General features: G+C 31.3%; 99 protein-coding genes and 2 tRNA genes. 28 read left to right on the top strand and 73 right to left on the bottom strand.

From position 1 onward, the window contains the following. Positions 1–145: 145 nt before the first annotated feature. From L8W68_RS03650 to infA, 11 genes are all read right to left on the bottom strand, one after another. Positions 146–499 (bottom strand): type II restriction endonuclease, encoded by a 354-nt coding sequence (locus L8W68_RS03650; RefSeq protein ID WP_263675039.1) that lies wholly within the window; start codon positions 497–499, stop codon positions 146–148. Then, complete coding sequence (hisB, locus tag L8W68_RS03655; RefSeq protein WP_214135749.1) at positions 496–1,563, bottom strand: bifunctional histidinol-phosphatase/imidazoleglycerol-phosphate dehydratase HisB; 1,068 nt, start codon at positions 1,561–1,563, stop codon at positions 496–498. The genes L8W68_RS03650 and hisB overlap by 4 nt, the downstream gene beginning before the upstream one ends. Further along, positions 1,560–2,840: a histidinol dehydrogenase gene (hisD, locus tag L8W68_RS03660; protein ID WP_263675040.1), complete on the bottom strand. Its 1,281-nt coding sequence runs from the start codon at positions 2,838–2,840 to the stop codon at positions 1,560–1,562. Before hisD ends, hisB begins: the two co-directional genes overlap by 4 nt. A gap of 9 nt (positions 2,841–2,849) precedes the next feature. Beyond that, positions 2,850–3,749 (bottom strand): ATP phosphoribosyltransferase, encoded by a 900-nt coding sequence (gene hisG / locus L8W68_RS03665; protein WP_039667846.1) that lies wholly within the window; start codon positions 3,747–3,749, stop codon positions 2,850–2,852. Positions 3,750–3,866: 117 nt separating this feature from the next. Continuing rightward, the gene (rplQ, locus tag L8W68_RS03670) at positions 3,867–4,220 is read right to left on the bottom strand and encodes a 50S ribosomal protein L17 (RefSeq protein ID WP_012660847.1); all 354 of its coding nucleotides are present in this window, start codon (positions 4,218–4,220) and stop codon (positions 3,867–3,869) included. 3 nt (positions 4,221–4,223) lie between these two features. Beyond that, on the bottom strand, positions 4,224–5,237 hold the full coding sequence (locus tag L8W68_RS03675) for a DNA-directed RNA polymerase subunit alpha (RefSeq protein ID WP_039627711.1): 1,014 nt from the start codon (positions 5,235–5,237) through the stop codon (positions 4,224–4,226). A 14-nt stretch (positions 5,238–5,251) separates the two neighbouring features. Further along, positions 5,252–5,878, bottom strand: coding sequence for a 30S ribosomal protein S4 (gene rpsD, locus L8W68_RS03680; RefSeq protein WP_263659172.1), 627 nt, complete (start codon positions 5,876–5,878; stop codon positions 5,252–5,254). A 30-nt stretch (positions 5,879–5,908) separates the two neighbouring features. After that, on the bottom strand, positions 5,909–6,301 hold the full coding sequence (rpsK, locus tag L8W68_RS03685) for a 30S ribosomal protein S11 (RefSeq protein WP_012660844.1): 393 nt from the start codon (positions 6,299–6,301) through the stop codon (positions 5,909–5,911). A gap of 9 nt (positions 6,302–6,310) precedes the next feature. Beyond that, entirely contained in the window at positions 6,311–6,676 is a 366-nt protein-coding gene (rpsM, locus tag L8W68_RS03690; RefSeq protein WP_012660843.1) for a 30S ribosomal protein S13, read from the bottom strand. A 3-nt stretch (positions 6,677–6,679) separates the two neighbouring features. Continuing rightward, positions 6,680–6,793: a 50S ribosomal protein L36 gene (gene rpmJ, locus L8W68_RS03695; protein ID WP_002781429.1), complete on the bottom strand. Its 114-nt coding sequence runs from the start codon at positions 6,791–6,793 to the stop codon at positions 6,680–6,682. A gap of 174 nt (positions 6,794–6,967) precedes the next feature. Next, positions 6,968–7,186: a translation initiation factor IF-1 gene (infA, locus tag L8W68_RS03700; RefSeq protein WP_012660842.1), complete on the bottom strand. Its 219-nt coding sequence runs from the start codon at positions 7,184–7,186 to the stop codon at positions 6,968–6,970. 135 nt (positions 7,187–7,321) lie between these two features. On the opposite strand from infA, the gene L8W68_RS03705 reads away from it, so the two are divergent. From L8W68_RS03705 to L8W68_RS03715, 3 genes are read left to right on the top strand one after another with little or no spacing between them, the layout of a single operon-like run. Further along, positions 7,322–8,611 carry an MFS transporter gene (locus tag L8W68_RS03705; protein ID WP_263675041.1) on the top strand — a complete coding sequence of 430 codons (1,290 nt, stop codon included), beginning with the start codon at positions 7,322–7,324 and terminating at the stop codon, positions 8,609–8,611. Positions 8,612–8,665: 54 nt separating this feature from the next. Beyond that, a complete protein-coding gene (locus tag L8W68_RS03710) occupies positions 8,666–9,589 on the top strand; it encodes a cytochrome-c peroxidase (RefSeq protein WP_263675093.1) in 924 nt (307 codons plus the stop codon). Continuing rightward, positions 9,573–11,375 (top strand): methyl-accepting chemotaxis protein, encoded by a 1,803-nt coding sequence (locus L8W68_RS03715; protein ID WP_263675042.1) that lies wholly within the window; start codon positions 9,573–9,575, stop codon positions 11,373–11,375. Before L8W68_RS03710 ends, L8W68_RS03715 begins: the two co-directional genes overlap by 17 nt. A 16-nt stretch (positions 11,376–11,391) precedes the next feature. Here L8W68_RS03715 and map read toward each other — a convergent pair whose 3' ends face one another. The 30 genes from map to rpsJ all read right to left on the bottom strand — a co-directional run bounded on the left by map (position 11,392) and on the right by rpsJ (position 29,681). Then, entirely contained in the window at positions 11,392–12,147 is a 756-nt protein-coding gene (gene map / locus L8W68_RS03720) for a type I methionyl aminopeptidase (protein ID WP_263675043.1), read from the bottom strand. Positions 12,148–12,237: 90 nt separating this feature from the next. Next, a complete protein-coding gene (locus L8W68_RS03725) occupies positions 12,238–13,605 on the bottom strand; it encodes an L-serine ammonia-lyase (RefSeq protein WP_263675044.1) in 1,368 nt (455 codons plus the stop codon). 11 nt (positions 13,606–13,616) lie between these two features. Beyond that, positions 13,617–14,900: an aromatic amino acid transport family protein gene (locus L8W68_RS03730; protein ID WP_412175555.1), complete on the bottom strand. Its 1,284-nt coding sequence runs from the start codon at positions 14,898–14,900 to the stop codon at positions 13,617–13,619. A 98-nt stretch (positions 14,901–14,998) separates the two neighbouring features. Further along, a complete protein-coding gene (locus tag L8W68_RS03735) occupies positions 14,999–16,027 on the bottom strand; it encodes a tRNA-dihydrouridine synthase (RefSeq protein ID WP_263675046.1) in 1,029 nt (342 codons plus the stop codon). 225 nt (positions 16,028–16,252) lie between these two features. After that, positions 16,253–16,804: a ribonuclease HII gene (locus tag L8W68_RS03740; protein ID WP_263675047.1), complete on the bottom strand. Its 552-nt coding sequence runs from the start codon at positions 16,802–16,804 to the stop codon at positions 16,253–16,255. After that, positions 16,804–17,277 (bottom strand): DNA-deoxyinosine glycosylase, encoded by a 474-nt coding sequence (locus tag L8W68_RS03745; RefSeq protein ID WP_263675048.1) that lies wholly within the window; start codon positions 17,275–17,277, stop codon positions 16,804–16,806. Before L8W68_RS03745 ends, L8W68_RS03740 begins: the two co-directional genes overlap by 1 nt. A gap of 54 nt (positions 17,278–17,331) precedes the next feature. Continuing rightward, a complete protein-coding gene (locus tag L8W68_RS03750; RefSeq protein ID WP_012660833.1) occupies positions 17,332–17,979 on the bottom strand; it encodes a ferritin family protein in 648 nt (215 codons plus the stop codon). A gap of 83 nt (positions 17,980–18,062) precedes the next feature. Further along, the gene (locus tag L8W68_RS03755; RefSeq protein WP_256374651.1) at positions 18,063–19,094 is read right to left on the bottom strand and encodes a type II asparaginase; all 1,032 of its coding nucleotides are present in this window, start codon (positions 19,092–19,094) and stop codon (positions 18,063–18,065) included. 115 nt (positions 19,095–19,209) lie between these two features. Then, positions 19,210–19,950 carry a glutamate racemase gene (gene murI / locus L8W68_RS03760; RefSeq protein ID WP_263663720.1) on the bottom strand — a complete coding sequence of 247 codons (741 nt, stop codon included), beginning with the start codon at positions 19,948–19,950 and terminating at the stop codon, positions 19,210–19,212. Between the two features lie 41 nt (positions 19,951–19,991). Next, a complete protein-coding gene (gene secY / locus L8W68_RS03765; protein WP_039667833.1) occupies positions 19,992–21,254 on the bottom strand; it encodes a preprotein translocase subunit SecY in 1,263 nt (420 codons plus the stop codon). Next, positions 21,254–21,646, bottom strand: a complete 393-nt coding sequence (gene rplO / locus L8W68_RS03770) for a 50S ribosomal protein L15 (protein ID WP_039617163.1) — start codon at positions 21,644–21,646, stop codon at positions 21,254–21,256. Before rplO ends, secY begins: the two co-directional genes overlap by 1 nt. Positions 21,647–21,649: 3 nt before the next feature. Then, on the bottom strand, positions 21,650–22,093 hold the full coding sequence (gene rpsE / locus L8W68_RS03775) for a 30S ribosomal protein S5 (protein WP_039617161.1): 444 nt from the start codon (positions 22,091–22,093) through the stop codon (positions 21,650–21,652). A gap of 16 nt (positions 22,094–22,109) precedes the next feature. Next, positions 22,110–22,466, bottom strand: coding sequence for a 50S ribosomal protein L18 (rplR, locus tag L8W68_RS03780; protein ID WP_039617157.1), 357 nt, complete (start codon positions 22,464–22,466; stop codon positions 22,110–22,112). Positions 22,467–22,475: 9 nt separating this feature from the next. After that, positions 22,476–23,012: a 50S ribosomal protein L6 gene (rplF, locus tag L8W68_RS03785; protein WP_039617154.1), complete on the bottom strand. Its 537-nt coding sequence runs from the start codon at positions 23,010–23,012 to the stop codon at positions 22,476–22,478. A gap of 78 nt (positions 23,013–23,090) precedes the next feature. Beyond that, on the bottom strand, positions 23,091–23,486 hold the full coding sequence (gene rpsH, locus L8W68_RS03790; protein WP_039617152.1) for a 30S ribosomal protein S8: 396 nt from the start codon (positions 23,484–23,486) through the stop codon (positions 23,091–23,093). A 12-nt stretch (positions 23,487–23,498) separates the two neighbouring features. Continuing rightward, a complete protein-coding gene (locus tag L8W68_RS03795) occupies positions 23,499–23,684 on the bottom strand; it encodes a type Z 30S ribosomal protein S14 (RefSeq protein ID WP_012660824.1) in 186 nt (61 codons plus the stop codon). Between the two features lies 1 nt (position 23,685). Further along, entirely contained in the window at positions 23,686–24,231 is a 546-nt protein-coding gene (gene rplE, locus L8W68_RS03800; protein ID WP_012660823.1) for a 50S ribosomal protein L5, read from the bottom strand. A 1-nt stretch (position 24,232) separates the two neighbouring features. Continuing rightward, positions 24,233–24,460 carry a 50S ribosomal protein L24 gene (gene rplX, locus L8W68_RS03805; protein WP_012660822.1) on the bottom strand — a complete coding sequence of 76 codons (228 nt, stop codon included), beginning with the start codon at positions 24,458–24,460 and terminating at the stop codon, positions 24,233–24,235. Then, on the bottom strand, positions 24,460–24,828 hold the full coding sequence (gene rplN, locus L8W68_RS03810) for a 50S ribosomal protein L14 (RefSeq protein WP_012660821.1): 369 nt from the start codon (positions 24,826–24,828) through the stop codon (positions 24,460–24,462). Before rplN ends, rplX begins: the two co-directional genes overlap by 1 nt. Further along, complete coding sequence (gene rpsQ / locus L8W68_RS03815; RefSeq protein WP_039617148.1) at positions 24,828–25,079, bottom strand: 30S ribosomal protein S17; 252 nt, start codon at positions 25,077–25,079, stop codon at positions 24,828–24,830. The genes rplN and rpsQ overlap by 1 nt, the downstream gene beginning before the upstream one ends. Positions 25,080–25,088: 9 nt before the next feature. Beyond that, positions 25,089–25,274, bottom strand: a complete 186-nt coding sequence (gene rpmC, locus L8W68_RS03820; RefSeq protein WP_012660819.1) for a 50S ribosomal protein L29 — start codon at positions 25,272–25,274, stop codon at positions 25,089–25,091. Next, complete coding sequence (rplP, locus tag L8W68_RS03825; protein ID WP_012660818.1) at positions 25,261–25,686, bottom strand: 50S ribosomal protein L16; 426 nt, start codon at positions 25,684–25,686, stop codon at positions 25,261–25,263. The genes rpmC and rplP overlap by 14 nt, the downstream gene beginning before the upstream one ends. A 2-nt stretch (positions 25,687–25,688) precedes the next feature. After that, a complete protein-coding gene (rpsC, locus tag L8W68_RS03830) occupies positions 25,689–26,390 on the bottom strand; it encodes a 30S ribosomal protein S3 (RefSeq protein WP_039617145.1) in 702 nt (233 codons plus the stop codon). A gap of 1 nt (position 26,391) precedes the next feature. Next, the gene (gene rplV / locus L8W68_RS03835; RefSeq protein WP_039617143.1) at positions 26,392–26,766 is read right to left on the bottom strand and encodes a 50S ribosomal protein L22; all 375 of its coding nucleotides are present in this window, start codon (positions 26,764–26,766) and stop codon (positions 26,392–26,394) included. Positions 26,767–26,775: 9 nt separating this feature from the next. Then, positions 26,776–27,057, bottom strand: coding sequence for a 30S ribosomal protein S19 (gene rpsS / locus L8W68_RS03840; protein ID WP_039617142.1), 282 nt, complete (start codon positions 27,055–27,057; stop codon positions 26,776–26,778). Between the two features lies 1 nt (position 27,058). Next, complete coding sequence (gene rplB, locus L8W68_RS03845; protein WP_039617141.1) at positions 27,059–27,889, bottom strand: 50S ribosomal protein L2; 831 nt, start codon at positions 27,887–27,889, stop codon at positions 27,059–27,061. Between the two features lies 1 nt (position 27,890). After that, positions 27,891–28,172: a 50S ribosomal protein L23 gene (locus L8W68_RS03850; protein ID WP_039617139.1), complete on the bottom strand. Its 282-nt coding sequence runs from the start codon at positions 28,170–28,172 to the stop codon at positions 27,891–27,893. Between the two features lies 1 nt (position 28,173). Further along, on the bottom strand, positions 28,174–28,788 hold the full coding sequence (gene rplD, locus L8W68_RS03855; RefSeq protein ID WP_263675049.1) for a 50S ribosomal protein L4: 615 nt from the start codon (positions 28,786–28,788) through the stop codon (positions 28,174–28,176). After that, positions 28,785–29,360, bottom strand: coding sequence for a 50S ribosomal protein L3 (gene rplC, locus L8W68_RS03860; RefSeq protein ID WP_012660811.1), 576 nt, complete (start codon positions 29,358–29,360; stop codon positions 28,785–28,787). The genes rplD and rplC overlap by 4 nt, the downstream gene beginning before the upstream one ends. 9 nt (positions 29,361–29,369) lie before the next feature. Then, on the bottom strand, positions 29,370–29,681 hold the full coding sequence (gene rpsJ / locus L8W68_RS03865; protein WP_012660810.1) for a 30S ribosomal protein S10: 312 nt from the start codon (positions 29,679–29,681) through the stop codon (positions 29,370–29,372). Between the two features lie 226 nt (positions 29,682–29,907). On the opposite strand from rpsJ, the gene L8W68_RS03870 reads away from it, so the two are divergent. Next, positions 29,908–29,983, top strand: a tRNA-Ala gene (locus L8W68_RS03870). Between the two features lie 18 nt (positions 29,984–30,001). Beyond that, positions 30,002–31,063: an ATP-binding protein gene (locus L8W68_RS03875; RefSeq protein ID WP_263675051.1), complete on the top strand. Its 1,062-nt coding sequence runs from the start codon at positions 30,002–30,004 to the stop codon at positions 31,061–31,063. Here L8W68_RS03875 and L8W68_RS03880 read toward each other — a convergent pair. Genes L8W68_RS03880 through coaE form a run of 3 tightly spaced genes read right to left on the bottom strand, consistent with a single transcriptional unit; the run spans position 31,060 to position 33,081 of the window. Continuing rightward, complete coding sequence (locus tag L8W68_RS03880) at positions 31,060–31,767, bottom strand: glucosaminidase domain-containing protein (RefSeq protein ID WP_263675052.1); 708 nt, start codon at positions 31,765–31,767, stop codon at positions 31,060–31,062. The two genes, L8W68_RS03875 and L8W68_RS03880, sit on opposite strands and share 4 nt — an antisense overlap. Next, positions 31,742–32,491, bottom strand: a complete 750-nt coding sequence (gene dapF / locus L8W68_RS03885) for a diaminopimelate epimerase (protein WP_263675054.1) — start codon at positions 32,489–32,491, stop codon at positions 31,742–31,744. Before dapF ends, L8W68_RS03880 begins: the two co-directional genes overlap by 26 nt. Beyond that, positions 32,488–33,081 carry a dephospho-CoA kinase gene (gene coaE, locus L8W68_RS03890; RefSeq protein WP_263675056.1) on the bottom strand — a complete coding sequence of 198 codons (594 nt, stop codon included), beginning with the start codon at positions 33,079–33,081 and terminating at the stop codon, positions 32,488–32,490. The genes dapF and coaE overlap by 4 nt, the downstream gene beginning before the upstream one ends. Positions 33,082–33,139: 58 nt before the next feature. Between coaE and purM the strand changes: the two genes are divergently transcribed. After that, positions 33,140–34,129: a phosphoribosylformylglycinamidine cyclo-ligase gene (gene purM / locus L8W68_RS03895; protein WP_263675057.1), complete on the top strand. Its 990-nt coding sequence runs from the start codon at positions 33,140–33,142 to the stop codon at positions 34,127–34,129. Between the two features lie 269 nt (positions 34,130–34,398). On the opposite strand, the gene L8W68_RS03900 is transcribed toward purM, so the two are convergent. From L8W68_RS03900 to L8W68_RS03930, 7 genes are all read right to left on the bottom strand, one after another. Next, entirely contained in the window at positions 34,399–37,953 is a 3,555-nt protein-coding gene (locus tag L8W68_RS03900) for a hypothetical protein (RefSeq protein ID WP_263675058.1), read from the bottom strand. Between the two features lie 190 nt (positions 37,954–38,143). After that, positions 38,144–38,797 carry a superoxide dismutase [Fe] gene (sodB, locus tag L8W68_RS03905; RefSeq protein WP_263675059.1) on the bottom strand — a complete coding sequence of 218 codons (654 nt, stop codon included), beginning with the start codon at positions 38,795–38,797 and terminating at the stop codon, positions 38,144–38,146. A 67-nt stretch (positions 38,798–38,864) separates the two neighbouring features. Beyond that, positions 38,865–39,374 carry an anaerobic ribonucleoside-triphosphate reductase activating protein gene (nrdG, locus tag L8W68_RS03910; RefSeq protein WP_263675060.1) on the bottom strand — a complete coding sequence of 170 codons (510 nt, stop codon included), beginning with the start codon at positions 39,372–39,374 and terminating at the stop codon, positions 38,865–38,867. Then, positions 39,346–41,625: an anaerobic ribonucleoside triphosphate reductase gene (locus tag L8W68_RS03915; protein WP_263675061.1), complete on the bottom strand. Its 2,280-nt coding sequence runs from the start codon at positions 41,623–41,625 to the stop codon at positions 39,346–39,348. Before L8W68_RS03915 ends, nrdG begins: the two co-directional genes overlap by 29 nt. Before the next feature lie 132 nt (positions 41,626–41,757). Beyond that, the gene (locus tag L8W68_RS03920) at positions 41,758–42,372 is read right to left on the bottom strand and encodes a BspA family leucine-rich repeat surface protein (RefSeq protein WP_263675062.1); all 615 of its coding nucleotides are present in this window, start codon (positions 42,370–42,372) and stop codon (positions 41,758–41,760) included. A 216-nt stretch (positions 42,373–42,588) separates the two neighbouring features. After that, positions 42,589–42,663: transfer RNA gene (locus L8W68_RS03925), tRNA-Glu, on the bottom strand. A gap of 69 nt (positions 42,664–42,732) precedes the next feature. Next, on the bottom strand, positions 42,733–43,491 hold the full coding sequence (locus L8W68_RS03930) for an exodeoxyribonuclease III (protein ID WP_039617114.1): 759 nt from the start codon (positions 43,489–43,491) through the stop codon (positions 42,733–42,735). A 98-nt stretch (positions 43,492–43,589) separates the two neighbouring features. On the opposite strand from L8W68_RS03930, the gene L8W68_RS03935 reads away from it, so the two are divergent. From L8W68_RS03935 to pyrC, 4 genes are read left to right on the top strand one after another with little or no spacing between them, the layout of a single operon-like run. Further along, positions 43,590–45,122: a phosphoethanolamine transferase gene (locus L8W68_RS03935; RefSeq protein ID WP_263675063.1), complete on the top strand. Its 1,533-nt coding sequence runs from the start codon at positions 43,590–43,592 to the stop codon at positions 45,120–45,122. Continuing rightward, positions 45,122–45,493 carry a diacylglycerol kinase gene (locus L8W68_RS03940; protein WP_263675064.1) on the top strand — a complete coding sequence of 124 codons (372 nt, stop codon included), beginning with the start codon at positions 45,122–45,124 and terminating at the stop codon, positions 45,491–45,493. Before L8W68_RS03935 ends, L8W68_RS03940 begins: the two co-directional genes overlap by 1 nt. Further along, the gene (locus tag L8W68_RS03945) at positions 45,478–45,708 is read left to right on the top strand and encodes a helix-turn-helix domain-containing protein (RefSeq protein WP_263675065.1); all 231 of its coding nucleotides are present in this window, start codon (positions 45,478–45,480) and stop codon (positions 45,706–45,708) included. The genes L8W68_RS03940 and L8W68_RS03945 overlap by 16 nt, the downstream gene beginning before the upstream one ends. Before the next feature lie 8 nt (positions 45,709–45,716). Beyond that, entirely contained in the window at positions 45,717–46,709 is a 993-nt protein-coding gene (gene pyrC / locus L8W68_RS03950; RefSeq protein WP_263675066.1) for a dihydroorotase, read from the top strand. A gap of 9 nt (positions 46,710–46,718) precedes the next feature. Here the strand turns inward: pyrC and L8W68_RS03955 are convergent, their stop codons facing one another. Beyond that, positions 46,719–47,417 carry a class I SAM-dependent methyltransferase gene (locus L8W68_RS03955; RefSeq protein ID WP_263675067.1) on the bottom strand — a complete coding sequence of 233 codons (699 nt, stop codon included), beginning with the start codon at positions 47,415–47,417 and terminating at the stop codon, positions 46,719–46,721. A 60-nt stretch (positions 47,418–47,477) separates the two neighbouring features. Here L8W68_RS03955 and L8W68_RS03960 point away from each other — a divergent pair, with 60 nt between their 5' ends. Genes L8W68_RS03960 through L8W68_RS03970 form a run of 3 tightly spaced genes read left to right on the top strand, consistent with a single transcriptional unit; the run spans position 47,478 to position 49,862 of the window. Continuing rightward, the gene (locus tag L8W68_RS03960) at positions 47,478–48,314 is read left to right on the top strand and encodes a metal ABC transporter solute-binding protein, Zn/Mn family (protein WP_263675068.1); all 837 of its coding nucleotides are present in this window, start codon (positions 47,478–47,480) and stop codon (positions 48,312–48,314) included. Continuing rightward, positions 48,311–49,060, top strand: a complete 750-nt coding sequence (locus tag L8W68_RS03965; RefSeq protein WP_263667442.1) for a metal ABC transporter ATP-binding protein — start codon at positions 48,311–48,313, stop codon at positions 49,058–49,060. Before L8W68_RS03960 ends, L8W68_RS03965 begins: the two co-directional genes overlap by 4 nt. After that, complete coding sequence (locus L8W68_RS03970; RefSeq protein WP_250323755.1) at positions 49,053–49,862, top strand: metal ABC transporter permease; 810 nt, start codon at positions 49,053–49,055, stop codon at positions 49,860–49,862. The genes L8W68_RS03965 and L8W68_RS03970 overlap by 8 nt, the downstream gene beginning before the upstream one ends. Positions 49,863–49,871: 9 nt before the next feature. On the opposite strand, the gene L8W68_RS03975 is transcribed toward L8W68_RS03970, so the two are convergent. The 3 genes from L8W68_RS03975 to rpmI all read right to left on the bottom strand — a co-directional run bounded on the left by L8W68_RS03975 (position 49,872) and on the right by rpmI (position 51,402). Next, positions 49,872–50,780: a DNA ligase gene (locus tag L8W68_RS03975; RefSeq protein ID WP_263675070.1), complete on the bottom strand. Its 909-nt coding sequence runs from the start codon at positions 50,778–50,780 to the stop codon at positions 49,872–49,874. Continuing rightward, positions 50,758–51,111, bottom strand: a complete 354-nt coding sequence (gene rplT / locus L8W68_RS03980; protein ID WP_039617097.1) for a 50S ribosomal protein L20 — start codon at positions 51,109–51,111, stop codon at positions 50,758–50,760. The genes L8W68_RS03975 and rplT overlap by 23 nt, the downstream gene beginning before the upstream one ends. A 99-nt stretch (positions 51,112–51,210) precedes the next feature. After that, complete coding sequence (gene rpmI / locus L8W68_RS03985; protein WP_039617094.1) at positions 51,211–51,402, bottom strand: 50S ribosomal protein L35; 192 nt, start codon at positions 51,400–51,402, stop codon at positions 51,211–51,213. Positions 51,403–51,545: 143 nt separating this feature from the next. Between rpmI and L8W68_RS03990 the strand changes: the two genes are divergently transcribed. The 8 genes from L8W68_RS03990 (at position 51,546) to L8W68_RS04025 (ending at position 57,048) form a co-directional block, all read left to right on the top strand. Further along, on the top strand, positions 51,546–51,815 hold the full coding sequence (locus L8W68_RS03990; protein WP_263675071.1) for a hypothetical protein: 270 nt from the start codon (positions 51,546–51,548) through the stop codon (positions 51,813–51,815). A gap of 60 nt (positions 51,816–51,875) precedes the next feature. Further along, entirely contained in the window at positions 51,876–52,097 is a 222-nt protein-coding gene (locus L8W68_RS03995; RefSeq protein ID WP_039617091.1) for a hypothetical protein, read from the top strand. Positions 52,098–52,167: 70 nt separating this feature from the next. Continuing rightward, positions 52,168–52,473 carry a YkgJ family cysteine cluster protein gene (locus L8W68_RS04000; protein ID WP_263675094.1) on the top strand — a complete coding sequence of 102 codons (306 nt, stop codon included), beginning with the start codon at positions 52,168–52,170 and terminating at the stop codon, positions 52,471–52,473. A 1-nt stretch (position 52,474) separates the two neighbouring features. After that, complete coding sequence (locus L8W68_RS04005; protein ID WP_263675072.1) at positions 52,475–53,473, top strand: hypothetical protein; 999 nt, start codon at positions 52,475–52,477, stop codon at positions 53,471–53,473. 36 nt (positions 53,474–53,509) lie between these two features. Next, on the top strand, positions 53,510–55,420 hold the full coding sequence (locus tag L8W68_RS04010; protein ID WP_263675073.1) for a hypothetical protein: 1,911 nt from the start codon (positions 53,510–53,512) through the stop codon (positions 55,418–55,420). A 10-nt stretch (positions 55,421–55,430) separates the two neighbouring features. Continuing rightward, positions 55,431–55,856, top strand: coding sequence for a hypothetical protein (locus tag L8W68_RS04015; RefSeq protein ID WP_214135730.1), 426 nt, complete (start codon positions 55,431–55,433; stop codon positions 55,854–55,856). 3 nt (positions 55,857–55,859) lie between these two features. Continuing rightward, positions 55,860–56,165, top strand: coding sequence for a hypothetical protein (locus tag L8W68_RS04020; RefSeq protein WP_263675074.1), 306 nt, complete (start codon positions 55,860–55,862; stop codon positions 56,163–56,165). A gap of 16 nt (positions 56,166–56,181) precedes the next feature. Continuing rightward, the gene (locus tag L8W68_RS04025) at positions 56,182–57,048 is read left to right on the top strand and encodes a helix-turn-helix transcriptional regulator (protein WP_263675076.1); all 867 of its coding nucleotides are present in this window, start codon (positions 56,182–56,184) and stop codon (positions 57,046–57,048) included. Here the strand turns inward: L8W68_RS04025 and L8W68_RS04030 are convergent. The 7 genes from L8W68_RS04030 to purB all read right to left on the bottom strand — a co-directional run bounded on the left by L8W68_RS04030 (position 57,045) and on the right by purB (position 67,132). Further along, positions 57,045–58,136 (bottom strand): DNA adenine methylase, encoded by a 1,092-nt coding sequence (locus tag L8W68_RS04030; protein ID WP_263675077.1) that lies wholly within the window; start codon positions 58,134–58,136, stop codon positions 57,045–57,047. The two genes, L8W68_RS04025 and L8W68_RS04030, sit on opposite strands and share 4 nt — an antisense overlap. A gap of 34 nt (positions 58,137–58,170) precedes the next feature. Continuing rightward, positions 58,171–58,692 (bottom strand): translation initiation factor IF-3, encoded by a 522-nt coding sequence (gene infC / locus L8W68_RS04035; protein WP_039617082.1) that lies wholly within the window; start codon positions 58,690–58,692, stop codon positions 58,171–58,173. Further along, positions 58,689–60,500, bottom strand: a complete 1,812-nt coding sequence (thrS, locus tag L8W68_RS04040) for a threonine--tRNA ligase (RefSeq protein WP_263675078.1) — start codon at positions 60,498–60,500, stop codon at positions 58,689–58,691. The genes infC and thrS overlap by 4 nt, the downstream gene beginning before the upstream one ends. Before the next feature lie 106 nt (positions 60,501–60,606). Further along, entirely contained in the window at positions 60,607–61,413 is an 807-nt protein-coding gene (locus L8W68_RS04045) for an undecaprenyl-diphosphate phosphatase (RefSeq protein WP_263675079.1), read from the bottom strand. Continuing rightward, on the bottom strand, positions 61,410–63,395 hold the full coding sequence (locus L8W68_RS04050; RefSeq protein WP_263675080.1) for an OPT family oligopeptide transporter: 1,986 nt from the start codon (positions 63,393–63,395) through the stop codon (positions 61,410–61,412). Before L8W68_RS04050 ends, L8W68_RS04045 begins: the two co-directional genes overlap by 4 nt. A 15-nt stretch (positions 63,396–63,410) precedes the next feature. Continuing rightward, a complete protein-coding gene (locus L8W68_RS04055) occupies positions 63,411–65,786 on the bottom strand; it encodes a ribonucleoside-diphosphate reductase subunit alpha (RefSeq protein ID WP_263675082.1) in 2,376 nt (791 codons plus the stop codon). Between the two features lie 17 nt (positions 65,787–65,803). Further along, entirely contained in the window at positions 65,804–67,132 is a 1,329-nt protein-coding gene (gene purB, locus L8W68_RS04060) for an adenylosuccinate lyase (RefSeq protein ID WP_039625018.1), read from the bottom strand. A gap of 79 nt (positions 67,133–67,211) precedes the next feature. Here purB and L8W68_RS04065 point away from each other — a divergent pair, with 79 nt between their 5' ends. Then, complete coding sequence (locus L8W68_RS04065) at positions 67,212–68,108, top strand: RluA family pseudouridine synthase (protein ID WP_263675083.1); 897 nt, start codon at positions 67,212–67,214, stop codon at positions 68,106–68,108. A gap of 2 nt (positions 68,109–68,110) precedes the next feature. Here L8W68_RS04065 and L8W68_RS04070 read toward each other — a convergent pair whose 3' ends face one another. From L8W68_RS04070 to L8W68_RS04085, 4 genes are read right to left on the bottom strand one after another with little or no spacing between them, the layout of a single operon-like run. Continuing rightward, the gene (locus L8W68_RS04070) at positions 68,111–69,121 is read right to left on the bottom strand and encodes a radical SAM protein (RefSeq protein WP_263675084.1); all 1,011 of its coding nucleotides are present in this window, start codon (positions 69,119–69,121) and stop codon (positions 68,111–68,113) included. Continuing rightward, positions 69,111–69,221, bottom strand: a complete 111-nt coding sequence (locus tag L8W68_RS04075) for a hypothetical protein (RefSeq protein WP_087699086.1) — start codon at positions 69,219–69,221, stop codon at positions 69,111–69,113. The genes L8W68_RS04070 and L8W68_RS04075 overlap by 11 nt, the downstream gene beginning before the upstream one ends. Continuing rightward, the gene (rlmN, locus tag L8W68_RS04080; protein WP_263675085.1) at positions 69,218–70,288 is read right to left on the bottom strand and encodes a 23S rRNA (adenine(2503)-C(2))-methyltransferase RlmN; all 1,071 of its coding nucleotides are present in this window, start codon (positions 70,286–70,288) and stop codon (positions 69,218–69,220) included. The genes L8W68_RS04075 and rlmN overlap by 4 nt, the downstream gene beginning before the upstream one ends. 8 nt (positions 70,289–70,296) lie before the next feature. Beyond that, on the bottom strand, positions 70,297–70,830 hold the full coding sequence (locus L8W68_RS04085) for a purine-nucleoside phosphorylase (RefSeq protein WP_263675086.1): 534 nt from the start codon (positions 70,828–70,830) through the stop codon (positions 70,297–70,299). 90 nt (positions 70,831–70,920) lie between these two features. On the opposite strand from L8W68_RS04085, the gene rsmA reads away from it, so the two are divergent. From rsmA to prfA, 5 genes are all read left to right on the top strand, one after another. Next, positions 70,921–71,742 carry a 16S rRNA (adenine(1518)-N(6)/adenine(1519)-N(6))-dimethyltransferase RsmA gene (gene rsmA / locus L8W68_RS04090; protein ID WP_263675087.1) on the top strand — a complete coding sequence of 274 codons (822 nt, stop codon included), beginning with the start codon at positions 70,921–70,923 and terminating at the stop codon, positions 71,740–71,742. Beyond that, entirely contained in the window at positions 71,708–73,666 is a 1,959-nt protein-coding gene (locus tag L8W68_RS04095) for a ribonuclease J (RefSeq protein ID WP_263683939.1), read from the top strand. The genes rsmA and L8W68_RS04095 overlap by 35 nt, the downstream gene beginning before the upstream one ends. Positions 73,667–73,675: 9 nt before the next feature. Then, on the top strand, positions 73,676–74,437 hold the full coding sequence (locus tag L8W68_RS04100; protein WP_214099280.1) for a pseudouridine synthase: 762 nt from the start codon (positions 73,676–73,678) through the stop codon (positions 74,435–74,437). Between the two features lie 89 nt (positions 74,438–74,526). Next, positions 74,527–74,790 carry a 30S ribosomal protein S20 gene (rpsT, locus tag L8W68_RS04105; RefSeq protein WP_039617063.1) on the top strand — a complete coding sequence of 88 codons (264 nt, stop codon included), beginning with the start codon at positions 74,527–74,529 and terminating at the stop codon, positions 74,788–74,790. A gap of 4 nt (positions 74,791–74,794) precedes the next feature. Continuing rightward, a complete protein-coding gene (gene prfA / locus L8W68_RS04110; RefSeq protein WP_087699093.1) occupies positions 74,795–75,862 on the top strand; it encodes a peptide chain release factor 1 in 1,068 nt (355 codons plus the stop codon). A gap of 9 nt (positions 75,863–75,871) precedes the next feature. On the opposite strand, the gene L8W68_RS04115 is transcribed toward prfA, so the two are convergent. From L8W68_RS04115 to L8W68_RS04125, 3 genes are all read right to left on the bottom strand, one after another. After that, positions 75,872–76,450 carry a lytic transglycosylase domain-containing protein gene (locus tag L8W68_RS04115; RefSeq protein ID WP_052768346.1) on the bottom strand — a complete coding sequence of 193 codons (579 nt, stop codon included), beginning with the start codon at positions 76,448–76,450 and terminating at the stop codon, positions 75,872–75,874. A gap of 68 nt (positions 76,451–76,518) precedes the next feature. Next, the gene (recJ, locus tag L8W68_RS04120) at positions 76,519–78,090 is read right to left on the bottom strand and encodes a single-stranded-DNA-specific exonuclease RecJ (RefSeq protein WP_263675089.1); all 1,572 of its coding nucleotides are present in this window, start codon (positions 78,088–78,090) and stop codon (positions 76,519–76,521) included. After that, a complete protein-coding gene (locus L8W68_RS04125; RefSeq protein WP_263675090.1) occupies positions 78,080–79,717 on the bottom strand; it encodes a CTP synthase in 1,638 nt (545 codons plus the stop codon). The genes recJ and L8W68_RS04125 overlap by 11 nt, the downstream gene beginning before the upstream one ends. A 100-nt stretch (positions 79,718–79,817) precedes the next feature. Between L8W68_RS04125 and thyX the strand changes: the two genes are divergently transcribed. Next, positions 79,818–80,450, top strand: coding sequence for an FAD-dependent thymidylate synthase (gene thyX / locus L8W68_RS04130; RefSeq protein WP_039617054.1), 633 nt, complete (start codon positions 79,818–79,820; stop codon positions 80,448–80,450). 13 nt (positions 80,451–80,463) lie between these two features. On the opposite strand, the gene L8W68_RS04135 is transcribed toward thyX, so the two are convergent. The 4 genes from L8W68_RS04135 to L8W68_RS04150 form a co-directional block, all read right to left on the bottom strand. Further along, positions 80,464–80,673, bottom strand: coding sequence for an alkylphosphonate utilization protein (locus tag L8W68_RS04135; protein WP_039617052.1), 210 nt, complete (start codon positions 80,671–80,673; stop codon positions 80,464–80,466). A 9-nt stretch (positions 80,674–80,682) separates the two neighbouring features. Further along, positions 80,683–81,324, bottom strand: a complete 642-nt coding sequence (locus tag L8W68_RS04140; RefSeq protein WP_263675091.1) for a porin family protein — start codon at positions 81,322–81,324, stop codon at positions 80,683–80,685. Positions 81,325–81,377: 53 nt separating this feature from the next. Beyond that, the gene (gene queF / locus L8W68_RS04145) at positions 81,378–81,764 is read right to left on the bottom strand and encodes a preQ(1) synthase (RefSeq protein ID WP_039617048.1); all 387 of its coding nucleotides are present in this window, start codon (positions 81,762–81,764) and stop codon (positions 81,378–81,380) included. A 46-nt stretch (positions 81,765–81,810) separates the two neighbouring features. Further along, a partial coding sequence (locus L8W68_RS04150) for an urease accessory protein UreD (protein ID WP_263675092.1) occupies positions 81,811–82,271 on the bottom strand: 461 nt, incomplete at its 5' end.

An 82,271-nucleotide genomic window follows, 5' to 3' on the forward strand; every position in this document is an offset into this window, starting at 1 on the left:
TTAAACAATCTGTAGTAAAAATTGTGTTTAATTGCATTTCCATTATTTTACGACTACGATTTTTTCACTAATTAGTATCAAGTCACTCTTCTATAACGAATACATAAATATTTAAAATTTTAATCACGTGAGTAGAAAAAATATCTCACAAGCCTGTTTCGCAAATAAAATTATAAACACTATCTGAATTTTTAAAATACCCTTCCAAAGATACAAAATTTGAAAATTGATTTATAATAATGTCCTTTTTATCTTTATCTCTAACCGCAATTAATACATTTAAAACATTAAAAGCCTTTGGATATTCTTCAAAAAGTTCTTCTATAGATTGCCTTAATTCATTTTCGTTTTTTCCTAGTAGAAAATTTAAATGATTAAGGTAGATGCTAATTTTATTTTTATTTCTTAAACATTTTTCCCAATCTACATAAAAATCTAAATGTCTATTTGTAGCTTGCAAACTATTTATAAATTTTTCAAAACTAAGTTTATTTTTCATATCACTCCTTTAGAGCTTGCTAGGTTTTCATTTTCTATTTTTATAGCCATTTTTAAAGCTCTTGCAAAGGCTTTAAAAAGTCCTTCAGCTTTGTGATGATCGTTTTTACCTTTAACTTTTAAATGCAAACTCGCACCCATAGCATAACTTAGTGAGTAGAAAAAATGTTCTATCATTTCTGTGCTTAATTCCCCAAGTTTTTCTTTTTTAAACTTAGCCTTATAAACTAAATGCGGTCTATTACAAAAGTCAATCGCACAACTTGCCAAGCACTCATCCATAGGTAAAACAAAGCCATATCTTGCAATGCCTATTTTTTGATCTAGTGCATTTTTAATAGCCTCACCCAAAGCAAGTGCAACATCTTCTACGCTATGATGTTCATCAACTTCTAAATCTCCCTTGCATTTTATCTCTAAAGATATATTTGCATGCGTAGCAATTTGCTCTAACATATGATCAAAAAATGCGATATTTGTTTTTATATCAGCTTTTGCTTTTTCATTAAAAGCTATTTTAACTTGAATTTGAGTTTCTTTGGTATTACGCTCTATACAAGCACTGCGGTAATTTTGCAAGATAAAATCAGCGATTTGCTCCCAATTAAAATCATTTTTATCATATTTTAAACCTTGAATTTCAAGATTTTGCGCTAAAAGCATATCGCTGTCTCTATCGCCTATGACAAAACTTTTATTTTTATCATAAAGTTTATTTTTGATATAGTTTTCAAGCATGGCAGTTTTTGGCTTCCTACAGGCACAATTTTCATGCTCAAAATGTGGACATATAAAAATATCTTCAAATTCTATACCACAACTTTGAAAAACACTTAGCATTTTTTCATGAGCCTTGTCAAAATTTTCCTTAGGAAAAGAATTTGTACCTAGGCCATCTTGATTACTTACCATAACAAATTTAAAACCAAAATTTTTTAACTTTAAAAGTGCATTGATGGCACCTTTTTCAAACTCAAGTTTTTCTAAAGAATCGATTTGAAAATCATCTTTTGGCTCATCAATGAGTGTGCCATCTCTATCGATAAATAAAATTTTTGCACTCATTTTAGACTTTCTAATCTTAAACTCACGGCATTTTTATGCCCATCAAGCCCTTCAGCTGCTGCTAAAATTTCCACCACAGGCCCAAGTTTTTTAAAGCCTTCTTTGCTAAGTTCTTGTACGGTCATTCTTTTCATAAAATCAGCAAGCCCTAAAGAAGAATAAGACTTAGTAAAACCATAAGTTGGTAATACGTGATTTGTCCCACTTGCATAATCTCCCATGGATTCTGGAGAATACTCACCTAAAAATACCGAACCTGCATGCACAATATCATCAAGCAAGCTAGATGGATTTTGTGTATGAATGATCAAATGCTCGGGTGCATAGTCATTTGAAATACTTATAGCATGTTTTATATCTTTTGCAAGAATGATTTTAGAATGTGCTAAAGATTTGGAAGCAATTTCTTTACGCGAGAGTTTTTCAAGCTGTAAAGCAACTTCACTATCTACTTCTTTGGCTAATTTTTCACTTGTGCAAACTAAAATCGCTTGAGAATCTGCTCCATGCTCAGCTTGTGAGAGTAGGTCCGAAGCTATAAATTTAGCATTAGCAAACTCATCTGCTAAAACTAACACTTCAGAAGGCCCTGCTTGCATATCAATAGCTACTCCATGATTATTAACTTGCTTTTTGGCTTCAGTTACAAAGGCATTTCCTGGGCCAAAAATTTTATCTACTTTTTGCACACTTTGCGTTCCATAAGCAAGTGCTGCTATGGCTCCTGCTCCACCTATTTGATACACTGCATCAACCTCACAAAGTTTTGCTACAAAAGCAATGGCGGGGTGTAGTGGTGCTGGGGAAGCTAAGGCTATAAATTTACATTTTGCAATTTTAGCAGGGATAGCTAGCATGAGTGCAGTTGAAAAAAGTGGCGCTAAACCTCCTGGTATATAAAGCCCTACTTTTTCAATGGCTCTTGTTAGTACCATGCAAGTTACCCCTTCAAAGGTTTGAACTTCTATGGTTTTACTTTCTTGAGCTTTGTGGAATTTATAGATATTTTCATAAGCTATTTTGATAGCTTGTTTTAACTCATCATCAATTTGCTCTGCTAAATTACTAAGCTCTTCATCGCTTAGTTTGATGGAATTTAACTCTACTTTATCAAATTTTATAGCCATTTGTTTTAAAGCTTCATCGCCATTTGTTTTGACATCTTCAATGATTTGTTCCACTATGGTTTTAACCTGTGCATTAGCGCTTATAGCAGGACGCTTGAGTGCTAATTCTTGTTCGTTTTGGTTTAATTTTTCAAAATCAAGTATTTGCATTTTTATCCTTTAAGAGAGCATTTTTTCAATAGGTAAAACTAAAATCGCGCTTGCACCTTCTTTTTTCAAAGCTTCCATAGTTTCCCAAAATAAATTTTCTTGACTTACCATATGCAACGCCACTCTAGCTTTATCATTTTCTAAAGGTAAAATCGTAGGTTTTTCAACACCTGGTAATAAAGCTGTGATTTTTTCCAACTTTTCAATAGGAGCATGCAACATGATGTATTTTGACTCTCTTGCTTGCATAACTCCATTAATCCTAATGAGTAGTTTATCGATTAATTCTTGTTTATGTGAAGCTAAACTTTCTTTTCTTTGGATAATGCAAGCTTTTGACTTATAAATTACCATAACTTCTTTAAGTCCGTTTGCTTTTAAAGTAGCACCACTTGAAACTAAATCACAAATTCCATCAGCTAAATTTGCACTTGGTGCTACTTCAACTGAGCCTGTTAGCATACAAGTTTTATAAGGGATGTTATTTTCTTCCATAAAACGCTTTAAAAGCTGTGGATAAGAAGTTGCTATGCGTAAATTTTTAAAACTTTCTATACCTTTATACTCACTATTTTCTGGTAATGCTAAAGACAAGCGGCACCCACCAAAATCAAGCTTTTTAAGCATTATAAAATCTGCATTTTCGTTTTTTGATTTTCTTTCTAACTCATTTTCTTCTAAAACATTTTCCCCAACTATGCCAAGATCTACTACTCCATCAAAAATTAACCCTGGTATATCATCATCTCTTACTCTAAGTAAATCAATAGGTAAATTTGTAGAAAAAGCAATTAAACTTTGATCGTGTATGCGAAGTTTTACGCCTATAGACTCAAGCAAGGCAATAGAATCTTTACTCAAACGACCTGATTTTTGTATAGCTATGCGTAATCTTGAATTTTCTTGCATTTTTTTCCTTTTTTGTAGTTAAAAAGATTAATAGTAGCAAAAAATGGATAAAAATACAAAAAATAGTAAGTAAATAAATAAAAATAAGAAGTTTTTAGCCTTTAAAAAGGCTAAAAATTAAGCTACGAATTCGATGAAAGCCATTTCTGCAGCATCGCCACGGCGGATTCTTGTTTTAATAATTCTTGTATAACCACCATTTCTATCTGCGAATTTAGGTGCAATTTCTGTTACAAGTTTATTTGTAGCTTCTTTATCCTGCAAGCTAGCAAAAACTGCTCTGTGAGCATTGAAATCACCTTTTCTTGCACGAGTGATCAATCTTTCAACATAACCTCTTAATTCTTTTGCTTTAGGTAATGTTGTTTCTATTTTACCTGCTTTAATAATAGCAATGGTAAGGTTTTTTAATAAGGCTGCACGATGAGTAGAAGTGCGACCTAACTTTCTATATCCATGTCTATGTCTCATTGATTATCCTTCATTTTGTGCTTTTAATTCTGTAATTTTTTTCTTTAGCGTTTCTTTTGCACTATCACTGAGTTTTGAATTTCCTATAGGGAAACCTATAGATTCCATTACACTTTTAATCTCATCTAAAGATTTTTTACCAAGATTTTTTAAATCTGCAAGTTCGCTAACACTCATTAAAGCAAGTTCACCAATATAAACTACATTTGCTTTTTCTAAGCAGTTAAAACTTCTTGCACTTAAATTTAACTCAGTTATATTTTGAAGTAATTTTACATGTTCTACTTCATTATTTGGTGTTTGACTTCTTACAACGCTTTGTGCATTAGTAATTTTATCAAACACTGATAATTGTTTATACATTGCTTCTAAAGCATTTTTAAAAGCGTCACTTGGTGAAATTTGACCATCAGTTGTGATTGTAAAAACAACTTTTTCATAATCTGGATTATCTTCAAAAAGCACTTTTTCTATATCATAAACCGCATGTTTTACCGGGGTAAAGAACGCATCAAGTGCTATAAATTCAGGATCTAAGAAATTTTGAATTTCTTCAGAAGGCACATAACCTATACCTTTTTCAATGATTAAAGTAAATTCTAAATCTGCATCTTCATTAATCGTTGCAAGATAGCTATCTGCATTCACAACTTCAACAACTTCATTGTCTAAGTCTTTTCCGCAAATTTCTTTTGGTCCTTTAAAACTAAAAGTTACGATTTCTTTTTCAGAATCTGTTTTTAGTTTAAATCTTAATTTTTTTAGATTGATAATAAACAATGCTACATCTTCAAGCATACCACGCATACTATCAAATTCATGTGCTACGCCTTTGATTTTAACTCCTGTTGGAGCAAAACCTACTGTGCTTGAATAAAGCAAACGACGCAAAGGATGCGCCAAAGTAATAGCATAACCGATTTCAAAAGGCCATGCACTTACTTTTGCTACTGTATCACTGATATTTTCAATACTAAACTCTGTTGGTGTATAAGCAGAAGTTGTAATATGTCTCATATCAAAAACCTTTATTATTTAGAGTACAACTCAACGATATATCTTTCCTCAACTGGAATGATAACTTCTTCTCTTTCAGGTTTTCTTGTAAAAATTCCAAATCTTTTATCTTTTTCTACATCAACCCAAGCAACTATACCAGTTTGAGCAGTAAGTTCGATCGCTCTTGAAATTTGAGGATTGTTTTTGCTTTTTTCAATCACTTCAACTTTTTGACCTGCTTCTACTCTATAACTAGGAATATCTACTCTTTTACCATTTACTAAAATGTGTCCATGAGTTACAAGTTGTCTAGCAAAACGGCGTGTTGTAGCAAAACCCATTCTATAAACAACATTATCAAGTCTTTGTTCTAAAAGCTGGATTAAAAGCGCACCAGTATTACCATCTTTTCTAGCAGCTTCACTAAATAATCTTCTAAATTGTTTTTCACTAACACCATACATAAATTTAGCTTTTTGTTTTTCTCTTAATTGAAGTCCATATTCACTAATTTTAGCTTTTCTTTGTCCATGCTGACCTGGTGCGTAAGGGCGTTTATCTAAAGCACTTTTACCTGCTAATCTTCTTTCGCCTTTCATTGCCAAGCTTACGCCAAGTCGTCTTTCTAATTTCTCTACTGGTCCTCTATATCTTGCCATTATAATTCTCCTAAATCTTATATCTTATTCTTAGACACGACGACGTTTTGGTGGTCTACAACCATTATGAGCTAATGGGGTAATATCTTTTAAGAAAGTTACTTTAATACCTTCCATAGCACCTACACTCTTAACCGCTGTCTCACGACCACTTCCTGGTCCTTGTACTTTAATACCTACTTCTTTAATACCATGTTCTTTTGCTTTATTTAAAGCATCTTCTACTGCTTGTTGCGCTGCATAAGGAGTTGATTTTTTAGAACCTTTAAATCCTAAACCACCTGCACTACTCCAAGCGATAGCATTTCCCATTTCATCAGTTACAGTAACCATAGTATTATTAAATGTTGCACTGATATAAACTATACCTTTAGCTATATTTTTTTTAACTACTTTTTTCTTAACTACTTTTCTTTTTGCCATTTTCTATCCTTATGATTTTGCACCAACGGTTTTTCTCTTACCTTTTCTAGTTCTGGCATTTGTTTTTGTTTTTTGACCACGAACTGGTAAGCCTTTTCTATGTCTTAAGCCTCTAAAGCTTCCTAGATCCATCAATGCTTTGATATCCATAGCAACTTGTTTTCTAAGATCACCCTCAACCATGTAGTTTTCTTGAATTTCTTTACGGATAGCTGCTGCTTCATCTTCACTTAACTCATGAACTCTTTTATCATAAGAAATTCCTGTTTTATCTAAGATTTTTCTTGAAGTATGCAAACCTATACCATAAATATAAGTCAAGCCATATTCAATTCTTTTTTTCTTTGGTAAATCCACACCTGCAATACGAGCCATAAATTATCCTTGTCTTTGTTTGTGTTTTGGATTTTCGCAAATAATGCGAACTACGCCTTTACGACGAACTACTTTGCATTTGTCACACATCTTTTTAACAGATGGTCTAACTTTCATGCTTTACTCCTGTTATTGTAAATTCCACTTTTTTTACAACTGCACCAGGTTTTTAGAGCAACCAACTATTTTCAAAATAAGTGGTGATTTTGAAAATACTTCTTCATACAGTTTTATTGCAATTTCTGCAAAAGTGCTAATTATACTTTACTTTTGCTTTTAAACAACTTAGACTTATTTGTATCTAAATGTAATACGACCCTTATCAAGACTATAAGGCGTTAGCTCTACTTTAACTCTATCGCCAGGCATAATTCTAATATAATGCATACGCATTTTACCTGCAATATGACAAAGTATTACATGTTTATTATCTAATTCAACTTTAAAAGTTGCATTAGGTAAAGCTTCTATTACATTACCATCGATTTCGATAATATCATCTTTTGCCAATGCTTTCTCCTTTCTATAAAATACAAAACTATTATTTTAACACAATTTTTCTTTTTAATTTTTTAATATTTTTTAACAAACTATGATATTTTTTTACTATAATTATAAAATTACTACAAAAAAGAAAGTATTTAGATGCCAAAAAGTTTAAAAAGAAGTGATTATAAAACACTTTCCTTATCTTCTTTAGGTGGGGCCTTAGAATTTTATGACTTTGTAATTTTTGTCTTTTTTGCTAATTATATTTCAAGAAATTTTTTTCCAAGTGATTTAAGTGATTTTTGGAAACTTTTAAATACTTATGGAGCTTTTGCGGCAGGATATTTAGCTAGACCACTTGGTGGTATAGTTATGGCTCATTTTGGTGATAAATTTGGTCGCAAAAAAATGTTTATGCTTAGTATTTTGCTGATGGTTGTGCCAACTTTTTCTTTAGCTTTTATACCTACTTTTGAAAGCATAGGTTATTTAGCTCCTATTTTTTTACTACTTGTTAGAATAGCTCAAGGTATAGCCATAGGCGGAGAATTACCTGGTGCCTGGGTTTTTGTAAAAGAACATGCACCCGATGGAAAAGATAGTTTTTATATCAGTGCCATTAATGCTTCCATGGCTTTTGGTATTCTTTTAGGATGTGTTGTTGCGCTAATAATTAATCATTGCTTTGATCAAGAATCAATTTATGATTATGCTTGGCGTATTCCATTTGCCATAGGTGGGATTTTTGGGATTATTTCTATCTATCTTAGAAAATTTCTAGAAGAAACACCTGTTTTTCAAAAAATGCACCAAGAAAATGATTTAGAAAAATTTCCTTTAAAAACACTTTTTAAAGAAAAAAATATTTTTTTAGATATCATCGCTTCTATGCTTTTAACATGGATGCTTACAGCTTGTGTGATCATACTTATTTTACTTATGCCAAATTTTATACCTGAAGTTTTAGTTCTTGATAAAACAGACGCTATTTTAATACAAATGATTGCAATAGCGATTTTATCTTGCGGAACCTTGCTTGCTGGAATTTGGGTAGATAAATTTGGTTTTTTAATGACTAGTTTGGTATTTGCAATAGGATTTAGTCTTTCATGCTTTTTTTATTTTTATTTTTTCTATGCACAAATTTTACATTTAAGTATATATTTTTATTTTATCGCATGTTTTTTTGGTGGTATTAATGCTCTAGCACCTATTTTAATGTGTAAAATTTTTAAGCCAAGTATTCGTTTTAGTGGTATTTCTTTTTCTTATAATATAGCCTATGCTATAGCAGGTGGTTTTACACCTCAACTTGTATTTGCATTGCACTCTTTAGCTATAAAACCTGAAAATCCTTTTATTTATGGAATTTTTATTTATATTTTATTTCTTTCATTAATAACATTGCTAGCTACTGTATTTACTTATAAGAGATTAAGATTTTAATGTTATAATTAAGAAAAATTATTAATTAAAAATTTATAAAAATAAAGGAAAATGATTATGAAAATTTTTATTGTTTTAATATTTTCTTTACTACCGCTTTTAGCGCTTGAAATGATCACGCCCATACCAGAAAGCATACCTTATGATAAAGAAAAAGCTATTTTAGGGAAAAAACTCTATATGGATACAAGTTTATCAAAAGATAAAAAAGTATCTTGCAATAGCTGTCATGATATTGCAAATTTTGGAGTTGATAATAAAACCTTTTCAACAGGTATTAATGGTATAGTAGATGAACCATTCCATACCCCTACAAATTTTAATGCTGTTTTTAATCTAGCGCAATTTTGGAGAGGTAATGCAAAAGATTTACAAGATCAAGCCAAACATCCTTTGTTAAACCCTAAAGAAATGGGATTAAAAGACGCAAATGAAGTGGTGCAAATAGTAAAAACTAATGCTGTTTATGAAAAAGAATTTAAAAGACTTTATGGAGAAATAACCTTTGATAATATAGCACATGCTTTAGCTGAATTTCAAAAAACCTTACTCACTCCAAATTCGCCTTTCGATCGCTACCTAAAGGGCGATAAAAACGCTATAAGCGAGCAAGCAAAAAGAGGTTATAATGCTTTTTTATCAAATGGTTGCATAGCGTGTCATCAAGGACAAAATATAGGTGGTAATATGTATCAAAAAATGGGGGTATTTGTGCCTTATGATAATGGAACAAACTGGAAAGGACGCTATGAGATTACTCAAGATCCTCATGATCAATTTGTAGTAAAAGTACCAAGCCTTAGAAATATAGCTAAAACTGCTCCTTATTTTCACGATGGCTCTATGCCAACCCTTGATGCTTGTGTGCAATTTATGGCTTATTACCAACTTGGTAAATTTTTAGAGCAAAATATAGTTGATGATATAGTTGCTTTTTTAAATTCTTTAACAGGAGAATACCATGACCCACTCAAATAAAAAATCTTTTTCTTTTTTAAAACAATTTATTACTTTATCTATAGTGGTTTTGGTATTGCTTTTAACTTTAACTTTGTTTATTTTTAATACCTACAACACTACAAAAAGAAATTCACTCATCATGGGTTCTTTTCAAAAATTAGAAATTTTAGATACCAAAATAGATGAGATTTTTAAAAATAAACTCAATTTGCAAAATTACGATACTAGTGTTGCTTTGGTACAAGATTTTGAAAATACTTTAGCAATTTTAAAAGCTAATAAAATAGACACCAAAAAAATACAAACCATTTTTGAGAAAAAAAATGCTCAATTACAGCATTTTAAATCAGCTAATTCTATTGCTATAAATTCAAAACTTTATCTTTATGAAATTCAACAAGAAATCATCAAACAAACAAATCAACTAGCACTCACTATCCAAGAAGCTAAACAAATAGATTATATAGGAGATATATTAAGTATTATAGGAACTATGGATATATTAGAACCTTTAGCACAAAATAGACTACAAAATCTTGTCGCAAATTTGAATGCAAAAAACTCTCAATTGCCACAAGAATTATTTGAGCTTTTTAGCACACATTGTAAAATGATACTCAGTCAGATTAAAATTTTAAAAGATAATTCTCAAAGTTTTCTTGATCAAGAATTACAAAAAGAAATCATTACTCATAAAAATTTAATTGCACAAGAAATCAATCTTAATAACAAATATAATCTTTACACCGCTATAGGAATTTTCTTATTTACCTTAGCTGTGTTGATTTTTTTCATACTTTTAACACTAAAAAAAGTAATCATACCTATATCTTTACTTGAAAAACTAAGTGCAAATTTAGCCGGCGAACATGCAAATTTAAGTGCTAGATTAGATATTGACAAAAAAAGTGAATTAGCTACAAGTGCTGGCTATATAAACTCTTTTATACAAATAGTGCAAAATTCGGTTTTAGAAGCTATACAAACTGCAAATTCAAGCTATAAAAGCTCACAAAAACTCTCTCAAAATGCTGAAGTTTTACAGCAAAGCTCACTTTTACAGCATGAGCAAATTTCTAATGTCCATGAAATAAGCTCTATCTTAGAAAGCCATATAGACTTAACTCAAAACCTAGCTAAAAACACCATAAATGATATGCATGATATGCAAGAAGTGATGGGAGAGGTTGAAACAACACTTAAAGAATTAGTAGAACTTATATTACTAAGTGGCGAAAAAGAACAAAGTGTTTTAAGTGCTATGGATATGCTAGTGCAAAGTGCTGATAGTATAGTAGAAGTTACTACAACCATAAAAGACATAGCCGATCAAACCAACCTACTTGCGCTAAATGCAGCTATTGAAGCAGCACGCGCAGGCGAGCATGGACGTGGCTTTGCTGTGGTTGCTGATGAAGTTAGAAATCTAGCTGATAAAACCACAAAATCTTTAGTCGCCATAGAAACAACCGTAAGAACTATAGTACAACAAATCAATGATAATAAAAGCTTGATGGATGGAATTCATCAATCCATGAATGACACTTCTAACAAAGCTAATATCTTACAAGGTGAGGTTGGAACTTCTATAGAAAAATTAAAAACAAGTATTCATTCTACTAAAATCATGGAAGAAAAAAGCGATGAGTCAAAAGCTAAAATGAATGAGCTAGAACAAAACATAGAAAAAGTAACCGAGCTTGCAAATTGTGTTAAAAATTACTCCCTTGATTTAACACAAATTTCACAAGATGTTTTAGAAAATGCTTCTAAACTTTCAGAAAAATTAAAAACATTCGAGTAAGAAAGATTAAACTTTCTTACTTGGATAAAATATCTGCCTTACCATTTATTATGGCAACACAATGCTCATAATGAGCCGCATTTAAACCATCTTTGCTTCCTGCTTCCCAATTGCCTTTTAAATGTACCGGTGTGCCATCTTTTTGACACACCATAGGCTCTATGCAAAATACCATACCATTTTTGATTTTAGGTCCGCTTTTTGCACTAGCACCTGGTTCTAAATAATTTGGAATTTCAGGCTCACCGTGTGGTTTTTTACCTATACCATGACCACAATAACCTTTCAAAGGCACAAAACCTCTTTTAGCAATAAACTCACCAAGCTCATAAGAAAGCTCTTTAAAACGCATACCCTCTTTGATAATATCTATAGCATAATACAAAGCATCTTTAGCACAAGCAATTAACGCTTCATCAGTAGCTGAAATTTTACCTATAGGTATAGTCCTTGCTGCATCCCCATAATATCCATCTATACAAGTACCCACATCAAGCCCTAAAATATCGCCTTCTTTTAAAATACGCTCATCGCCCACACCATGGATGCAAGCTTGATTAAGCGAGATACAAATACTACCTGGAAAACCATACAAACCTTTAAAAGATGGTTTTGCACCATGATCAAGTATAAATTCTTCTGCTTTAATGTCAATTTCTTTTAAACTCATACCCGGAACTATGATAGTTTCTAGATAATCAAGCGTTCTAGCTACAAGTTCATTTGCTTTACGTAGTTTTTCTATTTCTGCTGGTTTTTTGATTTCTATCATTTATATTTTCCTTAAAATTTTTAAAAATTTAGCATTTATGCGCTTTTAAAAGCTTTAAGGAAAAAACCTTAAGTTTTAAAACTTAAGGTTTTAACATACACTTGTAAGATTAGTAGCTAAGCCACCTAAAGAAGTTTCTTTGTATTTTGAGTTCATATCCTTGCCGGTTTCATACATAGTTTTTATAACCTCATCAAGACTTACTTTTGGAGTTGATTTTCTACTCATTGCCATTCTAGCAGCTGAAATAGCTTTAATCGCCCCAAAAGCATTTCTTTCTATACAAGGAATTTGCACCAAACCACTTACTGGATCGCAAGTTAAACCTAAGTGATGCTCCATTGCAATTTCAGCAGCATTGCAAGCTATCTTTGCATCAAAACCCATCACAGTAGCCATAGCTCCTGCTGCCATAGAACTTGCACTACCAATTTCAGCTTGACAACCAGCCTCAGCACCACTTATGCTTGCATTTTTCTTATAAAAAGAGCCTATTAACATAGCAGTAAGTAAAAAATTAATAGCCTTTTCATCATTAAAACCAACCGTATGGTTTTTAAGATAAAGCATTACAGCAGGCACAACAGCACAAGCTCCATTAGTTGGAGCAGTTACTACTCTAGCTCCACTTGCGTTCTCTTCTGCAATAGCAATAGCATATAAAGAAATAAAATCAATAATTCCTAAAGGATCGCTTGTCATAGCCAAACGCTCATTAAGCCCTTTAGCACGGCGTTTTAAGTGTAAATTTCCTGGAAGGAAATCTGAGCTTGGGTGAATACCATTATAATAAACCTCTTGCATCACTTCCCAAATTTCTAAACAATAAGCTCTAATTTCTTCTTTTGTATGAAATTGAAGCTCATATTCATAAGAAAGTTTTGCTAGATCCCATGATTTTTCTTCGCAAATTTTTAAAGCATCACTTGCGTTGTTAATATCAAGTTCTAATTTAGTATGTTTTTGCTCACAAGCTCCATCTTTGTGTTTTTGAAGCTCAGCTTCACTCATAACAAAACCACCACCCACTGAATAATAAACTTCTTCAGCAATGATTTCTCCATTTTCATCATAAGCACTTACTTTCAACCCATTTTCGTGCAAAGGCAAAAAGTCTTTTTCAAAAATCAAATCTTTATCATAATCAAAATTTAATTCTTTTTGAGCATTTAAAACCAAAATTTTATCTTGCAAAATTTTATTAAAAACGCGATCTTGCAAAGCAGCGTTAAGCTCTTTTGCCTTTAATCCACTCAAACCCCATATAATAGCCTTATCACTTAAATGGCCTTTACCGGTAAGTGATAAAGAGCCATAAAGTTTGATTTGAATTTTTGTAATTTGCGTGATTTTATCTTTGATTTTTTCACAAAACATATTCCCTGCTAGCATTGGTCCTAAAGTATGAGAAGATGAAGGACCAACACCAACTTTAAATATACTTAAATTACTACTCATTCACTAGCACCTTAAAAAGTATAAATTACAGTGATGATTGTCAAAATACCTGTGATAAATACAAATACATCTAAAGCTTTGTTTTGGAATTTTTTCATTTTAGAAACAGTATAAATTGCAATCATAGGCATTAGGAATAAAATCGCAGCAATAATCGGTCCACCTAAGCTTTCAATAAAGCCTAAAATACTTGGATTTACATAAGCAGTGATTAACATAATAATATACATTACCAAAGTTGAATAAACTGCGATTTTTTTCAAATCAGGATTTTCATTGCCTGCTAATTTGCAGCATTTTCTAACTATACCATAAGCACCTTCTCTAGCACCAAAATAATGTCCAAAGAATGAACTAGAAATTGCTAAAAACGCAATTAATGGACCACCATAAGAAATAAATGGATTATCAAGTTTGTTAGCAAAATAAGAAAGTACAGGTATGTTTTGTGCTCTTGCTTCAGCAAGTTCTGCAGGAGTTAAAGAAAGCACACAAGATACCACAAAAAACATAACAAAAGCAAGCAACATTACAGAAGTTCTAAATAATACTTGATTTGCTTTTTGTACTGAATTTTCAGGATATTGTCTTTTTACACTTAAAGAAAAAGTAGAAATTGCTGGTGAGTGATTAAACGAAAACACTAAAACCGGTAAAGTTAGCCACACTATAGTGATAAATTCTTTTGTTCCTGGAATAGCACTAAAACTTTCAAATGACCATTGTGGGATAAGATATAAAGAAAATAAAAATAAAATAGCACACAAAGGATATACAAGCCATTCGCATACTTTAGTGATTAATTCTTCACTAAAAAGCATAATAAGCATAAAAATACTTACCAAAACAAAAGCAAAAAGCGCTCTATAAAAAGGAAGTAAATTAGCTATAGTTTTTCCTTGCTCATTAACACTTGTTTGATACATAGCACTAATTGCACTTGCAAAAGAACCATTTGGATCTAAAAGTGGTAAGAATTGATTATAAATAAAACTCTCAAAAGTATTAGTTATACCTACACAATATGCTAAACAAATTGGAAAAATTGCAAAGAAATAAAGCACAGAAATAAAAATACTTACTTTTCTACCAAAATACTCTTCAGCCGCATGAGTAATGTCTTTATCATTACCATTTGCTTGGCACACAAAACGACTTAAAGCTCTATGGCTTAAATATACCATTGGGAAAATAATCAAAGCCATTACAACAACCGGCCAAAAACCACCAACACCTGCTTTAATAGGTAAAAATAAAATCCCCGCACCAACTGCAGTCCCAAAAAGAGAAAGCATCCAACGCGTATCAAAAGAATTCCACTTAAGATTATCCACATTTTCTCCTTGTAAAAAATAATAAAAAAAGCTTTTACCTAAAAACTTTTTGTATTATTTTACAAATATGCTCTTGAGTAGTTTGGCGTGATTTTTTCCCTTTCATTTAAAGCAACTGCGGCTTCATTTGTAAAATTTGGATTTCTTAATAATTTTCTACCATAACAAACTAAATCACACACCTCACCCAAAAGCAAAGCCTCACCTTCGCTAGCACTATTTATAAGACCCACACAAGATATAGGAATTTTAACAACTTCTTTTAAAGCCTTAGCATAAGGAGCTTGATAAAGTGGTGCTATATTTGGCACTAAAGAAGGTTTGTTGATATTTCCTCCTGCTGAAATATCTAACATATCAACGCCTAAATTTTCTAAAATCAAGGCAAGTTTTTTACTATCTTCCAAATTCCAACCACCCTCTTGCCACTCTGTAGCTGAAATTCTTACAAATAAAGTAATATCAACTTCTTTTTTTATACGCTTAATGATATCACACAAAAGACGCGCTCTATTTTCAAAACTACCACCATATTCATCATCTCTTTGATTTGATAAAGGAGATAAAAATGAACTAAGCAAATACCCATGAGCACTATGAAGCTCTATCGCATCATAGCCTGCTTCTTTAGCTCTTTTAGCACTTTGGATAAATTCTTGTTCAATTTGTAAAATTTCATCTTTACTTAAAACATGAAGTTTAGAAAATTTTTCACTAAAAGCGATATTACTTGGGGCTTTTAATATGGCTTCTTTACATGAGTTTTTACGGCCACTGTGGTTTAACTGAATGGCAATTTTAGCTCCAAAATGATGGCAAAGCTCAACAAGTTCTTTGTGTCCTTGAATTTGAAAATCTCCCCAAAGACCTATATCATTATCAGCTATTTTTGCATTTTCATTAATCGCACAAGCTTGAACTATGATAAGCCCAACACCACCCAAAGCTCTGGCTCCATAATGTATCAGGTGAAATTGATTAATCTTACCATCTAAAACTTGTGTTTCATACATATCCATAGGGGGCATTACAATGCGATTTTTTACATAAAAATTTCCAATCTTTAGCTCACTTAAAAGTAAAGACATAATACCCCTTGAAATATTTTTATATTACTATAATAGAAAAAAATTAATTTTTCTTAAAATACATTGTATTTTTAATTGATATTGTAAATTTTAATAATTAATTATCAAAAAAATATTTTTTGAATATATTTTTTTATCTTAATAATAATATTTCAAATGTTAATTTTTCTATTTTTTTCAAAGAAAATGAAAATTTAAAATAAAAAAGTGTAAAAACCACACATTTTAGTCAAATAAGCTTTTCTCAAAACACTTTAGCATAAAGCTTTTGCGGTGCAAGGGAGAATAACCAAATACTTTAATTTTTTCTATATGAGCTTTTGTGCCATAACCTTTGTGTTTATCAAAATCATAATGATTATATAATTTAGAAAAATAACACATTTTTTGATCACGACTTACCTTGGCTAATATACTAGCTGCCGAAACTTCTTGTACTTTCACATCAGCTTTAACCATGGTTTTTATGCCTAAAACTCCATAATTTAAATTTCCATCATATAAAATCTCATCTTGATTAAAATGTTTTTTGATGATTTTTAAAGCTAGTTGTAAACACTGACTAAGCCCTAAAGTATCAATCTGCAAAGGCGAAAAAGCAAGGATTAAAAAATTTGAGTTAGAAAGAATTTGCTCATATAATTCTTCTCTTTTTTTTGCGCTTAATTTTTTAGAATCAGCCAAACCATCAATATTTTTTAAAAGCTTGCAAGCTCCTATGTGCATATCTCCAGCCAAAGCCCCACGCCCAGCCTCATCTACTCCAACTAAAGCCATTATCTTTCCTTTATAATGCTATATTTTTCTACTAAATTTTCTAAAGAATAATTCATATTAGCAGGTGAACTTGAAGGGAGTTCAAAAAATTCTTGTTCAGGATAAAATTTAGCAAAATATTTACTTGCAACTTTACCTAATACACAAATTTTTTCTATATTTGCCTTATCTAAAATCATATTTATATCATTTGCTTTAGCATAAGAAATAGTTTTATCATCTGAATTTTTTATCTTACAACTTGCTATAACATCCCAAAGTGCTATATGATTTGCTTTTAAAAAATCTTTTTGAACTTGTACTGTTTTTAACTCACACTCAAATAATATTTCAAAAATACGCCAAAAACGATTTTTGCTATGTTGATAATAAAAATTTTCTTCTCTTGATTTAATAGATGGGAAAGAACCTAGTATTAAAACTTTTGAGTTTTCATCAAAAAAAGGTTTGAAAGGATGAGTTAGAATTTGCATATTAAACCTTGATAAAAATAAAATATTTTATCATTTTTATCAAGGTTTTTAAAATTATCCTAAAAATTCGCGTTTGAAGTATTCTTTTGGAGCTTTACATAAAGGACAGGCATTTGGTGCTTTTTTGCCACGGTGTATATGCCCACAAACTTCACAAACCCATAATTCTTCTACTTCTGAATTAAAGAAATCTTCTTCTTCAAGCATTTTTTTAAGCGCTAGATATTCTCTTTCATGTTCAATTTCTACTTTACCTATAGCTGTAAATAATCTTGCTATATTTCTTTTGCCCTCATCTTCTGCGATTTTTGCAAAATTTGGATACATAGTGGTATGCTCATAGTTTTCACCTTCTGCTGCGCAGATTAAATTTTTAGCAGTTTCTTCTAAAGCTTTACCATCTACTAATTCATGATAAGCTTTAAACTCAGCTCTTGCGTGCCATTTTTCATTTTCTGCAGCTTCTCTAAAATGTTTCGCAATAGCATGCCAACCTTCTTCTTGAGCAATATCTGCAAATAAATCATATTTATTTCTTGCCATAGATTCGCCAGCAAAAGCTTTCATTAAATTTACAGCTGTTAGATCTTTAGTAATACACTCCATTTCTTGACCACAGCAACTAAGCTTTCCACCGCCTACATTTTGCACTTCTACTTCATTGCCACATTTTTGGCATTTATAACTTTCATATTGTTTCATTTAATATCCTTGTGATTAATTAAGTAAGGTTTTGATTGAAAAATCCACCCAAATGTTATTTTAGCATTTGGGTGTTTAAGATTTTAGTATTTTAAGAAATATTCTTGGATTTTCTTAGGATCGCTTGTTTTAGTTAGAGCAAGCATTAATAATACTCTAGCTTTTTGAGGACTCATATCACCTGTATCAATAAAACCAAGTTTTGCATCAGCATCACTTACTGCAACTCTACCAGCTACTACACGTGAACTTACCGCTACATTAAGACCTTTTTTAAGCAATTCTTTTAATACATCTTTTTGATAATCATGAATACTACCAGCACCTGTTCCAGCTACAACTATACCTTTGGTTCCATTTTCAAACAAAGCTTTTGCTGCAACACCACTACCATCATTTGCATAACTATAAAGAATATCTACTTTTGGTAGTTCTTTTAGTTTGCTAACATCAAATGGAGATTTTTTGGTGTGTAATTTTGTATTAGTATTATAGAAAAATGCTTTTCCATCTACTATATAACCCATATCACCCATATCTGGTGAGCTAAATGCATTTACATTTAAACTATGAGTTTTCATAACGCCTCTAGCACTTTGAATTCTATCATTCATAGCCACCATTACGCCTTTATTTTTTGCTTGAGGATTTGCTGCTAATGCTACAGCGTTGTAAAGATTTTTAGGACCATCTGCACTAATTGCAGTTGATGGGCGCATTGCACCGACCAAAACAACAGGCTTGTCGCTTTTTACGGTTAAATTTAGGAAATATGCAGTTTCTTCCATAGTATCAGTACCATGAGTAATTACAACTCCATCTACATCAGATTTTAAAAGTCTATTAACTTCTTTAGCAAGTTTTAGCCAAATTTCATTTGTCATATCTTTGCTATCAATATTAGCAATTTGATCTCCGCTAATTACTGCTAAATCTTGAATTTGAGGCACTGCCTTAATCAAAGCATCAACCCCCAAAACTCCAGCTGTATAACCTGTAGTAGCTACTGAACTATCAATCGAACCAGCGATAGTTCCACCTGTAGCTAAAATCGCAACTTTTGGTTTTGCTTCCAAAATTCCTGCTCCTAAACTTAGTGCCATAGCTGCACACATTAACATTTTTTTCATGTTAGTCCTTTCATTAGAAATGATAAAGATTATAATGCAACTATGTTTAAATAAAAATAAATTATAAATATAAAAAATACTTTAGTAAATAACCATTAATTTAAAGCCATAAATTTGCAATTTTTTTTAGTTTTTCTACATCACTTGAAGCATAAAATTCAATATTAGCTTCTTCTTGGATTGATGTTAAGTTAAATTCTTGCTGTAATTGCAAAGCTATAGCTTCACCTGAATGAATAAGTTTTGTGTTTTTACCAAAATACTCTTCCAAAGAATGAGCGATTAAGGGAAAATGTGTGCATGCTAAGATTAAAGCATTAGGGTGAAATTTGAGCTTATTAAAATAATACTCAAAAGCAGCTTTTAAAAAATCTCCTTGAAAAATCCCTTCTTCAACCATAGGTACAAAAAGCCCAGTTGCTTTTTCTTCCACTTTTAAAAAACCTTCTTTAATTAAAGCTTGTTTATAAGCGTGAGAATCCACGGTAGCTTGTGTTGCAATGACTAATATATTAGAGTTTTTATCTTCTAAAGAGTTTTTAACCGCTAAAACTCCTGCTTCTATAACTCCAAGAACCGGAAATGGTGCATTTGCTTTTAGAATTTCTAAAGCATGCGCACTAACTGTATTACACGCAATAATAAGCATATCTACTTTTTTTTCTTTGAAAAATTCTAAAGCTTCTAGAGAAAATTTAATGATGGTTTCTTTATCTTTAACCCCATAAGGCACTCTTGCAGTATCCCCATAGTAGATATATTCTTTAAAAAGTTTTGCTTGAAGTAAAGATTTTAAAACACTAAGCCCACCTACACCGCTATCAAAAACGCCTAGTCTCATCAAAATCCTTTAAAAAGGAAGAAAGTAGAAAATCTACTTTCTTATAAGCCTACCGCACTTAAAGTTTGGTATTTATTCATATAAATTTGGGCTTCGATTTTTCTCATTGTATCAAGTGCTACTTGAACTACAATCAAAACAGAAGTTCCACCAAAATAAAAAGGCACACCAAACAACTTCACAATAAGCCATGGTAATGTAGCTACAAGCCCTAAATAAATAGAACCTGACAAGGTAAGTCTTGACGCTACTTCATTAAGATAATTTGCAGTTCCTTCACCTGGTCTAATACCTGGTATGAAACCACCTTGTCTTTTAAGATTTTCAGCTATATCTTTTGCATTAAATACAATTGATGCATAAAAATACGCAAAGAAAATAACAAGTAAGAATGTTAAAATATGAAAGAAAAATCCATTTGGATTTAAAAAGTCATAAATTTTTAACACATATTCATTTGTACTTGTTTGCAAAATAGTACTTGGAAACATCAAAATCGCACTTGCAAAAATAGGAGGAATTACCCCACTTAAGTTGATCTTAATAGGTATATAATTCATAATGCGTTTGTTTTGATTTTGCATGATTACTTTTCTTGAGTAAGAAATAGGAATTCTTCTTTCTCCAAGCTCTACTACTATAATAGCCCAAATAGTAAGTAAAATTACAACTAAAATGGCAATGATAGTCAAGAAATTCATCTCACCTGTATTTACCAAATTTACTGTTCCACTAATTGCACCTGGAATTGTAGAAACAATACCACCAAAGATGATTAAAGAAATACCATTTCCTATACCGCGTTGAGTGATTTGCTCACCTATCCACATCAAAAGCATGGTACCTGCAAGCATAGAAACAGCAGAAAGTGCGATAAAAGTATTCATATCAATCATAATGGCTGATTGACCTGCTTTTCCATGAAGACTTTGTAAGCCTATAGAAACGCCTATACTTTGTATCAAAGTGATAGCTATAGTAGCGTAACGGATAATTTGCATATATTTTTGCATACCATCGCGTTCTTTTTTCATTTTTCCTATATTAGGAAAAGTTGCCGCTAAAAGCTCCATAATAATCGAAGCAGTAATATAAGGCATAATGCCTAGGGAGATGATGCTAAGTCTTTCAGCAGCACCCCCACTAAACATATTAAACAAGCCTAATGCATTAGATGCATTAGAATCAAAAAATTCCTTGATAACACTGACATTAACCCCCGGAACTGGAACATAAGCTAATATTCTATAAGCGAATAAAAAAGCTAATGTTATGAGAATTTTATTTGTCAATGTTTTATTCATTATTTTTGTCCGCTAAAAGTAATCTTCTCGTCTTTAATTTTACTAGCAAGATCTTTAGCGCTTGCTCCAATAAGCTTAACTTTATTTACATTTTTTGAAAGCTTATGAATGCTATTGATTGTTTCAAATGTAATTTCGCTAAGCTCTTTGATTGCTGTGATTTTTTCAACATTAATCACATAAGGTTTTTCAAATTTAGAAGTAAAGCCTACCTTTGGTAAACGTCTTTGAAGTGGTTGTTGACCCCCTTCAAAACCTCTTTTTTCATTATAACCTTTTCTAGCAGTTTGGCCTTTTCCACCTTTAGTAGAAGTTTTACCCATACCACTACCTTGACCACGGCCTATTCTTTTGGTTTTATGTGTTGAACCTGGTGCTTTTGTTAAATTCATTGATTATCCTTTAAGCATTGTAAGTGCTTTGATAGTAGCACGCACAACATTTGCTGAATTATTTGAACCTAAAGACTTAGTTAAAATGTCTTTAATACCTGCAAGTTCCACGATAGGACGTGTTGAACCACCTGCTATAACCCCTGTACCTTCGCTTGCTGGTTTAAGTAAAATTCTACTTGCGTTGTATTTTACTTCTACATCATGAGGGATAGTTGAACCTTTTGTTTTAACTTCAACAATGTTTTTAAAAGCATCATCAACTGCTTTTCTGATAGCATCTGGAACTTCTTTAGCTTTTCCATAGCCCACACCAACTAAACCTTTTCTATTTCCAACGATAACTAAAGCAGTAAATCTAAATCTTCTACCACCTTTAACAACCTTAGTAACCCTGCCGATATCGACGATTACTTCTTCAAATTCTTCTCTATTATATTTTTCCATCGATCTTCCTTTTGGGTTATAGTTTGATTCCGTTTTCTCTTAGTGCTTCAGCTAATGCTGCAATAACACCATGGTATAAATAACCATTTCTATCAAACACTGCTTCTTCTATGTTTTTAGCTTTTAAAACTTTTGCAAATTCAGCTGCTATTTTTTTAGCACCTTCTTTATTTGCTTTAACACCAATTTTTCTTCCATCTACTGCTGCTAAAGTTACTGCTTTAACATCATCGATAGCTTGGATATATAAAGTTCTGTTTGATTTAAAAACAGAAACTCTTGGAAGAGCTTGTGTTCCTGAAATTTTTGCTCTAATTCTTTTTTTTCTTTTAATTCTTAAAGATATTTTTCTTTTTAATACATTTGCTCTCATATTCTATCCTTACTTCTTAGATGTCTTACCAGCTTTGCGGATAATACGCTCATCTGAATATTTAACACCTTTTCCTTTGTAAGGCTCAGGTGGTCTAAATTCACGAATTTGAGCAGCAACTTGACCTACCACTTGTTTATCACTACCTTTGATAATAACATTGTTTTTATCAACAGTAATTTCTATGCCTTCTGGAATAGCATAGTTGATAGGATGAGAAAAACCTAAAGCAAGTTCAAGAACTTTACCTTTTAACGCAGCTTTATAACCAACACCGTTGATTTCTAAAGTTTTGCTAAAACCATCAGTTAAACCGATGATGATGTTTTGAGCTAAAGCTCTATAAGTTCCCCAATAAGCTCTACTTTGTCTATCTTCACCTTTAGGAGAGAAAAGAATTTGTCCTTCTTTAATCTCAACATTAACATTTGCTTTTGTATCAAGCTCTTTTGCTAAATTTCCTTTTTTGAATTTTAGCAAGTTACCTTCTAATTTTACTTCTACTCCACTTGGAATAGCAACTGGTTGTTTACCTATACGAGACATTCACTTTTCCTTTTTACTTGTCTACGATATGACTACTTTATAAGAATGGATACCGAATACCATAAAAAGTAGAAACTCTTACCAAATGGTACATAAAACTTCGCCGCCAACGCCTGCTTTGTAAGCTTCGTCGTTAGCTAAAACACCTTTTGAAGTGCTTACTACGATAGTACCATAACCGTTTTTAAATCTTTTGATCTCATCTTTGCCTTTATAAACACGACGACCAGGTTTAGAAATACGCTTAACTTCGTTAATTACGCTTTTACCTTTTTCATCGTATTTTAAAACTACATTGATGAATTTCTTTTTATCCTCTTCAATAACATTAAAGCTTTCAATATAACCTTTAGCTTGGAAAATTCCAAGTAAAGCTTCGATAACTTTAGAATGCAAAAGTTGAGTAGTTTCTAATCTTCTCATCCCTGCATTTCTAATTCTTGTTAGTGAATCTGAAATTAAATCATTTATCATGGTTCTTTCCTCTTACCAACTTGCTTTTTTAAGACCAGGAATTAAACCTTCATTTGCCATTTTTCTTAAGCAAACTCTACAAATTCCAAAATCTCTATAAACTGAATGTGGTCTTCCACAAATTTGGCATCTAGTATACCCTCTAACGCTAAATTTAGGTTTGCGGGCAGCTTTTGCAATCATTGATTTTTTAGCCATATTACTTTCCTTTTGCAAATGGCACGCCAAATAATTCTAATAATTTTTGTGCCTCTTTATCTGATTTTGCTGTTGTAACGATAGAAATGTTCATACCATGAGTTCTTAAGATTTTATCATATTCAACTTCTGGGAACATTAACTGCTCATCTAAACCAAAGTTATAGTTTCCTCTTCCATCAAAACCATCTCTTGGAAGACCTCTAAAGTCTTTAACACGAGGAAGAGCTATAGTAATAAGCTTATCTAAGAAAGCATACATATTATCTTTTCTTAATGTTACCATTACACCTACTGGGAAGCCTTCTCTTACTTTAAAACCAGCAACTGATTTTTTAGCTTTTGTGATAACTGCTTTTTGTCCAGCGATCAATGAAATAGTATCTGCAACATTTTGTAATACTTTTTGATCTTTTGCTAATTCCCCAGCACCTACGCTGATTACAACTTTTTCAATAAAAGGAATAAGCATAGGATTTTTGATATCAAATTCTTTTACTAAAGCAGGTTTGATATTTTGAGTATATTTTTCTTTCAATCTCATCATCTTATTCTCCTGCCTTTGCTACATTTGAAATATCCATTGGCATTTCTTTATTGATAAAACCGCCATTTGGATTTTTATCACTTGGCTTAACAGCTTTTTTAGCGATTTTGCAACCCTCAACAATTACTTTATTTGTTTTAGGGAATACTGCTAAAACTTTACCTGTTTTACCTTTGTCATCGCCTGCGATAACTTTTACCATATCATTCTTTTTAATTTTTAATTTCATTACAACACCTCCGGTGCTAGTGAAACAATTTTCATAAAGCCACCATATCTTACTTCACGACCTACTGGTCCAAAAATACGCGTTCCGATAGGCTCTCTTTTAGCATCAAGAATAACTGCTGCATTTTCATCAAAACGAATTAAAGAACCATTGTCTCTATGAATTTCTTTTTTAGTTCTAACGATAACTGCTTTTACTACTTGACCTTTTTTAACTTTACCATTTGGTAGAGCTTTTTTTACAGACGCAACGATTACATCACCAACAGTAGCGTATCTTCTTTTACTACCACCTAAAACCTTAATACACATTAATTCTTTTGCACCGCTATTATCAGCAACTGCAAGCCTAGTAAAACTTTGAATCATTACTCAACTCCTGCTGATACTATAGTTTTTAAGCGAAATGATTTTCTCTTAGAAAGTGGTCTACATTCAATAGCAACTACAGTATTTCCCACTTTAAGTTCATTTCTTTCATCATGAATTAAATATTTTTTAAAGCGTTTTACGATTTTTCTGTATTTTGGGTGAACCACTTTTCTTTCAACCAAAATTGTTGCTGTTTTATCTCCAGCAATTTGAACAACAACGCCTTGAATTTCTCTTTTAAATGCCATTTTCTATCCTTATTTTAAAGCGCTAATTGCAGTATTGATTCTAGCGATGTCTTTTTTAACTTCGCTAATCTCTTTAGGATTAGTTAGCTGCATTGTTTTTAGCTTTTGTCTTAAAGTAAATAAAAGCACCTTTTTTTCTTTTAGCATTGTTGCAAGCTCACCTGCTGTTTTATCTTTAATCTCAGTATATTTCATTTTGGCTCTCTCTTGTAACAAACTTAGTTTTAAATGGCAATTTGTGCATCGCTAAAGTTAAAGCTTGTCTTGCCATTTCTTCATTAACCCCTGCCATTTCATAAATGATACGACCTGGTTTAATGTTCATTACCCATTCCTCAACTGCACCTTTACCTTTACCCATACGAGTTTCTAAAGGTTTTTTAGTTAGAGGTTTATCTGGGAAAACTCTAATCCAAGTTTTACCTTGTCTTTTTACAAAACGAGTTAAAGCAATACGAGCTGCTTCGATTTGACGTGAATTGATACGGCCAGCTTCAGTTGCTTTTAGGGCAAAATCACCAAAAGTAAATTCAGTCCCTCTGTTGGCATAACCTCTGTTACGCCCTTTCATCATTTTACGATATTTTGTTCTTTTTGGCATTAACATGATTATTTACCTCTTCTTGCTCTTCTAGTTTTTTTAGCTGGAGCGTTTTCTTCGGTTTTTTCAGGTTGAACACCCTTTTGTAAAACTTCACCTTTGAAGATCCATACTTTAATACCTATGTTTCCATAAGTAGTATGTGCTTCTGCAAAACCATAATCGATTTTTGCTCTTAAAGTGTGAAGTGGAACACGACCTTCTAAGTACCATTCAGTTCTTGCCATTTCAGCACCACCTAAACGGCCTGAAACTGAAACTTTAATCCCTTTAGCACCTGCTTTTTGCGCTCCTTGAATTACTTTTTTCATTGCTCTTCTAAAAGCAATTCTTTTTTCAAGTTGAGTAGCAACACTTTCAGCTGCAAGCTGAGCTGAAGCACCTGCTTTTCTTTCTTCTTTGATATTGATATTAACTTCTTTTTTGATTAAATCTTGAAGTTCTTTTCTTAAAATATCAACATCACTACCTTTTTTACCAATAATAATCCCTGGTCTTGCAGCTACAACAGTTACTCTTAATTTTTTCGCTGTTCTTTCTACAAGAATTTGGCTAATTCCTGCATAATAAAGTTTTCTTTTTAAGAAAGTTCTGATTTTATAATCTTCACCAATATTTTCTGCTAAATTAGCTTTTGTAGGAAACCATCTTGATTCCCAATTTCTATTAATTCCTAGTCTTAAACCAATCGGATTTACTTTTTGTCCCATATTAGCTTTCCTTTTTCACTGATGCTTTTTTAGCTTTTGTAGTTTTTTCAGCACTTGCTTCTACTTTACTAACTTCTACCAAAATGTGTGAAGTTGGCTTTCTAATACGACTAGCACTTCCTCTAGCTCTTGGTCTAAATCTTTTTAAAACCGCACCAGCATCAACACGACAACTTGAAACAACAACTTCATTTGCTTCAAATCCGCCATTTGCTACAGCACTTGAAATAGCATTTGCTATAAATTTAGCACCTTTATTTGGCATAAATTTCAAACTAGCTAATGCAAGCTCTGCATTCATACCTTGAACTTCTCTAGCAATCAATCTCGCTTTAGTTGGAGATAATCTTATGAATTTAATTAACGCTCTACTCATAAATCTCCCTTACTTACCTATTTTTTTCTGAACAGAGCCTTTGTGACCCTTAAATGTTCTAGTAGGTGCAAATTCACCTAATTTGTAACCGATATGATTTTCAGTAACATATACTGGGATAAAGCTTTTTCCATTATGAACATTAAAAGTTAAACCTATCATATCAGGTATAATAGTGCTGCGTCTTGACCAAGTTTTAATTGGCTTACCATCGTTAGCTTTTTTAGCAGCGATGACTTTTTTCATTACATGGTCATCAACAAAAGGACCTTTTTTTAGTGACCTAGCCATCTTACTTTCCTTTTCTTCTTGAAATTATTAGCTTATCGCTAGCTTTTTTACGGCGAGTTTTAGCACCTTTAGTTGGTTTACCCCATGGAGTAACTGGATGACGGCCTGAATTTTTCTTACCTTCACCCCCACCGTGCGGGTGATCAACTGGGTTCATCGCAGAACCTCTTGTTTGAGGACGAATACCTCTATGGCGATTTCTACCTGCTTTACCGATAGTCACGTTTGACCATTCTTCATTACCAACTTCACCGATACTTGCCATACATTCAGCTAAAACTTGTCTCATTTCACCACTTGCAAGTCTTAAGATAACGTATTTTTCTTCTTTACCCATTAATTGAGCATAAGCACCTGCTGAACGGATCATTTGACCGCCTTTACCTGGCTTTAACTCAATATTGTGTACGATAGTACCCACTGGGATGTTTCTTAATTTCATTGCATTACCTGGTTTAATGTCAAGTCCGCTTTCAGCAGCACAAACAACATCACCAACACTTAAACCTTTTGGTTGTAAGATGTATCTTTTTTCACCATCTCTATAAGAGATTAATGCAATACGACAATTTCTGTATGGATCGTACTCGATTGCTTCAACTTTACCTTCAATACCAAATTTTCTTCTTTTAAAATCTATAATTCTGTAAAGTTTTTTAGCACCTGCTTCTTTATGACGGCTTGTGATTCTACCATTATTGTTACGACCTGCATGAGCTGGAAGTTTTACAAGTAATGAACGTACACTAGCTTTCGCTGTGATATCATCAGAGCTTACACCTGTGATGTATCTTCTACTTGGAGTATATGGTTTATAAGTTTTAATTGCCATCTTATGCCTCCGAACTTTCTAAGCTCACACCCTCTGGTAGCTTAACATAGAATTTTTTAAAGCTATTTCTTTGACCTTCACGACCTCTAAAACGCTTTACTTTTCCATCCATTTTTAAAGAATTAATTCTTACTGGAGTTACACCAAAATATTCTCTTAAAACTTCTTTTAGACCATTTTTAGTCATTTTTGGAGAAGTTTGAATAACTACAACACCTTGCTCTTGAAGGTTTAAGCTTTTTTCAGTGTAAAGTATTGTTTTTATATCAGTAATATCTGCCATTTTAACCCTCTTTTACGATAGATTCAAGCGCTGCTTTTTCAATGATAACAGCATTAAATACAGATACTAAATAAGCATTTACTTCGCTAATATCAACTACATAGCAATTTGCTAAGTTTCTAAAAGCAAGAAGTGTTTTTTCATCTAGTAAATCTTTTACAATTAAAGCATCTTTTAAACCAAGCTTTTTAATAACTGCATTTGCATCTTTTGTTTTACCGCTTTCAATGCTTAAACTATCTACTGAGAATAATGCATTGTTTTGTGCTTTATCAGCCAATGCTCTTTCAAGCGCTAAGCGTTTTTGTTTTTTATTAATTTTTTGGAAATAGTTACGATTGTTTGTAGGACCAAATGCTACAGCACCACCAACCCAAACATTCGTTCTTGTTGAACCTGCTCTTGCACCACCACGACCTTTTTGTCTCCATGGTTTTTTACCACCACCGCTTACATCGCTTCTACCTTTAGTATGAGCTGTGTTTGCTCTAAGGCTAGCAAGATAAGATTTTACATATAAATAAAGGTTGTGAGGATTAACTTCTGCATATTTTGCTGGAAGATCGAGTTCACTAGCTTTTTCAAATTTATCATTTAAAACAGTTACTTTACTCATTTTGCAATCCTTATTTTACCCATAGCACCATTAAATCCTGGTACTGCACCTTTTACTACTAAGATGCCATTTTCTTCATCAAATGAAACTACTTCATTTTTAACAGTAACTTTTACATTACCATAATGACCTGCCATTTTCATACCTGGTTGAACACGACCTGGCCATTCGCGGTTACCGATTGATCCGTGACGTCTGTGGAATCTTGAACCGTGACTTGCAGGACCTCCGGCAAATCCGTGTCTTTTAACAACCCCACTATAACCTCTACCTTTAGAATTAAAGCTTACTTTTAAGATAGAAGCTTCTTTTAAAGGATTAAGATCAATATCGCCTGCTTCTGTGTTTGCTACTTCTAAAGAAGCAAATCTATTATATTCAGCTGAAAGATTGTATTTTTTTTGCTGACCTGCAATGCATTTATTATTTGCTTTGCCTTTTACATAAGCAACCAAAGCTTTTCCATTTTCTACTTCACATACTTTAGTTTGAACAAGTTTAAGTAAGGTTACAGGAATGCTTGGTGTGCTGATTGTTCTACTCATACCAATTTTTTCTACAATGTATTCCATATTCTATCCTTATTTACCCATAGCTCTTACTTCAACATTGACCTCTGGAGCCAAGTCAAGCTTAGTGAGTGAATCTACTGTATCTGGAGTAGCTGCTACAATATCAAGCATACGAGCATGAATTCTCATCTCAAATTGTTCGCGTGAATCTTTGTTGATGTGTGGAGATTTCAAAACTGTGTATCTTTTGATTTTTGTAGGCATTGGCACTGGACCTCTGATGTCAGCACCTGTTCTTTTAACAGCTTCTACAATTGCTGCAACTGTGCGATCTAGAACTCTGTGGTCATAAGCTTTTAGCTTAAGCCTGATTCTTTCCATATTTTTTCCTTTGTAAAGAACTCGTTAGACCCATAAGAATCTAACCACCATATAAAATGATGTTGAGATTATATAAAAACATACTTTGCTATGTCAAGAAATTTATACATTTTTTTTAATTATTTTCCTTTTTAAAAGGATAAAAATTAAATTTTATAAAATTTATCAGATTTTTTATGCATTAAGAAAATCTAAGAAAAAATATAGTATAATTTCAAAATCTAAAGGGGCATTAGCTCAGTTGGGAGAGCACAACGCTGGCAGCGTTGGGGTCAGCGGTTCGAACCCGCTATGCTCCACCATTAATTACAAAGAAATTTATGAAATCACTACAATTTTTTTACGATAATTACCCAAAATTTCAAAAATTTGATGAAAGAAAAATTCAAATCCAAACCCATAAAAACATCATCATAAAAGGTGGTTTTGCAAGCGGTAAGAAAAATTTGATTTTAAATTTTTTATCTTTGTATAAAGCAGAAAATATACTTTTTATTGATTGTGATGATTTAAAATTTCAAGCAAGCGCTTTGGTGAATTTAAATTCGTTTTTAACTTATAATCCACAAATTAAATTTCTAGCTTTGTGTAATTTTGCTCATGATTTTGACTTTGCTAGTTTAAAACATCTTAATTTACAAATCATAATAAGTGTTTGCGATAGTAATTTTTGCTTAGATCAGTTTGAAGAACTTCATTTAGACTATTTAGATTTTGAAGAATTTTTAAGCTTAAATAAAAAATATGCTGATACCAAAACCATGGTAAGTTATTTTTTACACACAGGGCGCAATGTGACTTTAAATCACAACTTTAACACAAACTCATCGTACTTAAAAAGCTTTTATACCCCATTAGAGCTTACCATACTCAAACAAATTGCCTTAGAACTTGGGAATGAATTTAGCGTTAATGAGTTATTAAAAACTCTAAAAAATAGTATAAAAATTTCCAAAGATACCTTATATAAAAGCATAGAAAAACTAGAATCAAACTACACTTTGTATTTTGTAAAAAATCTTGAAAAAAATTTAAAAAAAGTATATTTTTGGGACTTTTCATTAAAAAATTCTCTAAGCATACAAAAAGACTTTAGTGCTTTGTTTGAAAATTTGATTTTAAGCGAGTTGTTTAAATTTAAACGAGAAATTTTTTATACTAAACATTTTGATTTTTACTTACCAAGTCTTAAAAATGCATTTTTATGCTCACCCTTTAAAGATAAAGATTTACTTAGCTTAAAAGTCAAAAAAATCCTTAGTAAAAACCAACTTGCGCTTTCGACTATTTATATCATCACACTTTCACAAAGAGATGAGTTTTTCATAGAAGGGGTGCGTGTGATGATTTTACCTTTTGATGAGTGGGCCTTGGGTAATTAATCTAACTCATCAAGATTATGTTGCTCGATGATAGATAAAATAAGCTTAGTGTAATTACTTTTAATCTCTGAATATTTTTCTAAATGACTTGCTGCTTCTTTACCATCAAGTTTTTTATTTTCACTTATAGTATCCCACCGCCAAGCTCTAAATTCTTTATAAGCATCGTGGCGATTTAAATTAAGCAAATACGAATCCACACTTTCTTGCAAACTATCAAATATACGAATTTTGTGAGTTTTACCCTCGCCTCTTTCTTTTGGAATTAAACCTTTTTCACCCCAAGTCCATTCTCCAAATAAATTATTTGCCTCTTTAGCAAAACGACTTGTACCAGTTGCACTTTCAATAATAGCTTGAGCTATAGCTAAAGACTTTGGCACCTTTTGGATACGCATTTGGTATTCTTTATGATCGTATAAATTTTTAACACGGTATTTTTCTTTTAAAGACCATAGTTTTTGCACAGCATTAGTGTTTAGCTTTCTAAAATTATTCTTTATAGCTTCTTTAAAGAAAAATTCTATAAATTCTTTTTCCTTTTCTATCTCTTTAAAAGAAACATCTAATAAAGCATTGATTTTTTTGATAAAAACTTCACGCTTTTCTTTTATACTTAAAGCATAATATTGCTCATCAAAACCTGCTATAAATTCAGCTTTTAAAAATAAAACACAACTAAGTAAAATTATAATCAGCTTCAAAACAGCACTTTACCTTTCCTCTAAAAAATATTTGATCCTCTTCTAATCTAAAATGCAAGCTTTCATTGCTTTTTGGCTTTACCAAAATATCATCTTTTACTTTTTGATTTAAATACGCCAAGTAAAAACAAGCCCCCATGCCCGTACCACAAGCTAAAGTCTCATCTTCCACCCCACGTTCATAAGTTCTAACTCTTATAAACTCATCATCTTCCACTTTAGCAAAATTAACATTTGCATTATATTTTTTACGCACTTCTTTGCATAAATTTATATCAAATTCATTTAAATCATCAACAAAGGTTACTGCGTGTGGAACTCCAGTATTACAGCCTTGCCAAATTCTACCCTTATATTCAAAGGCTTCTTTGATATCCTTTACCCCACTAAGCTTGATTTCAACCATATCATCATCAACAAAAGATTTTATAAGTCCTGCACCGGTTAAGAAATTTAAATATTGAGATTTTTTTAAATAATGATGAGCAAAATGTGCTGCTGCACGCGAGCCATTACCACACATACTTGCTTTACTCCCATCACAATTATAAAATTCCCATTCAAAATCATATCTATCATGAGGCACTACCACTATAAGTCCATCAGCGCCTATGCCCTCATAACGATTGCAAAGAATTCTAGCTAATTCACTGCGATCTTTCTTTTCGCTATCTGCAAACACCACAAAATCATTCCCGCTAGCACAGTACTTATAAAATTTCATTTTTCAACCTTTAAAGTGTGTTTTAAAAAATTTAGCACATTTTTCTCAAAATTTTCATAACCTGAAGTATTTTTTATCACAAAATCTGCTTTTTTTAGTTTTTCTTCTATATCAAGTTGTAAATTAATTCTTTTTAAAGCTTCATTTTCATCTAAATTATCTCTTTGCATTAGTCTTTGAAGTAGAAGTTCTTTTGGAGTATAAATCAATATACTTTTTCCTAAATTTTGATAGTGATTGTTTTCAAAAAATAAAGGCAGTTCTATAAAAAAAGCCTTGTTGTTTTTATCTAAAATTTGAGCTTTTTGTAAAATAGCTTCTTTGATTTTAGGATGTAAAAAATCTTCTAACTTTTTTTTGGCATTTAAGTCATTAAATACAATAGTGCCAAGTTTTTTTCTATCTATTTTTCCTGCTATGATTAAATCATCATTGTTAAAAAGCTTAGCTATAAAATTTGCATTTTCATTTAAAAGCTCATGAGCTATCACATCTGCGCTTAAAGTATCAAAACCCAAATTTTGAACTATTTTTATAAAGCTTGACTTTCCACCCGCTATACTTGAAGTTACAAAATAAGCATTTTGCATAATTTAGCCTTAAAACATTTTTAGTTAAAATACCTTTTAAATTCTTAAAGGAAGATAAATGAATATAAGCTATGAAGATGCGGGCGTAAGTATAGATAATGGCAATGCTTTTGTAGAAGCAATCAAGCCTTTAGTAAAAGAAACTTTTAATGAAAATGTTTTAGGTGGCATAGGCTCTTTTTCGGGTGCTTTTGCTATGCCAAGTGGTTTTAAAAATCCTGTTATGCTAGCAGCAACTGATGGAGTGGGTACGAAGTTGCGTCTTGCTATTGATAGTCAAAAATTTAACACCATAGGCGAGGACTTAGTAGCAATGTGCGTGAATGATTTAATTTGTAATTTTGCTACGCCTTTGTTTTTTCTAGACTATTATGCAACTGCAAAGCTAGATGTAGAAGTAGCTAAAAAGGTTGTAGCAGGGATTGCTAATGGTTGTAAAAAAGCAAATTGTGCCTTAATAGGTGGAGAAACTGCTGAAATGCCTGGAATGTATCATAGTAATGATTTTGACTTAGCAGGTTTTTCAGTAGGTATGGCTGAAAAAGATGAGATAGATAGAAGAAATTTTGTAAAAAATGGAGATATTTTGCTAGCTCTACCTAGTAGTGGGCTTCATTCTAATGGATATTCTTTAGCTAGAAAAGTATTATTTGAAGCACAAAAGCTTAAGTTTGATGATAAAATAGATGGTAAAAATTTAATCGATATATTGCTTGAACCTACAAGAATTTATGTAAAAGACTTTTTAAAATTAAAACCATTCATTAATGCACTAGCTCATATAACAGGTGGTGGTTTAGTAGAAAATTTACCTAGAGTTTTCCCAAGAGGAATAGGTGCAATCATCAGAAAACATCATCTAAAAACTCCTGAAATTTTTTATCAAATAGGCCAAAGCGTAGAAGAAGTTGAAATGTATAGAAGCTTTAACATGGGTGTGGGCTTAGTTATGGTGGTAGATCCATCTAATGTAGGAAAAGTTTTAGAAAGTTCAGATGCTTATGTAATAGGCGAAGTTGTGCTAAATGAAGGGGTTGTTTTAGAGTAATTAACTCCCTAGAGTTTGCTAATAAATCACATTGAGCTTAAAAATAAGCTTAATGTGATAGAGTTTACTTAATAAGGAGTTTATTGTTTTTAAATTATTTATAATACTAAAAACTTTATAGTTTTTATATTCACTAAACACATTCTTAACTTTATTGTGCTAATTGTGCTTTTTCTTTAAATTTTGTTTTGTCGTTTTATAATCTGTTTTAAGCAAACTCTAGGCAATTAAACTTAACTAAGCCTTATTGTAGGCTTAGTTAATCATTATTAAAATATAAAGTCAAACTGTAAAAATCCCGTATGCGAATGAGAATTATTTGCAAAAGTTCCATTATAATTAAATGACATTTCTAAATCTTCTGCCAAAGAAAAAATCAAAGATGCACTTGCATATTGATAAGTTCTTGGCAAATCTAAAGTTTCACTTGCTTTTAAGTTTGCAAAATTTACTCTTGATTCTACTTCAGGATTAAAATTAATTCTTGCACCTGCTTCAAATGAAGTGCTAATTTGTGGATGCCATTTATTAAGCCATTTAAGAGACGCTGTACTTGAAAAGAGATTTAATTCACTCTTATAATATCTTTCATGATTTAATGCTCCATCTCCATGCATGCTGAAAGCTTTTGTAAAACCGCCTTCATAGTTTAAAGATACCTCAGGAGTAATTATATTATCTACCCCATCTAAATAAAAATTCATACCAGTTCCAATACTTGCTCCATAACCATAGGTATCTGTATTACCATTAGCCTCTCTTTTTCCTTTATCAACAAATTTTTGCACATCATTTTTGGTATATGCTGCTTTGGTATGGAATTTAAAAAAGGCTTCTTTTATCTCATCTTCTAATAAAATATTAGAATACTTCAAACCAGCATACACTGTTTGCATTTTTAAAGAGAAATAATCTTTAGTATCCATATTAGCCTCTTCGGTTCCTACATAAGCTCCTAGCATACCTATATCTTTTAAAGTATGAAAGCCAGCCACTACACCTTTAGTATTTCCTTTAGAATAATCATTTGTTCCTAAAAGCTTAATGCTATTAGATGAAAAATAAGGCAATACAAAACCATGATAATGCTCATCTGTATCAAAACCTACTAAGTCTTTATTTGTTTTATGATTATTGTGTATTCTTGCATGTTTGTAAGCCATTCTTGATGCATCATCTAAAACAGTATCAAGGAAGAATGATCTCATCATATAAGTATTAATCAAAGTTTGAGCCATAACAGAACCCACACCAGCACTTACATCTGCTAAGGTTTTATATTGTCCTGTTATAGGATCATATACTAGATTTAATAAATCATTGTTTGAACCAACATTACCTACTCCTATGTTACCACCACTACCAGTATTATTAACTATATTGTCAGGATTAATAGGTTTACTTGCATCAAAATTTGGATCTGAAGTATCTACTGTGATATTATCTATATTTGTAGAACCACTACCACTACCGCCTACATTAATAGCTCCATCAAAGCTACCATCTTCATTTGGTTTTACTATCCAATCTCCTACATTTACATTACCATTACCATTATTAGTAATGTGATTACCATCTTTATCAGGTTTAACTGTACCTTGGTTATCTATATTAACATCATTATTACCATTATTAACTATACCACCGCCGATATTACCATTAGAACCATTTGAGATAGAAGTGTTACCACCGTTTTCTCCTACAGTGATAGAGCCACCTAAATCTCCATCGTTTTTGATATCTAAATCACCATTATTATTCTCAATAGAACCTGTGATAGAACCACTATTATTAATTGAGCCTAAATTACCATTGTTTATAATATTTCCACCTATACTACCATGACCGCTATTGATAATCTTATCTACAGAAGAATCTTTACCTATAGATACATCCCCTGTAATTTTTCCATAATCACCATTAATGATATTACCTACTTTCGATCCATTATCAACGCTAACATCACTGCTAATAAGCCCATTACCAGAATTAGAAATATTAGTAACTTCGCTACTATGATCAACTTTAATACCACCAGTAATCTCTCCTTGCCCAGCATTGATGATGCTTCCAACTATACTCCCATTATCAACGCTAACATCTCCTGAAATTTTACCGGTAGAAACTCCATTATTATAAAAAGAACTTGCCAAAGCACTATTGATAATATTCTCAACTTTAGATTGATTATCTACTTTTACACTACCGCTAATCTCTCCACTTCCAGCATTGATGATACTATCTATCTGTCCTTTATTATTAACCTCTATAGAACCCTCTATTTCACCATTATCTTGATTTATTATACCACCTACTATAGAAGAGCCTTCTCCATCCACTTTTATAGTCCCGGCAATCTTAGCATTATCTTTATTTAAAATACCAGTTACCACACCACCGCTATTAATTAAAACAGATCCTTTTATTTGAGCTTTATCGGCATTTACAATACCAAATCCATTCTCACCACCTGAGATCATACCTTTATCTTTAACTTCTATGGTTCCCTTTAAAACAGATCCTCTGCTTAAATAAATTCCAGCAATTCCACCATGTACTGCAGAATTTTCTCCAGCTATAGTTGTGTTTTTATTTAAAATTGCGTTATCAAAATACATCCCATAATCACCACCATATATCTTTCCACCATTTTGTATAGATATATCACTTGTAGTAGAATATTCACTAAATAAAATACCACTTTCTCCTCCATAAATGCTAGCTTTATCAATATATAAATCCCCTAATGTTTGCCATTGACTTATATTTATACCATCTCTTTTAGCTTTTATTATTCCACCATCTTTTATATTTAATGTTTCAAATTTACCATGAGATACAGATATACCATCATAATTTGACTCTATAGTGCCTGTATTAGTAATATTTTTAATCGTGCCACCACCTTCTAGCTTAATAGCCGCACTCCCACTGTTAGCTCCTGCAGAAATTATAGTACCAGAGTTAACTATAGTACCAATACTTCCTCCTCTAACAAAAATAGCACCATAACCGTCAGCTTTAATAGTTCCGCTATTTTCTAATTTTTCTACTGTAGAGTAATTAAAATAAATAGCCTCAGTTTTTGCATCTATAGAACCCGTATTTTTAAAATTAGTTATAGTATTCCCTGTTGCAATATTAATGCCTTTTCCGCCTGAAGACTTAATGGTTCCGCTATTAGTAAAATTATTTATAGTGGTATTACCCAAATATATTACTTCACCTTTGCCTGATTGTATTAAACCTGAGTTGTTAAAATTTTCAATTGTTGATTTGCTGCTACTATTACCCCAAACAGTGATAGCAAATCTATTATTTCCATCACCTATTGTTCCACTATTGGTAAAATCTTTAATACTAGCACCATTTTGATTGTTTTGTCCTATATTAATTGCAGCACCGCTATTATTAGTTCCGCCATTAATACTACCCGCATTATTGATAGTTACATTAGTAGCACCACTATTTACATTGATAGCGTTGCCACTATTTGCATTGATGCTACCATCACTTGTGATAGTTAATGAGTTATTTTCACTTCCATTTATATTAACAGTGCCTGTTTGTTCATCATTTATAGTACAACTACCACTAGTACAGCCACCACCACTAATATTTTTTGAATTTTTTACTTCTTTGGTTTTAGTGTTTTTAATACTACTATTAGAATTTTGATCATTTATAGTTACTATACTAGCATTAGCACAGGTTGCCAAAAAAGATATAGTCGCTAAAGATAAGAAAGTTTTTTTAACAAAAGAAAGATTATTGTTTGAATAAGATGATTTTAAAGTGGGATTGTTTTCACATCCCCCCCCCATAAATAAGACATTAAAACTCCTTGATTTATTAAAATTTTTTGTAATGATAAAAAATAATTATTAATATTTTTTAAATATGCTAGTGCTTATGTTAATTATTTGTGTAAATTAGGATATTTTTATTGTTGTTATTCTTAAGATAATTTAGCTTTGATTAAAAAAAGCCTCTTAAAAATAAGAGACTTTTTTCTTATTTTATAGGATGAAGTTCATTTGCATAAAAGCTTACTGAATTCACACCTTCTTTGATAGCCCATTCATAAGCTTTTACTACAAATTCCCAGTTAATGTGTGCGTAGAATTTTTCTAAATACGCAGGGCGTGCATTACGGTGATCTACATAGTAAGCATGCTCCCACACATCAACTACTAAAAGTGGAACTTTACCTTCAGTGATAGGTGTAGCAGCATTGCTTGTAGCTACTAATTCTAATTTTTGATTTTGAGTGTTATAAACTAGCCAAAACCAACCAGAACCAAATACTCCTGTAGCTCCTTTGATGAATTCTTCTTTTAAATTTTCCATAGAACCAAAGTCTTTTTCAATCGCTGCTTTAAACTCATCACTTAAAGAACAGCCACAGCCACAGCATGTTTTTGGCTTAATGCAGTCAAAATAAAAGTCATGATTATACACTTGAGCAGCGTTGTTAAAAATTCCACCATTTGAATTTTGTATGATATAAACTAAATCTTTTCCTGCAAATTTAGTATCTTTAATAAGATTGTTTAGGTTATTTACATAAGTTTGATGGTGTTTGCCATGATGAAATGCAAAAGTTTCTGCACTCAAAAAGTCTCCAAAAGCGTCTGCTTCATAAGGTAGTTTTCTTAATTCAAACATGTTGTTCTCCTTTTTTAAATTTTATAACATTCTAACATAGTTAAATTAAAAAAGACTAAATGAGTCTTTATTTTTCAAAAAGTATTACTTTGCCTTGCTCTAAGCTTTTTATCACATTGATAATGCGTTGATTTTTACTACCTTTAAATTTTAAAGATAAGTCTTTTTGCTCTAAAATAAACTTCCCATCTATCAAAACATCAGCTAAGATAAGCAATTCTTTCATAGCTTGTTCTTGCAATAGCTCTTCATAAGTAAAACCTGTATATATAGTAAGATCAAGCCCTAAAGCCTTAATGTGTTTTGCTAGAATACTTAAATTTTTTGCTTGCATAAAAGGCTCCCCGCCACTAAAAGTAACACCTTGGAGCAAAGGATTTTTACAAATATCATCATACAAACTTGCTAAATCTTGCAAATATCCTTTGTTAAAATCATGTGTTTGTGGATTATGACAACCTTTGCAATGATGAGGGCAGCCTTGAGTAAAAATCACATAACGCAAACCATAGCCATCGACTATGGATTCTTTTATGACACCGGCTAATCTAAGAAAAATCGTGTTTAATTCTTGCATGAACTTCAGCTTTTTTAGCGTCATTAAAACGATCAAGCGTTCCTACTAAATAGCCTGTGATTCTTCTTATGCGTTCAAATTTAATATCATCTTCTTTTCTATGGCACTTTGGACAAAACTCATCTATCACACCACTATAACCACACACTGGATCCCTATCTAGTGGGAAATTAATCGAGCCATAGCCTATATTGCTTTCTTTCATACATTTTATAATGCGTTCAAAACTTTCTAAATTTTTACTCACATCGCCGTTTAATTCTACATAAGTAATATGCCCGCCATTATTTAACTCATGATATGGGGCTTCTATTTGAATTTTTTCATAGATACTGATGGGAAAATCCACAGGAATATGAAAAGAATTAGTGTAAAAATCTTTATCGGTTATGCCTTTTAAAACGCCGTATTTTTTTTGATCTAGTTTTAAAAATCTTCCACTTAAACCCTCAGCTGGAGTAGCTATGAGTGAAAAATTAAGCTTATCTTTGAGTGCTTTTTCATCGACAAATTCACGCATAAAACGCACTATTTGTAAGCCAAGCTCCCTTGCTTCTTGACTTTGTCCATGATGAGAACCTACTAAAGCTATTAAACTCTCACAAAGTCCTATATAACCTATAGCCAAAGTCCCATGTGCTATGATTTTTTCTACGCTATCATTTTCTTTTAAAGTATCTGAATCTATCCAAATCCCCTCGCCCATTAAAAATGGGAAATTTTTAACCTTTTTTAGACTTTGAATTTTATATCTATGAAGTAATTGCTCATACACAAGCTCTAATTTTTCTTTTAAAAGTGAGTAAAAAAGCTCTAAATTTCCTTTGGCTTCTATGGCTAAACGCACAAGGTTTATACTTGTAAAGCTTAAATTTCCCCTACCACTTGTGATTTCTTTGCTCTCATCATAAACATTTGCCATAACCCTAGTTCTACAACCCATATAAGCTACTTCGCTGTTATAATCATCCTTTTTATAATATTTTGCATTAAAACTTGCATCTAAAAAGCTAAAATTTGGAAAAAGTCTTTTAGAAGTACATTCTATGGCAAGTTTAAAAAGCTTATAGTTTGGGTCTTTTTCATTATAATTAACACCCTCTTTTACTTTAAAAATTTGCACAGGGAAAATTGGTGTTTCGCCATTTCCTAAGCCTTTCATCGTGGCTTTGAGTAAATTTTCTATTACCATTTGCCCTTCAAAGGATATATCGGTGCCATAATTTAGCGTGCTAAAAGGCACTTGGGCTCCTGCTCTTGAGTTCATGGTATTAAGATTATGCACCAAAGCTTCCATAGCTTGAAAAGTCGCATCTTGGGTTTGCTTTAATGCTCTTTTATAAGCATAAGCATTTGCTTGTTTTAAAAAATTCTCATCACTATTTAAATCAAGCCTTAAAAGCTCTTTGAAGCATTCTTTTTCGCTTGAAACTTGAAATTTTGTGTTATCAAAGCAACTCTCATCTAAACTTTGTTCTAATTTTATTTCAAAAAAAGCATTTATAGCCTTTTTATACTCTTTTTGAAAAGTCTTTGCCACACCCTTTGCCATAGCAAAATCAAAATTTGGTATAGATTGACCCCCATGCATTTCATTTTGATTAGCCTGCAAGGCAATGCAAGCTAAAGAAGCATAAGATCTGATATCATTTGGCTCACGCAAACTTCCATGCCCTGTACTAAAACCATTTTCAAAAAGCTTTAACAAGTCTATTTGACAACAAGTTTGTGTTAGCATATAAAAGTCTTTATCATGTATGTGTATATCGCCGTTTTTGTGTGCATTTGCGATATGTTTTGGCAAAATACACTCATCTACATAGTATTTTGCGCCTTCTGAGCCATATTTTAACATCATTCCCATAGCGCTATCTGAATTAATATTTGCATTTTCTCTTTTTAAATCAGCTTCTTTAGAATCTTTAAAAGTTAAATCATCATACAAACTAAGTAAATCATAACTACCATTACGAATTTGTGTTCTTTTTTGACGGTATAAAATATAAGATTTTGCGGTATTGACTAAGGCATTTTTGATTAAAACTTCTTCGACTTTATCTTGAATTTGCTCTACTTGTGTGTGTTTTTCATCAAGTAAAGCTACAACCTCATCACAAAGCTTATCTAAAAAATCTTTATTTAATTTTTCATCTGTGGAGTTTATATTAGCTTTAAAAATAGCATTTTTGATTTTAAAAATATCAAATGCAACTTGGCTCTTATCTCTTTTTATAATAAATTTTATTTTCATGGAAATTTTCCTAAAAAATAATCTCTAAATACTGAAAAACAGCACTTTGAAAAGATAAGTTTAGTACAAAAAGTTGATGAGAAACTTAAAAAGATAAAAGAAAAATTCACACAAAAAATGTGCGAATTTTGTTTATTCTAGCTCTATACCTTTTACGGTATAAATTTTATCAAGACCGCGATTTCCAAACATTTTTTGAGTATTGCAATCTTTTTGAATATTCCATTCATCTAGCTCGTGATGAAAATTTTTACAATTATGGAAAAGATAGGCCATGGTAATTACATTTTGCACATCCCAATTTGCAACACTATGCTCATACGCATGACAGTTTTCAAAACAATGAGCCATTCTAGTAGCATTTGAAGTCTTCCAATGCAACAAAGAGTGGTTAAATTTAGTACAATTAAAAAACATATAAGACATATCTTTTAGACTTTGTGTGTTCCATTTTGATAAGTCTTGATTGAAATTTTTGCAATTAAAAAACATACTTGCCATATTTTCAACCTTAGAAACATTCCAACGCGACAAATCTGCATTAAAACTTTCACAACAATAAAACATATAAGACATATCTTTAGCATTTGATACATCCCAACGCTCAATACCTAAAAAATCTAGTCTTTTAGAATAATAAAACACATAAGAAAAATCATCAATCAAAGATACATCTATATCTCTTAAAGAAATTCTTTCATTGTGCACCAAATTCATTAACTCGTTTTTGTTTTTAGGTCTATACATTTTGTCCTCCTTTTTGTACATTTTAAAAAACAATTGTGAAGTCAATGTAAATTTAAAAAATAATTAATGAAAATTTTGAGAATATTAATAGCTATTAATTTAAAAATAACTTAATTTAAATAAAAGAAAATAAATAAAAAATATTTATTTAAAATAATGTAACTTTTTGTAAAAAATGACAATGATTATCAAAAAAAGTGAATATAAAATAAGAAGTGGTGACCCATACGAGACTCGAACTCGTGTTACCGCCGTGAAAGGGCGATGTCCTAACCGCTAGACGAATGGGCCAAATTGCAGTTTAAAGATGAAATTATAACAATTTTTACTTAATAATTATTTAAGGCATTAAAAAATACCTTAAATATCTATTTCTATTCCTACAGGAGCATGATCTGAACCAAAAATATCGTCTCTTATGAAGGCATTTTTAAGCTTATCTTTCAAGCCATTAGAAATGAAAAAATAATCAATCCTCCAGCCTACATTTCTTTCTCTTGCTTTCATTCTATAACTCCACCACGAATACTTTTCTTTAACATCGCCATTTATATGTCTAAAAGTATCTATAAAACCTAATTTTAATAAATCATCTATCCAAGCACGCTCAATCGGTAAAAAACCTGAAGTTTTTTCATTAGCTTTTGGGTGGGTTAAGTCTATCTCACGGTGAGCAGTATTTACATCTCCGCAGATGATGATTTCTTTACCTTCTTTTAAAAGTTTATCTAAATACACTAAAAAATCATTGTAAAATTTCATTTTAAAGTTCAAACGCTCTTCATCTTTTTGACCATTTGGAAAGTAGATATTAAACAAAACTACATTTTTAAAGCTATGCTCTAAAACCCTGCCTTCATCATCATCAAAAAACTCACATTTTTTTACCTCACAATCAAAATTACATAAACTCATTACACCTGAATACCCTGCTCTTTTAGCGCTATTTGAATACATATGTTTAAAAGGATACTCATAAATTCTTTTTGGAAATTTATCCTCGTGTGCTTTGATTTCTTGAAAACCTATAAAATCAATTTCTTCTTTTTCAATCCAATCAAGTGCATTTTTATCACAAATTGCCCTTAGGCCATTTACATTCCATGATAATAATTTCATAAAATCCCTTTACTAATCTTCTTTTGTTGCTATTTTATATGCGATTTATTAATTTTATTCAAATAGACTAAGTATTTATTTTATTCTAAAGGAAAAAAATGCACCTAAAGCTTTCATGGACAAAATTTACCCTGCTTAATACGATTTTTATCATGGCGTTTAATTTTCCATTATTTGAGTTTGTATATGAAAAGATAGATCAAAATATTATGCTTTTTAGTGTGTTTTTTGGAATTTATTTTTTCTTGGTTTTGGGCGTTTTATCTTTGGTGTATTTTCCCTACATTAGCAAAATTTTAAGCATTTTTTTACTTAGCACTTGTGCTATTTGTAGTTATTTTGTTAGTAATTATGGGGTTTTAATCGATGATCATATGATACAAAATGTTGTTGAAACAGATAATAGGGAATTTTTTTCTTATTTTAATTTTTCCTTTGCTTTGTATATTTTAGCCTTTGTGATTTTTCCTAGTTTACTTGTGATTTTTACTAAGATTGATTATCAAAGATATTTTTTCAAAAAAAGTATATTGTTTTTGACTTCTTTGGTATTTTGCTTTGCTTTAGTAGCTCTTAGCTCAAAAACACTTTTGCCTTTTTTAAGATCACACAATATCGTTAGAATGTATAATCTACCTTTTTACCCAATATACTCAAGCATAGAATTTACAAAGAAAAAACTAGCAGGCAAAAAAGAACTAACTATCATTTCAAATGATGCGAGTTTAAAAGATACTAATACAACTAAACTTATGATTTTAGTCATAGGTGAAACTGCTAGAGCGAGTAATTATTCTTTAGGTACTTATAAGATCAATGATACGAATTTTTATACTAAAAATGAGCCAAATTTAGTGTATTTTAGCGGTGTAAGCTCTTGTGGGACTGCTACTGCAAGAAGTTTGCCTTGTATGTTTTCAAGACACAAAAGAGTAAATTTTGAAGATGGATTATATGAAGAAAATGTTTTAGATGTCTTACAAAAGGTTGGGGTACAAAGTATTTGGTTTGGTAATAACTCAGGAGGTTGTAAAGGAAATTGTGATCGTATAAAACATAGGCTAATTCTAAAAGATTATGATGAGAGTTTACTTGAACTTGTAAAACAAGAGCTTGAAAATATAAATTCAAACAAAATTATCGTTGTGCATTTACAAGGCTCACATGGACCAACTTACTATAAACGCTATCCAAATGCATTTAAAAAATTTATGCCAACATGTGATACAAACGAGCTTAACACCTGCTCACACGAACAAATCATAAACACCTATGATAATACTTTACTTTATACAGACTTTATTATAAAAAGCCTTATAGATATGCTTAAGCAAAATCCTACCAAAGAAGCTTCTTTGCTTTATTTATCAGATCATGGAGAAAGTTTAGGTGAAAATGGAATTTATCTTCATGGTATGCCTTATTTAATAGCACCAAAAGATCAAAAACACATACCGATGATATTTTGGAGTAAAGATAATAAATTAAGCCAAGATTTACAAAGCAAAAAAAACTATAAACTTTCTCAAGATAATCTTTTTTCAAGTTTGCTCGGGTATTTTGGTGTAAATAGCAAAGAATATGAAGCAAATTATGATATATTTAGCAAAAATTTAAAGGAAAATCCTTAATGAAGCCAAAATATTCTTTATTTAAAAATGCAAGCTATGCCTTTAGTGGAATTAAATTTTTACTCCAAGATGAAATGGCTTTTAGGATAGAATTTACCATTATTTTACCTTTGATTGTTGCAAGCTTATTTTTACCTGTGAGTTTTTTAGAGCATTTTGTGCTTGTATTTGTTTTGGTGCTAATTTTGATCGTAGAAACGCTAAATTCTGCTATAGAAGCTTGCGTGGATCTTTGTACGAGCGAATTTCACATCTTAGCTAAAAAAGCAAAAGATTGTGCGAGTGCTGGGGTGTTTTTTAGCGTGGTTTTAGCTATAATTACTTGGAGTTTTATTCTTTTTGATTTGGTTAGAGAATGGATGATAAAGTAAAAACACTATGCGCGAAAATATTTGGTAAAAAACGCTTTGAAATTTTAGAATTTTTAGCCCTTCATGCTGATGATGATGGCTTTGTCTTTGCAAACATAGAAGAACTTTCTAAAAGGTTAAATATCAGCAAACCTACCATCATTTCTACTTTTAAATTTTTAGAAGAAAAAGCTGTACTTGAAAAACTCAAAAACGGCTTATATAAACTCAAATAGGAGATAAAATGACACTTAAAAACCCTTTGGATATGCATTTGCATTTACGCGATGAAAGCATGCTTGAACTTGTAGCTCCATTTAGTGCAAAAGACTTTAAAGCAGGGGTTATCATGCCAAATTTAATCACCCCGCTTACTGAAACAACTGCACTCAAAGCTTACAAGGAACGCATTTTAAAAGCATGTAAAAATGAAGATTTTACGCCTTTGATGACTTTATTTTTTAAAGACTATGATGAGCAATTTTTAGAAAAAGCCAAAGATGAGCTTTTTGCTATCAAGCTTTATCCTGCAGGTATCACTACTAACTCAGATAATGGAATTTCAAGCTTTGATATAGAAAAGTTAAAACCTACACTAAATGCTATGAGTGAGCTTGGACTGCCTTTACTTGTACATGGAGAAACAAATGATTTTGTAATGGATAGAGAAGCAAATTTTGCTAAAATCTATGAAAAATTAGCTAAAAACTTTCCAAAATTAAAAATCATAATGGAGCATATCACCACTAAGGTTTTGTGTGATTTATTAAAAGATTATGAAAATTTATACGCAACTATCACTTTACACCATTTAATGATAACCCTTGATGATGTAGTGGGTGGTAAGATGGATCCGCATTTATTTTGCAAACCTATTGCAAAACGCTATGAAGACAAAGACGCTTTATGTGAGCTTGCTTTTAGTGGTTATGAAAAGGCTATGTTTGGAAGCGATAGCGCACCTCATCCATTACACACTAAAGAATGCTGTGGGTGTGCAGCTGGCGTATTTAGTGCGCCGGTGATTTTACCTGTGTTAACTGAACTTTTTGAAAAACATTCAAATGAAACAAATTTACAAAAATTTATTTCAGATAATGCTTGTAAAATCCATAATCTTAAATTTGAAAAAGATAAAATCATCACTTTAGAAAAACAAGAATGGCAAGTAGCACAAAAATACGGCGATGTAGTGCCATTCATGGCAGGAAAAATTTTAAATTTCAAGGTTATTTAGCCTTGAAATTTAATCAATAATCAAAAGTTTTATCTTAGCTTCTATAATCTCTTCTACCTCATCTTTTATAAAGCTTTCTAGCTCTTGTTTGTTTGCATTAATGCCATTCATACTCAAATGCCACAAAGCATTTTCTATCGCACTTTCTTTATCTCTTTTTACCACTCTAGTTTCGTTAAAAATTTCACTCTCATAAGGGATATTTTGTGCATTTAAAAAACCTTGCAAATCATCTTCGTAAAAACCTTTAAAATGCGTATTAAAATGCTCAAATATAGGATCTAAAAAGCTACTTTTACGCCTACTTGCCCAGCCTAAATACACCTTTTTAGAAGCTAAGCTTAAAAAAGCTTTATAGTCTTTTTCATTTTGTAAAGCAGGAGACATACTCAAAAAGGCTAAGTCAAATTTTGTGTTATTGTTTTTATAAAAGTTTTCAAAGTCTAAATTTAGGGTTTTTACATTTGATATAGCATGAGTTTTTACATCTTCTTGTAAAATTTCAAGCATAGCACTAGAGCTGTCTACACCCAAAACACTTTTTGCTTTTTGTGCTAAATGCAAAGTCCAAACACCACTCCCACAACCTATATCCACCACGCTTTTGCCTTGCAAAGACCCAAGTTTTGCAAAAGTAGCTTTTTGAATTTCGTTTAAACTAGGATTATACCTTGCATAGCTTTTTGCTTTTTTATTCCATAAATTCATCTTCACTCCTTATTTTTTCTAATATAGTATAATATTTTTTTGTTTTTAGAAAGGAAAATTATGCGTGTATTGTTTTTGTGTTTGATTTCATTTTTAAGTATATATGCTAAAGATTTGGTAAGTGTTAGTATAGCCCCACAAGCTTACTTTGTAAAGCAAATTGCTAAAGACACTTTAGATATTAATATAGTCATACCGCCTAATGCAAATGAGCATACTTTCGAATTTAAACCAAGTGGTATTTTAAAACTTGAAAAAAGCGATATTTACTTCACAGCAAATTTAGAATTTGAAAAAATTTGGATTTTAAAACTTAAAGATAATCTCAAAAATACCAAAATCATCTCTACTCAAAATGGCATTGATTTTATACCTTTGCAAGAGCATGCTCACGAAGGACACCATCATCATGGAGATGACCCTCACACATGGCTTGATCCACTTTTAGCAAAAACTCATGCTAAAAATATCACCTTAGCACTTATAGAACAATACCCACAAAACAAAGCATTTTATGAGCAAAATTTAGAAAATTTCTTAAAAGAAATGGATGCATTAAATTTACAAATACAAGCTTTATTTAAAAATGCAAAAAACAAGCATTTTCTAGTCTATCATCCATCTTGGGGGTATTTTGCAAAAAGATATCATCTAAGCCAAATTCCTGTAGAAATAGAAGGAAAAGAACCCAAACCAAAAGACTTAGCCAAGCTTGCAAAACTCATACAAAAAGAACAAATAAAAGCTATTTTTGTACCCAAAGGAGCTAATAATAATACTATTAAGGCTATGGCAAGTAATTATAATCTTAAAATCATAGAACTTGATCATTTGCCAAGTGATTATGAAAATGAACTTTTAAAAGATGCAAAAAATATAGCAAGCGTTTTACAATGATAAAAATCAATATTAAAAATTTAAACTTTTCATATAATCAAGATGAGGTTTTAAAAAATATCAACCTAAACTATGAAAGCAAAGACTTTTTAGCCATAGTAGGGCCAAATGGCGGGGGTAAATCTACACTTTTAAAACTCATACTAGGTTTACTAAATAGTCATAAAAATATAAACTTTGAAAATTTAAGTTTAAAAGATATAGGCTATGTCCCACAAAATACTTTAGCTAATCCAAACTTTCCAGTGCGCGTGCTAGAAGTGGTGATGATGGGAAGGGTGGATAAAAAATTCTTTGGTTTTTATACCAAAAAAGATCAAGAGCAAGCCTTGCTAGCCTTAGAAAAAGTAGGTATGAGAAATTTTTGGGATAAAAAAATCAATGAACTAAGCGGAGGTCAAAGACAAAGAGTTTATATAGCAAGAGCCCTAGCAAGCGAATGCAAACTTTTAATCCTTGATGAGCCCACTGCAAGTATAGATACTAAAGGCTCTGTGCAGATTTTTGAGCTTTTGAAAAAATTACACGAAAGCGGGGTTGGTGTGATAGTAATATGCCATGATTTAAATGTAAGCTTAGCTTATGCAAATAAAATCGCATATTTAAATAAAGAATTATTCTTACATGAAAACACTCCTGAAAAAAAGGCACATTTACTAGCGCATTTAAGCCAAAATCACACGCATTTTTGTGATGTGGAGCTTAGCTTGGAGCAGTGTTGTTGCAAAGGAGAAAATCATGCTTGAACTTTTATCTAGCTCTTTTATACAAAATGCTTTTTTGGCTGCATTTTTAACTAGCATTGCTTGTGGGATTATGGGGACTTTGATCATGATCAACCGCTTAAGTTCTATGGCAGGAGGTATTACGCATGGGGCTTTTGGGGGCATAGGTATAGCATTTTATTTTGGTTTGCCAGTATTAGTTAGCACGAGTTTATTTACTCTTTTTTTAGCCTTGCTTGTAGCATTTTTAGTGCAAAAATATCCTTTTAGAAGTGACAATATAGTCGGTGTTATATGGGCTTTTGGAATGGCTGTTGGTATCATACTCATAGACTTAACTCCTGGTTATAATGGTGATTTAATGGGATATTTATTTGGTAGTATTTTGTCTGTACCTACGCAAGATATAGTTTTATTTGCAGTGATTGATGTAATTTTTATCATTTTAGTATTGCTTTTTTATCGTCAATTTGAAATTCTAAGCTTTGATAAAGAATTTGCAAGCTTAAGAGGGGTTAAAACCAATCTTTTTCATTATCTTTTAATCGCAATGATGGCTTTTTGTATCGTTATAAGTATCAAAGTAGTAGGACTTATACTTGTGATAGCTTTGCTTAGCATACCTGCATTTATCGCTGAGAGCTTTTCTAAAAAGCTTGGTCAAATGATGATCATCTCTACGCTTTTGAGCATAAGTTTTTGCGTGATAGGGCTTTTTGTAAGTTTTTATTATAATCTTGCAAGTGGAGCTTGTATCATAGCTAGCGCTTGTATAGCTTTTGTGCTTTATCTTTGTTTTAGAGTTTTTGCAAAGAAAAGTTGAAATTTACTTTTATCTTAAAATACTATTTTCATGCACTCTTAAAAAACTAGCAAATTTTGGCTTACCATTTTTGGTTAAGCCATTATATTTAAAAGTGATGATAGCACCAACTGGCGGAGGGTTTAAGCGATCGCTTTCTTTAAAACCTGAGCCTATTTTAAAACTTACTTTTTTACTCTCAATCACTGCTTCACAAAGCAAAGATCCCATTTTACCTTCAAATTTTCCTTTGCCTTCAAAATGCTTTTTTACAACGCATTCTGTATCATCAAAAGGTTTTAGTTTAAAAGCATTGTTTGATCTTTTCTTTTCATAAGGTGCGTTGTTTAATCTTATGATTATACCCTCGCCTTTATGCGAAATGATATCTTGGTAAAATTGCTTTAAATGATTTTTATCTTTAATGCGAATTTGTGGGATGATTTTTATAAAATCATTTGGATTTTTAGCTAAATGCTTTTTTAAAACTTCTAATCTTGCTTCTAAAGTACAAGGATCAAGTTTAAATTCCTCACAAGCATTTGGCACATCAAAGATATTATAACTTACTTTTTGCCAAAGTTTTTCATCAGGATTTTCTTGGCGTATTAAAGATGAAATTTCTTCAAAAGAAGCTCTTTTTATCCAAAGTTCTCCATCTAACTCAAATTTAGGAAAGTTTTTTGTGAAAAATGAAGGGAGTTTTATAGCATTTCCTGCTCTTGTTTGCATAGACTTACCACTCCAAAGCCCTCTTACACCATCGAGTTTTTCGCTCATTAGATAATGGCTTAAATTTATATCTTTAAATGCTTTTTCATCATAAACTTTAAAAAGTAAAATATCTTTTGCAAAAAGCGGATTTAAAAAGAGAGTAAAGAGAAAAACAAGGCTTATAAAAAGCCTTGCAGTAAGATTAAAGTGCTTTTTTAGCAGCATCTGCTATTTTAGCAAAAGCAGCTGCGTCATTCATTGCTAAATCAGCTAAGATTTTTCTATCAAGTTCAATGCCTGCTTTTTTAAGACCATTTATAAATCTTGAATAACTAATATCATTTAGTCTGCAAGCTGCATTGATACGTACTATCCAAAGACGACGGAAATCACGTTTTTTGCGGCGTCTATCACGATACGCATAAACCAAACTTCTTTCTAATTGTTCTTTAGCTTTTCTAAAGTGTTTGCGGCGACCACTATAAAAACCACGCGCAAGTTTTAAAACTTTTTTATGTCTGCGGCGTCTTACAACACCTGTTTTTACTCTTGCCATATTTATCCTTTCACAAATTGGCGTTCGTTAAACGAATCTTGCCCTTTAAAAATAAGGGGAGTTTGAATGACTTTCGTCAAAAACTAAATTTAAGCGAACTTAAATTCCTAACATTTTTTCAACCGCTTTAACATTGGTTGAGTGAACATACTTAGAAGTGCGAAGATCACGCATTCTTTTAGCAGGTTTTTTAGTCAAAATGTGGCTTCTATAAGCAGCGCCTCTTTTGATTTTATTTTTACCTACTTTGAAGCGTTTAACAGCACTTTTAACGCTTTTCATTTTTGGCATGTGTATCCTTTGGATCAATTTTTTCATAAAAGAAAGCTATCATTTTACTACAACTATGCTTTAGAAAAATTAAATTTTTATGACACAACCTGTCACAAGGGTTAAATATAATTTATTCAATATTTCACAAATAAGGAGAAAAAATGCTACCTTTAATATTAGGTGGAGTAGCTTTAGCTGTAACTGGATATGGCATAAAAAAATGGTACGATAAAACCAAAGAGAATGATGTTTTCAAAAACAACAATAAAAGTTTTAGCATGCAAGATAATAAAAAAACATACACTGCAAGTGATTTTTACAAACCTGACTCAATATTCAACGAAAAGCAGGATACTCTAAACAATAACAAATCAAAAGAAGATGAAGAAATAGCTATGAAAATGGAAGCTGTGTTTGGAAAGCAATTTTAGTAATATACACTAAAGACTATCTATCATAGCAACAAATAATCACATTAAAAGGAGTTGTAAATGGCGGTTGTAATTGGCATTATAGTCATGATAGCTACTGCTATATGGGCTATTGTCTGCGGAGCCTTTTGGGCTTTATTTATATTTGTAGTGTGGTGCGTTATTTTACCAAGTTTATTTTTTATAGAAAAATACGGACTTATAAATGTAGTGGTTTCTTACGTGCTAATTTTAGCTGGTGTAATGATACTTACAAGGATAATTAAAAGTAAACAATACTAAAAAAACCTTGACAATACGGGGGGGGGGTATTGATATAATTGACATAAAAAATAATAAGGAGGGTTAAATAATATTAAAACATAATTTTCCTTGCACTTCATGTGGAGCATGTTGTAAAAATATTAATGGCATTGAAGAGTTGAAACACTTTAATATAAATGGTGTTTGCATTAATTTACAAGAAGATAACTCTTGTAAAATTTACAACGAAAGACCCTTAGTATGCAGAGTGGAAGATTTTTACAATAAATATTTTAAAGACACTATGAGTAAAAAGGATTTTTATAACGAAAATATAAAAATATGTAATTTATTGCAAGATAAATTGAAGCTAGATAAAAAATACAAAATAAATTTAACAACAAAGGAGATTTAAAATGGCAGTTCCATTTATTTTAGGCGGAATAGCTTTAGCAACAGGTATATTTGGTGCTAAAAAAGCATACGATGGTTATCAAGATAAGTGTGCAGCAGAAGAGTTAGATAATAATGCTAAAGCAATTTTTGATTATGCAAAAGAAAAATTAGATATAGCTAGAAAAAATGCTGAACAAGCTTTGGAAAATTTAGGGCATGCAAAGTTGCATATTCATCAAAATTCTTTTAAAGAGTTTATTGATATTTTTTCTAAACTTAAAAATGTAGAAAGCGATGATTTTTCCAAAGATGATTTAAAATTTAATATTAATGAATTTATAGAATTTACCAAAGAAAGTGTAATTGACTTTACAAAATTAGCTACGGGTGGGATAGCATCTCTTGGTGCTGGGGCTTTAGCTGGTATTGGAGCTTATGGTAGTGTTGGATTACTTGCAAGCGCTTCTACCGGAACTTTAATTTCTACACTAAGTGGCGCAGCGGCTACTAATGCTACTTTAGCATGGCTTGGAGGAGGTAGCTTAGCTGCAGGTGGATTTGGAATGGCTGGTGGAATGGCTGTTTTAGGTGGTATAGTAGCTGCGCCTGTTTTAGCAGTTGGAGGATTTTTATATTCTAAAGTTGGAGAGCAAGCTTTGGACGAAGCAAAAAGTAACCTACATAAAGCAAAAGCAGCAGCAAGTGAAATGGATACTGCAAGAATTGCAACAACAGCAATCAGTTCTATTGTAAATGAATCTCTTATAGCTATACAAAATTTAGATGGAGTTTTAATTAAAGAATTACAAACTTTTAAATTAATGATTATAAGAGAAAGTGATTATTCTAAATTTACTAATGGTGAAAAAGCATATACTCAATTTATTGTCAATTTAGTAAAAGCAATTAGTGGTATCTGCAAAGTAAATGTACTGACTGAAGATGGCATAGTAAATAAAGAATTTAAAAAAGCTGTCCAAATAGCACAAAATTTAAATAAAGAAATACAAACTATTTAAAAGCGGAATTTCCGCTTTTAAAATAAGGGAGATACCATGAACACTGTATCATTATTTGATGAATTACTAGAAGAACTAGGGACACAAAGTTTAGCAAGATTACCCATCAATATATTTAATGTCAACTCATATGAAGCCTATATGGAAAGTGCAAAACTTACAACAAATATGCAAAAAACTACACAACAACATGGCAATAACCCAAATGGTTTTGGTCAATTTTATGAAACACTAGAAGTTGGTAAAGAAAACATCAGCAACGCATATAATAAAAATAAAAATAGAAGCTTCACAACAGATGAGCTTGCCGAAATAAGCAAAGTCTTCAAAGGGGAAAATATTGATCTATACAAAAAAGAGACAATTTTGGCAAATTATAGCGATGAAGAAATTAAAAATTTGACAAACAATGTCAATCTAGACAACTTAACCAAAACAAATCATACTATAGTAGATACCGTAACTTTAAACGAAAAAGGTGAAATAGCTAAAACAGAACAATTAAAAGCTGTTAATGATAGTATATTTGGAAAAGAATATAATAGATATTTTGAAGCGATTAAAAATGGAAATTTAGACTATATTAAAACTGATAAAGAAACTTACGAAAGGGCGCAAAAAGAAATAGAAAAGTTAGAAAGTGCTATAGAAAAAGCGCCTGAAGAAAAACAAGCTTCTTTAGAAAAAAAACTTCAAGAATATAAAAGCAAATTTTCTTTTCTTACTCAAGGCAATGAGAGAGAAAAAGCTGGCTATACACAAGAAGAAAGCAAAGATAAAACTATTACTATCAAAAAAAGTGATGATATATTTAGCAAAAAACATGAAGATGATTTTAATAAAATTAAAAATGGAGAAATAGATTATATTGTAGTCAATAAAAAAATATATGAAAATGCACAAAAAGAGATAGAAAAATTAGAAAGCACTATAGAAAAAGCATCCGAAGAAGAAAAAGAGTCTTTAAAAAAAGAACTTGAGATAAAGAAAGAGATTTTTAATCATTTAAAGAAAAACGAACCTACAAACCATACAGACAAAGATAAGGCCTTAAAAGAAGTATATATTATTCAAGCAAAACAAGCTGCCATAAATGTTTTTCAAACTGGAGCCAGTGATGCTGGTGTTGTTGTTCTTAGTACATTTGCAAGCGGTGTTATAGCTGAACTTAAAAGCGAATTTATAAAAAAAGAACATGAGGATTTTGAAGTAAGATTTAAGCGCTTGTTATCAAGAGTAATTGAAAGCGGGAAAGATGCTTTTATAAGAGGAGCTAGCTATGGTATTATAGATGTTATTGTTGGAATTGCTTCGCAATATTTTAAAAGAATTGGTGGGCACTTAAAAGCTTTGTGGAAAAATTTAAGAAGTAGTTTAAAATCTATATGGAATGCAATATATGCTTATATAACTGGTAAAATTAAAAGTTTTGATGAACTTATAAAAGTGATATTAAAATCTTTGTTTTCAGCTATCATGACTATATTTGCAATTGCCTTAGAAGAACAAATTTGTCAAGCATTAGGTGGAAGTCAATTAGCTCAAATTTTATCCATAGGAATATCCATTTTCATTTGTTCATTAGCTGTGGTTTTATTTTCTAAAACTGTTGAAATAACAATAAATAGCTTTGTTGCAATTTTTGCTAAGGCGAATTTAGCTAAAGCAAGAAGAGAAGAAGTTGAAATGGTTTTTGATAAAATCATGCCTAAAATGATAGAAAACCAAGAATCTTTGGAAATTTTCATAGATGATTATATGCGTGATTTAAAAAATACTAATAATATGAGTTTTCAAGAATTACAAACCGCCTTAAATAACAGTGACTATACACAAGCAAATCAATCTATTATAAACCTTGCAGAAAAATTTGGTGTTGATGATTTATTTAAAACACGAAAAGAATTTGATGATTTTATGTTTAGCAATGAAAATTTAAAAATATAAAAGGAATAAAATGGGATTTTTAGATACTTTAAAATCTATAGCAATTAGTGCAAAATGCGGAATTGGGTGGCACGGAGGAACTTACAGCAATGAAGAAGGAAAACCTCAATGCTATCTTTCAAAAACATGCCCTGACTGTAATGAATATATCAGTAAATACAATCACAACTTTGCAGAAAGAGTTATAACAGATCCGTACTCTTGCAGAGGTTATGAAGAATGTACTTATTGTCAGCACAGAGAATTTGGAACATATCACAAATTTGAAAAAGTAAGAAAAAATGAAAGATGTCAGATAATAGAAAAATGCTCTCAATGTGGAAAAGAACGTTTGGGCGATATACAGCATTCTTGGGTACAAATTCCTTTTACAAATAAAGATGCCTCTATTAATGGAAAAAGAAAATGTAGAGATTGCGGATATATTGAACAATAAACCATGCTAAACAAACTACCTCAACTTTTTTCATTGCTTTTTAGCTATAAATCAAACATCTTTGATATCATCTCAAAGCCAAAGCAAGCTTATACTTACACTAAGTTTGCTTTAGAGCTAAAAGAGCTTTATGAAAAAGAAAATGACAAAACAGAAGCCGCTTTTATCATCCTAGATAGAGTGCTTAAATTTAAAAAAGAAAATCCTGATGATTTTAATGATTTTTTAAAGCTTATTCAAGAGCTTTTAGCCACCTATGAAAATGATCCAAAAACAATCAAACAAAACATCAAAGATTTGCTAAAATAAACAAAAAAGGTTGTATATGGAAAAAGACAAGCTTTCTACGCGTTTAGTTTCTATACTGCAGTGTTTAAACAATGGCGAGCGTTTTAGCTTAGAAGAGCTTGCGCAAGAATTTAATGTCAGCATTCGCACCATACAAAGAGACTTGCATGAACGCCTTGCTTTTATCCCTATAAAAAAAGAAAATGGAAAGTATTTTTTAGAAGGCTATGTTTTAGGAAAATTAAGCTTTAAAGATATACAAAATTTTGCTATTTTAAGCGGTATAGGTAGGCTTTATCCTAGTTTAGATAAAGAGTTTTTAAACGACTTGCTTAATGAAAAAATCAATAAAGCCTTTTTAGTCAAAACCCAAAGCTATGAAACACTTGATAGAGAAGTTTTTGAAGAACTAAGCGCAGCTATCATAGCAAAATATCCCATTAGTTTTTACTACAAAGAAAAACACAGAAAAGCTAATCCATACAAACTCATCAATATTGACCACATATGGTATCTTTTAGCAGATGAAAACGATACTTTAAAAACCTTTACTTTTTCTAAAATCACACAACTAAAAGTAGAAAAGAAAGAAATTTTTACCCCAAAAGAAGAGTTTTTAAAACAAATTCAAAAAGATCAAAGTAACTGGATTAGCAAAGAAAATAAAGAGGCTATTTTAAAACTTGATAAAAAAGCTAAAGAATATTTCTTAAGAAAAAATGCCCTTACTAAATACGAATTTATAGATGAGGATGAGAATTTTATTTACATCAAGGCATTTTATACCTATGATGATGAGCTTTTAAATTTAATAAGATATTGGATACCATATATTAAAATAAACAAACCTATCGCTTTAAAAGAAAAACTTTTTGAGCAGTTAAATACATACATGCAAGATTAGCGTTTTTTTAATATATAGAGTTGTTCTTGTATATGCATAGAGCGTTTAGAAAGGTTTCTACTAGCTCTAAAGGCATTATACTTTTGCTCAAGCACAAAGCATTCTCCAAGACTTTGAAGTCTTTTTGTGAAATTTTCTTTTTTTACAAAACCCTCGCAATTATAAGAAAGCAATACAATCTTAGCTTTTAAATCATTTATCAAATCAAACAAAGCATCTTCAGCTTTTTTTTCTTTGTTAAAAGCACTGCGGTTCCAGTCTTTTGGTATACCAGAAACCTTTGAAATTTCCTTTGGCTTTTTATAATTAGCGATTAAATTTAACATAAAATAATTTGATCCATAAGGGTGTTGATTATAAGGTGGATCTAAATACGCCACATCAAAGCTATCAAGCTCTTTAGCTAAAATATTTGCATCTTTTTGAAAAACCTCATATTCACAAGTAAAATTTGAAAAAATAGGCATTTTTAAAGCTATATCGCCTTTTATACGACTAAGTGCGTTTGCTCCATTTCCTCCAAATTTTCCCACTCCATTTTTATCTTTATAAAAACCTTTAAAAACCCCACTTGTATTTGCATGCACACTTGCTTCATAAATAAGTGGTGCAATGAAATATTTTTGAATTTCTTTTGGCAAGCTTGAAATTTTTTCTCGCATAGAGTCTAAATACATCGCATTTTTAAGCGTGTAAAAAACTCTTTCATTTTTTTGGATATACTCATCATCATTTGGCGCATAAAGCTTGCTTATAAAGCCTTTTTTGAGTTTTAAATCAGAAATTAAAAAAGCGTAATGTTTTTGTAATTCTTGTAAAAATTGTGTATTTTGATTGCTTAAATAACATTCATTGATGATTTTAGAATAATCTTCCAAATCATTTGCCATGATAAAACTCGCATAAGGCTTCACAAAACGCGAAACTACCCCAGAGCCACTAAATACATCACAAAAACTAAATTTGTCTTTTTTAAGCTCATTTTGTGCGAATTTAAAGCCTTGATTTAAAAACTCAAGTAAGGATCTTTTATTACCAAGATAAGTTATGATTTGTTCTTTTAAAAATTGTGGATTTTCTTCTAGCATAAGTTTAAAATACAAGCCTTAAAAAGGCTTGTGATTATTTTTTCTTTTTAGGAGTTACTAGCATATTTACATAGCGTCCTTCGAGTAAAGGCTCTTTGTCTCTATCTGCTATATCTTCAACCATTTGCCAAATTTTTTCAAGCAACGCCACCCCTGCTTCAGGAGAGCCCATCTCACGACCTTTTAAAAACACTCTAAATTTAACATGCTTGCCTTGCTCTAAAAACTCACTTGCATGTTTGACCTTATAATTAATGTCATTTTGAGCGATTTTCACAGAAAGTTTGATTTCTTTTATATCAATAACTTTTTGTTTTTTCTTTGCTTCTTTTTGTTTCTTTTCTTGTTGATAACGGAATTTTCCATAATCCATTATCTTACATACAGGTGGTTTGGCTTCAGGGGCTATCATCACCAAATCAAGCCCTAGTCTATTTGCTATATCTAGCGCTTCATCACTACTAATAATGCCATAAACCTTGCCATCATCACCTATACATCTGATCTCATCTGCTTGAATTTCTTCATTTAGCAATACTTCTTTTTCTTTACTCAAAAGCGTACCTCACTTAATTTCTCCTTTGTTAGGGTTATAAATTCATCTAAAGTCATTGTTTTTTGCTCTTTTGCTCTTCTGTCTCTTAAAGCCACACTTTTGTTTGCTACTTCTTCATCACCTAAAACAAGTATTATAGGCACATGTGCTTTTTCAGCGGTGCGGATTTTTTTATTTAAGCTTTCATTTTTATTATACACTTCACTATCAATGCCAAGTTCTAAAAGTTTTCTTGCTATTTCTTTCGCATAATCATGATGATTTTGCGAAATAGGCACTATAGCTACTTGAGTTGGTGCTATGAAAAATGGCAACTCACCTGCACAATGCTCTACTAAAATTCCTATAAATCTTTCAAAAGAACCCAAAATAGCACGGTGAAGCATTACAGGTTGTTTTTTCTCATTATCTGCGTCTGTGTATTCGAGTTTAAAACGGCTTGGTAAGTTAAAATCTACTTGTATAGTTCCACACTGCCATTTTCTTTTTAGCGCATCAGTGATTTTAATATCGATTTTTGGACCATAGAAAGCTCCACCACCCTCATCAATGCCATATTTTAAACCTTGTTCATCTAAAGCTTCTTTTAAAGCCTTTGTAGCTATGTCCCAAATTTCATCATCGCCTATTGCTTTTGCTGGGCGTGTTGAAATTTCCATTTCATAATCAAACTCAAAAGCCTTCATCAAAGTATCAACAAAACTTAGAATTTCTAAAACTTGTTCTTTTATCTGACTTGGCATACAAAAAATATGCGCATCATCTTGAGTGAATTCTCTTACCCTAAAAAGCCCGTGTAAAACTCCACTTTTTTCATGGCGGTGTACCACACCGTATTCAAAAAATTTCAAAGGTAAATCACGATAACTTCTAACATCGCTTTGATAAATTTTAATATGCCCTACACAATTCATCGGCTTAATGCCATATTCTTGCTCATCAATTTGCGTAAAATACATATTTTCTTTATAATTTGCATAATGCCCACTAATTTTCCACGCATCAGCTTTTAAAAGCTCAGGCCCACGCACAGGCTCATAACCTCTTAATCTATGTGCTTTATATAATAAATGTTCTAATTTGCTTCTTAATTTTGCACCATTGCTAAGCCATATAGGAAGCCCACCGCCTATTTCATCATCAAAGGCAAAAAGTTTCATTTCATTACCAAGTTTTCTGTGATCTCTTTTTTTAGCTTCTTCAATGATTTTTAAGTATTCATTTAAACTTTCTTTATCTGCAAAAGCAGTACCATAAATTCTTGTGAGCATTTCTCTTTTTTCATCACCACCCAAATACGCTCCCGCTACACGAGTAAGTTTGAAAAATCTTAAATATCTAGTATTTGGTACATGAGGCCCACGACATAAATCTTCAAATTCGCCTTGCTTATAAATACTTACTTTTCCATCAGGAATTCTCAGCAAAACTTCTTGTTTTAAATCATCATTAGCAAATTTTTCTTTAACCTCAGTCTTTGAAAGTTCGTATTTTGTGATGTCTAGCTTTGCTTCAGCTAGTTCTTTCATTTTCTTTTCGATTTTGCTTAAATCTTCTTCTGAAATCTTACTATCAACCCTAAAATCATAATAAAACCCATCTTCTATCACAGGTCCTACGAAAAATTTAGCCTCTGGATATAGACTTTTAATCGCTTGAGCCATTAAATGCGCACAAGAGTGGCGGATAACTTCTAAACTTTCTTTAGAGTTATCAAAATAAATCGGAGTTAAATTTGTGTCATTGTTAAAACTTTGAGTATCTACCAAAGTTTCATTATTTGCATATGCAATTATATCTTTTGTCATTTCTACCCTTAACACTCACTAACCTTGTGAGCTTAAATTAAAATATAAGACTAATTTTAGCTATGAAAAACTTAAACTTTTTTTAAATAAAGGATATTTTTATATTTCAAACACCCGTTCTTGATATATCTAAAGCGCCACTCATAAAAAGATATAAAAATACAAAACCTAAAATTATCCTATAAATTCCAAAAGGTATAAAGTTTATCTTGCTGATTAATTTTAAAAATATTTTAATTACCACAAAAGCCACTATAAAAGCTGTTACAAAACCTATGGCTAAAGGAATGAAATTATTCATATTACTTAAAACCTGTGGTTCTTTATAAATACTATAAGCTGTTGCTATAATCATAGTAGGAATTGCAAGCAAAAACGAAAATTCAGAAGCAACTTTGCGATCAAGCCCAAGCAATAAGCCACCTATGATACTTGCTCCACTTCTTGAAGTACCTGGTATAATAGCAAGAGCTTGGGTTAAACCTATCAAAAAAGCTTGTTTATAACTTACCTCATCTAAAGAGTGAATTGTGTAGTCTTTTTTTCTATGTTTAAGTTCTATAATGATAAAAATAATCCCACCAATGATTAACATAGTAGCCACGGTATAGCCATTAAATATTTCTTTTAAAAACTTATATGCTATAAAACCCACCCCACCTGCGGGCAAAAAGCCCACAGCAAGTTTTAACCAAATATCAAGTTTTTGAGTTAGTTTATCTTTGAAAATAAAAATCACCGCTAGTATAGAACCAAGCTGAATGATGATAAAAAAACTTCTCCAAAAATCATCTATATTTAAACCCAAAATTTCAGCACCCAAGATCATATGCCCTGTAGATGAAACAGGTAAAAATTCTGTCAAACCTTCGATAATCCCTAAAATCAAAGCATAATAATAATCTAAATTCATTTTTTAAGTACTCTTCTTGCAAAAATTAGCATGATCGCTACAAAAACTACAAAACCTATAATCCCATCGTCTTTAAATGAAGTTGCAATAGCAAGTGGATCTTCAGCCCCACCTCTGCTAATAGAAAGCACAGTTAAACCAGCTATTAACACTCCAAACAAACTCTCACCCACTATCAAACCAGAGGCAAATAAGGTTCCTTTTTGCTCATGCTCTTGAATAAGTTCTTTTTTATGAGCATTTTTAGCATATCTTTGCTCCAAACGCTTTTTGATTAAATACGCTAGTAAGCCACCTACAAATAAAGGCATATTAACAGCAGGTGGTAAATATATACCTATACCCACAGCTAAAGGTGGCAAAGACATATTTTTCTTTCTTAATAAACGATCGACGATAATTATACCAACACCTACAAAAGCTCCCGCTATAATATAACTCCAATCGATATTAGCGTTAAAAATGCCTTGTGCTATAGTACTCATCAAATTTGCTTGTGGTGCAGCAAGCGCATTTGCCTCATCCATTCCTTCTCTTGGCATTGCACCCACAAAACCATAAGCTTGGTATAATAAATTTAACACAGGAGCGATAGCCAAAGCTCCAAATACACAACCTATAATCAAAGAAACTTGCTGTTTCCAAGGAGCTGCACCCACTAAATAGCCAGTTTTTAAATCTTGTAAATTATCATTAGAGATGGCAGCAGTTGCTAAAATAACACTAGTAGTAAATATAGCAAAAGCGATGGCAAATTTAGACATTAAAGGATCGCTAAATAAATCTACTTGATAACCCAAAAGTAAAATAATCAAAGAAGAAATCATAATCCCAATAAGTCCTATACCCGAAATAGGAGAAGATGATGAACCCACTAAACCTGCCATATATCCACAAGCAGAAGCTACAAAAAAGCCTATAAAAATAGCTACTAAAGTTCCTACCAAAGCAAAAAGAATTTGATAACCACTTGCTAAATTTGAATCAGCCACAAAAGCATAAAATGAAATAAACAAACCTATACACATAAGTACAAATAAACCTAGCATAGCTTTTAAAGATAAATCCATATCTTTAGGATCTTGTGAGAGGTTTAATGAGGTTTTTTTAAGCATATTTTTCATGCCATCATATACAGGTTTTGCAAGTTCTATTAAAGTCCATAATGCCGCTATAGCAATAGCTCCTGTGCCTATTAAACGCACCTTTTGAGCCCAAATTTGATTAGCTATATCAAGTGCACTTAAACTCGCGTCAAAACTTTCTTTAGCAGAAAAATATGGTACAAAAACCATCCAAGCAAGTACCATACCCACAAGCAATGCAACACCTCCGGCTATACCTACTAAGTATCCAGCACCCAAAAGCGCCACTGAATAACCCATAGAAAAGCCAAAAGTCATTTTTTGCCAAATGAATGCAAAACTACTTCCACTTGAAAGTAGTTTAAAACCGCTTGAAAAAAGACTTATTACAGAAGCAAAAACCACGCCAAGTGTGATTTCTTTTAAGCCTACTTTTCCTTTTTTATCAGCTTGATCTTTATTAGCTACTTTTAAAATTTCAGCAGCAGCTCTTCCTTCAGGATAAGCTAATTTACTCTCTACCACCATAGCTCTACGCAAAGGTATAGTAAAAAGCACGCCCAATCCACCTCCACAAAGACAAAGCATAAAAGTAAGCCAAAGCGGAAATTCAAACCAATATCCACACATAAAAAGACCTGGTATAACAAAAATCACAGCCGAAAGCGTACCTGCAGCTGAAACTTGAGTTTGAACCATATTATTTTCTAAAATATTAGAGTCTTTAAAGATTTTTAAAACAGCCATTGTAATCACAACAGCAGGAATAGAAGTAGAAAAAGTAAGACCAACTTTAAGCCCCAAATATACATTTGAGGCGGTAAAAATAATCGTTAAAATACTTCCTAGTATTATACCCCTAAGCGTAAGCTCCGGTAGTGAGTTTTTTGTATGCATTTTGTTTCTCCATTTTTATTGACAACCTTCACATTCTATAGTTCTATCAACTACATCATCATTTACTTTTTGACTATCAGGGCTTTCGCTTCTTAGATAATAAGTTGATTTAACACCTAATTCCCAAGCAAGTTGATAAATTTCATTTAAATATCCACCGCTTGCTTTATCTAAAGAAACAAAGATATTTAATGATTGACCTTGATCAATCCATTTACCACGAATCGCTGCTGCTTTTACTAAGATTTTTTGATCAAGCTCATAAGCAGGGGTATAATACTGCCAAGTATTAGCACTTAAATTTGGTACTACAGTTGGTATCATACCGCTTAAGTTTTGCTCAAACCATTTTCTTTTATATACAGGCTCAATTGTTTGAGTAGTACCCACTAAAATAGAAATAGAAGAAGTTGGCGCTATAGCCATTAAATAACCATTTCTTATGCCATCTCTTTTTAGTTTTTCTCTTAATTTTTCCCAATCACACTCGCTTTGATCAAACAAACCTTCACTTGCGGTAAGTTTTTTAGCATTTTCATTTGCTACATCAATTGGCACTATACCTTTACTCCAGTTTGATCCTTCAAAGTCAGGATAACTTCCTTTTTCTAAAGCTAAATTTGAGCTAGCTAAAATCGCCTCATAGCTAATCATTTCCATAATACGATCAATTTTTTCAAAATGCTCATTAGAACCCCAATAAATTTGAGCTTCAGCCACCATTTGCGCTTCACCCATTACACCAAGCCCTATAGCACGTGATTTTAAGTTGGTATTTTTAACCTTTACATGAGGATAAAAATTTAAATCAATCACATTATCAAGCATTCTTATTGCTGTTGGCACTACTCTTTGAATGTCTTCTTTAGTATTGATTTTACTTAAATTTATACTTGCAAGATTACAAACTGCGGTTTTTCCTTCGTTTTTGTATTTTTCTACTATATAGACTTTTTTACCATTAATACTATCTAAAGTAGAAACTTTCTTAGCAAGCTTTTTATACCCTCCATCTATTGTAAGTTCTTCATTCTCATCTAAATGAAGCTCTGTTTTATCATCAAATACAATTTTGATTTGATAATAATTTGGATCTGTATTTTGAAAAATTTCTGTACATAAATTTGAACTTCTTATAATTCCTGCGTGGGAATTTGGATTTGTTTTATTTGCACTATCTTTAAAACATAAAAATGGCATACCTGTTTCAAAATAAGATAAAAGTATTTTTTTCCAAAGCTCTTTTGCATCTATAATTTCTTTAGCTATGCTTTCATCTTTTTCAAATTCTTCATATTTTTTCTCAAATTCTTCACCGTATAAATCGCATAAACTTGCTGTATCAGCAGGATCAAAAAGCGTCCATTTGCCATTTGCTCTTACTCTTTTCATGAATAAATCATTAATCCACAAAGCAGGGAAAAGCTCATGTGCTCTTCTTCTTTCTTCACCTGAATTTTTACGCAAGTCTAAAAAGTCATTAATATCCATATGCCAAGGTTCAATATAAACTGCAATTGCACCTTTTCTAGTACCAAGTTGATCAACAGCAACGGCTATATCGTTGGTGATTTTTAAAAATGGTATGATCCCACCTGCTGCATTTTTATGCCCATCTATACTTCCACCCATAGCGCGCACCTTAGACCAATCCCAGCCTATACCACCGCCAAATTTAGATAAAAGCGCCATTTCTTGATAAGAATCAAAAATTCCTTCTATATTATCAGGCGTGCTTCCTATATAACATGAACTTAATTGATGTCTTGTAGTTCTTGCGTTTGAAAGGGTTGGAGTTGCAAGCATTACTTCAAAAGTTGAGATCAAATCATAAAATTTCTTAGCCCAAGTTTGAGAATCTAGCTCATTTTGTGCTAAAAACATCGCAATAGCCATAAACATTTGCTGTGGTAATTCTATAGGCATGCCTTTAGAATCTTTAATCAAATACCTATCATATAAAGTTTTTATACCAAGATAAGTAAATTGCAAATCACGTTCTGGCTTGATATAAGCATTAAGATCATCTAAATCATATTTTTCTTTTAAGCCGATTAAAATCCTACCTTCTTTTTCTCCTTTTTCAAGATATTCTCTTAAATGCTTATATCCATTATAACCACTTACTTTTTTATATAAATCATATAAAAATAATCTTGCAGCAACAAAGGTCCAATTAGGTCTATCAATATCTATTTTATCTACTGCTGTTTTTATAAGAGTTTGTTGGATTTCTTCTGTTGTTATACCATCACGAAATTGAATTTTTGCATCTACTTCAAGCTCGCTTTGGCTAACATTTTCTAAATTTGCCACCGCGTCGGTGGTATATTTTTTAATTTTAGAAACATCTAACTCTTCAGTTCTTCCATTTCTTTTTAATACTTTCACTCACAACCCCTAGTTTATTATTTAAATGTTCTTTCAAAAATTTTATCTACATTTTTTGTATAGTAGTTATAATCAAAACAATTTCTAATATCTGCTTCACTTAAAGATTTTTTCAAATCCTCATCAGCTAATAAAGCCAGCAAAAACAAACTCTCGCCTTTTTCATTTAAAGCAGGCTTACCATTTTGCAAATCAGCCCAAACTTTCATAGCATTTCTTTGAACGATTTTATAAGCTTCTTCTCTGCTTATACCTTTAAATGGAAGTTCAAGCAACACTCTTTGAGAGAATACAAGTCCTCCGGTTAAATTTAAATTTTTCATCATATTTTCTGGATATACCAAAAGCTTTTCTATCACACCACATAATCTTGAAAGCATAAAATCAGTCGTGATAAAAGCATCAGGTAATACAAATCTTTCTACGCTAGAATGTGATATATCTCTTTCATGCCACAATGCTACATTTTCCAAAGCAGGTGTTACATAAGCTCTTATCATCCTGCAAAGACCAGTGATATTTTCACTCAAAACAGGATTTCTTTTATGAGGCATAGCTGAGCTTCCTTTTTGTCCTTGAGAAAAATATTCTTCAGCTTCATATACTTCTGTTCTTTGAAAATGGCGGATAGCAACAGCAATTTGCTCACAACTTGAAGCTAGAATAGCTAAAGCTGAGATAACTTGTGCGTAGCGATCTCTTTGTATAACTTGGTTTGAAACTGGCGCTGGCTTAAGATCTAAGTTTTTACAAACTTCTTCTTCAAATTCAAGCGGAGCATGAGCAAAATTCCCCATAGCACCGCTAATTTTTCCATAGCTAATCACTTCTTTTGCATGAATGATTAAATCTTTTGCATGAACTAGTGAATCATACCAAATAGCCAAGACTAAGCCAAAAGTTATAGGCTCTCCATGAATTCCATGACTTCTTCCTACCATTAAGGTATTTTTATGCTCATATGCTCTTGTTTTAATCGCTGCTAAAACTTGATCTAAATCTTGCAAGATTAGTTCTAAACTATCTTTAATCTGCAAAGCAACTGCAGTATCAATACAATCTGAACTTGTCATTGCATAATGTACAAAACGACTTTCCTCGCCCAAACTTTCACTTACACTAGTTAAAAAAGCGATAACATCATGTTTGGTAGTTTTTTCTATTTCATCTATTCTTGCTATATCAAATTTTGCATTTTTTATAATTTTTTCACAATCATCATCTTTAATAAGACCAAGTTTATTCCACGCTTTCACAGCAGCTAATTCTACTTTTAACCATGCGTCATATTTTGCTTGCATGTCCCATTTTTTAGCCATGATTTCTCTACTATATCTTTCAACCATTTTCAAGACCTTTTTTTATATAATTTTTTATGAAAAAATAGCTTGAATTTTATTATAAATTACCTAAGAAAGTTATTAAATGGCATATATAAAAAAGAAACTAGCAAATAATGGAAAAAAGGCATTTAGACTACTTATGGATGAGTTGAAAATTTCTATGCGTGAAGCACAAAAACTCATTGATAAAAAAAGACTATTTTGTAATGGAAATTTGGTAGAAGAAAAAAACAAATTTTTAGATGGCTTAGTGGAATTAATCGTATATGAAAATAATCCCAAAGGATTAGAAATAGTTTTTGAAAATGAAGATTTTGCTGTAGTAGAAAAACCAAGCGGGGTGCTAACTCATCCTAATGGACGCAATTGTACTTATAGTCTTTGTGATGAAATTTGGCATTTATGGGGTGAAAAAGCTTGCGTGGCTCATAGACTAGATAAAGAAACAAGCGGACTTTTACTCATAGCTAAACATAAAAATGCACAAATTGAGTTAAAAACCATGTTTGAAAAAAGATTAGTGCAAAAAAACTATCTTGCTCTAGTAAAAGGAAAAACTAAAAAAGAATTTATAGTAGATAAAAGCATGGATTTGGCTAAAGACTATGATGCAGTAAAAACTAGAATGCATATTTGTGAAAATGGTAAAGAAGCTTTAACGCAATTTTATACTTTAGAATATTTTGAAAATTTAGATGCCAGTTTAGTTTTAGCTAAACCTCTAACAGGCAGACAACACCAAATAAGACTACATTTGTTTCATGTGAAACATAAAATTTTAGGTGAACCTTTATATGGTTTAGAAAAAACACAAATTGAGCAAATATTAGATGGAAAAATGAGCGATATCGAAAGAGCTCAAATCACAGGTGCTAAAAGACTACTTTTGCACTCTTTTAGCTTAGAATTTACATATAAAAATCAAAAATTTTTGATACAATCTCAAAAAGATATAAAAGATGAGTTTTTGAAAAATTAATATTAATCTTTTTCTAACTTTAAAACTTTATCAGTTTGGATTGCAATTGGAATTTTTTTGATAGGCTGACTAAAATCTCTACAATAATCACAAGATTTATAAAAATCTTGAGAATAAAATTCAAAAAATCTTTCTTTAGAATCCTCTAAATTTAAAAAATCGCCATTAAATTCTTCAAGTCCTTTTAAACGCGATAAAGAACTTGATATAGGGCAAACAAAAATAGCTCCTTTAGGTGCTAATTGTTTATTTTCTAAGCCCTCAGATGTCATCAAACTTACACATGACATTTGACAATTATAATAATTTTTAATTATATCTTCTTTGCTTCTACCGCGCTTGTAAATTTTATCTATATCATACCAATAATCTATTGTATTATAAGAAAACGCTATATTATTTTTCTTAAGCTTACTCAAAATACTCTCTTGTTTTAAAGGTATTTTTAAATTTGGTGATTTTCTATAATCTGAAATACTTATTTTTCTTGCTTTTTTTGATTTTTTAAATCTCAAAATCAAATCTTCTTTAAAGTCTATTGTTGCATTAGTTAAAATATCAAAAGTTAGTATTTTCTTTTGAGTATCTAAATAATCAATCAATTGTGGTAAATCTTTAAATAACAAAGGCTCTCCACCTATGATTCTAACCCTTGCGATAGAATCTACCTTAGATAAAAGTAACTCTAATGATTCTATAATGCCCTCTAAAGTACAAGCATATTGATTTGATGGTGAAAAATATTGCATTAAATTATTACATGATTCACAACGCAAAGTACATCTTGTAGTTAAAACTAATTCTAAATAAGGAATATCCACCTTACCTTCTAAAACCCTCTTTTCGAAGTATTTTTTCAAATAAAATTTTTTCATCAAAGCAGCATAAGGAACTTTAAAAATTCTAGCAATTCCTCTTTTACCATTTAAATGAGAAAAATACCAAGAAATATTTGGTTTTATATATCTATTTTGAAATAATTGGTTTTCTAATAATTGTTTTTTATCTATCATTATTTTTCCCTTCATTTTTTAATACATAAATAATCCCACCAAGTCCTATGATCACCACTATGCTTATAAAAATAAGTTGTGCTATATCTAAAAAAGTCATTGTTTACTCTGCCTTTCTTTAAGCTGTCCGCATGCAGCTGAAATATCAAGTCCTTTACTTTCTCTTATCGTACAAGTAACACCTTTTGCACTTAAATAATCTTGAAATTTAACTGCATTTTCAACACTTGGTCTTTTATATAAACTTCCTTCGTGTGGATTAAAAAGTATTAAATTTACTTTAGCTTTTATACCATTTAAAAGTTTGACTAATTCTTTTGCATGTTCTATTTTATCATTTATCCCATCAATTAAAAGGTACTCAAACATTACTCTTTTACGCTGATCTATAGGAAAATTTCTCACTGCTTCCATAATGCTTGCTATATTATAAGCTTTATTAATAGGCATTAATTCACTTCTAAGTTCATCATTAACCGCATGGAGTGAAATAGCCAAAAGTACACCCAAATTCATTTCTCCAAGCTCTTTAATTTGCTTTGCTAAACCACTTGTACTTATAGTTTGTCTTCTAGGGCTTATTGCCAAAGCATCATTATCTGCTAAAATTTTAACTGCCTTAGAAACATTTTTGAGATTATCCAAAGGTTCTCCCATGCCCATATAGACTATGTTAACCCTTCTTTCATAAGGAATGTGATTATGTTTTTTGATCCATAAAATTTGTCCTACTATTTCTCCTGCAGTCAAATTTCTTTTCAAACCGCCTTTAGCAGTCAGACAAAAACTGCACCCGCTTTTACACCCCACTTGAGAGGAAACACAAATGGTATATCTTGCATGTTTGATGATTTTTCCATTTTCATCTACAAGCTCTTCTTTCATTGGTAGCAAAACAGCTTCTATTTTTTTACCATCTAAAAGTTCAAAAAGATATTTTATGCTCCCGTCTTTGCTTTTTTCATCTTTCACACATTTTAAAGGTGAAAAATGAAAATTTTCTTGCAAGTGCGCTCTAAAGTCTTTTGGCAAAGATGACATTTGTAAAAAATCATCTGCATATTTTTTATATACCCATTCAAAAATTTGCTTTGCTCTAAATTTTGGCTGGACTAAATTTTCTAATTCTTCTTTAGTAAGGTCTAATATATTTTTTAATTCACTCAATTTTTTTCCTATATAAGTTTTTTATCTAACAAAAAATCTTTTAATAATTCTTTTGCCTTTTGATGGTTTTTTAAAAAATCCTCATGTGCAAATTCATTACAAAAATTTGTCGCACATAAATAACAAATTCCTTCTATCTCTTGCATTTTTGCGCAAGAAAGCACTGCATATGCTTCCATATTTTCTATATGCACACCCTTTTTAAAAAATTCTTGGGCGATATTTTCATCTTTACAAATATAATTTGAAGAATTAATCATAGTTTCATGTGAAACATTTAATCTAATCTCATTTGCTATAGGCGTATAAAAACTATCAAATAAATCAGCGTATTCTAAATTCGCTGCGTTAGAACTTTCATAAATGTCTAAAATTTTTCCTTCTTGGTAAATTCCACATGTGCCTATAAAAATCACTCTATCTACTTTTACTTGACTTAAAATTTTACCTAGAGAAAAAGCAGAATTAACCAAACCTATGCCTATACTTTGTGCAAATTTAAAATCCTCATTTCCTCCTGCACATACTATAAGATTTTTCAAAAATTAACCTTTATAAAAAATAATTCAAATTTTATCTAATTAGCGCTTAAAATAATGCTATAATTAATATTTTTTAGATAGAATAAATTTATGATAAAAGCAAAAAAACATTTTGGGCAAAATTTTTTATGTGATAAAAGCGTGGTAGATAAAATCATCCAAGCCATACCCAAAGATACTAAAAATATAGTTGAGATTGGGCCTGGCTTAGGTGATTTAACGCAAGAACTTTTGAAAATCCCACAAGCTCATATTAGAGCTTATGAGATTGATAAAGATTTGATTCCTATTTTAAATAAAAAATTTCAAAATGAGATTGAAGGTGGAAATTTTGAGCTTATTCATCAAAATGCAAGCGATGCTTTTGTTCAAGGAAGTTTAAGCGATAAAGAGTACTTTTTGGTAGCAAATTTACCATATTATATTGCTACAAATTTGATTTTAAAAGCCCTAGAAGATCAAAATTGTCTTGGGCTTATAGTAATGGTGCAAAAAGAAGTAGCACAGAAATTTTGTGCAAATGAAAAAGAAAGTAATTTTTCGGCTTTAGGGGTGCTTTGTGCATTGATATGCCAAAGACAAATGCTTTTTGATATACAACCACAAAGCTTTAATCCTCCACCAAAAGTTACTTCAGCTGTAATGAAGTTAATAAAGACTATTCATTATCAGCAAAAATGTGAAAATATAGAAGCTTTTAAAGAATTTCTTAGAGCTTGTTTTCAAAATCCTAGAAAACAACTCTTATCTAATTTTAAAAATAAAAAAGAAAAAATTTTAAAAGCATTTGAAGCACTAGATATCTCTTCTACCTCAAGAGCTCATGAAATTAGCGTTGATTCATACCTTAAAATTTATGACCATTTAAAGGATGACTATGAGCGAAGAAAACAAAACTCAAGAGCAAAATAAAACTAAAAGATTTAATAAATTCAAAAACAAAAGAAAAAAAGATTCACAAAATCAAGAGCAAAATAGTGAAATTAAAAACGAAACAAAAGTAGAAAATACTCAAACTGAAGCTAGCGAAGAAAAAAAGAAAAAGAAAAAAAATAGAAATTTACCTTCTAAATTAAGTGGTAATGAAGAATGGCAAATAGAACTTGCTAAAAGCATAGAAGCTAATAAAATCATGCACGAGCTAAGACTTCACCCTTTAAAACACAACAACTCAAGCGAACATAAAATTCGTATTACACCTTTGGGTGGGCTTGGGGAAATCGGTGGAAATATCACTGTTTTTGAAACCAACAACGATGCGATTATCGTTGATATAGGTATGAGTTTTCCAGATGGAACCATGCATGGAGTAGATATTATCATACCTGATTTTGACTATGTAAGAAAGATTAAAAATAAAATTCGCGCTATCATCATCACTCATGCTCATGAAGATCATATCGGTGCTGTACCGTATTTTTTCAAAGAATTTCAATTTCCTATCTACGCAACACCTTTAGCACTAGGTATGATTTCAAATAAATTTGAAGAACATGGTTTAAAGGCTGAGCGTAAATGGTTTAGACCTATAACAAAAAGACAAATTTATGAAATAGGTGAATTTAATTTAGAATGGATTCACATAACCCACTCTATCATCGATGCTTGTGCTTTGGCTATTAAAACTAAAGCAGGAACCATCATACACACTGGCGATTTTAAAATAGATCAAACACCAATTGATGGTTATCCAACGGATTTAAGTCGTTTAGCTCAATATGGCGAAGAAGGTGTGCTTTGCCTTTTAAGTGATAGTACAAACTCATATAAAGAAGGCTATACAAAAAGCGAAAGCTCTGTAGGACCTACTTTTGATCAAATTTTTGCCAAAACTAAAGGCAGGGTAATCATGAGCACCTTTAGCTCTAATATCCACCGCGTATATCAAGCTATTAGTTATGGTTTAAAATACGGCAGAAAAGTATGTGTTATAGGACGTTCTATGGAAAGAAATCTCTATACCACTATGGAACTTGGCTATATTAAGCTTGATAGAAAAATTTTCATTGACGCTGATGAAGTAAGCAAATATAAAGATAATGAAGTACTAATTGTCACTACAGGAAGTCAAGGCGAGACTATGAGTGCTTTATATAGAATGGCAACTGATGAGCATAAATTTATCAAAATCAAACCTAGCGATCAAGTTATCATTTCAGCTAAAGCAATACCAGGTAATGAAGCAAATGTTTCTGCTGTGCTTGATTTTCTTTTAAAAGCAGGAGCTAAAGTAGCTTATCAAGAATTTAGTGAAATTCATGTAAGCGGACATGCTAGTATAGAAGAACAAAAACTCATGCTAACTTTAGTAAAACCTAAATTTTTCTTACCAGTGCATGGAGAGTATAATCATATCAATAAACACAAAGAAACCGCTCTAAAATGTGGCATACCTGAAAGAAACATCTACTTAATGAGTGATGGGGATCAAGTAGAGCTTTGCCAAAAATACATCAAACGCGTAAAAACAGTTAAAACAGGAAAAGTCTTTGTGGATAATCAAATCAACAAACAAATCGCAGATGATGTGGTAATCGATAGACAAAAACTAGCAGATAGTGGCATAGTTGTCATCATCGCCCAGCTTGATAAAGCAAGTAAAACTCTTATTAATAAACCAAGAGTATTTAGTTATGGCTTGGTAGCTGATAAACAAGATGGAGCATTCTCAAAAGAAATGAGTGATGTTTTAAGTCAATTTTTCCCAAATGTAAAAGATGAAATTTTAGATAATCCAAAAGTTTTAGAAGCTCAAATTAGACAAGTACTAAGAAAGCATATTTTTAGAAAAATCAAAAAATATCCGACTATAGTACCAACTATTTTTGTGATGTAAAGTAAAATTATGAGAATTAATAAATTCATCTCACACAATAGCAAATATTCTCGCCGTGAGGCTGATGAGCTAATCAAGCAAGGCTTAGTAAAAATCAATAAAAAAACAGCCTTGCTAAGTGATAGTGTAAATGCTGAAGATAAAGTTTTTATCAATGGTAAAAAACTCCATAAAAAAACACAATTTTCAGTCATCATTTATCATAAACAAAAAGGTGAAATAGTTAGTAAAAAAGATGATAGAGGTAGAAAAACCATCTATCATACCCTGCCGAAACAATTTAGCACTTGGCTTAGCGTAGGAAGGCTTGACTTTGCAAGCGAGGGATTACTTTTATTAACTGATTCACCTGTGATAGCAGATGCGCTTATGCATAGTGATTTAGAAAGAGAATATTACTTAAAAGTAAAAGGTAATATAGATAAAAATGTTATCGAAGCTATGCAAAATGGCTTAGAAATTCAAAATGAAAAAAAAGGGGCTCACGCTAAAACTAAAATAACCTCAATGAGTTTTGCTCCATTTTTAGGCTTTGAAATTTTTGGCTCAAGCGGAGGCTATACGAAGCTAAAAGTAATCATTAATGAAGGTAAAAATAGAGAGCTAAGACGCTTTTTTGGACATTTTGATTTAGAAGTGATGGATCTTAAAAGAGTAGCTTTTGGAGCATTAGATCTTGGTATGTTAAAAGCTGGCAAATATCGTTATCTAGAAAATGGCGAGTATGAAAAACTACGTGATTTTTTAAAAACAAATGATATTAGGTATTAAAATTAATACTTTAAAAATACTTAAATTAATTAAAATTTAATTTTAATTTTGTATAATTAGCAATTTAATTTATATAAAAAAGGAAAATTATGGCAAACCATAAATCTGCTGAAAAAAGAGCAAGACAAACTATCAAAAGAACTGAAAGAAATAGATTTTATAGAACAAGATTAAAAAACATTACAAAAGCGGTTCGCGAAGCAGCAGCAAATAACGATAAAGAAGCTGCACAAAATGCATTAAAAGTAGCTAATAAAAGCATTCACGCTATGGTAAGTCGTGGATTTTTAAAAAAACAAACTGCATCACGCCGTGTTAGCAGATTAGCATTATTGGTAAATAAATTAGCATAATTTAATGTTAGCTGATAAACTCAAACCTTTTTTAGCACGCTTTGATGAGTTAAACACTCTTCTTAGCGATGTTAATATCTCTAATGATATTTCTAAAATGACAGCTCTATCTAAAGAGCAAAAAAATTTAGAACCCATAGTAGAAAAAGCAAAAGAATACCTCAAAACCTTAGATGATATAGAAGAGAATAAACTTCTTTTATCTGATCCTGAACTAGGGGAACTTGCAAAAGAAGAACTTAAAAATCTCGAAGCTTTAAAGCCACAACTTGAAGAAGAATTAAAAATTCTTTTACTACCTAAAGATCCAAACGATGATAAAAATATTTTTTTAGAAATTCGTGCAGGCACAGGTGGCGATGAAGCTTCTTTATTTGTTGGGGACTTAGTAAAAGCTTATATACGCTATGCTGAAAATCGTGATTATAAATACGAAATCGTAAGCTCAAGTGAAGGTAGCGTAGGAGGATTTAAAGAAATTATCATTCTTATCAAAGGAAATGGAGCTTATTCAAGGCTAAAATACGAAGGTGGTACGCATAGGGTTCAAAGAGTGCCTGAAACAGAATCTCAAGGTAGAGTTCATACTTCAGCTATTACAGTGGCTATTATGCCTGAAGTTGATGATGTTGAAATTCAAATCAATCCAAATGATTTAAAAATCGATGTAATGCGTAGTAGCGGTCATGGTGGACAAAGCGTAAATACCACAGATAGTGCTGTGAGAATCACTCATATTCCAACAGGTATAGTTGTAGTAAATCAAGATGGTAAAAGCCAACATAAAAACAAAGAAAGCGCCATGAAAGTCTTAAAAGCAAGACTTTTTGAAATGCAAGAACAAGAACGCTTAGCTAAAGAAAGCGAGGCAAGAAAATCACAAGTTGGAAGTGGCGATAGAAGCGAACGCATACGCACTTACAATTTCCCTCAAAATAGAATTAGTGATCATAGAATAAATCTTACTTTATATAGACTTGATGCGATTTTAGAAGGTGGGCTTTTTGATGAGATCATCGAGCCATTAATCGCTTATTATCAAGCAGAAGCTTTAAAACAAGAAAATTTATAATTTCTTGTTTTAATTATTGCTTGCTAGCAAAACTCTATATTGTTCTTTATCTACATTCATCAAAAGAGAAGCGAGTTTAAAAGCTCTAAATTTTTCCATTACAAAAAGATCTTTGCTATCTTTTAAGACTATAGCAACTAAATTTTTCATTACTTTATCAAGCCAAATATTTTTATATTTATCATTTGCTGAATGGTATCTTCCAATGGCATTCCAACTAAAACCATGCTTTTGTATAATCTCATGAAGCAATCTTGCTGCTGTGTCGATATTTACACTAGATTTTACAATCTCTTTTTCGGCAATTTTGTAGCGTTTTAAATGAATACTATTAATTTGCATTAAACCATAATCTCTTGTTTGATTTTTATTTTTACCTATGATATTATGCTTATATGCAGCATTTTCTGTTAAAGCTATAGCCTTAAGTAAAGCCATAGGTATGTTGTATTTTCTAGCTGCAGCTTTAAAGTCTTTGTCATACTTATAAAAATTTTCAGGTATATAAGTATCACCTATAAAAATTTTTGTATCAAAGGCAAAAGTAAAATTAAAAAATACTACTAATAATAAAATCCTTTTTAACATTTTACTCCTTTATATTACTTATGCTATAGCAAATTTATAAATAAAAAATATGTAAATAAGTTAATAAATTATCTAAGAATTTCTTTGATAGTAAGTTGAGGCGTGATTAATCCTCTAAAATTATTTTTGGAAACACTAGCTATAAAGTTGATATTTTCCCCAATTTCTGGTTCATAGTCAAAGTTAAAAAATAAAGCTTCTAAAGTCTTATTTCCTTGTGTTAGAATAAGTTTTATATGATTTTCATCTTTACCAAGTCTTCTTTTATTTTTTACAAAAAGCTTATCAAATTTAAAATAAGGTCTTGGGTTTTTATGTCCGAAAGGTTCAAAAAATTCTAATATCTCTAAAAGTTCAAAATCAACTTCATTTGGGTCAATACTACCCAAAACCTCATCAGCATTGTAAAAATCATCTTTAGGGATATTTTGACAAATTTCATAAAGCTTACTTTTAAAAACACCAAATTTTTCAAGCTCTACCAAAACTCCAGCTGCACCTTTATGCCCACCATAGCTTAAAACAAAGTCTTTAACTTGCTCTATAATATTTAAAATATCTATCCTACCTACACTTCTAACACTAGCTTTAGCCTTTTGATCACATTCTGAAAAAACAAAGGCAGGTTTGTTAAAATGCTTTGCTAAGCGACTTGCAACTATACCCAAAACACCCTCATGCCAGTTTTGACCATTGACAATAATCACAGGATCATTTTCATCAACTTGTTCTAAACACTGCTTAAAAAGCTCGCGTTCTTCATCTTTACGGCTATTATTATAAGCAATGATTTGCTCTAAATACCCCATAACTTCATCAATATTTTTAGAATGTAAAAATTTATAAGAAATAATTGCATCATCCATTCTGCCTGCACTATTAATCAAAGGTGCGATTAAAAAGCTAATATTATCAAGCTCAAATTTATCCTTACCAAAATACTGCTTAATCGCTTTAAATGCAACTCGTTTTGAATCATTAATACACTCTATACCTTTTCTAACTAAGGCTCTGTTTAAATCTCTAAGCTCCATCATATCTGCAATAATTGCAATTGATAAAAGCTCTATAAATTTACACATATTATAATTAATCTTACATACTTCTTTTATAGCAGCGACTAAATACCAAGCCACTTGAGCACCACAAATTTCAATATCAGGAAATTCACAATCTTGTTGTTTAGGATTAATGATCGCATAAGCTTTTGGTAAAGTAGCTGGAGGCATATGATGATCGGTAATGATTAAATCAATTCCTTTTTGTAAACAAAGCTCTGCTGCATCAAAAGCTGCTATACCATTATCTACAGTGATGATTAAATCTACTCCATCAAGTTCATTGATGATTTCTTCATTTAGACCATATCCATCTTTAAAACGATTTGGAATTTTTACCACATAGTCATATCCGATATCATCAAAAAATTCAGATAAAATCACACAAGAAATCACCCCATCTACATCATAATCCCCAACAATAGCAAGCTTTTGATTTTTTTCAATCGCTTCTTTAATACGTAAAGCACCTTTATAGACATCTTTTAAACAAGATGGCATAGGTAAATCACAAAGCTTTACATGCGTATCATTGATAAAACGCTGGTGTAAAATTTCTTTTATTTTGACTTTATTTAGCATGATTTGTTAAAGATGCCTTGATAAAAGAAAAAATAGCCGGATTAACCCTAACTAAGCGTGAAGTAAATTCAGGGTGAAACTGCACTGCTAAGAAAAATGGATGATCTTTAAGCTCTACAGCCTCAACTAAACCTTCATTTTCCCCGCTTATAATAAGCCCATTTTTCTCAAACATTTCTTTGTATTTTGGATTTGCTTCATAGCGGTGGCGGTGGCGTTCTTTTACGCTTTTTTGATTATTATAAACCTTGCTTAAAAGTGTATTTGGCTTGATATGACACTCATAAGCTCCAAGACGCATAGTTCCACCAAGTGGAGTTTTACTTGTTCTAATTTGCTTTTCTCCACTTGCGTCAATAAATTCATCAATCAAAAAGATGATAGGATTTTTACAATTTGGATTAAATTCATGAGAATTTGCATCTTCTAGTTTTAAAACATTGCGTGCAAATTCCACTAAAGAAAGCTGCATACCCAAACAAATTCCTAAAAATGGAATTTTATTTTCTCTTGCATATTGTATGGCTTTGATTTTTCCTTCTACTCCACGATAACCAAAACCACCTGCTACTAAAATCCCACTTACATCTTTAAAGCTTTCTTCAACATTTGCATTTTCTAATTTTTCACTATCAATCCATTTTAAATTTACTCTCGCATCAAGTGCTGCACCTGCATGGATAATGGCCTCTGTTAAGCTTTTATAACTTTCTTTTAAATCTACATATTTTCCTACAAAAGCAATGCTAAGTTCATTACTTGGAGCGATGACCCTTTTTACCAAAGAATCCCATTCGTTCATATTTGGCTTTAAATTTTGAAGATCTAATAAACTTGCAATAGAATTTAAAATATCTTGTTTTAAGAAATTTAGTGGAATTTGATAAATACTAGCTGCGTCTACACTTTCTATAACACAATTTTTTTCAACTCCACATGAAATTGCGATTTTGTCTTTTAACTCTCTATCTAAAGATTTTTCACTTCTGCAAATAATCATATCAGGGCTTATACCTATACGGCGTAATTCTCCCACACTATGTTGAGTTGGTTTTGTTTTAAGCTCTCCTGCTGCTTTGATAAATGGCACTAAAGTTAAGTGAATATTAATAGCATTGTATTTACCCACTTCAAGCTTTAAAGCTCTAATGGCTTCTAAAAATGGCAAGCCTTCTATATCTCCTACTGTACCACCTATTTCAACGATTAAAATATCTTTATCAACTCCGGCTTTTTTAATGCGATCTTTTATCTCATCAACTATATGAGGGATTACTTGTATGGTTTTTCCTAAATAATCTCCTCTTCTTTCTTTTTCTATAACACTTTGATAAACTCTACCTGTTGTGAAGTTATTATCCTGAGATAAGCTCTCATTTAAAAATCTCTCATAATGTCCTAAGTCTAAATCTGTCTCAGCTCCATCTTCAGTTACAAAAACTTCTCCATGCTCTAAAGGACTCATCGTACCAGGATCTACATTAATATAAGGATCTGCTTTTAAAATACTTACTTTTAAACCTGAATTTTTTAAAATCGTAGCTATAGAAGCTGCTGCTATGCCTTTTCCTAATGAGCTTAAAACACCACCGGTTACAAAAATATACTTAGTTTGTTTTAATTTCATAAAATAACCTTAATTTCTTTTTTTGAAATTATAACGAATAAAAAATTTTATTTTTATAAACATTTGTGTAAAATTCAATTATTTTTGAAGGAAATTTTCGATGAAAATCACATTATTAAATCATACTCCACTTTCTGTATGCTCTCATGCAACAAGAACATGTTGGCAAAGTTTTGACAAAGGCGATTGTGGTGGTGAGAAAGACAAAGAATTAATCGATCGTGTGGGAAATAAATTCAAACATGCTTCAACCTTAGAGCATTTAAACTATACTTTTTATATACAAGGTATTTCAAGAGCATGCTTACAAGAAGTTGCAAGACACCGCCACACTAGTCCTAGCGTAAAAAGCACAAGATATACTTTAAAAGAACTAAGAAATGAAAGTGAATTTAAAGAAAATGACTTTGAAAATGCTAAAAGATACTTGGTATTAACCGGAAATGAAGTGGTAGATAATGCAAGTATCAAAGCTTTAGAAAATCTGCGTTTGATTTTGCAAAATAGCATTAGTTTAGACATAGCAAAATACTGCTTACCAGAAAGCTATAAAACAGAATTAACTTTAACGATTAATGCAAGAAGTTTGCAAAATTTTATCACTCTAAGAAGCTCAAAATCAGCCCTTTGGGAGATAAGACAACTCGCAAATGCTTTATTTGAAAACTTGCCTGAGGAACATCAATTTATTTTTAAACATTGTGTTTATCAAGAAGAAAATTCCCAAGATTGATTGGGAATTTTTACTATATTTTTTTAAGAAATTCAGTTTTTAAAACAATCACACCAAATTTATCTACCTTAGCTTCAATTTCGGTGTCTTTGTTTGTAAGTTTAATGTTTTTTATAGTCGTACCACGCTTTAAAGTAGTGCTTGCACCTTTTACTTTCAAATCTTTCACAACACTTACACTATCACCTGCATTAAGCTCAGTTCCATTTGCATCTTTTGGCATATATTCTCCTTAGAATTTATAAGTATATCCTAGATATAAACCATAATTTGTTTGTTTAGGATCATAAAAGTTTGATGAATTAGCAGTGCTGAAATTTCTTGTATTGTAATGAGTTTGCTCGGCTTTAAAACCAAACTCAATTTCATTTGCTTGATTTAACTCATATAAAGCACCGATTTTTGCCCCATAAGTATAACCATCAAAGTCTTGAGATAATGATAATATACTTGTTTTTAAAGTCATATCCGTTCTTGCATAACCACCATATACACCTAAAACTGCTCTTGTTTTTTCAAAGATTTTTGGAGTAAAATCATAACCAAGCAAAAACTTATGTGTAGTAAATTCTCCATCAATTTTAAAACTTGTGGTATTGATTACATCACTAAATTCACTTGAATAATTATAAGCACCATAAATTCTATGGTTTTCATTAAAACGATAACCAACTCTTAAACCAAAAACAGGAACATCACCTTCTAAATCACCATTAAATTTTTTATTATTTTTAGTATGATCAAGATCAGATTTTACCTTAGTATGGAACCATCCTGCATCAATACCTAAAAGCAAACCCGAATTTTCATCAGCTAAAGCCAAATTTGAAACCAAAGCAACACTTGCTGCTAAACTAAATAATTTTAATTTCATATTTTCCTCCTTTAAAATAAGACTTAATATATCCTTTTATTTTTAATAAAAATTTAATTTTGTGGCACTACTAAGTCAGATCTGCATTCAATCACAGTATGCACATTACCACGAGGGTTAAAATCGCCTACTACTTTTATCCATTTTGGATCAAGTTTTTCTTTTAAAGTATTATAAATTTCATTAATACTTGCTTCATGTGAAACATTTCTATACATAAAGGTATTGATATAAAGTTTAATTGCTTTAAGTTCTACTACTAATTTATTTGGAATGTATTCTAAGTAAATTGTAGCAAAATCAGGATACCCACTACGCGGACAACAACACATAAATTCAGGCAAAGTGATTTTAATCACATAATCATTTTTAGCATCATTTGGCCAAACTTCCATATTTTCTACACTAAATTCTTTGATTTCTTTTTCACCATATCGCATTTATAATCCTTAATTTGTTTTTAAAACTTTATAATATCACAATATTTTATATTTTATTTTGACAAAATTTAAAAAGCTTATCTTGAAGTAAAAGCAATTTTTCGCTTTCATTACTAAGAATTTTTATACACAAACCCTCATAAAAAAGTTGATTTATATCATCAAATAAAGCTTTTAATTCTTCATAAAACTCATCGTATCCAAAAAGATAAATACTCAAATAATGCGTATGATTTGCAAAAAAATTTAACTCATTTTCTTTCATATAAGAAGGATTGATTTTAATTTTATCATTTAAAATTAAAGTATCATTTCTATAAATTTGAGTTAAACTCTCATAATTTTTAAAAGCAAATTTTTCATCCATAGCCACTCTACCAAAAATGACAAAATCAACATAAACTAATCTTGAAAAAGAAGCTAGATTGATCTTTGTATTTTGTATAAAATTTGCATTTTCTTGAAGCAAAAGTGGCTTTGGCATATAAAAAAAGCTTGCATTTTCTT

Origin of the sequence: Campylobacter sp. FU_497 (assembly GCF_025772425.1) — a bacterium.
GTDB lineage: Bacteria > Campylobacterota > Campylobacteria > Campylobacterales > Campylobacteraceae > Campylobacter_D > Campylobacter_D lari_C.

Coding starts and splice junctions, on each gene's coding strand:
- L8W68_RS04025 (WP_263675076.1), top strand. CDS start 56,182: ATGGAAAAAGACAAGCTTTCTACGCGTTTAGTTTCTATACTGCAGTGT.
- L8W68_RS04125 (WP_263675090.1), bottom strand. CDS start 79,717: ATGAAATTAAAACAAACTAAGTATATTTTTGTAACCGGTGGTGTTTTA.
- L8W68_RS03975 (WP_263675070.1), bottom strand. CDS start 50,780: ATGCTGCTAAAAAAGCACTTTAATCTTACTGCAAGGCTTTTTATAAGC.
- L8W68_RS03795 (WP_012660824.1), bottom strand. CDS start 23,684: ATGGCTAAAAAATCAATGATTGCAAAAGCTGCCCGCAAACCTAAATTT.
- thrS (WP_263675078.1), bottom strand. CDS start 60,500: ATGACAAAAGATATAATTGCATATGCAAATAATGAAACTTTGGTAGAT.
- secY (WP_039667833.1), bottom strand. CDS start 21,254: ATGAATAAAACATTGACAAATAAAATTCTCATAACATTAGCTTTTTTA.
- L8W68_RS03715 (WP_263675042.1), top strand. CDS start 9,573: ATGACCCACTCAAATAAAAAATCTTTTTCTTTTTTAAAACAATTTATT.
- L8W68_RS03675 (WP_039627711.1), bottom strand. CDS start 5,237: ATGAGACATATTACAACTTCTGCTTATACACCAACAGAGTTTAGTATT.
- nrdG (WP_263675060.1), bottom strand. CDS start 39,374: ATGCAAGAATTAAACACGATTTTTCTTAGATTAGCCGGTGTCATAAAA.
- rpsC (WP_039617145.1), bottom strand. CDS start 26,390: ATGGGACAAAAAGTAAATCCGATTGGTTTAAGACTAGGAATTAATAGA.
- L8W68_RS04075 (WP_087699086.1), bottom strand. CDS start 69,221: ATGACTTTTTTAGATATAGCACAACTTATTTTTATAAGCATAGTGGTG.
- L8W68_RS04135 (WP_039617052.1), bottom strand. CDS start 80,673: ATGCCAAAAGATGCAAATGGAACTGAGCTTAATGCAGGTGATAGTGTA.
- dapF (WP_263675054.1), bottom strand. CDS start 32,491: ATGAAATTTTATAAGTACTGTGCTAGCGGGAATGATTTTGTGGTGTTT.
- rplQ (WP_012660847.1), bottom strand. CDS start 4,220: ATGAGACATAGACATGGATATAGAAAGTTAGGTCGCACTTCTACTCAT.
- rpsM (WP_012660843.1), bottom strand. CDS start 6,676: ATGGCTCGTATTGCAGGTGTGGATTTACCAAAGAAAAAAAGAATTGAA.
- L8W68_RS04140 (WP_263675091.1), bottom strand. CDS start 81,324: ATGAAATTAAAATTATTTAGTTTAGCAGCAAGTGTTGCTTTGGTTTCA.
- L8W68_RS03920 (WP_263675062.1), bottom strand. CDS start 42,372: ATGTATAGACCTAAAAACAAAAACGAGTTAATGAATTTGGTGCACAAT.
- rplV (WP_039617143.1), bottom strand. CDS start 26,766: ATGAGTAGAGCGTTAATTAAATTCATAAGATTATCTCCAACTAAAGCG.
- rpsJ (WP_012660810.1), bottom strand. CDS start 29,681: ATGGAAAGAATCAGGCTTAAGCTAAAAGCTTATGACCACAGAGTTCTA.
- L8W68_RS03730 (WP_412175555.1), bottom strand. CDS start 14,900: ATGCTTTCTCTTTTTGGGACTGCAGTTGGTGCGGGGATTTTATTTTTA.
- rplR (WP_039617157.1), bottom strand. CDS start 22,466: ATGAGAGCAAATGTATTAAAAAGAAAAATATCTTTAAGAATTAAAAGA.
- L8W68_RS03755 (WP_256374651.1), bottom strand. CDS start 19,094: ATGTGTGCAGCTATGGCACTAAGTTTAGGAGCAGGAATTTTGGAAGCA.
- L8W68_RS03945 (WP_263675065.1), top strand. CDS start 45,478: ATGGATGATAAAGTAAAAACACTATGCGCGAAAATATTTGGTAAAAAA.
- coaE (WP_263675056.1), bottom strand. CDS start 33,081: ATGCAAAATGCTTATTTTGTAACTTCAAGTATAGCGGGTGGAAAGTCA.
- L8W68_RS03960 (WP_263675068.1), top strand. CDS start 47,478: ATGCGTGTATTGTTTTTGTGTTTGATTTCATTTTTAAGTATATATGCT.
- rplN (WP_012660821.1), bottom strand. CDS start 24,828: ATGATTCAAAGTTTTACTAGGCTTGCAGTTGCTGATAATAGCGGTGCA.
- rplT (WP_039617097.1), bottom strand. CDS start 51,111: ATGGCAAGAGTAAAAACAGGTGTTGTAAGACGCCGCAGACATAAAAAA.
- rplF (WP_039617154.1), bottom strand. CDS start 23,012: ATGTCTCGTATAGGTAAACAACCAGTTGCTATTCCAAGTGGAGTAGAA.
- L8W68_RS03850 (WP_039617139.1), bottom strand. CDS start 28,172: ATGGCAGATATTACTGATATAAAAACAATACTTTACACTGAAAAAAGC.
- L8W68_RS03955 (WP_263675067.1), bottom strand. CDS start 47,417: ATGAATTTATGGAATAAAAAAGCAAAAAGCTATGCAAGGTATAATCCT.
- rpmI (WP_039617094.1), bottom strand. CDS start 51,402: ATGCCAAAAATGAAAAGCGTTAAAAGTGCTGTTAAACGCTTCAAAGTA.
- L8W68_RS03725 (WP_263675044.1), bottom strand. CDS start 13,605: ATGAGTAGTAATTTAAGTATATTTAAAGTTGGTGTTGGTCCTTCATCT.
- queF (WP_039617048.1), bottom strand. CDS start 81,764: ATGCGATATGGTGAAAAAGAAATCAAAGAATTTAGTGTAGAAAATATG.
- L8W68_RS04005 (WP_263675072.1), top strand. CDS start 52,475: ATGGCAGTTCCATTTATTTTAGGCGGAATAGCTTTAGCAACAGGTATA.
- hisD (WP_263675040.1), bottom strand. CDS start 2,840: ATGCAAATACTTGATTTTGAAAAATTAAACCAAAACGAACAAGAATTA.
- L8W68_RS03935 (WP_263675063.1), top strand. CDS start 43,590: ATGCACCTAAAGCTTTCATGGACAAAATTTACCCTGCTTAATACGATT.
- rplE (WP_012660823.1), bottom strand. CDS start 24,231: ATGATGAGATTGAAAGAAAAATATACTCAAAATATCAAACCTGCTTTA.
- map (WP_263675043.1), bottom strand. CDS start 12,147: ATGATAGAAATCAAAAAACCAGCAGAAATAGAAAAACTACGTAAAGCA.
- L8W68_RS04050 (WP_263675080.1), bottom strand. CDS start 63,395: ATGCATACAAAAAACTCACTACCGGAGCTTACGCTTAGGGGTATAATA.
- rplB (WP_039617141.1), bottom strand. CDS start 27,889: ATGGCAATTAAAACTTATAAACCATATACTCCAAGTAGAAGATACATC.
- L8W68_RS03875 (WP_263675051.1), top strand. CDS start 30,002: ATGAAATCACTACAATTTTTTTACGATAATTACCCAAAATTTCAAAAA.
- L8W68_RS03940 (WP_263675064.1), top strand. CDS start 45,122: ATGAAGCCAAAATATTCTTTATTTAAAAATGCAAGCTATGCCTTTAGT.
- L8W68_RS03735 (WP_263675046.1), bottom strand. CDS start 16,027: ATGTCTTTACTTTTAAGTGAGCTAAAGATTGGAAATTTTTATGTAAAA.
- L8W68_RS03915 (WP_263675061.1), bottom strand. CDS start 41,625: ATGAAAATAAAATTTATTATAAAAAGAGATAAGAGCCAAGTTGCATTT.
- L8W68_RS03990 (WP_263675071.1), top strand. CDS start 51,546: ATGCTACCTTTAATATTAGGTGGAGTAGCTTTAGCTGTAACTGGATAT.
- L8W68_RS04095 (WP_263683939.1), top strand. CDS start 71,708: ATGAGCGAAGAAAACAAAACTCAAGAGCAAAATAAAACTAAAAGATTT.
- L8W68_RS03965 (WP_263667442.1), top strand. CDS start 48,311: ATGATAAAAATCAATATTAAAAATTTAAACTTTTCATATAATCAAGAT.
- rpsS (WP_039617142.1), bottom strand. CDS start 27,057: ATGGCTAGGTCACTAAAAAAAGGTCCTTTTGTTGATGACCATGTAATG.
- rpsH (WP_039617152.1), bottom strand. CDS start 23,486: ATGATAAATGATTTAATTTCAGATTCACTAACAAGAATTAGAAATGCA.
- hisB (WP_214135749.1), bottom strand. CDS start 1,563: ATGAGTGCAAAAATTTTATTTATCGATAGAGATGGCACACTCATTGAT.
- purM (WP_263675057.1), top strand. CDS start 33,140: ATGAATATAAGCTATGAAGATGCGGGCGTAAGTATAGATAATGGCAAT.
- L8W68_RS03900 (WP_263675058.1), bottom strand. CDS start 37,953: ATGGGGGGGGGATGTGAAAACAATCCCACTTTAAAATCATCTTATTCA.
- L8W68_RS03705 (WP_263675041.1), top strand. CDS start 7,322: ATGCCAAAAAGTTTAAAAAGAAGTGATTATAAAACACTTTCCTTATCT.
- rpsD (WP_263659172.1), bottom strand. CDS start 5,878: ATGGCAAGATATAGAGGACCAGTAGAGAAATTAGAAAGACGACTTGGC.
- murI (WP_263663720.1), bottom strand. CDS start 19,950: ATGAGACTAGGCGTTTTTGATAGCGGTGTAGGTGGGCTTAGTGTTTTA.
- rplX (WP_012660822.1), bottom strand. CDS start 24,460: ATGAAATTAAAAATTAAAAAGAATGATATGGTAAAAGTTATCGCAGGC.
- rplO (WP_039617163.1), bottom strand. CDS start 21,646: ATGAATTTAACAAAAGCACCAGGTTCAACACATAAAACCAAAAGAATA.
- L8W68_RS03650 (WP_263675039.1), bottom strand. CDS start 499: ATGAAAAATAAACTTAGTTTTGAAAAATTTATAAATAGTTTGCAAGCT.
- L8W68_RS04010 (WP_263675073.1), top strand. CDS start 53,510: ATGAACACTGTATCATTATTTGATGAATTACTAGAAGAACTAGGGACA.
- L8W68_RS04015 (WP_214135730.1), top strand. CDS start 55,431: ATGGGATTTTTAGATACTTTAAAATCTATAGCAATTAGTGCAAAATGC.
- rpmJ (WP_002781429.1), bottom strand. CDS start 6,793: ATGAAAGTTAGACCATCTGTTAAAAAGATGTGTGACAAATGCAAAGTA.
- L8W68_RS04030 (WP_263675077.1), bottom strand. CDS start 58,136: ATGCTAGAAGAAAATCCACAATTTTTAAAAGAACAAATCATAACTTAT.
- L8W68_RS04115 (WP_052768346.1), bottom strand. CDS start 76,450: ATGTTAAAAAGGATTTTATTATTAGTAGTATTTTTTAATTTTACTTTT.
- rplD (WP_263675049.1), bottom strand. CDS start 28,788: ATGAGTAAAGTAACTGTTTTAAATGATAAATTTGAAAAAGCTAGTGAA.
- rpsT (WP_039617063.1), top strand. CDS start 74,527: ATGGCAAACCATAAATCTGCTGAAAAAAGAGCAAGACAAACTATCAAA.
- L8W68_RS04045 (WP_263675079.1), bottom strand. CDS start 61,413: ATGAATTTAGATTATTATTATGCTTTGATTTTAGGGATTATCGAAGGT.
- recJ (WP_263675089.1), bottom strand. CDS start 78,090: ATGCTAAATAAAGTCAAAATAAAAGAAATTTTACACCAGCGTTTTATC.
- L8W68_RS03745 (WP_263675048.1), bottom strand. CDS start 17,277: ATGCAAATTCTAACTCATCCTTTCAAACCTTTTTTTGATGAAAACTCA.
- hisG (WP_039667846.1), bottom strand. CDS start 3,749: ATGCAAGAAAATTCAAGATTACGCATAGCTATACAAAAATCAGGTCGT.
- sodB (WP_263675059.1), bottom strand. CDS start 38,797: ATGTTTGAATTAAGAAAACTACCTTATGAAGCAGACGCTTTTGGAGAC.
- L8W68_RS04065 (WP_263675083.1), top strand. CDS start 67,212: ATGGCATATATAAAAAAGAAACTAGCAAATAATGGAAAAAAGGCATTT.
- L8W68_RS03970 (WP_250323755.1), top strand. CDS start 49,053: ATGCTTGAACTTTTATCTAGCTCTTTTATACAAAATGCTTTTTTGGCT.
- L8W68_RS03740 (WP_263675047.1), bottom strand. CDS start 16,804: ATGGCTTTAGTTGGAGTAGATGAGGCTGGGCGTGGGGCTTTGGCTGGA.
- L8W68_RS04020 (WP_263675074.1), top strand. CDS start 55,860: ATGCTAAACAAACTACCTCAACTTTTTTCATTGCTTTTTAGCTATAAA.
- rsmA (WP_263675087.1), top strand. CDS start 70,921: ATGATAAAAGCAAAAAAACATTTTGGGCAAAATTTTTTATGTGATAAA.
- purB (WP_039625018.1), bottom strand. CDS start 67,132: ATGGTTGAAAGATATAGTAGAGAAATCATGGCTAAAAAATGGGACATG.
- rpsQ (WP_039617148.1), bottom strand. CDS start 25,079: ATGGCATTTAAAAGAGAAATTCAAGGCGTTGTTGTTCAAATTGCTGGA.
- L8W68_RS03930 (WP_039617114.1), bottom strand. CDS start 43,491: ATGAAATTATTATCATGGAATGTAAATGGCCTAAGGGCAATTTGTGAT.
- rplP (WP_012660818.1), bottom strand. CDS start 25,686: ATGTTAATGCCAAAAAGAACAAAATATCGTAAAATGATGAAAGGGCGT.
- rpmC (WP_012660819.1), bottom strand. CDS start 25,274: ATGAAATATACTGAGATTAAAGATAAAACAGCAGGTGAGCTTGCAACA.
- L8W68_RS03750 (WP_012660833.1), bottom strand. CDS start 17,979: ATGAAACAATATGAAAGTTATAAATGCCAAAAATGTGGCAATGAAGTA.
- pyrC (WP_263675066.1), top strand. CDS start 45,717: ATGACACTTAAAAACCCTTTGGATATGCATTTGCATTTACGCGATGAA.
- thyX (WP_039617054.1), top strand. CDS start 79,818: ATGAAAATCACATTATTAAATCATACTCCACTTTCTGTATGCTCTCAT.
- L8W68_RS04100 (WP_214099280.1), top strand. CDS start 73,676: ATGAGAATTAATAAATTCATCTCACACAATAGCAAATATTCTCGCCGT.
- rpsE (WP_039617161.1), bottom strand. CDS start 22,093: ATGGAAAAATATAATAGAGAAGAATTTGAAGAAGTAATCGTCGATATC.
- prfA (WP_087699093.1), top strand. CDS start 74,795: ATGTTAGCTGATAAACTCAAACCTTTTTTAGCACGCTTTGATGAGTTA.
- L8W68_RS04070 (WP_263675084.1), bottom strand. CDS start 69,121: ATGATAGATAAAAAACAATTATTAGAAAACCAATTATTTCAAAATAGA.
- L8W68_RS03995 (WP_039617091.1), top strand. CDS start 51,876: ATGGCGGTTGTAATTGGCATTATAGTCATGATAGCTACTGCTATATGG.
- rplC (WP_012660811.1), bottom strand. CDS start 29,360: ATGGAATACATTGTAGAAAAAATTGGTATGAGTAGAACAATCAGCACA.
- rpsK (WP_012660844.1), bottom strand. CDS start 6,301: ATGGCAAAAAGAAAAGTAGTTAAGAAAAAAGTAGTTAAAAAAAATATA.